This window comes from Rhizobium sp. JAB6 (assembly GCF_003024605.1).
GTDB lineage: Bacteria > Pseudomonadota > Alphaproteobacteria > Rhizobiales > Rhizobiaceae > Rhizobium.
Window position 1 is genome coordinate 1 of sequence record NZ_PYJQ01000005.1, and the last position, 108,973, is coordinate 108,973.

At 60.6% G+C, this 108,973-nt stretch carries 114 protein-coding genes and 1 tRNA gene (1 of these 115 cut by a window edge); 66 read left to right on the top strand and 49 right to left on the bottom strand.

Annotated elements, in window-relative coordinates:
• Positions 1-91 precede the first annotated feature (91 nt).
• A complete protein-coding gene (locus C7U61_RS05810; protein ID WP_106997221.1) occupies positions 92-475 on the bottom strand; it encodes a hypothetical protein in 384 nt (127 codons plus the stop codon).
• 179 nt (positions 476-654) lie between these two features.
• Positions 655-1,080 carry a hypothetical protein gene (locus C7U61_RS05815; RefSeq protein ID WP_106997222.1) on the bottom strand — a complete coding sequence of 142 codons (426 nt, stop codon included), beginning with the start codon at positions 1,078-1,080 and terminating at the stop codon, positions 655-657.
• 301 nt (positions 1,081-1,381) lie between these two features.
• On the opposite strand from C7U61_RS05815, the gene C7U61_RS05820 reads away from it, so the two are divergent.
• From C7U61_RS05820 to C7U61_RS05845, 6 genes are all read left to right on the top strand, one after another.
• A tRNA-Pro gene (locus C7U61_RS05820) sits at positions 1,382-1,458 on the top strand.
• A gap of 456 nt (positions 1,459-1,914) precedes the next feature.
• A complete protein-coding gene (locus tag C7U61_RS05825; protein WP_181315818.1) occupies positions 1,915-2,601 on the top strand; it encodes a pentapeptide repeat-containing protein in 687 nt (228 codons plus the stop codon).
• A gap of 37 nt (positions 2,602-2,638) precedes the next feature.
• Positions 2,639-3,169 carry a GAF domain-containing protein gene (locus tag C7U61_RS05830; protein ID WP_106997224.1) on the top strand — a complete coding sequence of 177 codons (531 nt, stop codon included), beginning with the start codon at positions 2,639-2,641 and terminating at the stop codon, positions 3,167-3,169.
• A gap of 148 nt (positions 3,170-3,317) precedes the next feature.
• A complete protein-coding gene (gene msrB, locus C7U61_RS05835; RefSeq protein WP_095434197.1) occupies positions 3,318-3,767 on the top strand; it encodes a peptide-methionine (R)-S-oxide reductase MsrB in 450 nt (149 codons plus the stop codon).
• Positions 3,764-4,291, top strand: coding sequence for a peptide-methionine (S)-S-oxide reductase MsrA (gene msrA, locus C7U61_RS05840; RefSeq protein WP_106997225.1), 528 nt, complete (start codon positions 3,764-3,766; stop codon positions 4,289-4,291). Before msrB ends, msrA begins: the two co-directional genes overlap by 4 nt.
• The gene (locus C7U61_RS05845; protein WP_106997226.1) at positions 4,291-4,704 is read left to right on the top strand and encodes a DUF6314 family protein; all 414 of its coding nucleotides are present in this window, start codon (positions 4,291-4,293) and stop codon (positions 4,702-4,704) included. The genes msrA and C7U61_RS05845 overlap by 1 nt, the downstream gene beginning before the upstream one ends.
• A gap of 25 nt (positions 4,705-4,729) precedes the next feature.
• Here the strand turns inward: C7U61_RS05845 and C7U61_RS05850 are convergent, their stop codons facing one another.
• From C7U61_RS05850 to C7U61_RS05865, 4 genes are all read right to left on the bottom strand, one after another.
• Complete coding sequence (locus C7U61_RS05850; RefSeq protein WP_106997227.1) at positions 4,730-5,788, bottom strand: 3-deoxy-7-phosphoheptulonate synthase; 1,059 nt, start codon at positions 5,786-5,788, stop codon at positions 4,730-4,732.
• 439 nt (positions 5,789-6,227) lie between these two features.
• The gene (locus tag C7U61_RS05855) at positions 6,228-7,289 is read right to left on the bottom strand and encodes a porin (RefSeq protein WP_106997228.1); all 1,062 of its coding nucleotides are present in this window, start codon (positions 7,287-7,289) and stop codon (positions 6,228-6,230) included.
• A 430-nt stretch (positions 7,290-7,719) separates the two neighbouring features.
• Positions 7,720-8,061: a hypothetical protein gene (locus C7U61_RS05860; protein WP_106997229.1), complete on the bottom strand. Its 342-nt coding sequence runs from the start codon at positions 8,059-8,061 to the stop codon at positions 7,720-7,722.
• A 225-nt stretch (positions 8,062-8,286) separates the two neighbouring features.
• On the bottom strand, positions 8,287-9,852 hold the full coding sequence (locus C7U61_RS05865) for an MFS transporter (RefSeq protein ID WP_106997681.1): 1,566 nt from the start codon (positions 9,850-9,852) through the stop codon (positions 8,287-8,289).
• Positions 9,853-10,029: 177 nt separating this feature from the next.
• On the opposite strand from C7U61_RS05865, the gene C7U61_RS05870 reads away from it, so the two are divergent.
• Both C7U61_RS05870 and hisC read left to right on the top strand, forming a co-directional pair.
• The gene (locus tag C7U61_RS05870) at positions 10,030-10,953 is read left to right on the top strand and encodes a LysR family transcriptional regulator (RefSeq protein ID WP_106997230.1); all 924 of its coding nucleotides are present in this window, start codon (positions 10,030-10,032) and stop codon (positions 10,951-10,953) included.
• Positions 10,954-11,117: 164 nt separating this feature from the next.
• A complete protein-coding gene (gene hisC / locus C7U61_RS05875; RefSeq protein WP_106997231.1) occupies positions 11,118-12,176 on the top strand; it encodes a histidinol-phosphate transaminase in 1,059 nt (352 codons plus the stop codon).
• Between the two features lie 54 nt (positions 12,177-12,230).
• On the opposite strand, the gene C7U61_RS05880 is transcribed toward hisC, so the two are convergent.
• A complete protein-coding gene (locus tag C7U61_RS05880) occupies positions 12,231-13,172 on the bottom strand; it encodes a threonine/serine dehydratase (protein WP_106997232.1) in 942 nt (313 codons plus the stop codon).
• 55 nt (positions 13,173-13,227) lie between these two features.
• Between C7U61_RS05880 and C7U61_RS05885 the strand changes: the two genes are divergently transcribed.
• Positions 13,228-13,527, top strand: a complete 300-nt coding sequence (locus tag C7U61_RS05885) for a winged helix-turn-helix domain-containing protein (RefSeq protein WP_106997233.1) — start codon at positions 13,228-13,230, stop codon at positions 13,525-13,527.
• Positions 13,528-13,606: 79 nt separating this feature from the next.
• Here the strand turns inward: C7U61_RS05885 and cysN are convergent, their stop codons facing one another.
• From cysN to C7U61_RS05900, 3 genes are all read right to left on the bottom strand, one after another.
• Positions 13,607-15,097, bottom strand: a complete 1,491-nt coding sequence (gene cysN, locus C7U61_RS05890) for a sulfate adenylyltransferase subunit CysN (RefSeq protein ID WP_106997234.1) — start codon at positions 15,095-15,097, stop codon at positions 13,607-13,609.
• Position 15,098: 1 nt separating this feature from the next.
• Positions 15,099-16,052: a sulfate adenylyltransferase subunit CysD gene (cysD, locus tag C7U61_RS05895; protein WP_106997235.1), complete on the bottom strand. Its 954-nt coding sequence runs from the start codon at positions 16,050-16,052 to the stop codon at positions 15,099-15,101.
• 125 nt (positions 16,053-16,177) lie between these two features.
• A complete protein-coding gene (locus C7U61_RS05900; RefSeq protein ID WP_106997236.1) occupies positions 16,178-16,918 on the bottom strand; it encodes a phosphoadenylyl-sulfate reductase in 741 nt (246 codons plus the stop codon).
• 490 nt (positions 16,919-17,408) lie between these two features.
• On the opposite strand from C7U61_RS05900, the gene C7U61_RS05905 reads away from it, so the two are divergent.
• Positions 17,409-17,855 carry an Rrf2 family transcriptional regulator gene (locus C7U61_RS05905; protein ID WP_106997237.1) on the top strand — a complete coding sequence of 149 codons (447 nt, stop codon included), beginning with the start codon at positions 17,409-17,411 and terminating at the stop codon, positions 17,853-17,855.
• Positions 17,856-17,914: 59 nt separating this feature from the next.
• Here C7U61_RS05905 and C7U61_RS05910 read toward each other — a convergent pair whose 3' ends face one another.
• Positions 17,915-19,273 (bottom strand): chloride channel protein, encoded by a 1,359-nt coding sequence (locus tag C7U61_RS05910; protein ID WP_106997682.1) that lies wholly within the window; start codon positions 19,271-19,273, stop codon positions 17,915-17,917.
• A 193-nt stretch (positions 19,274-19,466) separates the two neighbouring features.
• Here C7U61_RS05910 and C7U61_RS05915 point away from each other — a divergent pair, with 193 nt between their 5' ends.
• Positions 19,467-19,739: a YlcI/YnfO family protein gene (locus C7U61_RS05915; RefSeq protein ID WP_106997238.1), complete on the top strand. Its 273-nt coding sequence runs from the start codon at positions 19,467-19,469 to the stop codon at positions 19,737-19,739.
• Positions 19,736-20,035, top strand: a complete 300-nt coding sequence (locus C7U61_RS05920) for a type II toxin-antitoxin system RelE/ParE family toxin (RefSeq protein ID WP_106997239.1) — start codon at positions 19,736-19,738, stop codon at positions 20,033-20,035. The genes C7U61_RS05915 and C7U61_RS05920 overlap by 4 nt, the downstream gene beginning before the upstream one ends.
• 12 nt (positions 20,036-20,047) lie before the next feature.
• Here C7U61_RS05920 and betA read toward each other — a convergent pair whose 3' ends face one another.
• The 3 genes from betA to betI form a co-directional block, all read right to left on the bottom strand.
• Complete coding sequence (gene betA, locus C7U61_RS05925) at positions 20,048-21,697, bottom strand: choline dehydrogenase (RefSeq protein ID WP_106997240.1); 1,650 nt, start codon at positions 21,695-21,697, stop codon at positions 20,048-20,050.
• Positions 21,698-21,866: 169 nt separating this feature from the next.
• Positions 21,867-23,336 carry a betaine-aldehyde dehydrogenase gene (gene betB / locus C7U61_RS05930; protein WP_106997241.1) on the bottom strand — a complete coding sequence of 490 codons (1,470 nt, stop codon included), beginning with the start codon at positions 23,334-23,336 and terminating at the stop codon, positions 21,867-21,869.
• Positions 23,333-23,947, bottom strand: a complete 615-nt coding sequence (gene betI, locus C7U61_RS05935; protein WP_106997242.1) for a transcriptional regulator BetI — start codon at positions 23,945-23,947, stop codon at positions 23,333-23,335. Before betI ends, betB begins: the two co-directional genes overlap by 4 nt.
• Before the next feature lie 151 nt (positions 23,948-24,098).
• Between betI and C7U61_RS05940 the strand changes: the two genes are divergently transcribed.
• The 4 genes from C7U61_RS05940 to C7U61_RS05955 all read left to right on the top strand — a co-directional run bounded on the left by C7U61_RS05940 (position 24,099) and on the right by C7U61_RS05955 (position 28,220).
• The gene (locus tag C7U61_RS05940; RefSeq protein WP_106997243.1) at positions 24,099-24,647 is read left to right on the top strand and encodes an HdeD family acid-resistance protein; all 549 of its coding nucleotides are present in this window, start codon (positions 24,099-24,101) and stop codon (positions 24,645-24,647) included.
• A gap of 227 nt (positions 24,648-24,874) precedes the next feature.
• Complete coding sequence (locus C7U61_RS05945; protein ID WP_106997244.1) at positions 24,875-25,126, top strand: type II toxin-antitoxin system ParD family antitoxin; 252 nt, start codon at positions 24,875-24,877, stop codon at positions 25,124-25,126.
• A 210-nt stretch (positions 25,127-25,336) separates the two neighbouring features.
• The gene (locus C7U61_RS05950) at positions 25,337-27,142 is read left to right on the top strand and encodes an EAL domain-containing protein (RefSeq protein ID WP_106997245.1); all 1,806 of its coding nucleotides are present in this window, start codon (positions 25,337-25,339) and stop codon (positions 27,140-27,142) included.
• Positions 27,143-27,221: 79 nt separating this feature from the next.
• The gene (locus C7U61_RS05955; RefSeq protein ID WP_106997246.1) at positions 27,222-28,220 is read left to right on the top strand and encodes an NAD(P)H-quinone oxidoreductase; all 999 of its coding nucleotides are present in this window, start codon (positions 27,222-27,224) and stop codon (positions 28,218-28,220) included.
• Here the strand turns inward: C7U61_RS05955 and C7U61_RS05960 are convergent.
• Entirely contained in the window at positions 28,201-29,619 is a 1,419-nt protein-coding gene (locus C7U61_RS05960; RefSeq protein WP_106997247.1) for an MFS transporter, read from the bottom strand. The two genes, C7U61_RS05955 and C7U61_RS05960, sit on opposite strands and share 20 nt — an antisense overlap.
• 100 nt (positions 29,620-29,719) lie before the next feature.
• On the opposite strand from C7U61_RS05960, the gene C7U61_RS05965 reads away from it, so the two are divergent.
• Positions 29,720-30,346, top strand: coding sequence for a MarR family transcriptional regulator (locus C7U61_RS05965; RefSeq protein ID WP_106997248.1), 627 nt, complete (start codon positions 29,720-29,722; stop codon positions 30,344-30,346).
• Between the two features lie 97 nt (positions 30,347-30,443).
• The gene (locus tag C7U61_RS05970) at positions 30,444-31,451 is read left to right on the top strand and encodes an asparaginase (RefSeq protein WP_106997249.1); all 1,008 of its coding nucleotides are present in this window, start codon (positions 30,444-30,446) and stop codon (positions 31,449-31,451) included.
• Positions 31,452-31,465: 14 nt separating this feature from the next.
• Here C7U61_RS05970 and C7U61_RS05975 read toward each other — a convergent pair whose 3' ends face one another.
• Both C7U61_RS05975 and C7U61_RS05980 read right to left on the bottom strand, forming a co-directional pair.
• Complete coding sequence (locus C7U61_RS05975; protein ID WP_106997250.1) at positions 31,466-31,954, bottom strand: DUF2127 domain-containing protein; 489 nt, start codon at positions 31,952-31,954, stop codon at positions 31,466-31,468.
• 80 nt (positions 31,955-32,034) lie between these two features.
• Complete coding sequence (locus tag C7U61_RS05980; protein ID WP_106997251.1) at positions 32,035-32,790, bottom strand: DeoR/GlpR family DNA-binding transcription regulator; 756 nt, start codon at positions 32,788-32,790, stop codon at positions 32,035-32,037.
• Between the two features lie 126 nt (positions 32,791-32,916).
• On the opposite strand from C7U61_RS05980, the gene C7U61_RS05985 reads away from it, so the two are divergent.
• Positions 32,917-33,273: a DUF4406 domain-containing protein gene (locus tag C7U61_RS05985; RefSeq protein ID WP_106997252.1), complete on the top strand. Its 357-nt coding sequence runs from the start codon at positions 32,917-32,919 to the stop codon at positions 33,271-33,273.
• A 153-nt stretch (positions 33,274-33,426) separates the two neighbouring features.
• Positions 33,427-34,047: a glutathione S-transferase N-terminal domain-containing protein gene (locus C7U61_RS05990; protein ID WP_106997253.1), complete on the top strand. Its 621-nt coding sequence runs from the start codon at positions 33,427-33,429 to the stop codon at positions 34,045-34,047.
• Here C7U61_RS05990 and C7U61_RS05995 read toward each other — a convergent pair whose 3' ends face one another.
• Together C7U61_RS05995 and C7U61_RS06000 are read right to left on the bottom strand one after the other, a co-directional pair.
• Positions 34,048-34,410 carry an MmcQ/YjbR family DNA-binding protein gene (locus C7U61_RS05995; RefSeq protein WP_106997683.1) on the bottom strand — a complete coding sequence of 121 codons (363 nt, stop codon included), beginning with the start codon at positions 34,408-34,410 and terminating at the stop codon, positions 34,048-34,050.
• 26 nt (positions 34,411-34,436) lie between these two features.
• Positions 34,437-34,622, bottom strand: coding sequence for a hypothetical protein (locus C7U61_RS06000; protein WP_106997254.1), 186 nt, complete (start codon positions 34,620-34,622; stop codon positions 34,437-34,439).
• Positions 34,623-34,772: 150 nt separating this feature from the next.
• On the opposite strand from C7U61_RS06000, the gene C7U61_RS06005 reads away from it, so the two are divergent.
• Positions 34,773-35,669, top strand: a complete 897-nt coding sequence (locus tag C7U61_RS06005; RefSeq protein ID WP_106997255.1) for a LysR substrate-binding domain-containing protein — start codon at positions 34,773-34,775, stop codon at positions 35,667-35,669.
• A gap of 6 nt (positions 35,670-35,675) precedes the next feature.
• Here C7U61_RS06005 and C7U61_RS06010 read toward each other — a convergent pair whose 3' ends face one another.
• Positions 35,676-36,335 (bottom strand): glutathione S-transferase family protein, encoded by a 660-nt coding sequence (locus C7U61_RS06010; protein ID WP_106997256.1) that lies wholly within the window; start codon positions 36,333-36,335, stop codon positions 35,676-35,678.
• Between the two features lie 275 nt (positions 36,336-36,610).
• Here C7U61_RS06010 and C7U61_RS06015 point away from each other — a divergent pair, with 275 nt between their 5' ends.
• The 7 genes from C7U61_RS06015 to C7U61_RS06045 all read left to right on the top strand — a co-directional run bounded on the left by C7U61_RS06015 (position 36,611) and on the right by C7U61_RS06045 (position 47,055).
• Positions 36,611-40,120 carry an indolepyruvate ferredoxin oxidoreductase family protein gene (locus C7U61_RS06015; RefSeq protein ID WP_280952755.1) on the top strand — a complete coding sequence of 1,170 codons (3,510 nt, stop codon included), beginning with the start codon at positions 36,611-36,613 and terminating at the stop codon, positions 40,118-40,120.
• Between the two features lie 86 nt (positions 40,121-40,206).
• The gene (locus C7U61_RS06020; protein ID WP_106997258.1) at positions 40,207-41,370 is read left to right on the top strand and encodes an isovaleryl-CoA dehydrogenase; all 1,164 of its coding nucleotides are present in this window, start codon (positions 40,207-40,209) and stop codon (positions 41,368-41,370) included.
• A gap of 34 nt (positions 41,371-41,404) precedes the next feature.
• Positions 41,405-43,012, top strand: coding sequence for a carboxyl transferase domain-containing protein (locus C7U61_RS06025; RefSeq protein WP_106997259.1), 1,608 nt, complete (start codon positions 41,405-41,407; stop codon positions 43,010-43,012).
• Positions 43,013-43,022: 10 nt separating this feature from the next.
• Complete coding sequence (locus tag C7U61_RS06030) at positions 43,023-43,406, top strand: RidA family protein (protein WP_106997260.1); 384 nt, start codon at positions 43,023-43,025, stop codon at positions 43,404-43,406.
• A 9-nt stretch (positions 43,407-43,415) separates the two neighbouring features.
• Positions 43,416-45,404: an acetyl/propionyl/methylcrotonyl-CoA carboxylase subunit alpha gene (locus tag C7U61_RS06035; protein ID WP_106997261.1), complete on the top strand. Its 1,989-nt coding sequence runs from the start codon at positions 43,416-43,418 to the stop codon at positions 45,402-45,404.
• Positions 45,401-46,270 carry a hydroxymethylglutaryl-CoA lyase gene (locus C7U61_RS06040; RefSeq protein ID WP_106997262.1) on the top strand — a complete coding sequence of 290 codons (870 nt, stop codon included), beginning with the start codon at positions 45,401-45,403 and terminating at the stop codon, positions 46,268-46,270. The genes C7U61_RS06035 and C7U61_RS06040 overlap by 4 nt, the downstream gene beginning before the upstream one ends.
• Positions 46,267-47,055, top strand: coding sequence for a crotonase/enoyl-CoA hydratase family protein (locus C7U61_RS06045; protein ID WP_106997263.1), 789 nt, complete (start codon positions 46,267-46,269; stop codon positions 47,053-47,055). The genes C7U61_RS06040 and C7U61_RS06045 overlap by 4 nt, the downstream gene beginning before the upstream one ends.
• A gap of 46 nt (positions 47,056-47,101) precedes the next feature.
• Here the strand turns inward: C7U61_RS06045 and C7U61_RS06050 are convergent, their stop codons facing one another.
• Positions 47,102-48,472 (bottom strand): TIGR03808 family TAT-translocated repetitive protein, encoded by a 1,371-nt coding sequence (locus tag C7U61_RS06050; RefSeq protein WP_106997264.1) that lies wholly within the window; start codon positions 48,470-48,472, stop codon positions 47,102-47,104.
• A 248-nt stretch (positions 48,473-48,720) separates the two neighbouring features.
• On the opposite strand from C7U61_RS06050, the gene C7U61_RS06055 reads away from it, so the two are divergent.
• From C7U61_RS06055 to C7U61_RS06065, 3 genes are all read left to right on the top strand, one after another.
• Positions 48,721-49,731 (top strand): ligase-associated DNA damage response exonuclease, encoded by a 1,011-nt coding sequence (locus tag C7U61_RS06055; RefSeq protein ID WP_106997265.1) that lies wholly within the window; start codon positions 48,721-48,723, stop codon positions 49,729-49,731.
• Positions 49,731-51,368, top strand: coding sequence for a cisplatin damage response ATP-dependent DNA ligase (locus C7U61_RS06060; RefSeq protein WP_106997266.1), 1,638 nt, complete (start codon positions 49,731-49,733; stop codon positions 51,366-51,368). Before C7U61_RS06055 ends, C7U61_RS06060 begins: the two co-directional genes overlap by 1 nt.
• A gap of 89 nt (positions 51,369-51,457) precedes the next feature.
• Complete coding sequence (locus tag C7U61_RS06065; protein WP_106997267.1) at positions 51,458-52,444, top strand: alpha/beta fold hydrolase; 987 nt, start codon at positions 51,458-51,460, stop codon at positions 52,442-52,444.
• 57 nt (positions 52,445-52,501) lie between these two features.
• Here the strand turns inward: C7U61_RS06065 and scpA are convergent, their stop codons facing one another.
• The gene (gene scpA, locus C7U61_RS06070; RefSeq protein WP_106997268.1) at positions 52,502-54,634 is read right to left on the bottom strand and encodes a methylmalonyl-CoA mutase; all 2,133 of its coding nucleotides are present in this window, start codon (positions 54,632-54,634) and stop codon (positions 52,502-52,504) included.
• 253 nt (positions 54,635-54,887) lie between these two features.
• A complete protein-coding gene (locus tag C7U61_RS06080) occupies positions 54,888-56,231 on the bottom strand; it encodes a methylmalonyl-CoA mutase family protein (RefSeq protein ID WP_106997270.1) in 1,344 nt (447 codons plus the stop codon).
• 170 nt (positions 56,232-56,401) lie between these two features.
• Here C7U61_RS06080 and C7U61_RS06085 point away from each other — a divergent pair, with 170 nt between their 5' ends.
• From C7U61_RS06085 to C7U61_RS06105, 5 genes are all read left to right on the top strand, one after another.
• Positions 56,402-57,205: a L,D-transpeptidase gene (locus C7U61_RS06085; RefSeq protein WP_106997271.1), complete on the top strand. Its 804-nt coding sequence runs from the start codon at positions 56,402-56,404 to the stop codon at positions 57,203-57,205.
• A gap of 161 nt (positions 57,206-57,366) precedes the next feature.
• Positions 57,367-58,098, top strand: a complete 732-nt coding sequence (locus C7U61_RS06090; RefSeq protein WP_106997272.1) for a L,D-transpeptidase family protein — start codon at positions 57,367-57,369, stop codon at positions 58,096-58,098.
• Positions 58,099-58,367: 269 nt separating this feature from the next.
• Positions 58,368-58,790 (top strand): organic hydroperoxide resistance protein, encoded by a 423-nt coding sequence (locus C7U61_RS06095; RefSeq protein WP_106997273.1) that lies wholly within the window; start codon positions 58,368-58,370, stop codon positions 58,788-58,790.
• A 133-nt stretch (positions 58,791-58,923) separates the two neighbouring features.
• Positions 58,924-59,307, top strand: a complete 384-nt coding sequence (locus C7U61_RS06100) for an antitoxin Xre-like helix-turn-helix domain-containing protein (protein ID WP_106997274.1) — start codon at positions 58,924-58,926, stop codon at positions 59,305-59,307.
• Positions 59,267-60,037, top strand: a complete 771-nt coding sequence (locus C7U61_RS06105) for an RES family NAD+ phosphorylase (protein ID WP_106997275.1) — start codon at positions 59,267-59,269, stop codon at positions 60,035-60,037. The genes C7U61_RS06100 and C7U61_RS06105 overlap by 41 nt, the downstream gene beginning before the upstream one ends.
• Here the strand turns inward: C7U61_RS06105 and C7U61_RS06110 are convergent.
• Positions 60,024-60,470, bottom strand: coding sequence for a MarR family transcriptional regulator (locus C7U61_RS06110; RefSeq protein WP_106997276.1), 447 nt, complete (start codon positions 60,468-60,470; stop codon positions 60,024-60,026). The genes C7U61_RS06105 and C7U61_RS06110 overlap by 14 nt on opposite strands.
• Before the next feature lie 71 nt (positions 60,471-60,541).
• On the opposite strand from C7U61_RS06110, the gene C7U61_RS06115 reads away from it, so the two are divergent.
• Both C7U61_RS06115 and C7U61_RS06120 read left to right on the top strand, forming a co-directional pair.
• A complete protein-coding gene (locus C7U61_RS06115; RefSeq protein ID WP_106997277.1) occupies positions 60,542-61,267 on the top strand; it encodes a thioredoxin family protein in 726 nt (241 codons plus the stop codon).
• 212 nt (positions 61,268-61,479) lie between these two features.
• On the top strand, positions 61,480-62,256 hold the full coding sequence (locus C7U61_RS06120; RefSeq protein ID WP_106997684.1) for a VOC family protein: 777 nt from the start codon (positions 61,480-61,482) through the stop codon (positions 62,254-62,256).
• 126 nt (positions 62,257-62,382) lie between these two features.
• Here C7U61_RS06120 and C7U61_RS06125 read toward each other — a convergent pair whose 3' ends face one another.
• Entirely contained in the window at positions 62,383-63,894 is a 1,512-nt protein-coding gene (locus C7U61_RS06125; protein ID WP_106997278.1) for a helicase HerA-like C-terminal domain-containing protein, read from the bottom strand.
• Between the two features lie 374 nt (positions 63,895-64,268).
• On the opposite strand from C7U61_RS06125, the gene C7U61_RS06130 reads away from it, so the two are divergent.
• Positions 64,269-64,664 carry a hypothetical protein gene (locus tag C7U61_RS06130; protein ID WP_015339165.1) on the top strand — a complete coding sequence of 132 codons (396 nt, stop codon included), beginning with the start codon at positions 64,269-64,271 and terminating at the stop codon, positions 64,662-64,664.
• Positions 64,665-64,800: 136 nt separating this feature from the next.
• On the opposite strand, the gene zwf is transcribed toward C7U61_RS06130, so the two are convergent.
• The 4 genes from zwf to C7U61_RS06150 form a co-directional block, all read right to left on the bottom strand.
• Positions 64,801-66,321 (bottom strand): glucose-6-phosphate dehydrogenase, encoded by a 1,521-nt coding sequence (gene zwf, locus C7U61_RS06135; protein ID WP_106997279.1) that lies wholly within the window; start codon positions 66,319-66,321, stop codon positions 64,801-64,803.
• 172 nt (positions 66,322-66,493) lie between these two features.
• Positions 66,494-67,264 (bottom strand): trans-aconitate 2-methyltransferase, encoded by a 771-nt coding sequence (gene tam / locus C7U61_RS06140; RefSeq protein WP_106997280.1) that lies wholly within the window; start codon positions 67,262-67,264, stop codon positions 66,494-66,496.
• A gap of 57 nt (positions 67,265-67,321) precedes the next feature.
• On the bottom strand, positions 67,322-68,362 hold the full coding sequence (locus C7U61_RS06145) for a zinc-dependent alcohol dehydrogenase family protein (protein WP_106997281.1): 1,041 nt from the start codon (positions 68,360-68,362) through the stop codon (positions 67,322-67,324).
• 105 nt (positions 68,363-68,467) lie between these two features.
• The gene (locus tag C7U61_RS06150) at positions 68,468-68,674 is read right to left on the bottom strand and encodes a hypothetical protein (protein WP_106997282.1); all 207 of its coding nucleotides are present in this window, start codon (positions 68,672-68,674) and stop codon (positions 68,468-68,470) included.
• Here C7U61_RS06150 and C7U61_RS06155 point away from each other — a divergent pair.
• The gene (locus C7U61_RS06155) at positions 68,667-69,554 is read left to right on the top strand and encodes a branched-chain amino acid aminotransferase (RefSeq protein WP_106997283.1); all 888 of its coding nucleotides are present in this window, start codon (positions 68,667-68,669) and stop codon (positions 69,552-69,554) included. The genes C7U61_RS06150 and C7U61_RS06155 overlap by 8 nt on opposite strands.
• Before the next feature lie 41 nt (positions 69,555-69,595).
• Here C7U61_RS06155 and C7U61_RS06160 read toward each other — a convergent pair whose 3' ends face one another.
• Positions 69,596-70,279 carry a glutathione S-transferase N-terminal domain-containing protein gene (locus C7U61_RS06160; RefSeq protein ID WP_106997284.1) on the bottom strand — a complete coding sequence of 228 codons (684 nt, stop codon included), beginning with the start codon at positions 70,277-70,279 and terminating at the stop codon, positions 69,596-69,598.
• A gap of 116 nt (positions 70,280-70,395) precedes the next feature.
• Between C7U61_RS06160 and C7U61_RS06165 the strand changes: the two genes are divergently transcribed.
• Positions 70,396-71,007, top strand: coding sequence for a TetR/AcrR family transcriptional regulator (locus tag C7U61_RS06165; RefSeq protein WP_106997285.1), 612 nt, complete (start codon positions 70,396-70,398; stop codon positions 71,005-71,007).
• A 63-nt stretch (positions 71,008-71,070) separates the two neighbouring features.
• On the opposite strand, the gene C7U61_RS06170 is transcribed toward C7U61_RS06165, so the two are convergent.
• The 3 genes from C7U61_RS06170 to C7U61_RS06180 form a co-directional block, all read right to left on the bottom strand.
• The gene (locus tag C7U61_RS06170) at positions 71,071-72,303 is read right to left on the bottom strand and encodes an MFS transporter (protein WP_106997286.1); all 1,233 of its coding nucleotides are present in this window, start codon (positions 72,301-72,303) and stop codon (positions 71,071-71,073) included.
• Positions 72,300-72,986: a YbhB/YbcL family Raf kinase inhibitor-like protein gene (locus C7U61_RS06175; protein WP_106997287.1), complete on the bottom strand. Its 687-nt coding sequence runs from the start codon at positions 72,984-72,986 to the stop codon at positions 72,300-72,302. The genes C7U61_RS06170 and C7U61_RS06175 overlap by 4 nt, the downstream gene beginning before the upstream one ends.
• Positions 72,987-73,094: 108 nt before the next feature.
• Positions 73,095-73,910 carry a helix-turn-helix domain-containing protein gene (locus tag C7U61_RS06180; RefSeq protein WP_106997288.1) on the bottom strand — a complete coding sequence of 272 codons (816 nt, stop codon included), beginning with the start codon at positions 73,908-73,910 and terminating at the stop codon, positions 73,095-73,097.
• A 177-nt stretch (positions 73,911-74,087) separates the two neighbouring features.
• Here C7U61_RS06180 and C7U61_RS06185 point away from each other — a divergent pair, with 177 nt between their 5' ends.
• Positions 74,088-74,432 (top strand): nuclear transport factor 2 family protein, encoded by a 345-nt coding sequence (locus C7U61_RS06185; RefSeq protein ID WP_106997289.1) that lies wholly within the window; start codon positions 74,088-74,090, stop codon positions 74,430-74,432.
• Positions 74,433-74,436: 4 nt separating this feature from the next.
• On the opposite strand, the gene C7U61_RS06190 is transcribed toward C7U61_RS06185, so the two are convergent.
• Positions 74,437-75,087 carry an aspartate/glutamate racemase family protein gene (locus C7U61_RS06190; RefSeq protein ID WP_106997290.1) on the bottom strand — a complete coding sequence of 217 codons (651 nt, stop codon included), beginning with the start codon at positions 75,085-75,087 and terminating at the stop codon, positions 74,437-74,439.
• 267 nt (positions 75,088-75,354) lie between these two features.
• Here C7U61_RS06190 and C7U61_RS06195 point away from each other — a divergent pair, with 267 nt between their 5' ends.
• The 3 genes from C7U61_RS06195 (at position 75,355) to C7U61_RS19605 (ending at position 77,400) form a co-directional block, all read left to right on the top strand.
• A complete protein-coding gene (locus C7U61_RS06195) occupies positions 75,355-75,957 on the top strand; it encodes a superoxide dismutase (protein WP_106997685.1) in 603 nt (200 codons plus the stop codon).
• A gap of 125 nt (positions 75,958-76,082) precedes the next feature.
• Positions 76,083-76,922 (top strand): metallophosphoesterase, encoded by an 840-nt coding sequence (locus tag C7U61_RS06200; protein ID WP_106997291.1) that lies wholly within the window; start codon positions 76,083-76,085, stop codon positions 76,920-76,922.
• A 40-nt stretch (positions 76,923-76,962) separates the two neighbouring features.
• Positions 76,963-77,400, top strand: a complete 438-nt coding sequence (locus C7U61_RS19605) for a hypothetical protein (protein ID WP_245410758.1) — start codon at positions 76,963-76,965, stop codon at positions 77,398-77,400.
• 327 nt (positions 77,401-77,727) lie between these two features.
• On the opposite strand, the gene C7U61_RS06210 is transcribed toward C7U61_RS19605, so the two are convergent.
• Positions 77,728-78,429 (bottom strand): YafY family protein, encoded by a 702-nt coding sequence (locus tag C7U61_RS06210; RefSeq protein ID WP_106997292.1) that lies wholly within the window; start codon positions 78,427-78,429, stop codon positions 77,728-77,730.
• A 128-nt stretch (positions 78,430-78,557) separates the two neighbouring features.
• Here C7U61_RS06210 and C7U61_RS06215 point away from each other — a divergent pair, with 128 nt between their 5' ends.
• The 3 genes from C7U61_RS06215 (at position 78,558) to C7U61_RS06225 (ending at position 80,833) form a co-directional block, all read left to right on the top strand.
• Positions 78,558-79,196 carry a LysE family translocator gene (locus C7U61_RS06215; RefSeq protein ID WP_106997293.1) on the top strand — a complete coding sequence of 213 codons (639 nt, stop codon included), beginning with the start codon at positions 78,558-78,560 and terminating at the stop codon, positions 79,194-79,196.
• Between the two features lie 163 nt (positions 79,197-79,359).
• Positions 79,360-79,803, top strand: a complete 444-nt coding sequence (locus C7U61_RS06220; protein WP_106997294.1) for a cytochrome c — start codon at positions 79,360-79,362, stop codon at positions 79,801-79,803.
• Positions 79,804-79,918: 115 nt separating this feature from the next.
• Complete coding sequence (locus tag C7U61_RS06225; protein WP_106997295.1) at positions 79,919-80,833, top strand: cytochrome c; 915 nt, start codon at positions 79,919-79,921, stop codon at positions 80,831-80,833.
• 3 nt (positions 80,834-80,836) lie between these two features.
• Here the strand turns inward: C7U61_RS06225 and C7U61_RS06230 are convergent, their stop codons facing one another.
• Complete coding sequence (locus C7U61_RS06230; protein WP_106997296.1) at positions 80,837-81,616, bottom strand: class I SAM-dependent methyltransferase; 780 nt, start codon at positions 81,614-81,616, stop codon at positions 80,837-80,839.
• Positions 81,617-81,690: 74 nt separating this feature from the next.
• On the opposite strand from C7U61_RS06230, the gene C7U61_RS06235 reads away from it, so the two are divergent.
• The gene (locus C7U61_RS06235) at positions 81,691-82,341 is read left to right on the top strand and encodes a C39 family peptidase (protein ID WP_106997297.1); all 651 of its coding nucleotides are present in this window, start codon (positions 81,691-81,693) and stop codon (positions 82,339-82,341) included.
• A gap of 103 nt (positions 82,342-82,444) precedes the next feature.
• On the opposite strand, the gene C7U61_RS06240 is transcribed toward C7U61_RS06235, so the two are convergent.
• Positions 82,445-82,933, bottom strand: a complete 489-nt coding sequence (locus tag C7U61_RS06240) for a GNAT family N-acetyltransferase (protein WP_106997298.1) — start codon at positions 82,931-82,933, stop codon at positions 82,445-82,447.
• Positions 82,934-83,131: 198 nt separating this feature from the next.
• A complete protein-coding gene (locus C7U61_RS06245) occupies positions 83,132-83,545 on the bottom strand; it encodes a helix-turn-helix domain-containing protein (RefSeq protein WP_106997299.1) in 414 nt (137 codons plus the stop codon).
• A 186-nt stretch (positions 83,546-83,731) separates the two neighbouring features.
• Here C7U61_RS06245 and dmeR point away from each other — a divergent pair, with 186 nt between their 5' ends.
• The 3 genes from dmeR to bla all read left to right on the top strand — a co-directional run bounded on the left by dmeR (position 83,732) and on the right by bla (position 86,107).
• Positions 83,732-84,004 (top strand): Ni(II)/Co(II)-sensing transcriptional repressor DmeR, encoded by a 273-nt coding sequence (dmeR, locus tag C7U61_RS06250; protein WP_106997300.1) that lies wholly within the window; start codon positions 83,732-83,734, stop codon positions 84,002-84,004.
• A gap of 31 nt (positions 84,005-84,035) precedes the next feature.
• Complete coding sequence (dmeF, locus tag C7U61_RS06255) at positions 84,036-85,019, top strand: CDF family Co(II)/Ni(II) efflux transporter DmeF (RefSeq protein WP_106997301.1); 984 nt, start codon at positions 84,036-84,038, stop codon at positions 85,017-85,019.
• 86 nt (positions 85,020-85,105) lie between these two features.
• Positions 85,106-86,107 carry a class A beta-lactamase gene (gene bla / locus C7U61_RS06260; RefSeq protein ID WP_106997302.1) on the top strand — a complete coding sequence of 334 codons (1,002 nt, stop codon included), beginning with the start codon at positions 85,106-85,108 and terminating at the stop codon, positions 86,105-86,107.
• Between the two features lie 82 nt (positions 86,108-86,189).
• Here the strand turns inward: bla and C7U61_RS06265 are convergent, their stop codons facing one another.
• Together C7U61_RS06265 and C7U61_RS06270 are read right to left on the bottom strand one after the other, a co-directional pair.
• Positions 86,190-86,726 carry a hypothetical protein gene (locus tag C7U61_RS06265; RefSeq protein ID WP_245410759.1) on the bottom strand — a complete coding sequence of 179 codons (537 nt, stop codon included), beginning with the start codon at positions 86,724-86,726 and terminating at the stop codon, positions 86,190-86,192.
• Between the two features lie 68 nt (positions 86,727-86,794).
• Positions 86,795-88,300, bottom strand: coding sequence for a protein adenylyltransferase SelO (locus C7U61_RS06270; protein WP_106997303.1), 1,506 nt, complete (start codon positions 88,298-88,300; stop codon positions 86,795-86,797).
• A 154-nt stretch (positions 88,301-88,454) separates the two neighbouring features.
• On the opposite strand from C7U61_RS06270, the gene C7U61_RS19610 reads away from it, so the two are divergent.
• Complete coding sequence (locus tag C7U61_RS19610; protein WP_245410760.1) at positions 88,455-88,568, top strand: hypothetical protein; 114 nt, start codon at positions 88,455-88,457, stop codon at positions 88,566-88,568.
• 216 nt (positions 88,569-88,784) lie between these two features.
• Here C7U61_RS19610 and C7U61_RS06280 read toward each other — a convergent pair whose 3' ends face one another.
• Together C7U61_RS06280 and C7U61_RS06285 are read right to left on the bottom strand one after the other, a co-directional pair.
• Positions 88,785-89,306 carry a DUF1697 domain-containing protein gene (locus C7U61_RS06280; protein ID WP_106997304.1) on the bottom strand — a complete coding sequence of 174 codons (522 nt, stop codon included), beginning with the start codon at positions 89,304-89,306 and terminating at the stop codon, positions 88,785-88,787.
• A 20-nt stretch (positions 89,307-89,326) separates the two neighbouring features.
• Positions 89,327-91,420: a S9 family peptidase gene (locus tag C7U61_RS06285; protein ID WP_106997687.1), complete on the bottom strand. Its 2,094-nt coding sequence runs from the start codon at positions 91,418-91,420 to the stop codon at positions 89,327-89,329.
• Between the two features lie 284 nt (positions 91,421-91,704).
• Here C7U61_RS06285 and C7U61_RS06290 point away from each other — a divergent pair, with 284 nt between their 5' ends.
• Entirely contained in the window at positions 91,705-92,094 is a 390-nt protein-coding gene (locus tag C7U61_RS06290; RefSeq protein ID WP_106997305.1) for a DUF930 domain-containing protein, read from the top strand.
• Positions 92,095-92,173: 79 nt separating this feature from the next.
• On the opposite strand, the gene C7U61_RS06295 is transcribed toward C7U61_RS06290, so the two are convergent.
• On the bottom strand, positions 92,174-92,506 hold the full coding sequence (locus C7U61_RS06295; RefSeq protein ID WP_106997306.1) for a chaperone modulator CbpM: 333 nt from the start codon (positions 92,504-92,506) through the stop codon (positions 92,174-92,176).
• Positions 92,507-92,509: 3 nt separating this feature from the next.
• The gene (locus C7U61_RS06300) at positions 92,510-93,421 is read right to left on the bottom strand and encodes a J domain-containing protein (protein WP_106997307.1); all 912 of its coding nucleotides are present in this window, start codon (positions 93,419-93,421) and stop codon (positions 92,510-92,512) included.
• A gap of 260 nt (positions 93,422-93,681) precedes the next feature.
• On the opposite strand from C7U61_RS06300, the gene C7U61_RS06305 reads away from it, so the two are divergent.
• Positions 93,682-94,473, top strand: a complete 792-nt coding sequence (locus tag C7U61_RS06305; RefSeq protein WP_106997308.1) for a polysaccharide deacetylase family protein — start codon at positions 93,682-93,684, stop codon at positions 94,471-94,473.
• An 11-nt stretch (positions 94,474-94,484) separates the two neighbouring features.
• On the opposite strand, the gene C7U61_RS06310 is transcribed toward C7U61_RS06305, so the two are convergent.
• A complete protein-coding gene (locus tag C7U61_RS06310; protein WP_106997309.1) occupies positions 94,485-95,648 on the bottom strand; it encodes an AI-2E family transporter in 1,164 nt (387 codons plus the stop codon).
• A gap of 100 nt (positions 95,649-95,748) precedes the next feature.
• Positions 95,749-96,615, bottom strand: a complete 867-nt coding sequence (locus C7U61_RS06315) for a VOC family protein (protein WP_106997688.1) — start codon at positions 96,613-96,615, stop codon at positions 95,749-95,751.
• A 324-nt stretch (positions 96,616-96,939) separates the two neighbouring features.
• Here C7U61_RS06315 and C7U61_RS06320 point away from each other — a divergent pair, with 324 nt between their 5' ends.
• The gene (locus C7U61_RS06320; protein WP_106997689.1) at positions 96,940-97,608 is read left to right on the top strand and encodes a hemolysin III family protein; all 669 of its coding nucleotides are present in this window, start codon (positions 96,940-96,942) and stop codon (positions 97,606-97,608) included.
• Here the strand turns inward: C7U61_RS06320 and C7U61_RS06325 are convergent.
• The gene (locus C7U61_RS06325) at positions 97,583-98,098 is read right to left on the bottom strand and encodes a hypothetical protein (protein ID WP_106997310.1); all 516 of its coding nucleotides are present in this window, start codon (positions 98,096-98,098) and stop codon (positions 97,583-97,585) included. The genes C7U61_RS06320 and C7U61_RS06325 overlap by 26 nt on opposite strands.
• 360 nt (positions 98,099-98,458) lie before the next feature.
• Here C7U61_RS06325 and C7U61_RS06330 point away from each other — a divergent pair, with 360 nt between their 5' ends.
• The 8 genes from C7U61_RS06330 (at position 98,459) to C7U61_RS06365 (ending at position 105,387) form a co-directional block, all read left to right on the top strand.
• Positions 98,459-100,852: a putative monovalent cation/H+ antiporter subunit A gene (locus C7U61_RS06330; RefSeq protein ID WP_106997311.1), complete on the top strand. Its 2,394-nt coding sequence runs from the start codon at positions 98,459-98,461 to the stop codon at positions 100,850-100,852.
• Positions 100,852-101,271, top strand: a complete 420-nt coding sequence (locus C7U61_RS06335) for a Na+/H+ antiporter subunit B (RefSeq protein WP_106997312.1) — start codon at positions 100,852-100,854, stop codon at positions 101,269-101,271. The genes C7U61_RS06330 and C7U61_RS06335 overlap by 1 nt, the downstream gene beginning before the upstream one ends.
• The gene (locus C7U61_RS06340) at positions 101,271-101,648 is read left to right on the top strand and encodes a Na+/H+ antiporter subunit C (RefSeq protein WP_106997313.1); all 378 of its coding nucleotides are present in this window, start codon (positions 101,271-101,273) and stop codon (positions 101,646-101,648) included. Before C7U61_RS06335 ends, C7U61_RS06340 begins: the two co-directional genes overlap by 1 nt.
• 4 nt (positions 101,649-101,652) lie before the next feature.
• Positions 101,653-103,215 carry a Na+/H+ antiporter subunit D gene (locus tag C7U61_RS06345; RefSeq protein ID WP_106997314.1) on the top strand — a complete coding sequence of 521 codons (1,563 nt, stop codon included), beginning with the start codon at positions 101,653-101,655 and terminating at the stop codon, positions 103,213-103,215.
• Positions 103,212-103,685 (top strand): Na+/H+ antiporter subunit E, encoded by a 474-nt coding sequence (locus C7U61_RS06350; RefSeq protein WP_106997315.1) that lies wholly within the window; start codon positions 103,212-103,214, stop codon positions 103,683-103,685. The genes C7U61_RS06345 and C7U61_RS06350 overlap by 4 nt, the downstream gene beginning before the upstream one ends.
• On the top strand, positions 103,682-104,056 hold the full coding sequence (locus C7U61_RS06355; protein WP_106997316.1) for a cation:proton antiporter: 375 nt from the start codon (positions 103,682-103,684) through the stop codon (positions 104,054-104,056). The genes C7U61_RS06350 and C7U61_RS06355 overlap by 4 nt, the downstream gene beginning before the upstream one ends.
• Complete coding sequence (gene mnhG, locus C7U61_RS06360; RefSeq protein ID WP_106997317.1) at positions 104,056-104,421, top strand: monovalent cation/H(+) antiporter subunit G; 366 nt, start codon at positions 104,056-104,058, stop codon at positions 104,419-104,421. Before C7U61_RS06355 ends, mnhG begins: the two co-directional genes overlap by 1 nt.
• 534 nt (positions 104,422-104,955) lie before the next feature.
• Positions 104,956-105,387, top strand: a complete 432-nt coding sequence (locus tag C7U61_RS06365; RefSeq protein ID WP_106997318.1) for a MucR family transcriptional regulator — start codon at positions 104,956-104,958, stop codon at positions 105,385-105,387.
• 71 nt (positions 105,388-105,458) lie between these two features.
• Here the strand turns inward: C7U61_RS06365 and C7U61_RS06370 are convergent, their stop codons facing one another.
• Positions 105,459-105,881: a SufE family protein gene (locus tag C7U61_RS06370; protein ID WP_015339210.1), complete on the bottom strand. Its 423-nt coding sequence runs from the start codon at positions 105,879-105,881 to the stop codon at positions 105,459-105,461.
• A gap of 131 nt (positions 105,882-106,012) precedes the next feature.
• Positions 106,013-106,477: a DUF5330 domain-containing protein gene (locus tag C7U61_RS06375; protein ID WP_106997319.1), complete on the bottom strand. Its 465-nt coding sequence runs from the start codon at positions 106,475-106,477 to the stop codon at positions 106,013-106,015.
• Between the two features lie 451 nt (positions 106,478-106,928).
• On the opposite strand from C7U61_RS06375, the gene C7U61_RS06380 reads away from it, so the two are divergent.
• Both C7U61_RS06380 and C7U61_RS06385 read left to right on the top strand, forming a co-directional pair.
• The gene (locus tag C7U61_RS06380) at positions 106,929-108,482 is read left to right on the top strand and encodes an ATP-binding protein (protein ID WP_106997320.1); all 1,554 of its coding nucleotides are present in this window, start codon (positions 106,929-106,931) and stop codon (positions 108,480-108,482) included.
• Positions 108,454-108,973: the 5' portion of a peptidoglycan-binding domain-containing protein gene (locus C7U61_RS06385; protein WP_106997321.1), read on the top strand. 506 nt of this gene lie beyond the right edge of the window; only the first 520 of its 1,026 coding nucleotides appear in the window; it begins with the start codon at positions 108,454-108,456; its stop codon lies beyond the right edge, outside the window. Before C7U61_RS06380 ends, C7U61_RS06385 begins: the two co-directional genes overlap by 29 nt.

Sequence of the window (108,973 nt, forward strand, 5' to 3'; positions counted from 1 at the left end):
CAACACCTCCCGCCAAAAAGCGGAAAGTGTTACCCATCTCTCCGGTACAATTCGTCACCTATCTCTCAAGTCGGGCACTTTAGAGCAACAATTAGTGGATCTTCTTCTTCGGCTTAACGACCGTGGGCTCAACAGGCGTTGATCCTACCCATGCAAGCTTGTTCATGAATGCGCTGCAAGCCTGCATGTCGCCGACCAAGATCGATGCGCCTACGAAGTTTCCGTTCACCCGGTCGCGAGCCTTCTTAACGTCCGCGTCCGTCGCGCCGAGTGCTTTCGCCTGGGCAAGGTTCTTTTCCGCATCGGCGCGCATTTGGGCAACCGAACTGTATCCGCCGTAAGCCGGGCAGTTCGTGGCAATCGTTTCCGCGCCGGCATAGCGGTTTAGGTAAGTCTCCATCGGCGATCCGGGGGTAGTTGCACAGCTTGCGAGCGCAGACACTGCGGCTAATGCCACAAGAGCTTTCAACTTCATATTAGCACCAATAAAAGCAAAGTAACGCTGAAGTTGTAATCAGCGCCATAAATTTGGAGATGTCTATAGTGAAATAACGAGGAGTGAGGAGAAATCCCCTAGGTGTGTGTCTTGCAAACAAAAACGGGCAGCCCTCGCAGACCGCCCGCTGATGTTATCTCGCAATGAAGCTCTTGGCCTCAGTCCGTTTCTTCAGCTTTTGCAGTCTTCTCCGACGGCGCCAGAAGCTCGGCGCAGTAGGAGGGACCGCTGACGCCAGGCTGGTCGCCGAGGATTTTGACGGAGCGGATTTCGTAGCTATGGTTGGTGACGATGTCGGCCTTGCAGCTGAGGGAGCGCTTGCCGGCTTTCTTGCCTTCCTTGTTGACGATCGTGACGTTCTTGTAGCCGCCACGCCAAGTGTAGACACGATTGCCGCCTTCGTCGCGGTCGGAGATCGGCGGGCCGTAAGCCGCGAAGAAGCGGCCTGCAGACTGGCCCTGCCAGCGATCCTGAACCGGGTTCTTCGCAAGCAGCGGCAAGGCTGCCGTCGTTGTTGTCGTCGTGGTGCTGCAACCGGCCAGCGCCAGCAACAGTCCAGCCGCGGTAATCATGCGGATATTCATCGTGTCGTCCTTGAGCTTCTGTCACGCATAAGGTCGCGGAAAGCCGCGCTGTCCCACGACATTTCCACCTGTCCCGCTTAGGGCTTTAGCGCCAAAGCCGGCAAAAGAAAATTCCCATCCGCGTGTACAAACGGGATTTTACTTGATCTGTTGCGTCTTTTGCACGCCGGCATCTTCGGTCGCTCTTTCCTGCCGATTTTCTAGGCAGATGCGGCTGTATTTTTTCGCCAAAAATCAAAAGGTTTTTGAGATTGGTGCTTGTGCATCAAAAATGGCTGGTCTATAGAAGCGCCGCTGGTCACGGAGTGTAGCGCAGTCTGGTAGCGCACCACGTTCGGGACGTGGGGGTCGAGTGTTCGAATCACTCCACTCCGACCAGCTTAAAATCCTGATCTTACTCCCGAAAACCTCCTTTTTAAGAATGCTGTCCGCTCGCCTTGCTCAAGGCCGCAGGTGTTCCGCCAGTACCTGTCGCGGCATTTCGATCAGGCCGTCCGGCTCTCTGCGGGCGGCCGTATGGGCCTTTGCCGTAATCCTTCCGGTGCCTGTCGGCTGGTTCTTAGTCCATCGGCTCATATCCAAACCGCGTCTTAGATATGCTTTTACAAAACCGGCTCTTTTTGTCGCCCGAAGCACCATATACAAGGAAGAGGGACGTGCATCCGACTCAGGCGAGAGTTCGGCTGGCGGGTGCTGGAGCGGAGTAGCGGAATGGATCTTGTTGACGGGGTGGCCAGATTGGCTGGGGAGACGGTCATGGGCCGACGCGGGCGGAGCGTCGCTTTGTGCGGTGATGCAGTTGGGAAGAGAGTGGGGATCGCAACCGGCTTTGGCATGCTGGCGTTAAGCGCCGCATTTCTTCTGGCTTCCAGCGGCAATGCTCTGCGTGCCGCCGATTGCGGCAATGTCGCCGCACCCGGTCTCGACTGGAGCGGCTGCAGCAAGACCAATATCATGCTGCAGAGCAGCGACCTCAAGGGTGCCAACCTTGCCGGCGCGCATTTCGACAGCACCGATCTCAGCGACACCAACCTGACCTCGGCCAATCTCGAAAAAGCGACCCTCGTGCGGGCCTGGCTGAAGAATGCCAAGGCCGACGGCGCCAACTTCGCCAAGATCGAGGCCTATCGTTCCGATTTCAGCAACGCTTCCGCCAATGGCGCGTCCTTTGCCAATGCCGAATTGCAGCGGGCCGAATTTGCCGGCGCGCAGCTGAAGAACGCCGATTTTCAGAAAGCGGAGCTCGGCCGCGCCGATTTCGACAAGGCCGTGATGACGGGCGCGAATTTCGCCTTCGCCAATCTTTCGCGCGCGACCTTGAACGGCGCGGTGATGGACGGGTCGACCTCCTTCAGCGGCGCCTTCATGTATCTGACGCGCATTGAGGGTCTCGATCTGTCGAAGGCAAGCGGTCTGCAGCAGGCGCAGATCAATCTGGCTTGCGGAGACAATGCGACCATATTGCCGTCCTGGCTGAAGGCGCCGTCCAGCTGGCCTTGCCCGCCGGATGAGAAGGACTGATAGTCTCTCCGCGACAGAACTTCGAAAGAGCAAACCCATGTTCGTAGAAAAAGCGATCCGGCATGACAGCAAGCCGGAATTCTATCGGGAGCTGGCGGATCAGCTGAAGGCCTTGCTTGATGGTGAGCACGATTGGATCGCCAACGCGGCCAATACCTCCGCATTGATCTACCAGATGCTGCCGGACCTCAATTGGGCGGGCTTCTATTTCCTTCAGCGGCAAGACGAGCTTGTGCTGGGGCCGTTTCAGGGCAAGCCGGCCTGCGTGCGTATCGCCGTGGGCCGTGGCGTCTGCGGGGCGGCGGTCGAAAGCGCGCGTTCGATCCTCGTCGAGGATGTGCATGCCTTTCCGGGACACATCGCCTGCGATGCCGCCTCGCGCTCGGAGCTGGTAGTGCCGCTCTTCCGCGATGGAAAGGTCTTCGGCGTCATCGATCTCGACAGCCCGCTTTGCGGCCGTTTCGATGGTGACGATCAGGCTGGCATCGAGGCGCTCGCCGCGATTTATGCTGCCTCAAGCGAGGCCAATGGGTACGGAGCAGGGAGGGGAGGCGTCACGCCATCGTGATCGATATGGCAAATCGACCATGCGATGCCTATATTGGCCCTGCAACCACTCCCTTAGCGCTGATCGGTCTTCACCCGGCCTTCTCGAGTCCTCATCGGGGACGTCAGGCCAAGCTCGGAAGGCGTGCCGAGGGGCAAGGAGAACAACAATGGGCAAATACAGCAAGACGGCAGAGGCGATCGCCAAGCTTACCCCTGAGCAGTATCGCGTGACGCAGCAGAGCGGCACGGAACGTCCCGGCTCCGGTGAATATCTCTATAACAAGCAGCCGGGCATCTATGTCGATATCGTCTCGGGCGAGCCACTTTTTGCCTCCGCCGACAAGTTCGATTCCGGCTGCGGCTGGCCGAGCTTCACCAAGCCGATCGAACCCGCCAATGTCAGTGAATTGACCGACATGTCGCATGGCATGGTGCGCGTCGAAGTGCGCTCGGCCAATGGTGATAGCCATCTGGGCCATGTTTTCCCGGACGGGCCGATCGATCGCGGTGGCCTGCGCTATTGCATCAATTCCGCCTCGCTTCGTTTCGTGCCGCGTGACCGCATGGAAGCAGAGGGCTATGGTGACTACATCGATCAAGTGGAGGATGTAAGATGACAACGGAACGTGCAGTTCTCGCCGGCGGTTGCTTCTGGGGCATGCAGGATCTCATTCGCCGCTATAGTGGCGTCATCTCGACGCGTGTCGGCTACAGCGGCGGCGACGTTCGCAACGCCACCTATCGCAACCATGGCACCCATGCCGAGGCGATCGAAATCATTTTCGATCCGCAGAAGATCAGCTATCGCGATCTGCTGGAATTCTTCTTCCAGATCCACGATCCGACCACCCGCAACCGCCAGGGCAACGATGTCGGCTTGAGCTACCGCTCGGCGATCTTCTACACCAGTGAAGAGCAGAAGCAGGTCGCGCTGGATACGATCGCCGATGTCGACGCTTCCGGCCTGTGGCCCGGCAAGGTCGTCACCGAGGTCGCGCCGGCCGGCGATTTCTGGGAAGCCGAGCCGGAACACCAGGACTATCTGGAACGCTATCCGAACGGCTATACCTGCCACTTCGTGCGGCCCGGCTGGAAACTGCCCCGCCGGCAGGCTGACGCTGCACAGCGCGCAGCCTCCTGATGGAAGGATCGCCGGGCATTGGCCGGCTGAACCTCTTCCTCGGCACATGGGACGTGAAGCGGCGGATCATCGATCGCTTCAACCGCTCCCTCGTGACCTTCGAAGGACAGGCGTTCGTCACGCCCGTCCAGTTCGAGGAACATGGCGATACGCAGAGCGATCACGTGACGCTCAGAAGCAGCCGTACCTATCGGCTCGATGAGGCGGACGATGATCTCGTCGTGCGTTTCGCCAATTTTTCGGAATTCATCCGCATCGGTGACGGCGCCTCGCAGCGCGTCATTCACCTTTGCGGCTCCGATCTCTATCGGGGCCGTCTGTTCTTTCGCTCGCTCGATGCCTGGGCCGAAATGTGGCATGTGCGCGGGCCTAGGAAAAACTATCTGAGCCTCGCGCACTACCGCCGTTTTTGACCTGAGTTCATGAAGGCGGATGGTATCAGCGCGTCCGCCGACGTGCCTGGACGGCCTTTGCCAGGTCTTCCAGCGTATGCACCGAGGTCGGCCAGTCGATGCAGCCATCGGTAATGCTCTGGCCATAGACCAGCGGCCTGCCCGGCACGAGATCCTGGCGGCCGGCCACCAGATTGCTTTCCATCATCATGCCTTTGATCCGCCGGTCGCCCGCCGCAACCTGTTCGGCGACTGACGTGACGACGAGCGGCTGATTTTCCGGATTCTTGCTGCTGTTAGCATGGCTGGCGTCGATGATGATGCGCGGCTCAAGGCCCACCCTGAGAGACTGTTCCGCGGTCGACTGCACGCTGGCCGCATCATAATTGGGCTCTCTGCCGCCGCGCAGGATGATGTGGCAATCCTCGTTGCCGCGGGTCGAGGCGATCGCGGCAAGGCCTTCCTTGGTCACGGCGGGGAAGTGATGCGGCTGCGATGCCGCGACGATCGCGTCGAGCGCGATGCGCACGTCGCCATTCGTGCCGTTCTTGAAGCCTACGGGGCAGGAGAGGCCGGATGCCAGTTGCCGGTGCACCTGGCTCTCGGTCGTCCTTGCGCCGATCGCGCCCCAGCTCACCAGATCGGAAATATATTGCGGCGTGATGGTGTCCAGATATTCGCAGCCTGCCGGCAGCCCCATTTCGTTGACGTCGAACAGCAATTTGCGGGCGATGCGCAGGCCCTCCTCGATACGGTAGCTGCCGTCGAGATGCTGGTCGTTGATCAGGCCTTTCCAGCCCACCGTCGTGCGCGGCTTCTCGAAATAGACGCGCATGATGATTTCGAGATCGTCGGCGAAGCGATCGCGCTGTTCCTTCAGGCGCGCCGCGTAATCGAGCGCTGCGACTGGATCGTGGATGGAGCAGGGGCCGATGACGACGATCAGCCGGTCGTCCCCGTCCCGCAGGATGTTGTGAACGGCGTCGCGCGCCTCGGTGACAGTCGCCGTCACGGCTTCGTCGCGGGGGATTTCATCTATGATCCGAGAGGGCGGCGTCAGCGCCGTGATCTCGACAATGCGCAGGTCGTCGGTGGAATTCAACACGGTATCGGTTCCTTTTGGGGTCATACCGTGGCGACAAAAAAGCCGCCAGGTAGACTAGCGGCTGGTTCGGGTCTTTGCTGTCGTGTCTCTTCTAACTACGCACAGGCCCGCCTCCGCTGAGAGCAGCGGTACGAATAAAATCGCGAGGCATATGCGAAGGTCAAAGACATGGATCGTCTCTACGATAAAAAATGCCTGATGTCGATGAGGGAGAATGAGAATAGAGACGGCAGCGTCAAGGCGTCCCCGTTTGGGAGTCCAATGTCTGTCTGCACGCTCCGGCACCCATCTCGCCGAGGCCCCGGCAAGCTCATCCATGAGCCCGCCCGAGAGAAATAACGAACCCCTGGCTCGGAAGGATCGGCCCGACTTCGCTGGAAGTCAGGCCGATCCCCATCCGATCAGGGGTCAAGTCAGATCAGATCTCGTAAACGAGCGATTAGAAGCTGCGCTGGAAGCGCAGAACGCCAGCCCACTGGTCCTGATTGATGGAGTCCCAGTTGGTGTAGGAAACTTCCGGCGTGATCTGGAGGTTCTTGACCGGGTTCCACTTGACGTTTGCCGTCGCTGCGAAGATCTTCGAGTCGGTGTAGGCAACCTGAGCGTTAGCCTGCAGCTTTTCGTTGATCGGAACCGTGAAGCCGCCCCAGACAGCCCAGTCGCCCCAGCCGATACCCTTGGCAGCGCCGGCGCCGTTGGCGTTTGCGTATTTGTTCAGCTTGTCGCCATCGGTGTTCCAGCCGCCCATCAAGAAGGCTTTGAAGACGCCGAAGTCGGCATCGACGCGAGCCTTGATGGCGCCTTCTTCGACGATGGAGTCATAACCGCCGACGATCTTGAAGCCGAAGTTGCCAGCCTTGTAACCAGCACCGGCAACAACGTCAGGAGCGTAGTGGTTGTGGCTATCTTCGCCGTTGGCGCCCGTAGCGCCAGCGCCGGAGTTCGAGTCTTCAACCGAGATCACAGCCGTGAAGCCGTTACCGGCGTCGTAGTTGTAGGTCAACTGGTTGAGTTCGTATGGACCGTCATTGACCACGTCGTCGTTGATGACGTTGCCGGCGTAACCGATGTAGGAGTTGTACTGGGAATCAGCCTTACCGATCAGGAAACCACCGAGGCTGATGTTTGCGAACAGCAGCTTCGTGGTGGTTGCGCCGCCATCCTGCCAGTCGAAGCGGATGACCGTGTTGGTCTTCAGCGGACCGTATTCGGTGTCGGTCGCGGTATCGACGCTCAGATGAGCGCGCGTATGCCAGAGAGTGCCGAAATGAGTGTTCGGGTTGTAGGCATCGTACCACTTGCCTTCGGTACGGACATAACCGCCGACCTTGAGGCAGGTTTCCGTGCCTGGGATGAAGAAGTACCCAGCGCCATATGCGTCGCAGATGCGGACGTATTCCAGCGGTTCCGGCTCGGCGGCGACGATAGCGTCAGCAGCATGAGCGCCGGAAACTACTGCGAGAGCAGCAGCGGAGCCGAGAAGAAGGCTCTTGATGTTCATAAAAACTCCAATCCAATATAGATTGGGCATAGGCTATCGCGCCGAAAAATCGACGTGCCCTTACCCTATCCCTGTTTAAAAACCCCGACTCGGGAGAAACGGGCCCCACCCGCTTCTGGTCGTCATTAAAGATGATTTCCTGCAAAGTTATATGATATATTTTTCACCGAATGACTTTTTCATGAAATTTAAGTTTTAGTTGCAAGAAAGCAACACTCAAAAACAAAGATGATAAGTGCAGCATAATATTGGCTGCGCAATAGTCATTTTAAGGTATAATCAATATTTGTTTTTATTCGAATATTATTTGATAATGTTGCCGTCGCGCAGATATTCCGCACAAACGTCTAATTGACAAGACGTTCCGTCCGCGCAACGGCCGGAGAGGCCTGTCAGCGCGATCGATATTGCGCTTCCGGAGCGGTTGATATCAGGCTGGCCGCTTCGGAGCCGAGATGAGCAACTTGCTCAGCATCGAGCCGATCATGATTCCCCAAAGCCCGCTGGTCATGCCAACGATGATATCGAGCGTCGAGCCAAAATTCCCGTTCGCCAGGAGATGCGAAACGGAAAGCGCCAGTACGCTGCCGATCATCAACAGGCAGGTGAAGGACGGAGATTGCGGATAGGCCAGGCGCGCAAGCATGCCTGCGATACAGAGTGCGACGGCGCGAAAGATGTCGAACGGATTGCCGAATGTGGCCTGCCAATTGAGATGTGCGAGCGTTACGCCGATGAGCGCCGCTATATAGGTCCAGGCAATAGTCTTCAAAAACCGGTCTGATATCATGGGGACATGATATAGCAGCGGCGAATGTAAACGCCAGCCTGACGCTGCCGCAGAGAGCGTTCGTGCATGGATCTCGCGCGCACATTTTATGTGGGTTCGAAACATTCTGTTGCGGCGCGCCAGGGTTCTCGGCTTTCGATTGACCTTCTTGCTATGCCGAACTCGGGCGGACTGGCCGGGCGATTTTCCGGCCAGCCGCAACGCCGTTTAAGCTTTCGATACGCGCGGCATATCTTCATCATCCTCTTCCGGCGGCTCCGCATCTTCTGCAACAGTGCTTGCCGGCGATCGGCCGAGGAAGGAAAAGACGACGACGGCCGTCAGTACAGTGATGCCGGTCAGGAGCCATAGCAGTGTGCCGAAGGCATGGCCATAGCCCTGGACAAGAGCGTCGTGCCCGATCGCCGGCACACTCGATGCAGCGGCGGCGAGGTCGCCGGTTACGAGTTGCTGCGCAGCCATTGCGGCGTGCCCACCGCCCGATGCGCCGAGGTCCGACTGGATGAAGGTGGAGAGGAGAGCACTGACGATGGCGAGCGCGACCCCTTCGCCGGCGACGCGGGTGGTGCTGAAAATGCCGGTTGCCATGCCGGCCCGCTCTTTGGGAACGACGCTGACCGCGAGCCCATCCATCAAGCCCCATGGCAGGCTGATGCCGACGCCGATCGTCAGCAGCGGACCGATGAGGGCGAATGGGGCCGAACCCGCGGTAAAATGGCTGAGCCAGAAAAGGCCCATCGTCGAGATGATGAGGCCGGTGCCGCAGATCGCTGCAGGGCTGAACCAGCGGGTCAGAAGCCCGGCAACAATCGGCAGGATAAGCAGCGGCGCCGACAGCGCAACCATCATCCGCCCGGCAGCGATCTCGCTCATGCCCTCGATGCCGACGAAGCGCACGGGCAGCAGGATCAGCAATACGACGAAGGCATAAGCAGGCGCCGCGGCCAGAAGCTGTACACCGACGAAGCGCGGATAGCGAAACAGGCTGAGATCCAGCATCGGTCGCTTCACGACGCGCTCGATGATGCCGAAAGCAAGGAAGAACAATGTGGCGCCGGCCAGCAGGGCGAGGACGAGCGGATCGCTCCAGCCGGTTTCGGGCGCGCGCAAGACGCCATAGGTGAAGAGCGTGAGGGCAAGCGTGAAGCTCAGTGCGCCAGGCCAATCCAGCCCTGCCGCCTCGGGATCGCGGGACTCGCGCAGGAAACAGGCGCCAAGACCAAGTGCGAGCAATGCCAGGGCGACTACGAGAATGAAGATAGACGGCCAGCCGAAGGCATCGATCATCAGGCCGGAGGCGATCGGTCCGAAAGCGAGGCCGACACCGAAGCTGGAGCCGACGATGCTGAAGGCGCGCATCCGCGCCGTCCCTTCGAACTCCTGAGCTAGAGATGCCATGCCGCCGGAAAAAGCGGCGGCAGCGCCGAGGCCCTGCAATGCCCTCAATATATCGAACCAGACGATGTTGCCGGCGAGTGCTAGCCCGGCCGAGAACAGCGCGAAGCAGCCGACGCCTGTCAGGAAGATGCGCCGCCGGCCGAAGCTGTCCGCCAAAGCGCCTGAGGCCATCAGGCAACTGCCGAAGGTCAGCATGAAGGCGTTCGTGATCCAGTTGAGTGCGATGGGGCTACCGCCGAGCGTACGGCTGATCGCCGGCAGCGCGACTGCGGGGCCGGTGAATGTCAGCGGCATCGCCGCCGCCGCGCAGCAGACGGCGACGAGGACGAAAAATTTCTCGGTCGGACTTGGGGCCTTTGTCTGTGGAGAGGTCATCGGATTACCGTTCGGTTCGAGCAAGGGAGGAAGCGGCAGGCAATCCTGGAATGATGCTGGCCAAAGGCCGCGCCGGCGCTTCAAATGACCGCATCAAGATATATTCGCTGCAATTATCTGATAATTAGGCTATTTCTCCTCATATATCGGAATAAAACTCTCGAATGGAGCGCGCGTATGGATCGCTTAAGCGGATTGACGGCTTTCGTTCGCACGGCGGATCTCGGCAGCTTTGCGTCCGCTGGACGCGTGCTCGGCCTTTCGGCCTCCGCCGTCGGCAAGGCAGTCAGCAACCTCGAACATCAGCTTGGTGTCCGCCTGCTGCAGCGTTCCACACGGAGCATTCGGTTGACCGAAGAAGGGCGTCTTTTTCACGAACGTTGCAGGCGTGTTCTCGATGATCTCGAGGATGCGCAGGCATCGCTTGCCCAGGCCGTCGCCGTGCCACGCGGGCGGCTGCGCGTCAGCGTGCCCATCGTCAGCTACCACTTCCTCTTACCGGTCGTGCCGGAATTTGTTGCCCGCTATCCGGAGGTCGAGCTGGACATCGATTTCAACGACCGTATCGTCGATATGATCGAAGAGGGAGTCGATGTTGCCATCCGCAGCGGCGATCTGCCTGATTCGCGGCTGATATCACGCAGCTTGCGTCCATTTCAGATGTTGCTCTGCGCCGCGCCCAGCTATCTCGAACGTTTCGGCATTCCCGATTGCCCGCGCGCCCTCAACGAGCATATGGCCGTCAGGTTTCGCTTTCCCAACAGCGGCAAGCTGCAGGATTGGCCTATGACAATGCCCGAAGGCGAGCCGGAGTTACGCATGCGGACGGCTTTCTCCTGCAACAATATGGAGGCCGTGCGCGGCGCAACCGTTGCCGGCCTCGGCATCGGTTGCATGCCGGATTTCCTGGTGCGCAGTACGCTTGCGGAAGGAAAGCTCAGAACGGTTCTCGACGATTTCATCGACGAACCCGGTCATTTCCATCTGCTCTGGCCATCGAACCGGCATATGTCGCCCAAGGTCCGCGTTTTCGTCGATTTTCTCAGCGAGAGGCTTTTCGCGAAAAGCTGCGAGGCTCTGCCGGCGACGACCGCTGCCTGAGAAAAAGACCATCGTATCGGCTTGAGATCCGCTGGCCTGCCGAGCGGGATAATTTCAGAATTGCTCGGGAGGCAGTTGTCGCGGGAGCTCGAGTTTGCGACGGTGTTTGCTCATATGCAGACCTGTCCCACGATCGGTCCGCAGCGCTAACCTTGGAAATCACCATGAGCCGCTTCTGGAGCCCTATTGTTCATTCCCTGACCCCCTATGTTGCCGGCGAGCAGCCGGCTACGGGCGGAATAACCAAGCTCAACACCAATGAGAGCCCTTACGGTCCTTCGCCGCTTGCCCTGGAGGCGATCTCGAAGGCTACGTCCGATACGCTTCGGCTCTATCCGGATCCGACGGCGCGGGAGTTGCGCGTCGCAATTGCCGAAAGTTTCGGGCTCGACAAGGACGAGGTCTTCGTCGGCAATGGATCGGACGAGGTTCTGGCCCATACGTTCCAGGCGCTGCTGAACCATGATGAGCCCCTGCTTTTCCCCGACATCAGCTACAGTTTCTATCCGACCTATTGCCGTCTCTATGGCATCGAGTTCCGGCAGGTTCCGGTCGATGCGGAGATGCGCGTCCGCGTCGATGATTATCGCCAGCCCTGCGGCGCAATTATCCTGCCCAATCCGAATGCGCCGACTGGGATCGCCCTGCCTCTGGCCGATATCGAAATCCTACTCAAGGATCATCCCGATCAGGTCGTGGTCATCGACGAAGCCTATGTCGATTTCGGCGGCGAGAGCGCCGTTCCGCTTGTCCGAAGCTATCCGAATCTCCTGGTGATCCAGACCCTGTCGAAATCGCGCGGGCTTGCCGGCTTGCGTGTCGGTTTCGCTGTCGGGCAACGGGCGCTTATCGAGGTACTGGAAAGGGTCAAGGACAGCTTCAATTCCTATCCTCTCGATCGGCTTGCACAGGCAGGTGCGGTTGCGGCCTGGAAGGATCGCGACTGGTTCGAGCGCCATCGCGTCATGATCATCGCCAGCCGGGAACGCCTGGCTGTCGCGCTCAAGGCGCTCGGCTTTCAGGTGCTTCCGTCATCCGCCAATTTTCTGTTCGCCCGGCATCCGAGCCGGCCAGGTGCGGAATTGGCGGCGGAGCTGCGGAGCAGGAACATTCTGGTAAGACGGTTCTCGGCCGAGCGTATCAGCGACTTCCTGCGTATCAGCATCGGCACCGATGAGGAGTGCAGCCGGCTCGTGGCGGCCCTCGGCGAAATATTGCGTTGACCTGAAGCCCCCGACGATCGTGCCTCGGCAAGTTCCGGCAAATCGGAAATGGCTTCAATCAAATCGAACCGCGGTCGTGTTGGCGCCGCAAAGCAGCACGGCCACGCGCTCGCCTGCGGCAGGGGCATATTTACCGGTAAACAGCGCGGCAAAGGCAGTTGCGCCGCCGGGTTCGGCGACGATCCTCAGCCGATCCCACAAAGCCTGCTGCGCTTGGCGGATCTCATCATCGGTGACCAGCACGGGACGTTGCGCGTAGGCGCGGGCGATCGGAAACATGAGCTCGCCGACGCGTTTTGGCGCTAGTGAGTCGGCGGCAATGCTGCCGGCAGGCGCATCGACCGGATGGCCGGCCTCGAAGGCCTGCCAGAGCGTCGGTGCGCCCTCCGGCTCGACTGCGACGACGCGGACACGGCCCTGAAACCAGGCCGCAATGCCACCAAGCAGCCCACCGCCACCCACCGCAACCAGTAGCGTATCGATATCAGGAAGATCCGCCTCGATCTCGAGCCCGATCGTTCCTTGCCCAAGCAAGGTCTCGGGCTGGTCATAGGCATGGATCGCCATGGCGCCGCGCTCCTCCACCCAATTCTGGCTGGCGGCTAGCGCATCGGCATAACGCTCTCCGCCGATGACGAGATTGGCACCGTAGCTACGGATACGCTCTGCCTTGGCGGGTGACGTTACGCTCGGCACGAAGATCGTCGCGGGAATGCCGAGGCGCATCGCTGCATAAGCGACTGCAGCGCCATGATTGCCGCCGGATGCCGCAACGACACCGGCCGCCGGCACATCTCTGCTGAGCAAACTGGAAAAGGCGCCGCGCGCCTTGAACGAGCCGGAATGCTGCAGAAACTCGAGCTTGAAGCCGAGATAACCCGGAGCGAGGCCGAAGTCCGCCATATCTGCATGCAGAACCGGTGTGTGGCGGATATGTGGGCGGACCCGCTTTTCGGTCTCTGCAATGCGCTCGGGAGTGATCATGTCGGGAAGCATCGGCGTCTCGCAGGGGAAAGTTGACAACAACTTTGTTACTTAGCAAAGTGACGAAATGCAAGAGCTCGATCTCATCAAGGCCTTGGCCAACGAACGCCGTCTCATCATCCTGCGATGGCTGAAGGATCCCTGCGTCCATTTTACGCCGCAGGTCGATGGCGATCTTGTTGAGGATGGCGTCTGCGCGCTCCTCATTGCCGAGAAGCTGAAAATATCTCAGGCAACGCTGAGCGAGCACATGCGCATTCTGGTCCAAGCCGGCCTAGTACGGCCGAAGCGCATAAAGCAGTGGATTTTCTACAAGCGGGATGAGGCTCGCATGGCAACGCTGGCTGCGCTTGTCGCAAGCCTCTAGCCACTCGCTAGACGCCTCCAAATGACAGAAGGCGGCGGGAGCCGAGCCCGCCGCCTTCCGTCATCACATGCGATAGCGATCAGATGTCGCTTGCGGCGTTTGCCCAGATTTCCGCAGCCTGCGCGGCGGTGACGCGGCGCACGTCCGTTTCGTCGCGGCGGCTGGCGAAGAGCTCGCTTGCCATGATCTGCTCGGCGAGATCGGCGGGCAGGGACAGCAGGACGCGCTGGCCATCCTTGTGGATGCCGCCGACGTCGGAGCGCTTGCCGGTGATCATGCCGCCCGCAACCGTATTGTTGCTTTCCGGGTCGATTAGGATGAACGAGCCGGTCGAGCGGTTCTGCTCATAGGGGTCGAAGATGGCGCTTTCGTCGAAGGTCAGGCGGACCTTGCCGATCGCATTCATCCACAGCGCCTGCGCCGGAGCCCAGGCGCCGGTCTTCAGCTCGAGCTGGGCGATCGGCTGCACCTGCACACGCTGGCGGCGGCTGCCGCTCTTCAGCCAATAGCGCTTGCCCGGCTCGATGCCCTCCGGCTGCAGCGCGACGATCTGCGCATCGAAGGAGAGGCCCGTCTGCGGCTGGCTGTCGATGGCAACGATCATGTCGCCGCGCGATACGTCCACCTGACGGTCGAGAACGAGGGTGATGGCATCGCCTGCGACTGCGGCATTGCGCACCAGATCGAAGGTGACGATCTTCGAGACATTGGCGACCATGCCAGACGGCAGGATCATGACGCTGTCGCCCGGCTTTACCGAGCCGCCGGCAACGGTGCCCTGATAGCCGCGGAAGCTCTCGCCGGGGCGGGAAACGCGCTGCACCGAAAGACGGAAGCCCACCGTCTGCGCCGAGCGCACGGTCGCCAGCTCCAGCGTTTCGACCAGCGTCGGGCCGGTGTACCACGGCATGGCTGCCTGGCCGGAATAGACGACGTTTTCGCCCTTCAGCGCCGACATCGGGATCGCGGTGATCTGCTTGACGCCGAGCGACAGGGCGAATTCGCGGAAGTCGTTGGAAATCTTCTCGAAGCCGGCGCGGTCGTAATTCGTTAGGTCGATCTTGTTGACGGCGAGCACGAACTGCTTGATGCCGAGCAGGGAAGCGATCGTCGCATGCCGGCGCGTCTGCTCCAGAATGCCCATGCGGGCATCGACCAGCAACACCGCGAGGTCGGCGGTCGAGGCGCCCGTTGCCATGTTGCGGGTGTACTGCTCGTGGCCGGGCGTATCGGCGACGATGAAGGAGCGCTTGTCGGTCGAGAAATAGCGATAGGCGACATCGATGGTGATGCCTTGTTCGCGCTCAGCCTGCAGGCCGTCGAGCAGCAGCGCGAAGTCGGGCAGGCCGAGATCGTTCTGCTTGCCGGTGGAATCCCGCTGAAGCGTGGCGGCCTGATCCTCCTTGACCGCCTTGGTATCCCAGAGAAGACGGCCGATCAGCGTGGACTTGCCGTCATCGACGCTGCCGCAGGTGATCAGGCGAAGCGGGCGTGAATCGCGGAGAGCCTTGGCCGCTTCGGCGGCAGGCCCGACAGCGGGAATTGTGACGACGTTTGCATTCACGGTCATCTCAGAAATATCCTTCACGCTTCTTCTTTTCCATGGAGCCGGACTGGTCGCGGTCGATGGCGCGGCCCTGGCGTTCGGAAACCGTGGCGATTTCCAGCTCTGCGATAATGTCTTCAAGTGTCGTCGCCGTCGAACGGATGGCACCGGTCAGCGGGAAGCAGCCGAGCGTGCGGAAGCGGATCAGCTCCTCGCGCTTGGTCTCGCCCGGCAGCAGTTCCAGCCGCGGATCGGCCGCCATGATCATCATGCCGTCGCGCTCGACGATCGGCCGCTTGGCCGCGAAATAGAGCGGTACGATCGGGATTTCTTCTGCCTGGATGTAGCGCCATATATCCACTTCGGTCCAGTTGGAGAGCGGGAAGACGCGAACGCTTTCGCCCTTGCGGATCTGGCCGTTATAGATATTCCAAAGTTCCGGGCGCTGGTTGCGCGGGTCCCAGCGATGGTCCGGCGTGCGGAAGGAATAAATGCGCTCCTTGGCGCGCGAGGCTTCCTCGTCGCGGCGGGCACCGCCGAAAGCTGCGTCGAACTGGCCGGCATCGAGCGCGTGGCGCAGCGCCTCCGTCTTCATGATGTCGGTATAGCGGGCCGAGCCATAGGTGAAAGGCGTGATATTCTCGGCCTTGCCGCGCGGGTTGATGTGCTCGATCAGGTCGAGATCGTACTTCTTCACGATCTCGTCGCGGAAGGTGATCATCTCGGCGAATTTCCAGCCGGTGTTCACGTGCAGGAGCGGGAAGGGGACGCGGCCGGGATAGAAGGCCTTGCGCGCCAGATGCAGCAGCACGGATGAATCCTTGCCGATCGAATAGAGCATGACGGGACGCTCGAACTCGGCGGCAACTTCGCGGAAGATGTGAATCGCCTCATTTTCGAGCGCTTTCAGATGCGGATCGAGGGGCGGCTTGATGCTTTGCGGATTGGAGATTTCCGTATCCGGACGGCTTTCGGGCATTGATGACTCCAGAACTTTCAAATGTCCCGACCGAAACTTGGCCGGAGGGAATGGATGCTTTGGTTCCCGGTTGAACAGCGGCGTAGGAAACGCGCTTCGGATCGATGCCGGGACCGGCGGGTGCTTTATTGTGCTGCTGCGGTGGCGCCTTCTTCATGAACATGCAGACCGCATTCACGCTTTTCATCGTTCTCCCACCACCAGCGGCCGGCCCGCTCGGGCTCGCCCGGCTTGATGGCGCGGGTGCAGGGCTCGCAGCCGATCGAAGGATAGCCGCGCGCATGCAGCGGATTCACCGGAACGCTGTTGTCGGCCACATACGCGCGGATCGCGTCGATGTCCCAATCGGCAAGCGGGTTGATCTTGATCAGGTTGCGCTCGGGATCGAATTCGGCAAAGGGCGTATCGGCGCGGTTGGCCGATTGGCCGCGGCGCAGGCCGGTGATCCAGATAGTGGCACCCGAGAGCGCGCGCGCAAGCGGCTTCAGCTTGCGCACGCCGCAACAGGCATGTCTGGCTTCGACGCTCTCATAGAAACCGTTCAGACCGTATTTTTCGGCATAGGCGTCGATATCGGCCTGTTCGGGCTCGTAACGGACGATGTTGATATCGTATTGGCTTTCCGTCTCGCCGATCAGGGCGAGCGTTTCGGGGAAGAGGCGACCGGTCTGGAGGGTTGCCACTTCGATGGGCAGACGGTGATTGCCGATCTCCGCCGTGATCACCTGATCTTCGATCCCGAGCGACGTCGTGAACACCGCGCGGCCCCCGAGCCCTGCGACAAGGGACAGGCGGCCGGCAAGATCGAGCGATGCAAGCTGGCTGTTGAGCGTCGCGGCATCTTCAATAAGGGTGATGGCAGTCATGGGGGATCCTGTCCTGATGTTGCCGCGAGTATCGCAGTTCGCAACGGCAGCGGACAGAAAAATAGATTTCGAAAGGGAGCGGATGGAGAGTAAATATCTCCATGAAGCAGCGCCGATAAGGAAAACCGACCGCCTCGGCTGTTAACCAAGGCGTTCTACCGCCAGACGCGGCCCTTCGGAAGCACTCGATATGGCCTACGATGTTTAAGTGCTTGCTTTAATGTCTATAGAAATAGTAGAGTTACACATAGCTTGTCAAATGGAAATCCGAAGTGATGCCCAAAATGATGCGTTGCGGCGGATTTTGCGCTAAACTACGAGCATAGTGCCCAAGAAGGATAACAAGCCTGGGTTGTTGATGTTTCCTGGCATTGCGCTAAGGGTGTGAGTGCTTCGAATTGCCCCGAGGGACGAGGGCTGAGGAGTTCTATAGCGGACCGGCCGAATCCATCGGCCGATCGTATCGCATGTGTGTGTGAAGCGGTTCGAAATGATTACTCAAAAAGCAAAATATGCGCTGCGGGCGCTGTCTGCCTTGGCCCAATCCGAAGCGGGCGAGCCGATGATGATTTCCGACATCGCCGCCCAGCAGAAGATCCCGAAGAAATTTCTGGAACAGATCCTTCTCGACCTGAAGCATCAGGGCATCGTCATCAGTCGCCGCGGCAAGCAGGGCGGCTATCTCCTGCGCAAGCCGGCGGACGAGATCACCTTCGGCGAGATCCTGCGGGTCATCGATGGACCGCTGGCGCCGCTGCCCTGTCTGTCACTGACAGCCTATCGCCGCTGCGACGATTGCGACGGTGAGCAGACCTGCGAAATCCGTCATGTCTTCGCCCGGGTCGCGGATGCGACCCGCAAGGTGTTGTTCTCGACGACAATTGCCGATGCGGTCGCCCAGCCGGAGGGCGCGGAAGTCGCCAGGCTGATGGCCTAGACAGATCGAGCCCAAGGAAGCTTTACAGGCCTCATGCCCCGAGGGTCGCAGGTTCGTACTCAGTGGGCATGTTCCTCGCCGCCTTCCTTTTCCATGGCTCGCCGCGTGCGGATCGCCGCCGCGATGAAGACGCGCGACAGACCGTGATAGAGCGGCTCGCGCGACAGCAGCCGCGAAGTCACATAGCCGATCATCGACACGGCCATGATCGGAATGACGGCCTGGTGGTCGCCGGTCATTTCCAGGATGATGACGAAGGCAGTCATTGGCGCCTGGACGACGCCGGCAAAATAGCCGGCCATGCCGAGGATAGCCGCCAGCGCGATACTGCCGCCGATCAGCGTGCCAACCGTGCTGCCGAAGCCGGCGCCGATGGAGAGCGATGGCGCGAAAATGCCGCCGGGAATGCCTGAGATCATCGACAGGAAGCCTGCCAGCAGCTTCTCGGCAAAGAAAAGCGGCGGCAGCGCATGTCCTTCCACAGCGCCGCGGGCCTGTTGATAGCCGGTGCCGAAGGTTTGGCCGCCGGAGAGCACGCCGATGGCGGCAACGGCGAGACCGCAGAAGCCGGCGAGAATCAGCATGCGTTTGAGCGGCTGCGGCTGCGCCCACCGGCGGATGCGGATGCCGGCAAAGAGTGCGAGCCCGCTGAATGTGGCGCCGAGCGTGCCTCCGCCAACGCCGCAGATCAGCATGACGATCCAATCCCGAAGCATCGTCGGGGCGGCGTCGGCCGTGCCGAAATAATTGTAGCTGCCGGAAAGGCCGAGTGCGGCGAGACCAGACAGAATGACGGCCATCAGGACCAGGCCATTGGCGCGGGATTCATAGGTGCGGCTCATCTCCTCGATGGCAAAGACGATACCGGCAAGCGGCGTGTTGAAGGCGGCAGCGATACCGGCAGCAGAGCCCGCGAGAATGAGCCCTTTCGCCTGCGCCATGCCGCCGAAGCGGGCAACCGCCAGCATGAAGGACGCGCCGACCTGTACCGTCGGTCCTTCGCGGCCGATCGAGGCTCCGCTCAGCAATCCCAATATGGTCAGCACGATCTTGCCGAAAGCCAGCCTGAGCGAAAGCAGCTTTGTCCGATCCTCTTCATGATGCAGATGTCGTGCGGCAATCGCCTGCGGAATGCCGCTCCCCTGCGAATTCGGGAACAGCGTCGCGGCGAGATAGGCTGACAGCACGAAGCCGAGCGGCGTCAGCAGGAGCGGCAGCAGCCACATCCATTCGCCCGACTGGGTTACAGCGGTAAAAGCCCGCTGCGCCAGATCGGCGAGTTTGGCGAAGCCGACGCTGATCACGCCGATCGCCAGCGCGCCCGTCCAGAACACGAGGCGCGGCCGCCAAAGATTGAAGGAACCCCAAATGACCCGGGAACGGCGGAGCAGCTTGGATTTGCGGTAGATGGGGGGCATGGGATGGATGACCATTATGCTGGCTCGCAAGCCCTTTGGAGGCATTTTTCAGGGCCGCTCACCTCGGGAGGAGAATTGCGATATCGATCTTTCTTACAGAATTTCCTTTTGCGGCCAAGGCTTAATCCACATGTTGACCGCTTCCAGCGATCGAATAGAATGTATCGCAATTGCAATGCGAAGGGGCCGATGAATGAAATCCGCTTCCATACCCCCGTTGAGGGTTGATCCCGCCTTGCGCGCCGCTGCTGAAGGCGTGCTGCGAGAGGGTGAGACCTTGTCCGCATTTGTGGAAAGCTCGCTGCGTGCGCAGATTGAACACCGCCGAACGAGGGCCGAGTTCATCGCTCGCGGCCTTGCTGCGCGGGACGATGCGAGGAAAACTGGCATGTATCATAGCTCTGACGACGTGATGGGAATGCTGAAGGGCAAACTCGATGCTGCAAAAGCGTCCGGAGGAAAATGACGTTTGCCGTGCGTTACTCCCAAGGCGCGCTCGATGATCTCGAACGACTCTATGATTATCTCTTGGCGAGAGACATCGAGCTGGCGGAAAAAGCCTATCACGCAATCGGCAAGGCAACCGAGTTTCTGGAGAATTTTCCATTCAGTTGCCGCAAAGCGTCAGCGGACAATGCATTTTTTCGAGAACTCGTTATTCCTTTCGGTTCGTCAGGTTATGTCGCTCTTTTCGAGATCGAGGATAGCGGGACGGTAACGACACTGGCAATCAGGCATCAGCGGGAGGAAGACTATCACTAATGTCTCCCCACCTTACCGATCGCTCGTCTCCCACCGCGGATTGATCCAGGGCTCCTGGTTGGAGCGTGCCAATCTCGGCTTGCCGAGGATATGGTCGGCGGCCTTCTCGCCCGTCATGATCGAAGGACCGTTCAGGTTGCCATAGGTAACATGCGGAAAGATCGAGCTGTCGGCGACGCGCAGCCCGTCGACGCCGATGACGCGGGTATCGGGATCGACCACTGCCATCGGATCGTCCTTCGATCCCATCCTGCAGGTGCCGCAGGGGTGATAGGCGCTTTCCAGATGTTCGCGCAGGAAGGCGTCGATCTCCTCGTCCGTCTGAACGTTCGGTCCGGGCTGGATCTCCGGTCCGCGATATTCGTCGAAAGCCTTCTGCCCGAATATCTCGCGGGTGAGACGCACACAGTGACGGAACTTCTCCCAATCCTCCGGATGGCTCATATAGTTGAAGCGGATCACCGGGTCGGCCTTCGGGTCTGAGGAGCGCAGCGTGACGTTGCCGCGCGATTTCGACAGGTTATAGCCGACATGCACCTGGAAGCCGTGGCTCTTGGCCGCCGCCTTGCCGTCGTAGCTGATGGCAACAGGCAGAAAATGATACTGGATATCCGGCTGCTTGACGCCCGGCGCGGAGCGCAGGAAGGCGCAGGCTTCAAACTGGTTGGACGTGCCAAGGCCCTTCTTGAAGAACAGCCATTGTGCGCCGGCGATGCCCTGCATGTACCAGGGCAGCCAGGAATAGAGCGACACCGGCTTCAGGCTCGTCTGCTGAAAATAGAATTCCATGTGGTCCTGCAGGTTGGCGCCGACGCCCGGCCGGTCGACCTTTACCTCGATCCCCATCTCGCGCAGATGCTGCCCAGGCCCGATGCCGGAGAGCATCAGCAGCTTCGGCGAATTGAACGAGGAGGCGGAGATGATGACCTCGCGGTTTGCCCGGATCACCTCGATCTTGCCATTGCGCTCGACTTCGACGCCGGTTGCGCGGCCGTTTTCGATGACGACCTTGCGGGCAAAGCAGCGGATGAGCGTGACATTCGGCCGCTTCAGCGCAGGCTTGAGATAGGCTGTCGCCGCAGACCAGCGCCGGCCCATCCACGTCGTCTGTTCCATCAGGCCGAAGCCTTCCTGCTTGCTGCCGTTGTAATCCTCGGTCGTCTCGAAACCCGCCTGCTTGCCGGCCTCGATGAAGGCGTGGAACAGCGGATTGCGGACATCGCCGCGGCGCACATGCAGCGGGCCGTCCTTGCCGCGCCATCCCTCTTCGCCGCCATGGGAGTGCTCCATCCGTTTGAAATAGGGCAGTACGTCGGCATAAGCCCAGCCTTGCGCGCCCAGTTCCTCCCAGCGGTTGAAATCCTCCGCATGGCCGCGCACATAGACCATGCCGTTGATGGAGGAGGAGCCGCCGATCACCTTGCCGCGCGGAGCGGTGATGCGCCGGTTGTTGAGCTGCGGCTCGGGCTCGGAGAGATAGCCCCAATTATAGCGGTCCATGCTCATCGGCCAGGCAAGGGCTGCCGGCATCTGGATGAAAGGCCCGAAATCGCTGCCGCCGAATTCCAGAACGATCACCGAATGCTTGCCGTCCTCCGACAGGCGGTAAGCCATGGCGGAGCCGGCCGAACCCGAGCCGACGATGACGAAATCTGCTTGCATGACGATGTGCTCCAGGTGGCAACAGGCGTAAATCGTAGGGCCTACACCCTCCCCTTGAGGGGGAGGGTCGGCCGCAGGCCGGGGTGGGGTGATTGCTGCTACACGCGCTGCGGCTGGTCACCCCCACCCGCCGCTAAGCGGCGACCTCCCCCCTCAAGGGGGAGGTGAATCAATAAGGCGCCTGTACCGGCCCCATGCCGACATAGACGGTCTTCAGCTCCGAATAGTGCTCCAGCGCCGCCAGCGAATTCTCGCGGCCGAAGCCGGATTGCTTGGAGCCGCCGAAGGGAATTTCGACCGGGCAGAGATTGTAGGTGTTGATCCAGAGCGTGCCGGCTTCGAGTTGGTCGACGACGCGGTGGGCGCGCGTGAGGTCGGCGGTGAAGACGCCGCCGGAAAGGCCGAATTCGGTGGCATTGGCGCGGGCGATCACCTCGGCCTCGTCGTCGAAATCCAGAACGCACATGACTGGCCCGAAAATCTCCTCGCGGGCGATCGTCATGTCATCGGTGACGTCGGCAAACACGGTCGGCTGGATATAATAGCCTTCGCCGGCGACGTTGTTGGGGATGCCGCCGCCGGTCAGCAGCGTCGCACCCTCGGCCTTGCCCTTTTCGATATAGGCGAGCACCTTCTCGCGCTGCGCCCAGGAGACCATCGGGCCGATCTGCGTTGCCTCGTCCATGGGGTCGCCGATGAGCATGGCATCGGTGCGCACCTTCAGGCGCTTCAGGAATTCGGACTTGATCTTGCGGTTGACGAAGACGCGCGTGCCGTTCGAGCAAACCTGCCCGGTCGAATAGAAATTGCCGAGCATGGCGCCGCCGATGGCGCTGTCGATATCGGCATCGTCAAAGACGATCAGCGGCGACTTGCCTCCGAGTTCCATGGTGACATGCTTGAGGTGGCCGGCCGCCGAAGCCGCCACCTTGCGGCCCGTCGGCACCGAGCCGGTCAGCGATACCTTCGCCACGTCGGGATGGTTGATGAGCAGAGGCCCGGTTTCGCGGTCACCCTGGATGACATTGTAGAGACCTTTCGGCAGGCCGGCCTCGATCAGGATTTCGGCGATCTTCAGCGCGCCGAGCGGCGTGTTTTCCGAAGGCTTGAACACCATGGCGTTGCCGGCGATCAGGGCCGGGGCGCCCTTCCAGCAGGCGATCTGCTGCGGATAGTTCCATGCGCCGATACCGACGCAGACGCCGAGCGGCACGCGCTTGGTATAGGCGAAATCGCCGCCGAGCGGAATGTAGGAGCCGTTGAGGCCGGCTGCCGCGATGCCGCCGAAGAATTCGAAGCTGTCGGCGCCCGACGTCGGGTCGGCGACGATGGTTTCCTGGATCGGCTTGCCCGTATCCAGCGTTTCCAGTTCCGAAAGCTCGCGATTGCGTTCGCGCATGATCTCGGCCGCCCGCTTCAGGATGCGGCCGCGCGCCGTCGGGCTCATGGCCGCCCATTCCGGCTGCGCCCGCTTGGCGCTAGCGATCGCCTTTTCGACGATGGCGGGCGTTGCCGCATGCAAGCGGGCGATTACCTCCCCGGTCGCGGGGTAGATGCTTTCGATAAGAGTGCCGTCGGTGTCCTCAACATATTCTCCGTCGATGAAATGCGAGGCGGTGGGCTGGGCTTTTAGGGTCATGTTTCAGTCCTTTGAACGGCGGCCTCTCTGGAAAGCGGCGCAAGCAGTAAATTGATGTAATCTTCCGTAAGCGCGATCGAAGCCTCGATGCTGATCGGCGCCGATCTCAGACTTTGACGGATATAAAGGCCGTCGATCATCGCGGCAGCGCCTTCGGCGATGCGTTCTGCGTCTTCCTCCGGACATAGAGCCTTGAGATTGGCAAGCAGGTTGGAGCGCAGCCGGCGCGCATAGATGACGAGAAAGCGCCGCGTCTCCTCCGAACGCTGCGCTTCGGCATAGAAGGCGAGCCACGCCGCGATCGTCTCCGGCGCAAACTGATCGGCCTGGAAGCTGACGCGGATGACGGCCGAGAGCTTTTCGCGCGGTGTTTTGGCCGCGCGCAGCGCCGTGATGACGCTGTCGCGCAGCCGCTGTAGATGCACTCGGACGGTCTCGATCAGCAGCTGTTCCTTGCTGCCGAAATAATGATGCGCGAGGGCAGGGGAAACGCCGGCCTGCTTGGCAATTTCGGACATGGTGACGGTCAGCGAGCCGTGATCACCGATCACGCGCATCGCAGCATCCACCAGCGCCTTGCGGCGCACCGGTTCCATTCCCACTTTCGGCATTTTTCATCCCCGAGGCTGGACACAATGTATTTTTGATTGACTGATCAATCAATAAAAAAATGATGTGCGGGGCAACCTGCTGCCGAAAATCCGCAACCCCTTTCCGATGAGCATTTCTGTGCCATACTTCCGAAGAGGAGGAGGTGCAGTCATGGTCGATATTCTTGATGAAGTTCCCCCATCGGCAATGCGTGACAAATGGGGATGGTTTGTCGGGCTTGGAATCCTGCTGATGATCTGCGGCGGTATCGCGCTTGGCAATGTGTTCATCGCCACCGTCGCTTCGGTCTATTACATCGGCATGCTGATGCTGATCGGCGGCATCGTGCATCTGGCCCATGCCTTTCAGGTGCGAGGATGGGAGCATATCCTGTTCTGGATGCTGAGCGGCCTGCTCTATACAATTGCCGGTATCCTCGCCTTCGCCAATCCACTGTTGGCCTCCGAGGCACTGACCCTGTTCCTTGCCATCGCACTGCTCATCGCCGGCACGTTTCGCGTCTGGGTCGGCCGCAAGTTGAAGCCGGAGCGCGGCTGGGTCTGGATCGTCATCAGCGGCCTTGCGACCGCGGTTGCCGGCATTGCCATTGCCGTCGGCTGGCCGGTCAACAGCCTCTGGATTCTTGGTCTTTTCCTGGCCTTCGATCTGATTTTTCAAGGGTGGACACTGGTTGTCTTCGGCCTTGTGCTCCGGCGGTAGCGCACTGCCCGATAGGAGTAACGGACTGCTACTTTTTGACAAGGAGCGTGAGCGGCGTTACTCTTTGGGTCTCTGCCATGTCGGGCAGAACGGCGTTGCGTTGATGTGACGACAGTATCTTCATCCGAAAGTGCGCGTGTCGACAGACATGCGTGAAGAAACTGGTTAAAGCCGCGGAACCTGCTTCCAGACAAATTTCCGCTAGATAACGTCAAGGGAGGAATATCATGCCGATGGTAACGGTTTCCATCTCTCCGCTTCAGGCTGCCGGCATCCGGGCAGCGGTCGACACCGGCACCTATGCCTCGAGCAGCGAAGTCGTGCGGGAAGCCCTGCGCATGTGGGATGCAGCCCGCAAGCGCGGTGACATTTGCGATGTGCCTCGTGCCGCCAACGATGGTGGCGAGACAGCAAAGAACGGCCGCTGCGTCGCCGATATGTTTGCCGATTACGAGGCGGAACGGCAGTCAAGCAATTGACGGCGATAACCCTCCGTCAGCAGGGCTGCAGAGCTGCCAGGCGCTCCATCTTCGTTCCGGCGGATGGTTAACATTGCTTTACCATTCACGAAACTTTCACATGCGGGAAAGGTTTCGTTGACGCTTTATGACGCATCTTCGGCCGAAAACGCGGTAAACCCAAAGTTTTACTTAAATAAATTAGATTAGAATCCGCAAGTGGAGATGGGCATGTCCCTGACTGCCGCAGCCGAACCGGGCGTCTTGCGCCGATATGCCAGCGATCAGATCGTTACTCTGGCCAAACTCGTGATCGAAAACGCATTCCAGCCGATCGTGGAGGCCGGCACCGGCGCCGTTTTCGGCTATGAATCCCTTATGCGCGGGCAGGAGCGCATCGGTTTCGACAGCCCGGTCGACATCCTCGATGAGGCCGAACGCACCGGTCAGCTTCTTGGTTTGGAACAGATGGTCACCAGCCGGGCGCTGGCAAAGTTCGCCACCTTGCCCAACATCGCTGCCTCTACTCTTTTCCTCAATCTGGATGTCCGGTTGATCCCGCAAGGCGCCACATTGGTGGATGGCCTGTTGCAGCATATGCAAAAAGCCGGGATTGCGCCCTCGTCCATCTGCTTCGAATTCTCCGAGCGTTTCGACAATACCATCGTGCCTGAATTTCGCGATCTGGTCGCCAGGATGCGAAGCTCCGGCTTCAAGCTGGCGATCGATGATTTTGGTGTCGGGCGCGGCGAAATGAAGCTTCTGTCCGATTATCCGGTCGATTACCTGAAGATCGACCGGCATTTCATCGTCCATATCGACCGAAGCGCCCGCAAGCGCCATATCCTTAGAAATCTCGTCAACATCGCCCATGTTCTCGGTACGCGCGTCATCGCCGAGGGTATCGAGACGGAGGCGGAGTTCCTGACCTGCCGCGAATTCGGCGTCGACTTCGTCCAGGGCTGGTTCATTGCCCGCCCGACGGTGCTCGTCAATGAGCTGAAGCCGAGCTTTCCGCATCTGCAGGATCTCGGCAAAATGGCGCGCAACAGTCAGTCGCTCGATGAAATCCTCATTCGCAAGCAGATCGAGGTGCTGCCGACGATCCGCGAAAGCGACAGCATCGACAGCGTTTTCGAACTCTTCCGCCGCAATCCGCGCCGGGCCTATTTTCCCGTCGTCAACGCCAATAACGAGCCGCGCGGGATCATCCACGAATACCAGCTCAAGGAATATATCTATCAGCCCTTCGGCCGCGACCTGCTGAAGAACAAGGTCTATAAGCGGTCGATTTCGCATTTCGTGGAGATGGCGCCGATTGTCGGGCTTGATTCCGATGCCGATACGCTGATGACGATCTTCGCCAACATGGAAAGCAGCGATTGCCTGATCGTCACCGAAGGCACGCATTATGCCGGCATCGTCTCGGCCGCCTCGCTCATCAAGGTCATCAACGAGAAGCAGTTGAAGATCGCCCAGGATCAGAATCCCCTGACCGGCCTGCCGGGCAATCGGGCAATTCACGATTTCATGCAGAATGCTGGCCGCGATGGCGATGACATAAGGCATTTCTGCTATTGTGACTTCGATAATTTCAAGCCGTTCAATGACGCTTACGGCTTCCATGTCGGCGACCATGCCATTTCGATATTTGCCGCGCTGATGCGCCGCTATTTCTTTGCCGAACGCCATTTCCTCGGCCATGTCGGCGGCGACGACTTCTTTATCGGCGTCACCGGCTGGAGCGCGCCGGAGCTTCGCGAGGTTTTGGATCGGCTGCTTGCAGATTTCCACGCCGAAGTCCTCGAACTCTATTCGGCGGAGGATCGTGCCGCCGGCCGCATTCGCGGTCATGACCGCAGCGGTGCCGAGGCGGAATTTCCCTTGATGCGCTGCTCGATCGGTATTCTGGAACTGCCCGAGGGACTGGTGATCGACAACAGCAATCGCGTCAGCACTTCCATCGCGGGCATCAAGGCAAAGGCAAAGGAAAGCGGCATCGGCATCGCATTCCTCGGCTTGGCCGAGACGAATTGACGCCCTTCGGCACTCGATCCTTTTCAAGCGTTCTGCGCTAAACTATCTCCACTGCTTTGCTGGGAGAGGAGATTGCGCCATGCCCTTGCCGTCTGAAATGCGTTTCGTGGATTTGCCGTCCTTTGGCGGACCGGAGGTCATGACCATCGCCCGCAAGCCTCTGCCTGTCTTGAACCCAGGCGAGATTCTGGTCCGCGTCGAGGCTGCCGGCGTCAATCGGCCGGATGTGGCGCAACGCCAGGGGATCTATCCGCCGCCCAAGGAAGCAAGCCCGATCCTGGGCCTCGAAGTGGCTGGCGAGATCGTCGATGTCGCGCCCGGCGTGACCGAATTTGCGATCGGCAACAAGGTTTGCGGCCTCGCCAATGGCGGCGGCTATGCGGAATATTGCGTCCTGCCCGCTAGCCAGGCTCTCCGTTTCCCGAACGGTTATGATGCCGTGCACGCAGCCGCGCTCCCCGAGACCTTCTTCACGGTTTGGGCCAATCTCTTCCAGATGGCGGGCCTCACCGAGGGCGAAAGCGTGCTGATCCACGGCGGCTCCAGCGGCATCGGCACGACGGCGATTCAGCTTGCCCGCGCTTTCGGCGCGACGGTCTATGCGACCGCCGGATCGAAGGAAAAATGCCAGGCCTGCGAGAAGCTCGGCGCCAAAAGGGCAATCAACTATAAAGCGGAAGATTTCGCCGAAGTCATCAAGGCCGAAACGGAACATGGTGTCGATATCATCCTGGACATGATCGGCGCCGCCTATCTGGAAAAGAACCTCGCATCGCTTGCCCGCGACGGCTGCCTTTCGATCATTGCCTTCCTTGGCGGCGCGGTGGCGGAGAAGGTCAACCTGACGCCGATCATGGTCAAGCGCCTGACGGTGACGGGATCGACCATGCGTCCGCGCACGGCTGAAGAAAAGCGGGCCGTCCGCGACGACCTTCTTTCCCAGGTCTGGCCGCTGCTCGACCGGGGCACCGTCGCCCCGGTCATTTATCGGACCTTCTCTTTCGACGACGTAATTGAGGCGCATCGCTTGATGGAAACCAGCGACCATATCGGCAAGATCATGCTGAAGCTGGCTTGATCGTGAAGGACAGGATGATGGCGATGAGACCGGGTATCGCCATTAGCACGTAGAGCCAATTTGCAGCGGAAAGGGCGCCGGCAATGCCGCCCGGATCGGTCAGGCCCGCTCCATTGACGATGACCCCGGCAAGAGCAGCGCCGAACGCGCCGCCCAGCGATTGTGTCATCGAAATGGCAGCCGAGGCCTTGTCCTCATCGGCTTTCCTGGCGAGGCCGATGATCCTGGTCACCAGATGTGCCCAGCCGAGACCGACGCCGAATCCCATCAGGAACATGGTGATGACGGCGGGCGCAAACCTGGCGACGGTATCAAAAGGCGTGCTCGTTGCCAGGAAGGGGATCAGTGATGCGGTCGCGGCCGTTTCCACAATGCAGCCGGCAATGATGGCGAGGGCCGCTCGCCTGCCTGAGAAAGAATTACTGAGGAAGGCCGCGATGGTCCAGCCGAGCGCTACCAGCGCCACGAGATAGCCCGAGACCAGCGGCGTTACGCCATGCAGCGTCTGCAGGAAGTAGGGGATATAGATGTCGCTCGTCAGCACCAGCGTCATCGTGAATATCGTCAGATAGAGCCGCGCGATCGGATTGCCGAGCATGACGGCCCCATGCGGAAGGAGGCGCACTTCGCTCTTGCGCTCGATCAGCACCATCGCCGTGACCAAAATGATGGACGCCGTAATCAGCACGACCTTGTAGGTTCCGTGTTCGACGGTGCCGGCAATGCTGACGAAAAGGACGGCAATCAGCAGAAGCGCGATCTGTGCGAGTGGCGTCCTTGTATCGATCCGGTCATCCGCAACATCGGGCAGCAGCCGGCGCGCCGAAAGTGCCATAATGACGGCCAGCGGCACGAGGATGATGAATGCCTCGCGCCATGCGCCGCCAACGGCGAAGAGGCCGCCGAGGGTTGGTCCAAGTACCGTCGCCACGCCCCAGATCGCGGCGTAGAGTGTCGATGCTCTGCGCCATAGCGGTTGGGGATAGATGAAGCGGATGAAAGCATAGGCAAGCCCGGAAAGCATGCCGGAGCCGTAGCCCTGCGCAGCACGCCCGACGAGCAGCATCGGCATGGTCGGTGCAATGGCGCATGCGAGGCTGCCCACACCGAAAGTAAGTGCCGCCACGATGTAGACGGCACGCAGGCCCATGCCCTTCGGTCGGGTTGCGACCGTAATCGAGCCGAGCACGCCGGCGGCGACAAAGAGTGTCGTCATCCATGAGAACAGTTCGAGGCCGCCGATATCCCGGACGATCGAAGGGGCGATCGTGGCGGTGATGTAGGATTCGACGGCATAAAGCGTCACGCCGCCGCCAAGCATCAGCGTCGCGGGCAGAAGTTTCGGCGAAAACAATGTGAAGACGGAAGAGGATGAGGCAGAGGTTTCGATGCTCGACATCGGACGGTCCCCGGTATTTTTCCTAGCGGTCGATTATTTTCCAAGTTATAATTTGGAAATTACATTCTTGCCGAATTAAAACAAGAGACAACTTGGAAAAATGCGTCAGTCACCTGCCAATCGAATTCTGATCCTGTTGAAAACCGACGGGCCACAGCTGGCAGCCGCTGTCGGCGATGCACTCGGCATATCGTCCGAGGCGGCCCGCCAACAGTTGACGAAGATGGCGGAGGAGGGATTGATCGAGCCGGTGGCGGAGGCTCGCGCCGGCAGGGGCAGGCCACGACAGTTCTGGCACCTGACGGCCGCCGGCAACCGGCAGTTTCCCGATGGCCATGCCGATCTGACCGCCACCCTGCTTGCGACCATGGCCAGCCAGTTGGGGCAGGGCGCCGTCGATGCGGTCATCTCGGCGCGTGAAACGGAGATGCTCCGGCGCTACCGCAGTGAGATCGACCTTACCGCCGATCTGCCCTCGCGCGTCGCGAGCCTAGCCGCGATACGAACGCGGGAAGGCTATATGGCCGATCATTGGCGGGAGAATGACGGCTCGATCGTGCTGGTGGAGAACCATTGCCCCATTTGTGCTGCCGCACATGCCTGCGCCGGCTTCTGCCGTTCCGAGCTCGAGACTTTCCGTATGGTTCTTGCCGCCCAGGTGGAGCGGGAAGAGCATATTCTTCTCGGCGCGAGGCGGTGCGCCTATCGGATTCGGCCGACCGTTTGAGCAGGGAGTTTTAGCTTCGGGGATATCGTCGGCAATTGGCAACGCAGGATGCAGCGGCTATCACTAGCCGTATAGCAAATCAAAGGCAGCTTGCATCATGTCCAATCCCGTCTGCATCGAAGTCACCCGTGGCAATCAGGTCGAAAGCCGTCACCGTGGCTCGGTCGTTGTCGTCGATGGCGACGGGAAGCTGGTTTTCTCCCTCGGCGATATCGAAAGCGGCGTCTTTCCGCGCTCGGCCTGCAAGGCGATGCAGGCTTTGCCGCTGGTGGAAAGCGGCGCCGCGGATGCCTATGGTTTCGGTCATAAGGAATTGGCGCTCGCCTGCTCCTCGCACAATGGCGAGGATGAGCATGTGGCGCTCGCCGCCTCCATGCTGGCGCGCGCCGGCCGCGATGTCGGTACGCTCGAATGCGGCGCGCATTGGTCCTTCGACCAGAAGACAGTAATTCATCAGGCCCGCACCATCGACAAGCCGACGGCGCTGCATAACAATTGCTCGGGCAAGCATGCCGGTTTCGTCTGCGCCTGCTGCCATCAGGATATCGATCCCAAGGGCTATGTCGACTATCATCACCCGCTCCAGCAACAGATCCGTGAGACGATGGAGAGCCTGACCGGCGCTGTTCTTGCGCGTGACAATTGCGGCACCGATGGCTGCTCGATCCCGACCTATGCCGTACCGCTCAAGGGACTGGCGCATGGCTTTGCCAAGATGGCGACGGGCATCGGGCTCGCGCCCTTGCGCGCCAAGGCATCGCGGCGGCTGTTCGAGGCCTGCATGGCCGAACCCTTCTACGTTGCCGGCACCGACCGTGCCTGCACCAGGCTGATGCAGATCGCTCCCGGCCGTATCTTCGCCAAGACCGGCGCCGAAGGCGTGTTCTGCGCTGCAATCCCCGAACAGGGCATCGCCATCGCGCTCAAGTGCGACGATGGCACGACTCGTGCGGCGGAGATCATGGTGGCGGCGACGCTCGCCCGCTTCTTCGAGAAGGATAGCACAGTCCATGCCGGCCTGATGTCGATGGCCGCCCGATCCTTCAAGAACTGGAACGGCATCCATGTCGGCGATATCAGACCGACAGCTGCCCTGACGGCTTAAAGGACCCGCTCCGTTCAGCTGCTCGGTCGCCGGACCGCCACATGCTGCCGCACGACCTTATATTCCTGCCAGATCAGGACCATGACCGCGAGATCGAAGATGGTAAGGATGATGAGCCCGATGCCATGCGTGTCGGTGAAGCGGTAAAGCTGGTAGACGATGAAAAGCCCAAGGGCGGCCAGCGATGCCGGATAGGCCCACATCTTGCCCCGGAGCAGGCCGATGACCAGCAGCACCTTCACAAGCCCGTGGCTCAGCAGGTAATAGGCATAGAAATTCTTGGTCCCGACGGAAAAGTCCTGCGCCCAGGTAAGCAGATGCGTCGCGATGAAATCATGGGGATCGTTGAGAAGCTCGGGCTGCGCGATCCTGTTTGCCAGACGAAGGATCGATTCCGTGCTGACGAGCGCCAGCACCATGCCGCCGAGACATTCGATCAGGGCGTGCGCGCCCTTCAATAGAACGCTGATTTCGAAGAGTTGGTGAATGCGGCGTTCGTTCATGGGCGATCGTAACCTATGGGGCCTATTCAGGTAGGCTTGATCGGCGACGAGGACAAGGCATATCGATCTCCGGCCGCCGATCAGGCCGGGAAGATCGGCATCCCGGTATCCCGGTAGGGCGCCAGGCTTTCTTCCGGAACATCCGATGATACGATCAGGCCGGAAACGCCGTGTATGGGCAGGATCTGGCATGGCGAGGCGGCATCGAGCTTCTCGGCCGTCGACAATACGTAGGTTTCCGCCGAGCATTGGGCGATATGCCGCTTGATGGCCGCTTCCTCGAAATCGCCGGTGGAAAAGCCGCGTGCGGGGTGGATGGCGGTGACGCCAAGAAAGAAGATGTCCGCCCTTATCGATGCGATCGCCGCCACGGCGCCAGCACCCGTCGCGACCATCGAATGCTTGTAGAGCTTGCCGCCGATCAGGATCACCTCGGCCAGGGGATGATGCTCCAACTCGCCAGCAATCGTCGGGCTGTGGGTGACGATGGTAACGGCGATATCCTTCGGAAGGTGCCGTGCGATCTCGGCATTCGTAGTGCCGCCGTCCAGGAATACGGTCCGCCCCGGCTGGATCATGCCGGCCGCATAGGCGCCGAGCCGGCGTTTCTCGTCGGAGGAGACCGTCTGCCGCGCGGTAAAATCGGGTAGGTCCGGTGACAGCGGCAGTGCGCCGCCATGCACCCGTTTCAGCAGTTTTTCCGCCGCCATCTCCCGCAGATCCCTGCGGATCGTGTCCTCGGATAGGCCGAGATCGTCGGCCAGCGCCTTGGCGATTACCTGGCCGTCCCTGCGCAATCTGTCGAGGATGAGGGTCTTGCGTTGGCTGGTCAGCATGCCGGTCTCTGCACGTTATTTCATGAATAATCCGGAAGTTATCAGAAAAGATTCGACATTCAAGAAAATATACGCATTATCGTGCAAATTCCTGCAGAAAGCAGGAGCTGAAAATGGAGGCATGACATGTTGATTCTAATTGCGGGGCCTTATCGCTCCGGCACCGGCGATGATCCGAGGAAAATGGCTGAGAACCTCAAGCGCCTGGAGGAGCCGTCCTATGCCCTGTTCAAGGCCGGGCATCTGCCCATGATCGGCGAATGGGTTGCCTTGCCGGTCTGGCACGCCGCCGGCGGCAAGAGCATAGGAGACGATTTCTATGAGGAGATCTTCCATCCGACAGCGGGCCGACTGCTGCAGCTTTGCGAGGGTGTTCTGAGGTTGCCGGGCGACTCCAAGGGCGCCGACAACGATGTCCGCATCGCTCGTGAGCGCGGCATTCCCGTCTGGTACAGGCTGGAGGACGTGCCCGGCTGCGCCTGAGATCAAGCGCCCATGCCCACTGAGCTAGCCAAAGGGGATGGGCATATCGGTCCGATCGATCAAAACCTTTTGTAGCGTCCATCAGCATCGGCCACTTCCGTATTGGCCGGGTTCGCTTTAGCTTCCTCACGGACTTCAATCGAGGAACGGAACATGCTGACATTCTATTTCGCGCCCGGAAGCTGCGCGCTCGCCAGTCTCATCGCCCTGGAAGAATCCGGTCTTGCCTACGAGCACCGACGCCTCAACCTCGCCAATGGCGATCAGCGCCAGCCGGATTATCTGGCCATCAACCCCAAGGGCCGGGTTCCCGCCCTGGTGACCGATCGCGGCGTCATCACCGAGAACATCGCGATCCTGGCCTACGTCGCGCAGATCGCGCCGGCTGCGAAGCTGGCACCGCTCGACGATCCCTTCGAATTCGCGCAGATGCAGTCCTTCAACGGCTATATCGCCTCCACCGTTCATGTGAACCATTCGCACAAGGGGCGCGGCTATCGCTGGACCGACGATGCGGCAGCCATCGAGACGATGAAGGCCAAAGTGCCGCAGACCATGACCGAGGCCTTCGCCTTGATAGAAGACAAGATTCTGAAAGGCCCTTGGGTGATGGGCGAGCAATATACCGTTGCTGACGGCTATCTCTTCACCATGGAGACCTGGCTGCCGGGAGACAATGTCGATATCAAACAATTCCCGAAGGTCAGCGCCCACTATCAGCGCATGCTTGAGCGTCCGGCCGTTCAGAAGGCACTCGCCGTCGAGAAGGGTTGATCATATCCGGCCGAATGCTGCCACAAGCTTTTTCGGGGCGCGGTATCGCCACGCCTCGATCAACCGCAATTGCAACTCCTCATCGCCGATCGCGGTGATGCGCAGCGGCAGGGAGGGCCAGCCGACATAATGATCGGTCTGGAAATAGATTTCCGGCGCCATTTCCATCAGCTGTTCCTTGCGATCGATCGGCAGCGATAGCACGATGGCCTCGTTGTTCTTGACGGTCACGAACGCTTTGCCGCCGACCTTGAAGGCCGGCAGACCGTAATGCAGGCCAGGTTCAACCGCAGGCAGCCCGGCTTGCGCGATAAGCCGCTGCAATCGTTCGGCGATGGTGTCGATATCGATGACCGATGTCATGTTTGCGCGCGTGAAGTAGGTCTCTCTCAGGCGCATTCTTCCGGCTGAACGCACCGCTTGTCCATAGGACGCCCGAGATTTTCCGGCATCAGCGGTAGGTCGGCCAATTCCTCCAGTGACATGCTCGCAAGTATCGGATGCTGCAGCGGATCACTTTCCTCCTTACGATCCTCCTCCGGCAGGTGACTAAAGAAAAGCTTCAAGATCGACATGGATTGCCTCCTCGGAGCTCCGCATCGATGCAACCATAAGAGCATCAGCCGGCGGAGCTGCGGCGCTTTTCGCCCTTATAATGCAATAATCGCGCGTATACCCGCTTTGCGCAATTGAGAATGCCGGGATGCTGTTATAGATATTCTATAATGAGAAATCTCAACAACGTTCATCTGAATGGCTTGCGCGCCCTTGAGGCGGTCGGACGACTCGGCTCGCTGCAGGCGGCGGCCGACGAACTCGGCGTGACTGTCGGCGCGGTCAGCCAGCAGGTCATCAAGGCGGAGGCGCAACTCGGGCGGCCACTGTTCGAGCGAACTCCGAAAGGCATGACGGTGACGGCATCGGGGCTGGGGATATTGACGAGGCTCGGCGAAGGCTTTCAGTCCCTTTCGGCGGCCGTGGCGCTCACGCAGCATGGGGACGAGAATATCCTCACGATCTCGGTCGCGCCCGTCTTTGCCGCCCGCTGGCTCGTATACCGGCTCGACCGCTTCGCCGCTCGCCACCCGGATATCCGCCTGCGCATCGATGCGACCACTCGGCTGATCAATCTGGCAACATCGGATGTCGATATCGGCATTCGGGTCGGCAGCGGACAATGGCCCGGCGTCAAGGCCGAACTGCTGTTGGCCCAGGAGGTGTTTCCCGTCGTCACGCCGCCGATTGCCGCCACGCTTCGGGAGCCTGCCGATCTTCTGAAAGTCCCCGCGGTCATCGACGGACATGCAATGTTCGGCTGGGAAGTTTGGCTGCGCAAGGCCGGGCTTTCAGAGCATCGCATGGAAGAGCGGCACATCTTCAACGACGCGTCGCTCTGTCTGGATGCGGCCATAGCGGGGCAGGGGGTGATGCTCGCCTGGCAGACGCTGGCAGCCTATGCGCTCCAGCAGAAATGTCTCGTCGATCCTTTCGGCATCCGCGCAAAGACCGGGTTCGGCCATTATTTCGTTACCACGCCCGGCGTGCGCGAACCGAAAAAGGTTTCCGCCTTCAAGGCGTGGCTTCGCGAGGAGATGGAAGAGAGCATGCGTCTCTTCCGATAGGATCTATCAGACCGGCTCCTGACCGCGGGTCGCCTGCATGGCCTTGTAGGCGTCGCGCGACTGGCAGCGTTCGATCCAGGCTTTCATCTTCGGGCGGGTATCGAACAATTCCTGTTCGGTCTGGGCGTAGCGCATCACTTCCGCGAGGTTCAAGTCAGCGGCCGTGAACCGATTGCCGACGAGATAGTCCCGATTTTGCAGATGCTTTTCGAGCACGTCGAGCGGCTTCTTCAGCGAGCGGCAGGCAACGGCGATGCCAGCCTTGCCGGCCTCGCTGTTTTCCTGGGCATTGTCATAGATGCGGACGAGCGCGACGCTGTAGGGCTCGACTTCGGTTGCCGCCCACATGCTCCACATCGACATCTGTCCTTCTTCCTCCACCGTCTTGCCGGCCAGTGGCCCGCCATACTTGCGCGCGAGGTAAAGGTTTATGGCGAGCGATTCATGCAGCATGAGATCGCCATCCTTGATGCACGGAATCATGCCCATCGGATTGACCGCCAGAAACTCCGGCGACATCGTGTTGATCGGCGCATCGGCGGCAAGCGGGTTGGGAAGCCGGCTGGCCTGGATGACAGGTACCGATTTGAACTCGATCCCGAGCTCCCCAGCCATCCAATAGTTGCGCGAAGCGCGCGAGCGATAGACACCGTAGATCGTCAGCATATGCATCTCCCAGATTCGAGTGAGCGCGACCTTACGGGGTGAGTCGGACGTGTAAAACCCCATATGGCTGATTTCTGCGATGAAAGCTCGTGATGAATGCCCGCATGCGGCACGCCGAAGCACGAAAATATCCGTCAGCTGCCCCAATTCTTTACAAATCATGCGGCCGACGCCCAGCCTTCGTTCGGAAATTAGCGCAGGTGCATGTTAGAATTGCGCCATGATTTTCGTTGGAAGCGGTAGGAGGTTTCCGGCGAGAAGACAAAGCGCAATTGGTGACTGCGATCTCGGGAGGAGAGCAGATGCTTGCAACCAGTGTATCGCTAGACGACAAATATACCGCAGAGGAAGGCCGCGTCTTCATGACCGGCCTGCAGACGCTGGTGCGCCTGCCCATGACGCAGATGCGGCGCGACCGCGCTGCCGGCCTCAATACGGCAGCCTTCATATCGGGTTATCGCGGATCGCCGCTCGGTGGCTACGATCAGCAGCTCCTGAAAGCCAAGACTTACCTTGACGCATATGACGTCACCTTCCAGCCCGGGATCAACGAGGATCTAGCCGCAACGGCCGTTTGGGGCTCGCAACAGGTCGGTCTTTCCCCCGGCGCCCGCAAGGATGGCGTACTCGGCATCTGGTATGGCAAGGGTCCCGGCGTCGACCGCTCCGGCGATGTGCTGAAGCACGCCAACGCGGCTGGAACCTCCAAATATGGCGGCGTCCTGTGTATTGCCGGCGACGACCATTCCGCCAAATCCTCGACCATGCCGCATCAGACCGACCATGATTTCATGTCGGCCGTCATCCCGGTCATCTATCCCTCGTCCATCCATGAATTTCTCGAATACGGTCTGCTCGGCATCGCCATGTCGCGCTATTCCGGCTGCTGGGTCGGCATGAAGTTCATCGCCGACACCATCGAAACGACGGCGGCCGTCGATCTCTCCGGCGAGAAGCGCCAATTCGTCCTGCCGACCGATTTCGAGATGCCGCCCGGCGGCCTCAATCTGCGCTGGCCCGATCCGCCGCTGGTCCAGGATGATCGTCTGCAGACCTACAAGGCCTATGCCGCCATCGCCTTTGCCCGTGCCAATCGCGTCGACGAAATTACGCACGATGTGCCGAACGCCCGCCTTGGTATAATCTCGTCCGGCAAGGCCTATGAGGATGTGCTGCAGGCGCTGCGCGAGCTCGAGATCGGGCCGAAGGAAATGGCGGCGATCGGCTTGCGTATCTTGAAGGTGCGTATGCCCTGGCCGCTCGAGCCCGAGGCCGTACGGCATTTCTCCGAAGGGCTGGACGAGGTTCTCGTCATAGAGGAGCGGCGCGAGATCATCGAAAACCAGATCAAGCAGCAGCTCTTCAACTGGCGCGCCGATGTCCGTCCGCGTATCGTCGGCAAGTTCGACGAGCACGACAAGCCCTATCTCAGTCTCTCGGCGGCTTTGACTGTAGGCGCCGTTGCCAGAGCGATTGCGGGACGTATCGTCAAGCTCGATCTCGATCAGGGCCTGCATGACCGCATCGCCGCGAAGCTTGCCTATCTGGCCGAGCGTGGCCAGATCAGCCGCAGCCATGTCGCGCCGCTGAACCGCACGCCCTTCTTCTGCTCCGGCTGTCCGCACAATACGTCCACCCGCGTTCCCGAAGGAAGCCGCGCCATTGCCGGCATCGGCTGCCACTATATGGTCACCTGGATGGACCGCAACACCGAGACCTTTACCCAGATGGGCGGCGAAGGCGTGCCGTGGACTGCGATTGCCCGCTATACCGACGAAAAGCATATGTTCGTCAATCTCGGCGACGGCACCTATTTCCACTCCGGCATTCTCGCCATCCGCCAGTCCGTCGCCTCCAGGGTCAACGTCACCTACAAGCTGCTCTATAACGATGCCGTCGCCATGACCGGCGGCCAGCCGATCGACGGCTACCTGACGCCGCAGCTGGTGACGAAGCAGCTGCACGACGAGGGCGTCAAGCCGATCTATTTGCTCTCGGACAATCCCGATACCTATCGCGCTTCCGATCTGGCGCCCGGCGTCAAGGTTCTGCATCGCGACCATATCGATCAGGTGATGCTGACGCTGCGCGAGACGGAAGGCTGCTCGGCGATCGTCTATGTTCAGACGTGCGCGGCCGAGAAGCGCCGTCGCCGCAGCCGCGGGCTGATGGAAGATCCGGCCAAGCGGGTCTTCATCAATCCGGCCGTCTGCGAGGGCTGCGGCGATTGTTCCGTGCAATCCAACTGCATCTCCGTCGAGCCGCTCGAAACGGAGTTCGGCCGCAAGCGCCAGATCAACCAGTCGAGCTGCAACAAGGATTTCTCCTGTGTCAAAGGCTTCTGCCCGTCCTTCGTCACCGTTCATGGCGGCAAGCGCCGCAAGCGCAAAGCGCTTGATCATGCCGATGTCTATGTGCCGATGCCCGAAATCCCCATCATCGGCGATCGGCCGTGGAATATCGCGATTGCCGGCGTCGGCGGTACGGGCATCCTGACGATCGGCGCGATCCTCGGCATGGCCGCGCATCTCGACGGCAAGGTGCCGATGATCCTGGACATGGCCGGTCTGGCCCAGAAGGGCGGCGCGGTCATGAGCCATCTACGCATCGGCCACAATCAGGCCGACGTCACCTCCTCGCGCATCGTCAACGGCGGCGCGGATCTGCTGTTTGCAGCGGACGAGGTGGTGGGCGCCTCCAAGGATGCGATCACGCTCTGCTCGCCGACGCGGACGACGGCCATCGTCAATACCGGGCTCATGCCGGTCGCCGACTTCGTGCGCAACCGCGATTTCGATTTCAAGACCGGTTCGATCCAGCACACCATCGCCAGAACCGTCAGCGACAAGTCTGTTTTCCTCGATTTCGGCTATGTCGCGACGGAGGTGACCGGCGATGCCATGTCGACCAATATCCTGCTGACAGGTTTTGCCTGGCAGCGCGGCCTGCTGCCGCTGTCGCTGGAGGCGATCGAAAAGGCGATCGAGCTTAACGGCGTCGCGGTCAAGGCCAGCCTTTCCGCCTTCCAGTGGGGACGGCTTCTGGCGCACGATCCGCAAGCGGTGCATGCTATGATGGCGGAACCCCGGATGGGCAAGACCCTGGCGGAGATGAGCTTCGAGGAACTCATCAAGCACCGTAAGGCGCATCTTACCGCCTATCAGAATGCTGCGCTTGCCGAACGCTACGTCGCCTTCGTGGCGCACGCCAATGCGCTTGCCGCGAAAGAGCGGCTTTCGGAGAAGGTGCCTTTTGCCGTTGCCGTCACCTATGCACGCGTTCTGGCCTATAAGGATGAATACGAAGTCGCGCGTCTTCTGACCGATCCCGCCTTCGAAGCGCATCTGCGCGAGGAGATGGAGGGAGATTTCAAGCTGGCCCTCAATCTCGCGCCGCCCATCCTTGGCGGCAAGGATCCGAACGGCCGGCCGAAAAAGCGTGAGTTTGGCGCGTGGATCCTGCCGTTGCTGCGCGTCCTTGCACCGATGAAGCGCCTGCGCGGTACGCCCTTCGATCCCTTCGGCTATATGGCGGAACGCCGGCTGGAGCGGCGCCTGATTGCCGATTATGAAAGAATTGCCGAGCGGGTTCTTGCCGGTTTGCGCCATGACAACGAGGCTGAGGCCCTTGCCATCCTCGCGCTGTTTGATGAGATAAGAGGCTTCGGACCGGTCAAGGAGGAGGCCGCCCGCAAGATCATGGTGAGAATTGCTGACAAGCTGAAAGCCTATGAGGCGCCTGTGGAGACGCAGGGCAAGCAGCCCATGCCCGCCGACGCGGCATGACGGCTGCGGCCGAAACTTGAAGCGGGCATAAAGAGATATAGGTTCGTAAGAATCGCGCGTTCGGGACTATCGGGAGGAGAAGCCGGATGTTTGCAGGGGGATTGAACTTCGCGCTGGGGGAGGACATCGACGCATTGCGCGAGCAGGTGCGCCGTTTCGCTGCCAACCGTATCGCACCGTTTGCCGATGAAATCGACCGCAACAACAATTTTCCGATGCATCTGTGGCGGGAGATGGGTGATCTCGGGCTGCTGGGGATCACGGTCGATGAGGCCTTCGGCGGCGCGGGCCTCGGCTATCTCGCCCATACGGTGGCGATGGAGGAAATCAGCCGCGCCTCGGCTTCCGTCGGCCTGAGCTACGGCGCCCATTCCAATCTCTGCGTCAACCAGATCTACCGCAACGGCACGACCGCGCAGAAGGAGCGCTATCTGCCGAAGCTGATATCGGGCGAGCACGTGGGGGCTCTTGCGATGTCGGAGCCGAGCGCCGGCTCCGATGTCGTCTCCATGAAGCTGCATGCAGAAAAGCGCGGCCGCCATTATGTGCTGAACGGCAGCAAGATGTGGATCACCAACGGTCCGGATGCCGATGTCCTCGTCGTCTACGCCAAGACCTCGCCGGATGCTGGCCCGCGCGGGATCACAGCCTTCCTCGTCGAGAAAGGCTTCCCCGGCTTCTCCGTCGGCCAGAAGCTCGACAAGCTCGGCATGCGCGGCTCGAACACCTCGGAACTCATCTTCCTCGACTGCGAGGTACCGGAAGAGAATGTCCTTGGTCAGGTCGATGGCGGCGTCCGCGTGCTCATGTCGGGTCTCGATTACGAGCGCGTCGTCCTCTCCGGCGGTCCCATCGGCATCATGGCCGCCTGCATGGATGTGGTGCTGCCCTATATGCATGAGCGGAAGCAATTCGGCCAGTCGATCGGTGAATTCCAGCTGATGCAGGGCAAGCTCGCCGACATGTATGTCACCATGAATGCCGCGCGCGCCTATGTCTATGCGGTAGCCGCCGCCTGCGATCGCGGCGAGACGACGCGCAAGGATGCCGCCGGCTGCATTCTCTATTCCGCCGAGAAGGCGACGGCGCTGGCGCTCGAATGCATCCAGGCGCTCGGCGGCAATGGCTATACCAATGACTATCCCGCCGGACGGCTGCTGCGCGATGCCAAGCTCTATGAGATCGGTGCCGGCACGTCCGAAATCCGGCGCATGCTGATTGGCCGCGAGCTGTTCGGCGAAACGGCCTGATTTCGAATTCCATTTTGCTGATCGGCGAGGCCGCATGACTGTTTTGAAGTCAGAGATATCGACGCATTCGGATCGCTTCCGCAACAATCGCGCTGCCATGCTGGAGGCGATCGGTGTTGCCGCGGCTGCAGCGTCGAGGGCGGCGGAAGGCGGCGGAGCGCAGGCGCGCGAACGGCATGTGAGCCGTGGCAAGATGCTGCCGCGCGATCGTGTCGCCGGCCTGATCGATCCCGCTACACCGTTTCTGGAAATCGGTGCGACGGCAGCTCATGGACTATATGCCGATGAGGCGCCAGGTGCCGGTCTGATCGCCGGCATCGGCAGGGTCTCGGGCCGCGATTGCATGATCGTCTGCAACGACGCCACGGTCAAAGGCGGAACCTATTATCCGATCACGGTGAAGAAGCATCTGCGCGCGCAGGAAATCGCCGCGGAAAACAATCTCCCCTGCATCTATCTTGTCGATTCCGGCGGCGCCAACCTGCCGAACCAGGACGAGGTGTTTCCGGACCGCGATCACTTCGGCCGCATCTTCTACAATCAGGCCAATATGTCGGGTGCCGGCATTCCGCAGATCGCCGTTGTCATGGGCTCCTGCACGGCGGGCGGCGCCTATGTGCCGGCCATGTCCGACGAAACCATCATCGTCGAAAAGCAGGGGACGATCTTTCTTGCCGGTCCGCCGCTGGTCAAGGCGGCGACGGGGGAAGTGGTCTCGGCTGAAGATCTCGGAGGCGGCGATGTTCATACGCGCCTTTCCGGTGTTGCCGATCATCTGGCGCGCGACGATGCCCATGCGCTTGCGCTCGCCCGGGAGGCGGTCGCCAATCTCAATCGCCGCAAGCCCGAGAGTGTCGAGCTTCGCACACCGGAAGCGCCGCTTTACGATCCCGAGGATATTCTCGGCATCGTTCCCTCCGACCTGCGCACGCCCTATGACGTGCGCGAGGTCATCGCTCGCATGGTGGATGGCTCCCGCCTCGATGAGTTCAAGGCGCGTTATGGCACGACGCTGGTCTGCGGCTTTGCCCATATCCACGGCATTCCCGTCGGGATCATCGCCAACAACGGCGTTCTCTTCTCGGAGTCGGCGCTGAAAGGCGCGCATTTCGTCGAGCTCTGCTCGCAGCGCAAGATCCCGCTGGTCTTCCTGCAGAACATCACCGGCTTCATGGTCGGCCGCAAATACGAGACGGAAGGGATCGCCAAGAATGGCGCCAAGCTGGTGACGGCTGTGGCCACCACCAAGGTCCCGAAGATCACCATGCTGATCGGCGGCTCCTTCGGCGCCGGCAATTACGGCATGGCCGGCCGCGCCTACTCGCCGCGTTTCCTTTGGACCTGGCCTAACAGCCGCATCTCGGTCATGGGCGGAGAGCAGGCGGCGGGCGTGCTCGCCACCGTACGTGGCGAGGCCCTGGCGCGTGCCGGCAAGCCCTGGACGCCGGAAGAAGAAGCCGCCTTCAAGGCGCCGACACTCAAGATGTTCGAAACCCAGAGCCACCCGCTCTATGCCTCCGCCCGCCTTTGGGATGATGGCATCATCGATCCGCGCAAGAGCCGCGACGTGCTGGCTCTGTCGCTTTCAGCAGCACTCAACGCACCGATCGAAGACACACGCTTCGGTCTGTTCAGGATGTGAGGAGACGGAGATGAAACGCGATGCCATCAATGCCAAGAATGCGCCGCAACCCCGCGGCGGCTACGCGCAAGCCGTAAAGCTCGAGAATTTCGAGCGATTGCTCTTTGTCAGCGGACAAATACCGACCGATGTCGATGATGCCTTGCCGGAGGGTTTTAAGGCGCAGGCTCGCCAGGTCTGGCACAACATCGATGCCCAGCTGAAGGCAGCCGGCATGACGAAGGACGATATCGTCAAGGTCACCACCTTTCTTGCGGATCGACATCACACGATCGAGAACCGCGAGATCCGCAGCGAATATCTGGGCTCGCTCACGCCCGCCATGACCGTCGTGATTGCCGGCATTTTCGATACGGCCTGGCTGCTCGAAGTCGAAGTCATTGCCGCGCAATAGGGTCCGCCGATGTTTTCGAAGATACTGATCGCCAATCGGGGCGAAATCGCCTGCCGGGTTATCCGCACGGCGAAGCGCCTGGGCATCCGCACGGTCGCCGTCTATTCCGACGCCGACCGGGATGCCCTGCATGTGGCACTCGCCGACGAGGCCGTTCATATCGGCCCGGCGGCGGCGAGCGACAGCTATCTTTCGAAGGAAAAGATCATTGCCGCGGCTCAGCGCACCCAAGCGGAGGCCATCCATCCCGGTTACGGCTTTCTCTCGGAGAACGCCGATTTCGCCGAGGCGGTCGAAACCGCGGGTCTCGTCTTCATCGGCCCGTCACCGGCCTCGATCCGGGCCATGGGCCTGAAGGATGCGGCCAAGGCGCTGATGGAACGGGCAGGCGTGCCCGTCGTCCCCGGCTATCATGGCGATGGGCAGGAGGCCGACTTCCTTGCCGATCAAGCGGCGGCTATCGGCTTTCCCGTTCTCATCAAGGCGCGGGCGGGCGGCGGCGGCAAGGGCATGCGCCGCGTCGACCGGCCGGAGGATTTCGAGGCTTCGTTGGAGGCTGCAAAGCGCGAGGCGAAATCCGCTTTCGGCGACGATGCCGTGCTCATCGAAAAATATCTCGTCAAGCCACGCCATATCGAGATCCAGGTCTGCGGAGACAGCTACGGCAATGCCGTGCATCTTTTCGAGCGCGATTGCTCGCTGCAGCGCCGGCACCAGAAGGTGATCGAGGAAGCACCGGCCCCGGGCATGACGGAGGAAATGCGCAGCGCCATGGGCGAAGCGGCCGTTCGCGCCGCCCGCGCCATCGATTATCGTGGCGCCGGCACGGTCGAATTCATCGCCGATGTCTCCGACGGCCTGTCGCCGGAGCGCTTCTTCTTCATGGAAATGAACACACGTCTGCAGGTCGAGCACCCTGTCACCGAAGCGATAACCGGCGTCGATCTGGTGGAATGGCAATTCCGCGTCGCAAGCGGTGAGCCGCTGCCGAAAACGCAAGCTGAGCTCGCCATAAATGGCTGGGCCTTCGAAGCGCGCCTCTATGCGGAAGACCCGTCGCGCGGATTCCTGCCGGCAACCGGCACGCTTTCGCATTTGCGCTTTCCCCAAGGCGATGTCCGCATCGATTCAGGCGTGTGCGAAGGCGATACCGTCACCTCCCATTACGACCCGCTGATCGCCAAGCTGACGGTGCATGCGCCGGATCGCGCGGCCGCACTCGCGAAGCTCACACGAGGCCTGGAGCAGACACAGGTTGCCGGAACTGCCACCAACCTCGATTTCCTCATCCGGTTGAGCCGTCAGCCGGATTTCGCCGTCGGCCATCCGGATACGGGATTGATCGACCGGGACGTGGAGGCGCTGACCTCGGCGCGACAGCCCGACGATGCGGCTCTTGCTATTGCCGCCATTGTCGAGGCGGGCGGATTTGCCCGGAGCGATGACAGCGATCCCTGGCTCTCGTTCGGCGCCTGGCAGCTTTGGGGGGAGGCGAGCCGTCCCGTCACGGTGCATTTTGCCGGCGGTCAAAGGCGTGCACGCGTGATCGCAAAGGGGGGCACGCTTTTCGACGTTGCTTTCGATGAGCGCACCATTCCCGTCCGTCTCCTCGAAGGGAATGATGTTTCCCGGCGTATCGAGATCGACGGCAGGCAATCTCATGTCGATATCCTCAAGATCTCGTCGGGCGTGACTTTGTTCCTCGACGGGCAAACGCATCATTTCCATCGCCTCGATCTTCTCGACGGAGCGGAGGAGGCGACCAGCGGCGGCGACCGCGTGATCGCGCCGATGCCCGGCCTGGTTAAGATCGTGCGCGTTCGCGAGGGAGACCCGGTGACCAAAGGACAGGCGCTGATCGTCATGGAGGCCATGAAGATGGAGCTGACGCTGACGGCCGCGCGCGACGGCGTCGTCGAAAGCCTGCATGTCGGCGTGGGGGATCAGACCAGCGAAAGCGCCGTGCTTCTGTCGCTTCGGCCGGAGGATGCGGCATGATCGACAAACCCTCCGACCACGTCACCATCGTCGAGATGGCGCCGCGCGACGGGCTGCAGAATGAAAAGCAGCCGGTCGATACCGCGCACAAGATCGAGCTGATAAACCAGCTCTCCGATTGCGGTTTCGAGCGCATAGAGGTTACGAGCTTCGTCAGTCCGAAATGGGTGCCGCAACTGGCCGATGCTGCCGATGTCATGGCCGGCATAGTGCGGCGTTCGGGCGTTCGTTACGCAGCGCTGGCGCCCAACATGCAGGGCTTCGAGGCCGCCCTTGCAGCCGGCGCCGATGAAGTTGCGATCTTCGCTTCGGCTTCCGAAACCTTTTCCATGCGCAATATCAATTGCTCGATCGCCGAAAGCATTGAACGCTTCCGGCCGGTTGCCGCGGCCAGCCGGGATCGCGGTGTCCCGTTGCGCGGCTATGTCAGCTGCGCCGTCGAATGCCCCTATGAGGGAGCGGTGCCGCCGCAGAATGTCGTCAGCGTCGCCTGGCAGCTGCGTGCGCTTGGTTGCTATGAAATCAGCCTTGGTGACACGATCGGTAAAGGCACACCTGAGGCAATCGATCACATGCTCGCCGCCGTGCTGGCCGAGCTGCCCGCCATGGTTCTGGCAGGGCATTTTCACGATACGTCGGGACGCGCGCTTGAGAATATTGCCGTCGCCCTGGAGCGCGGCCTGCGCGTCTTCGATGCTTCCGCCGGCGGTCTTGGCGGTTGCCCCTTTGCCCCCGGTGCGAAGGGCAATGTCGATACGGTGGCGGTCTGCGACTATCTGGAGGCGCGGGGATACGAAACCGGCCTGGACAAGGACAAGCTCGCGGCCGCTGCCGCCTTCGCTCGCAGCCTCAGGAGTGCCGCATGATATCGCAAACGATTCGCATCATCATCGACGAGCGGGGTGTCGCCTATCTGACGCTGACGCGGGCCGAAAAGCACAATGCCCTGTCGGCCGAGATGATCGATGATCTCACGGCAGCAACACGTGAACTTGCCCGTGACAAAGCGGTTCGCGTCGTCGTGCTCACCGGTGAGGGTGCCAGCTTCTGCGCCGGCGGCGATCTCGGCTGGATGCGCGCCCAGTTCGACGCCACGCGGGAAGGGCGTATGGTGGAAGCGCGGAGGCTTGCCACGCTGTTCAAGGCGCTGAACGAGCTGCCCAAGCCGCTGATTGCCCGCGTTCACGGCAATGCCTTCGGCGGGGGCATCGGCATCCTTAGCGTCTGCGATATGGTGATCGCGGCGTCGACCGCCCGTTTCGGTCTGACGGAGGTGCGTCTCGGTATCATCCCCGCCACGATCAGCCCCTATGTCATCGCGCGCATCGGCGAGACGAATGCGCGCCCGCTCTTCCTCTCCGGCAAAATCGTCGATGCCTGGCAGGCGCATGCCGCAAGTCTTCTGTCGCGGGTCGTCGCGGAGGAGGCGCTGGATGAAGCCGTGGAGGCGGAAGTCCGCCATTTCCTGGCAGCATCGCCGCAGGCAGCCGCCCGCGCCAAGGCCTTGGCGCGCTCCGTCGGCAGGCCGATCACCGACAGCATGATCGATCATGTCGTCGAGCAACTGGCGGATGCCTGGGAGACCGAGGAGGCGAGGGAGGGCATTACCGCCTTCTTCGAAAAGCGGCAGCCGAACTGGCGAACGGTTTAAAGCGCATACCCGTTATCGCAAAATCGCTGCACACTCGCGGCGTGCGTCAAGCCAATCTGTTGTTTTCGATGGTCAGTTGCGGGAACTGCGCGCTTCCCTTGGTGAGGTCGCCCGATGCTGGCTTGTCCCAGCGAAAGCCCATGATCGCGGCTTGCTGCATCTCCTGGAAGAGATTGCCCGCAATCACCGCCGAGCCGGCACCGTCGGCGACGGAGACGACGCAGCCGATCCCGGCGTGCCTGACGATATTGCCGGTCGCGACCACATCGCGGAGATATTGACCCCAGCCAAGCCGCATGCCCCAGAGCGGCGCGTTCTCGATGACATTGTCGGCCACAAGCGTATCGGCTTCCGCCGAGATACCGATGCCGAAGCCGCCGTCCTGCGCATAGGGTGCTGTCAGCGACAGGTTGCGGATGACATTGCCCGTCACGGTTGCGAGCCTCCCGCCCTTGTCGAAATTCGTGACCGAGATGCCGTTAGCGGCGCCATCGACCAGGTTGTTGTTGATCGTGGCGCCGACGAATTCGAATTCGCAGTAGATGGCGGTTTCGCCCGAACGCAGGCATTGATTGTTCGAGATCTGCACATTCGATGCCGAGTTGGCGCGGACGGCGGTGAAGGCGCAATCGCTGATCTGATTGCCCAAAACCGTGACGCCATCGGCGCGGAAGACGTTGATGCCGTTGCCATTCTGGCCGGTGCCGCCGCCATTGGCGCGGATGCGGGCAATGCGGTTGTCGGTGACGCTGCTGCCATCCTCGGCCTTGTCCCAGCGATGGATGAGGATGCCGCCATTGCCGCAATCCTCGACGCGATTGCCTGTCACCGTCAATCCGGTTGACTGGACGGAATAGATGCCCGCCTCGGCGGCCCCGGAGATGCGGCTACGCGCGATCCGCCCGCCGCAGCGTTCCAGCTGCAGCCCGTGTTTGCGGCTGCCGGTAACTTCGCAATTGTCGATCAGCACTTCGTCGACGCCGGTAAATTGCAGGAGGCCGCCGGCATAATCGGCAAGCCAGCGATTGCCGCCATCGAAAACGAGGCCGGAAAGCTCGATGCGCCTGGCCTTGTCTGCATTCATCAGATGGCCGTCGCCGCTATAGACGAGCCGCGAAGCGCCGGGCACGCCGTTGATGCGCGTATTATCAGGCAGCGTCAGGTTGGAGATATTGTATGTGCCGGGCGGCAGGAAGAGCGGCATGCTGGTACGCGCCGCATTGTCGATCATCGCCTGCAGCTTGCCGCTCTTGAAATCGCTGGCACCCGGCGTCGTCTTCAGCGCAACGGCGTCGATCGGACCGCGCAGCTCGGCACCGACCATTTTGGCAAGCGGCGCGGCGAAAACGCGCGGTGCAAACAGGCCAGCCGCTGCCGAGGCGGCTAGGGAAGCGATGAAGGCGCGGCGTTGGATCATTAGGAACTCCGTAGATGACCCCGACGAAGCAGAAATCATGCCAAGACCTTCTGTGCCATTTTGATGCATGCACCGGCGATCAATGCATTTATCGGCCGAAGAATTAGAAAGTTTCTACCTCGTTTACCGGTTCAGAAAGAGCTCTGTCCTCGCTTCGATCTACCGGATCGGCAACCGACATCCGGATTCGATCAAAAAGCTGCCGTCATCGCTACCTAATCGTGCAAATCGCGCTATCCTCTTGAGTCATGAGACCCGATCAACTGCTTTATCCCGCGCCAGAGGGCTTGTTCTGCCCGATCGGCGGCTTTCATATCGATCCTGTGCAACCGGTCGAGCGGGCACTCGTCACGCATGGTCATTCTGATCACGCCCGCTCCGGCCATGCCCATGTGCTCGCCACCCGCCAGACGCTCGATATCATGCGCATCCGCTACGGTGATGATTTTGCCGGCTCGGAGCAGGCGATCGGTTTCGGCGAGGAGGTGACGATCAACGGCGTCAAGGTGCAGTTCCATCCGGCGGGCCATGTGCTCGGCTCGGCGCAGATCGCGGTGGAGAAGGATGGGCTGCGCATCGTGGTATCAGGCGATTACAAGCGCCGGCCGGACCCGACTTGTGAAGCCTATGTGCCGGTGCCCTGCGATGTCTTCATCACCGAGGCCACTTTCGGACTGCCTGTCTTCCATCATCCCGATCCGATGTCCGAAACGCGCAAGCTCCTGGCGTCGCTTCGCCAGTTTCCGGAACGAACGCATCTGATCGGCGCCTATGCGCTGGGCAAGGCGCAGCGCGTCATTCGCCTCCTGCGCGATGCCGGCTATGACAAGCCGATCTACATTCACGGTGCGCTCGAAACCCTGTGCGACTATTATGTCAGCCAGGGCATCGCGCTCGGCGAACTCAAGCCAGCCACCATCGAGAGCCGCGATCAGTCGGTCTTTCACGGCGCCGTCGTCGTCGGCCCGCCCTCCGCGTTTCAGGATCGCTGGGCGAGACGGTTCCATGATCCGCTGCCGGCTTTCGCCTCCGGCTGGATGATGGTGCGCCAGCGCGCCAAGCAGCTCGGCGTCGAGCTGCCGTTGGTCATATCGGATCATTGTGACTGGCCGGAGCTGACCGAGACGATCTCCGATTTGAAGCCGAGCGAGGTCTGGGTCACCCACGGGCGCGAAGAGGCGCTGGTGCGCTGGTGCGAGCTGCAGGGCATCGCCGCCAAGCCGCTTCATCTCATCGGCTATGAAGACGAGGGCGATTGATGAAAGCCTTTGCCGACCTTCTCGATCGTCTGGTGCTGACGCCGAGCCGCAACGGCAAGCTGAAGCTGCTGACCGATTATTTCCGCGATACGCCCGACCCGGACCGTGGCTACGGTCTGGCCGCCATTGCCGGCACGCTCGAGGTGCGCAACGTCAAGCCCGCCATGCTGCGCGAACTCGTTCTCGAGCGTATGGATGAGGTGCTGTTCCGCTATTCTTACGATTATGTCGGCGATCTCGCCGAAACGATCTCGCTGGTCTGGGACAAGGAGAGCGATATCGAGCGCCCTGCCGGCGAGCAGCCGAAGCTCGGCGAGGTCGTCCGTCGCATGAATGCGCTTGGGCGCACCGAGGTGCGCAACTTCGTGCGCGATCTGCTCGACAGGCTGGATACGTCGGGCCGTTTCGCCTTCCTCAAGCTCGCGACTGGCGCGATGCGCATCGGTGTCTCGGCGCGGCTCGCCAAGCAGGCGCTGGCCGAGATGAGCGGCAAGGACGTAACGGAGATCGAGACGCTGTGGCATGGCTTGCAGCCGCCCTATGAAAGCCTGTTTCACTGGCTTGAGGGCAAGGGCGAGCGGCCGATATTGGCAACGCCCGCGATCTTCCATTCCGTCATGCTCGCCAATCCCGTGGAGCCGGGCGATCTTGACGCGCTCGACCCCCGCGATTTCGCCGCCGAATGGAAATGGGATGGTATCCGCGTCCAGCTTTCGCGCTCCGGGCAAACGAGCAAGCTCTATTCTCGCTCCGGCGATGACATATCCGGCGCCTTCCCTGATATCGTCGATGCGATGAACTTCGAAGGCGTGATGGATGGCGAGCTGCTGGTCGGCGGCACTGTCCGCTCCAACAGCCCGACGCGCAGCTTTTCCGATCTGCAGCAGCGCCTCAACCGCAAGACCGTGACGGCAAAGATGCTGGACGAGTTTCCAGCCTTCATCCGCGCCTACGATCTTCTGTTCGACGGCGCGGAGGACGTGCGCGCCCGCGGTTTCCTCGATCGGCGCGAGCGGCTGACGGAGATCATCGATGCGGCCCCACATGATCGTTTCGACCTATCGCCGCTCGTCGATTTCACCTCATGGGATGAACTCGATCGGCTGCGCTCCTCGCCGCCCGATCCGGTGATCGAAGGTGTGATGATCAAGCGCAAGGACAGCGCCTATCTCGCCGGCCGCGCCAAGGGGCCCTGGTTCAAGTGGAAGCGCGACCCTTATAATATCGATGCCGTGCTGATGTATGCGCAGCGTGGTCACGGCAAGCGTTCCAGCTACTATTCCGATTTCACCTTTGGGGTTTGGTCTATGACGCGCGAGGGCGAGCAGCTCGTGCCCGTCGGCAAGGCCTATTTCGGCTTTACCGATGCCGAGCTGGAAGTGCTCGACAAGTTCGTGCGCAACAATACGGTCGATCGTTTCGGCCCCGTGCGCGCCGTTCGTGCCGATCGCGATTTCGGTTTCGTGCTCGAAGTCGCTTTCGAAGGCATCAATCGCTCCACCCGCCACAAATCCGGCGTTGCCATGCGCTTTCCCCGTATTGCGCGGCTACGGCCCGACAAGCCGCCCTACGAGGCCGACAGGCTGGAAACTTTGATCGCGATGATTGACGCCAAGGCTCCCGTTGTCGATGAATAGGCGAGGGCGATTCCTCACCACAAAGTGAGTTGGCCCGGCCTTTCAACCCGTGCAGATTTGAACTGCGCCGGGATATTTGGACAGAGCTCATGACCATGTCTGACGACAATGCATTTCGTCCCGATCGCCGCGGCGTTCTTGCTGGCATCGCTATTACACTTTTTGCGCCCTCCATCGTCAGGGCTGCCGATGACAGCACGACAGGCGGCAAGCCCGCCGTGACTAAGGGCGCGATCGCCCGGAGCGATGAGAAAGCTGAGGATGCCCCGCCGCTGCTTTCGGGCGACTATGCTAGGGAGCGCCACCTGTTTCGAACGGATCTTCTGAGCAAGGGGCCGGCTCCTGACGTCTACGAACAGCTGGTCACGCCCTCGACGGCAGAGCGGCTTTTCTATCGCAGCGGCGTGGGCGAAGAACTGGAGCTCGTCGCCTGGGTTTCCCGCTATACGCGTTCGGAGAAGCCGAAGCCGGCCGTGTTGTTCCTCCATGGCGGCAACGCCATCGGCCAAGGGCATTGGCAGCTGATGAAGCCCTATGTCGAAGCCGGCTACGTTGTCATGATCCCCTCCCTGCGTGGAGAAAACGGCCAAAAGGGCAATTTCTCGGGTTTCTACGACGAAGTGGCCGATGTGCTGGCCGCTTCCAACCGGCTGCGGCATCTGCCTGGCGTCGATCCGCACCGCATGTTCCTGGCCGGACACAGCATCGGCGGCACACTGGCCATGCTGGCAGCCATGTCGACTCACCGGTTCCGGGCGGTCGCGCCCATATCAGGCAATCCGGATGCCTATGCCTTCTTCGGCCGCTATCCGCAGGATATTCGTTTCAACACCAGGAACCCGCGCGAATACCAGATGCGCTCGCCGCTCTGCTATGCGCACAGCTTCAAGAGCCCGATAAAGCTGTTTCATGGCACCGAAGAGGCGCATTTCGACTCGCGCCTGGCGCTACTCTCGAAGCGGGCAACGGCCGCCGGTGTGAAGATGGAAATGGCGACCGTGCCGGGCAGCCACAATTCGGCACTGCCCGGTGAGATCGAGCAGAGCATCGAATTCTTCAGGAGCGTGGCCGTCTAAACCAGGCCCTAAAGAGCGGCACGGGGAGAGAAGCCGAACCTTTCCGTACATCGCTGTTTACGCCATCAGCTTCTCGATCAGCGCAGTCGCGGCTTGCGCAATCACCGTTCCGGGCGGGAAGATCGCATCGGCGCCGGCTGCTTCCAGTGCCGCGAAATCCTGCGGCGGGATGACACCGCCGACCGCAATCAGAATATTGCGGGCATGGCGCCGGGTAAGCGCCTCCTTCAATTCCGGCACCAGCGTGAGATGGCCCGCGGCTAGCGACGATGCGCCGACAATATCGACGCCTTCCCGAACGGCAACATCGGCAACCTCCTCCGGCGTCTGGAACATGGCGCCGACGACCACGTCGAAGCCGAGATCGGCAAAGGCCGTGGCGATGACCTTCTGGCCGCGATCGTGCCCATCCTGGCCCATCTTGGCGATGAGGATGCGGGGTTTTTCGCCGCGCAGCTTGCGGAAGGCTTCGACCTTGGCGACGGCCTTGTTGAAGATGGGATCGGCATCGCCGACTTCCTGACGGTAGACGCCCGAGATGGTCCTGATCTCGGCGACATGCCGGCCATAGGCCTTTTCCAGCGCCAGCGAGATTTCGCCGACGGTCGCTCTTGCTCTCGCCGCCTTGATGGCGAAGTCGAGCAGGTTGCCGGTGCCGTTTCGCGCCGCATCCGTCAGAGCATCGAGAGCAGTCTCGACGGCGGTCGTCTCGCGCGTGCCCTTCAGCTGCTGGAGTTTGGAAAGCTGCCGGGCCCGCACCTCGGAATTGTCGACCTTCAGCACATCGACTTCGATGTCCTTTTCCGGCCGCGAAAAATTGATGCCGACGAGGGTCTGATGGCCGCTGTCGATGCGCGCCTGCGTTCGGGCAGCGGCTTCCTCGATGCGAAGCTTCGGAATGCCTTTCTCGATCGCCTTCGCCATGCCGCCGAGCGCCTCCACCTCCTCGATATGCGCAAGGGCGCGGGTGGCAAGATCATGGGTCAGCCGTTCGACATAGGCCGAGCCGCCCCAGGGGTCGATGATCGCTGTCGTGCCGGATTCCTTCTGCAGCAGGATCTGCGTGTTGCGGGCGATGCGGGCCGAGTGGTCCGTCGGCAATGCCAGCGCCTCATCGAAGGAGTTGGTGTGGAGCGACTGCGTATGCCCCTGCGTGGCCGCCATCGCCTCGATCATGGTGCGGATGATATTGTTCATCGGGTCCTGCGCCGTCAGCGACCAGCCGGAGGTCTGGCTATGGGTCCTGAGCGCCAGCGATTTCTGGTCCTTCGGTGCAAAAATCTTCTGCATCAGCGCGGCCCAGATCAGCCTTGCCGCGCGCATTTTGGCAACTTCCATGAAGAAGTTCATGCCCACGGCCCAGAAGAAGGAGAGACGGGGGGCGAAGCTGTCGATATCAAGCCCGGCTGCCACGCCCGCGCGCGCATATTCGATGCCGTCGGCGATCGTATAGGCGAGCTCCAGATCCGCCGTGGCTCCGGCCTCCTGCATATGGTAGCCGGAGATCGAGATGGAATTGAACTTCGGCATCCTCTGGCTGGTGTAGCTGAAGATGTCCGAGACGATCCGCATCGAGGGCTGCGGCGGATAGATATAGGTATTGCGGACCATGAATTCCTTGAGGATGTCGTTCTGGATCGTACCCGACAGCTTGTCCTCGGAAACGCCCTGTTCCTCCGCCGCAACGATATAGAGCGCCATGATCGGCAGCACTGCGCCGTTCATGGTCATCGAGACGCTCATCTCATCGAGCGGAATGCCGTCGAAGAGCTGGCGCATATCCAGGATGGAATCGATCGCTACACCCGCCATGCCGACATCGCCCGCGACCCGCGGATGATCGCTGTCATAGCCGCGGTGGGTGGCAAGATCGAAGGCGACGGAAAGGCCCTTCTGGCCGGCCGCGAGATTGCGGCGATAAAAGGCGTTGGACTCTTCGGCGGTGGAGAAGCCCGCATATTGGCGGATGGTCCAGGGTTGCTGGACATACATCGTGGGGTAGGGGCCTCGCAGGAAAGGTGCGGCGCCGGGATAGGTCTCAAGGAAGTTCAGGCCGGCGAGGTCGCGTTCATCGTAGGCACGCTTGACGGCGATGCCTTCGGGGGTCTCCCAAGCCGGGGCGCCCATTGTCTCCGGTCTCGCTTGTGGCTTGGCCCAGGGGATGGTTGCGAAGTCGGGGATTTGGGTCATGGAGCGGAAGCCTCCGTGAATGCGGAGCGCGCACACCCCCCTCTGTCACTTGGTGACATCTCCCCCACAAGGGGGGAGGTCGTCCTGAGCCAGAATTTAACCCAGCCGACCGTAACAATTTTCGCTGCCGCAGGTGAGGGATTTGTTTGAGGTGGAAGCGCTCCGCGAGCTTCCAATCTCCCCCCTTGTGGGGGAGATGTCGCGAAAGCGACAGAGGGGGGTGTCGCACTCTCCGCGAATTCAGCAATCGCCATCATGACACCCTCTCATCCAACCGCACCGGCATCAATCCCATCCCGCGGGCAATCGGACCCAAGGGTCCCAAAACCGCCACCGGCCGCTCCATCTTCATTGCAAACAGCGTCGTCCCCACGATCGGCTTTGGCATACGCTGTGCGCGCGCCTCGGAAACCATTGCCGCGAGCCCCCCGCTGGAAATGACCTTCGCCAATCCGCCCTCGCCTTCGATCTCGATAAAGATATCCCATGCCCGCTCGGCCAGCGCATCGGTCAAAGCCTCTATTCCGCCGGCTCCGGCGGCAGGATCGGCGACATGATCGAGATGGCTCTCGGCGATCAAAATCGTCTGCGTATTGCGCGCCAGACGCCGGGCCAGCGGATCGGGAATGCCATGTGTCAGGCTATGCGGCAGAACGGAGATCTCGTCGGTGCCGCCGATGCCGGCTGAAAAGACCGCGATCGTATTGCGCAGAATATTCGTCTCCGGATCGAGGCGGGTCAGCATGCGATAGCTCGTCTCGGCAAAGAGATGCGCCGGCTTCGGGTTGGCTACGCCGCAGGCCTCGGCGATCCGGGTAAAGATCAGCCGCGCCGCCCGCATCTTCGCGATCGTCGTGAACTGGTTCTGATCGGCTGAAAGGCAGAGGCTGGTTGCTGCAAGCGCTGCTTCCGGCGACAGTCCGACCTCCTCAAGCAGTCGCAGATGACCGGCGAGGCTGGCGGCCGTTACCGCAAGCTCCTGGGCCTCGGTTCCGCCGGCATTATGGGCGGCACGGCCATCGGCGTTGATGATCGTGCCCGTGAGGCCGCGCTCAGCGAAGCGCTTGATATCCTTTGCAAAGGCGCTCTGCCTGCCGTCATAGGAAAAGACATCGAAACCGAGATGCAATGTCTTGGCCGTCGAATCCGGGATCGAAGAAACCAGAGCGTCGACGGTATCGGGCGCGAAGCCGTCGAAACGCAAGGCGGCGGTCGCGTCCCATGTCGCCGCCAGCGCGCGGGAAAGGCCGGCTGTCGCGTCGATGCCGGCGCCGAAGGCGGAAGCGGAGGTTTTGGAGATGAGGCAGATGCCATTGGCGCCGTTGGCAAGGTCGTCGCTGAGCTGCATCGTCGCCCGCTCGATATCCGGATCGTCCATGCGCTGCGTCACCGTCCAGGGAAAGTCGGCTCGTTGGCGCGAGAGCGACGCATAATCGCGGCATCTCTCATAAAGCGGTTCGATGGCGATGCCGTCATCGGTTCGCGAGACCAGCGCTTCCTGGAAGTCCTTGCCTTTCAGCGCCCGTTCCACCAGCTTAAGCCATGCCTTGCGGTCGGTCTGGCCGAAGATGCTCGGGTCGAGACTGTCGATATTCATGCGATCCTCCGTCCGACAATGATCTAGCCCATGATGCCGCACGGGAAAACAGAAGTTTGGCCGCTCCGTGCAATATATCCGCTCGCGCTCCCGGTGATCGACGCCAGCCTCGCTCCAGCCGCGGCGGTCATTATGCGGCCGATCCGATGTGTCCCAACTGGTTTCCGAGAATGGCCGATTCGCTGCCCGTTTCCCGTCGCCTGCTCGCTTTTGCCTCTCTGGCAGCATTGTCCGCCTGCAGCATCATTCCCGATACGGGCGCCACCGACCCGGATCGTTTCGTGCAGGAAACCACGCCGGTTTTCTATCGTCCTGAAGGTATTGAGCCGAACAGGGTAAAACGGCTGCCGGTCCAGCCCGTGCCGCAGGCGCGCGATCTCTTCCAGACGCAATTCCACCAGACCTATGGTCTGCCGACCTTCAATCCGGTGCATCAGGCCGTGTATGCGCAGCGCAGCGAGGATGATTTCACGCTGCCGGCCATCCCCTATAAGCGTATCGATCCGCGCTTCCTGCGGCAGGAAGTGGACTACCAGACCAAGGAGCGCCCCGGCACCATCGTTGTCGATACGCGCAGCCACTATCTCTATTTCATCGAGCCGGGCGGCAAGGCGATGCGCTATGGCGTCGGTCTCGGTGCTGCGGGTTATGCCTGGCACGGCCGAGGCGTGATCCAGTGGAAGCAGAAATGGCCGCGCTGGACACCGCCCGCCGAAATGGTCGCGCGCGATCCGCAGATCAGGCCGCTATCGGCCGAGCGCGGCGGCATGAATCCGGGGCCCACCAACCCGCTCGGCGCTCGTGCGCTCTATATCTATCAGAACGGCCGGGATACGCTTTATCGGGTTCACGGTACGCCGGACTGGCAGTCGATCGGCAAGGCGGCATCCTCCGGATGTGTGCGCATGCTCAACCAGGACGTGATGGATCTCTACAATCGAGTATCCGAAAAGGCGGAAATCGTCGTTCTATAGCGGTAGTTTACCACAAATTTTCGTGATGTTGCATAAGTGCGATAGTCGGGATGATTAGCGCTCTTTAGTTTTGCCTCTGTCTCTGCGAACCTCTCGGGGAACCGAATCAGCCTGTTGATGCAGGTTTTCGCTTCCTCCACCAAAGGAACTATGCTGTCGACATGAGCCTTCCTTCATCCCTATCCCGACGTAATTTCCTCGCTCTTGCTGGTCTTGGTGCCGTTTCGACGCTTGCCAGCTGCGCCTCCACCATCGACAACGGTCCTGTCGTCAGCCCGGTTCAATATACCGGCTCCCCGCGGCCGTTCCGCACCTGGTTCTCCAGCTATGATGGCGAGCAACCCGATCCGGCCGTAATCTATGCCTCCGTCGAGGATGGCGGCTTCGTTATTCCGGCTGTTCCCTATAAGCAGATCGATCCGCGCTTCTATCGTCAGCGGGTGATCGACCCCACGGGCGAGGCACCTGGCAGCGTAGTCGTCAACACCACCCAGCGCATGCTCTATGTCACCGAGCAGGGCGGCACCGCGATGCGCTATGGCATCGGCGTCGGCCGCGAAGGATTTGCCTGGCAGGGTCGCGGCGTCATTCAGTGGCGCAAGAAATGGCCTCGCTGGAATCCGCCGGATGAAATGGTCGCCCGTCAGCCGGAACTCGTAAAATATTCCATCGCCAATGGCGGCATGGCTCCTGGCCTGATGAACCCGCTTGGTGCCCGCGCCCTTTACATTTTCGAGGATAAACAGGACTCACTCTACCGCCTGCACGGCAATCCCGACTGGCGCTCCATCGGCAAAGCGGTTTCCTCCGGCTGTGTCCGCCTGCTGAACCAGGATGTCATCGATCTCTACGACCGCGTTCCCGAGCGAGCGCCGATCCTGGTTACGGCCTGATACCCGTATCACTGCAAAAGGGCGCCGCGGGCGCCCTTTTGTTTGCAGTCTAGCCGGATCCGGATCCTGAACTCGATCTCAAACCATTGTCGAATTGATAGCCGCCGGCGGTGGTCGCGCAGATTGGCTCCCCTTCATATTGCAGCCGCTACCGTCCCCATGTTGACGGTCGTGTCGTCATTCACTTTCTCAAATCAATTGCGAAACATATATTGCGCGCGATTAAATCGTGATGTATATAAAATCCATCCAACCGAAGGAGAGATGACATGCCTATTCTCTATACGACCAAAGCTTCCGCCACCGGTGGCCGCGCCGGTCATGCCGCTTCCGAAAATGGTGTCCTTGACGTCACGCTGACTGTTCCGAAAGAACTCGGCGGCGATGGCGCGACCGGCACCAATCCTGAACAGCTCTTTGCAGCCGGCTATTCTGCCTGCTTCCTGGGTGCCCTGAAATTTGTCGCAGGCCAGCAGAAGGTCAAGATTCCGGAAGACGCAAAGGTCACGGCGACTGTCGGCATCGGCCCGCGTGCAGACGGCACCGGCTTCGGCATCGAAGTATCCCTGGCCGTTCATATCCCCGGCATGGACAAGGCCGAGGCTGAAAAGCTCGCCGCCGCCGCCCATATAGTATGCCCCTACAGCCACGCCATGCGCACCTCGACCGAAGTGCCCGTTGCTGTTGTCTGACGCGAGATGTGCTGCCGGCCGGAATTACGGGCCGGAAATACGGAATATATTTGAACGGAGCGACAGTTTGATCTGCCGCTCCTTTTCTTTTGCAAGAAAAATGCTATATCTTTTCTTAGGAAAGGAAATAGCCATGATAAAGGCCCAGACAATAGGCCAAACCATGCCTGCCGAAGCGCTGGTCATCACCAAGGCTGTCGTCAACGCCGCCGAGAGGCTGGGATTGAGCGCCCGTGTCCTGGCTGCCATTATCGGCGTGTCGGAGGCGACGGTATCGCGCATGAAGCGGCAGGATCATCTGCTGGAGCGCGATAGCAAGCCTTTCGAACTTGCCGTGCTTCTTGTTCGTCTCTTCCGTTCGCTCGACGCCATCGTCGGTGGCGACGAGGCTGTGGCGCGGCAATGGCTGCGTAACGGCAACATCGCCTTTGGCGCGGCGCCGATCGACAAGATCATCTCGATTTCTGGTTTGACCGATGTCCTTGCCTATCTGGACGCCCGTCGCGCTCTCGTCTGAGACAAGGGCCATTTCCGGCCGGTATTGGCGGCTGGTGGAATCGCAGCATCAGGTCTCCACGCTGAAGCTTGTGGACACGCTGGAGGAGCAGGCGCTTCTCGAAAGCATTCTGGAAGAAAGCAAGCCGGTTCTGCCGCCCGAGTGCGCCGGGCTCGACTATCTGCTTGCCACGCCCTTCCGCTATGGGGCGATCTATCCCCACGGTTCCCGTTTCCGCCGCGCGGGCCGCACACTTGGCGTCTTCTACGCCTCGGAGCAGGTGGAGACGGCCCTGGCTGAAATGAGCTTCTATCGGCTGCTCTTCTTTCGCGATTCCCCCGATACGCCGTTGCCCGCCAATGCCGCCGAATATACCGCTTTTTCTGCTGCGATTACGACGAAGGCGGCGATCGATCTGACGGCGCCCCCCTTGGATCGTGATCGGAAACTGTGGGCCGATCCGGTCAACTACGAGGCCTGCCAGTCGCTTGCGGAGGCGGCGCGAACCGGCGGCATCGAGGCAATCCTCTATCGTTCGGTCCGTGATCCTCGCGGCGGCATGAATATAGCTCTGCTCACGGCCAGGGCCTTCTCCGCGCGCGAACCCGTCGAACGCCAGACCTGGCGCATCCGGCTGTCGCGCGTCGGCGTACAGGCGCTGTGCGAATTCCCGCGGCGCCGCATTGGCTTCGAAAGGCAGGATTTCGAGGGCGATCCGCGGCTATCTGAGGCGCAATTCAGAGCAGACTAGCAAGATCGTTGCGCAGGCGATCGCCATTGCCGTCGGGCAGCCGCTCTTCGAGGGCGGCATGCGTTGTCTTCCAGATCGGCACGGCGGCGGCGAGCGCCGCCTTGCCTGGCGGTGTCAGGCTGAGCAGGCGGGCACGGCGATCTTTCGGATTGGGCACGATGCTCACCCACCCCCGCCGTTCCAGCGGCTTCAAGGCCGCCGTCAGCGTCGTCTGGTCTATTGCCAGGAGTGCCGCGACCGATCCCATGGATGCGGGCGCGGGCCGGTTCAGGGACATCATCAGGGAGAATTGGCCGTTGGTAAGACCGAACGGCCGCAACGCCTCGTCAAAGCGGCGGGCAAGAGCGCGCGCCGCCCGCTGAACATGCAGGCATAGGCAGGTATCGCGTACTAACAGCGTGGTTTCAAAGGGAATTTCGACTGTATTTGACATGATTCATTAATATTGATATCAATGTATTTGTCAAGATTTGGGAATGAAAACGCCGGAGGAGAGCGCGGACAATGAACCAGGTCGTTTCCAGGGAAGTGTGGCTGGAGGCCCGCCGTCAACTGCTAGCCAGGGAGAAGGAGGCCACGCATCTTCGCGATCGCGTCAATGCGGAGCGCCTGGCCTTGCCCTGGGTGAAGGTCGAGAAGGATTATGTTTTCGACACGCCGGCCGGTAAGAAAACGCTTGCCGATCTCTTCGACGGCCGCAGCCAGCTGATCATCTATCACTTCATGCTCGGCCCGGACTGGGATGCCGGCTGCACCGGCTGCTCCTTCCTTGCCGATCATTTCGATGGGGCGCTGCCGCATCTCAACCATCACGACGTCACGCTGGTCGCCGTCTCTCGCGCGCCACTGGAGAAGGTGGAAGCCTACAAGAAGCGCATGGGCTGGCGTTTCCCCTGGGTGTCGTCCTTCGCCAACGATTTCAATTTCGATTATCACGTCTCCTTCTCGAAGGAGCAACTCGCTGGCGAAAAGGTCTTCTACAACTTCGCGCCGATGGATGCGGCCGAGGGGTTTGATGAGCTTCCCGGTCTCAGCGCCTTCTACAAGAACGAGGCCGGCAATGTGTTCCATACCTATTCGAGTTATGCCCGAGGGCCCGAGGAATTGATCGGCACGCTGATGATCCTCGATCGGGCTCCCAAGGGGCGCAATGAAGAAAGTACGATGAATTTCGTTCGCCGCCATGACGAATATGAGGATGCTCCAAAAGCGCATTCCTGCTGCCATTAAGGGATGGTGAGGCGGTGGAATTAACCCTGTCAGACGGGGTCGAATTATCGCGTTTTGTGCCTAGTTAATACTTGGCGCCTGTTTGCCGGGAAGACGGATCAGCCGATTGACCATCGCTCGGCCGTCATCTTCATCGGCCATGATGCGCCTGCGCCGACATCCGGCCCAGGAGGAGACGGATGATTGCAACAATCAAAACAGGGAGCGATGCTATGGCCGAGAAAGGTTATTTTGTCTGGTACGAGCTGATGACCTCAGACATGAAGGCGGCCGAAGCCTTCTATACCAAAGTGGTCGGCTGGGATGCGGCGGATGCCGGCATGCCTGATGTCGGCATGGACTATACGCTCTTCAGCGCCGGTGCGGGACCTGTCGCTGGATTGATGGTCCTGCCGGAAGAGGCAAAGGCCATGGGTACGCCACCCTGCTGGACCGGCTATATCGGCGTTCCCAATGTCGACGAAGTCACGAAGACCGTTGTCGCCAAGGGCGGCAAGACCTATCGCGAGCCGGCGGATATTCCAGGCGTCGGCCGATTCTCCGTCGTCTCCGATCCCTACGGCGCCGCCTTCTGCCTGTTCACGCCGCTGCCCGGCCAGGACTGGGAGCCGGCTGCTCCTGCGACACCGGGCTATTTCGGCTGGCATGAGCTCTATTCCAACGACGGCCCGAAAGCTTTCGATTTCTATAGCGAGATGTTCGGCTGGGAGCTGAGCTCCGATTTCGACATGGGGCCGATGGGCAAGTACAAGATCTTCAAGATCGGCGATCGCGACTTCGGCGGCATCATGACCAAGCCGGCGGAAATGCCGATGGCTGCCTGGAATTTCTACATCAACGTTCCCGCGATCGACGCGGCGATCGCCCGCATTACGGAAGGCGGCGGCAGGATCGTCAACGGCCCGATGGAAGTCCCCGGCGGCAGCTTGATCGTGCAGGCCACCGACCCGCAGGGAGCGTTCTTCTCGCTGGTTGCGCCGGTGCGGTAGTTTTCACCCTCCCCTTGAGGGGGAGGGTCGGCCCATAGGGTCGGGGTGGGGTGATCTCCACGTTTGCGACGTGTCACCCCCACCCGCGGCTTTGCCGCGACCTCCCTATCAAGGGGGAGGTGTGACCTACCGCTTCAGGCTGCCGAGAATGCCCCGCACCAAGGCCCGCCCGACTTGCGTCGCGACCGTGCGCGCAACGCTCTTCAGCGCCGCTTCCATGATCGTCTCGCGCTGATAGCCCGACCGGCGGCCGGCAGAATTGCCGCTATCCCCGCCGAAGCCTGGCAGTGTCCATCCATCGCCTGCGCTCTCGCTCTGCGGCGCAGCCGCCTTGCGCGCCCGCTCCGCCAGGATTTCATAGGCGGATTCACGGTCGATCGTCTGATCGTAGACGCCGGCGACCGGGCTGCCGTTGAGGATGGCTTGGCGCTCGCCGTCCGTGACAGGGCCGATGCGGCCGGATGGCGGGCGGATCAGCGTGCGTTCGACGATAGATGGCGCACCCTTGCCCTCGAGCATCGACACCAGCGCTTCACCGGTGCCGAGCGTCGTGATGACGGTAGCGCAATCGAAAGCGGGATTGGGACGGAAGGTCGAGGCCGCCGTCTGCACGGCCTTCTGTTCGCGCGGCGTATAGGCGCGCAACGCATGCTGCACACGGTTGCCGAGCTGTGCCAGCACGGTTTCTGGCACGTCGAGCGGGTTCTGCGTGACGAAATAGACGCCGACGCCCTTGGAGCGGATCAGGCGCACGACCTGCTCCACGCGTTCGATCAACACCTTCGGCGCATCGTTGAAGAGTAGATGTGCCTCATCGAAGAAGAAGACCAGCTTCGGCTTATCCGGATCGCCGACTTCGGGCAGTTCCTCGAACAGTTCTGAGAGCAGCCACAGCAGGAAGGTGGCATAGAGGCGCGGGTTCATCATCAGCTTGTCGGCCGCCAGCACCGAAACCTGCCCGTAGCCGTCATTGCTGACGCGCATGATGTCGGAGATTTTCAGCGCCGGCTCGCCGAAGAAGTTTTCCGCGCCTTGCTGTTCCAGAACAAGCATTGCCCGCTGAATCGAGCCCACGGAAGATTTCGAGATCAGGCCGTATTTGCTGGAAAGCTCGCTGGCATTGTCGCCCATATAGTTCAGCAGCGCCTGCAGGTCTTTGAGATCGAGCAGCGCCAGACCGTTCTCATCGGCGATCTTGAAGGCGATGTTGAGCACGCCTTCCTGCGCCTCGGATGCATCCATCAAGCGTGCCAGCAGCAGGGGGCCCATCTCGGCGATGGTGGTGCGCACGCGATGGCCTTTTTCGCCATAAAGGTCCCAGAAGATGACCGGGAACTGATCGAATTCATAGGGCGAGAGACCGATTTCCTCGGCGCGCTTCAGCAGGAAGTCCTTTGGCTCGCCCTTGACGGCGATGCCCGAAAGATCGCCCTTGATGTCGGCGCAGAAGACGGGCACGCCGGCCTTGGAAAACCCTTCCGCCAGAACCTGCAGCGTCACCGTCTTGCCGGTGCCGGTCGCGCCGGTGACGAGGCCGTGACGGTTGCCGAATTTCAGCGTCAGGAACTCGTCCTTGTTGATGCTTTCATCCGGGTTGCGGCTTGCGCCGACGAAAATCTGTCCATCCTGCTGTGGCATGGTGTCGTCTCCCTTAGAGCACTTCCAGCAAAAGTGCGAAGCGGTTTTGCGCCCGGAACTGCGTAAAAACAAAAAGATAGAGCCTTTTCGCGATTCGAAGAAAAGCGGAAATGCTCGAGCATGATGCCGAAAAGTGTCACCGGTTTTCGGAGGCCATCATGCTCTACCTGTTTGATTCTAGCACCGGATGATTTTCAAAGCTGCCGGGGCCATTCATCGATTTGTCCTGACACTGTTATAAGAACTCGCATGAAGGGGGACAACCATTCGCGTCACGGTTCCGCTTCTGGTAGAATGACAGCCGCCGGAGCGTCTTGTGCCGGTTGCTGCATTCAGTTACGTTGACGTTAACGTTATAAAGGCAGGAGGCCACAGTGAACGAAGTTATTGATCAGATCGCGACCAAAGCCGGCATCGCTCCCGACCTTGCGGAAAAGGCTGTCGGCATGATTCTTGGCTTCCTGCAGCGCGAAGCTCCGGATGGCCCTGTCACCAAGATGATCGAATCCATTCCCGGCGCCTCCGATCTCGTTGCGCAATATAACGGCGAGGAAACGGGCGGCGGTGGCCTGCTCGGCGGCCTGCTCAGCGCCGTCGGCGGTGGTGGCGGCCTGATGGCACTCGGCCAGCAGTTGATGAGCAGCGGTCTCAGCATGGGAGAAATCGGCTCGCTCGCCAAGGAGACGATTGCCACCGCTCGCCAGCATGCCGGCGACGAGGTGGTCGACCAGGTCGTCAATTCCGTCCCGGGCCTGCATCAGTTTATTTGAGGCTGCTATTGCCTTGAAAAGAAAGCCGTCGGTTAATTCCCGACGGCTTTTTATTGTTCAGAAGGCGGACCTGACTTCGTCATATTGCGCTCTGTTAAGGGGCGACGGTGCCTCTATCGGTTGATCTTCTCCAGGGTCAGATCTTCCTGCCCTTCGGCGTCCCATCGATCTCATGCCATTTGCGGCCGTCGCGTTCGATGAGTTCGTCGGCGCAGGCAGGGCCGGTGCTCCCGGGAGCGTAAGGGTCGGGTTTGCCGCCTTCTGCCCAGAGGTCGAGGAAGGGCTGCACGGCCGCCCAGCCGGCTTCGATGCCGTCGGCGCGCTGGAAGAGCGTCTGGTCGCCGACGAAGAGTTCGTAGAACAGGCTCTCATAGCCGGTCTGCTTGCCGATATCGAAACTGTCGGCATAGCGGAAGTCGAGCGACACCGGCGCCGTTTTCAGCACCAGACCCGGCGATTTGATCGAGATTTCCATATCGAGGCCTTCGTCGGGCTGCACCTGGATGACGAGCCTGTTCGGCGGCAGTTCGGGGCGGGATTCGTGGCGCGGGAACTGGGCGAAGGGCACCGGCCGGAAGGTGATGACCACTTCCGTATCGCGCGCCTTCATCGCCTTGCCCGTGCGCAGGTAGAAGGGTACGCCGGCCCAGCGCCATGTATCGACCAGGAGTTTCAGCGCCACGAAGGTTTCGGTGTTGCTGTCGGGCGCGACGTCGGGTGTCTGGGTAAAAGCCGGCAGATCCCTGCCGGCTATCGGGCCGGCCGTATAGGCGCCGCGCACGCCGTTCTTGATCGCCTCTTCGCGCGAGTAGATGCGCAGGGCCTTCAGCACTTTGCCCTTTTCGTTGCGGATGGATTCGGCATCGAAGCTGTTCGGCGGTTCCATCGCCACCATCGCCAGCAATTGGAAGAGGTGGTTCGGCACCATGTCACGAAGCGCGCCGGTTGCGTCGTAGAATTTGCCGCGCGTGCCGACATCAACGAGTTCGGCTGCCGTGATCTGCACGTGGTCGATATAGTTGTTGTTCCACAGCGCCTCGATCATCATATTGGCGAAGCGCGTCGTCATGATGTTCTGCACCGTTTCCTTGCCGAGGAAATGGTCGATGCGATAGATCTGGCTTTCGGATACGTGGTTCAGCAGGCGCGCATTCAAAGCCTGTGCCGAGGCAAGATCATTGCCGAAGGGTTTTTCGATCGCGATGCGGCGGAAGGCCCCGGTCGCCTCGTTCATCAGCCCGTTTTCGGATAGTTTCTCGGCGATATCGCCGAAGAAGCGCGGCGGCACTGCGAAATAGAAGGCCGCGTTGGCGCTCGGCGCATGCGAGAGATAATCCGAAATTTCCTTGTAGACGCCGTTCTGGGTGAAATCGCCGGAGATATAGCTGATGCGCTTGCGCAGACTCTGCCATGCGGCCTGCCGCTCCGGATCGTCCATATCGCCGGAGGTCTTCAGAAATGATTCCAGGCGATCCAGCAGCATGTCGACACCCCCTGTCTCGATGCCGATACCGAGAATATGCAGATCCTCCCCGATAAGTCCGCTGCGTGTCATGTTGATGAGCGTCGGGATCAGCAGGCGCCTGGTAAGGTCGCCGGCGGCGCCGAAGATCACGAATGTCAGCGGCGGAGCCGGTGCGACGTCGGGGGTGGTCATGCGCGGATCTCCTTCTGGCGGCCATGTTCGGGGCTTCTGGACGACATCGACTATCTCCTCGGAGCTGTTGCTGTTTCAGCTTTGGCTATGGGTGTTCTAGCGCGGGCCGACGCCGGTTGTCGATGGGATCGACGCACCGCCGCCGGCAGGCATTTCGAGGCTGATAAATAACCTATTTCTTCACCGCGACCAGGAAGAGCCGCGGGAAGCGCAGCAACACCTTGCCGTCGACAAGTGGCGGATAGGCCCGCTCGATGCGCTTCAGATATTCGGCTGTAAAGGCATCTCGATGTTCGGCGCCGGCATGGTCGAGATAGGGGCGCAGGCCCGTACCCTTTACCCATTCGACGATCGCGGCCGCATTCTCCAGCGCATGATTGTAGTTGGTGTGCCAGATATCGAGGCGCTGCGACTTGCCGATCAGCCTGTCGTAATAGACGGAAGGCGCGGGCAGCGGATTGCGCCGGACGCTCTTCCTGGCGAAGGCGTCGCTCCAAGGGCCGCTCCTTGCGGTTTCTTCCATCATCAGATGGCTCGGCTCGGTCAGATTGTCGGGCATCTGCACGGCAAGCACGCCGCCGGGTTTCAGCCCATCCATCAGCTCATCGAGAATAGCGAGATGATTTGGCAGCCACTGAAACACCGCGTTGGCAAAAAGCAGGTCGACGGGTTCTTCCGGCCGCCACGTGGTGAGATCGGCCTTTTCAAAGTGCGTGCCGGGCATGCGCTTGCGTGCGGCTTCGAGCATATTGTCGTCGCTGTCGAGGCCGGAAACGCCGGCAATACCGTAGCGCTCGACGATCAGCTCGGTCGAATTGCCGGGGCCGCAACCGAGGTCGATCGCTCGCTCGACATGCTCCAGCGGCACTTGCGCCAGTAGATCGCGCGCCGGGCGCGTGCGTTCATCCTCGAATTTCACATATTGGCCGGCAGACCATGCCATAAGCGTATCCTCTTTCTGGATTGCCGTTTTTCCCGATGCGCATAGCACCTGGATATATCAGAACCGTGTAATGACGCTGATGCCCTTGCCCTCGGCCTTATCAAGCGTCATCAGCGCGGGAACGGCTTCTTCCAGGGTGATTCTGCGGCCGATGAGCTTCTGCGGCGCGATCTTGCCGGCGGCGAGCATGTCGAGCATGGCGTCATAGCGCCAGGCCTGCATGCCGTGGCTGCCGTAGATTTCCAGCTCATGGCCGATGACCTGCGCCATCGGGATCTGCGGCGTCGCATAGTCGCCGAGCATGAGGCCGACCTGCACATGCCGTCCGCGCCGGCGCAGATTCTTGATGGAGTTGAAGCACGTGGCGGGATGGCCGAGCGCGTCGATCGAGACATGCGCGCCGCCTTTGGTGATTTCGCGCACCGCCTCGGCCACATCGGCGGCCTCAGCCGCATTGATCGTCGCGACCGCGCCGCATTCGCGGGCAAAGGCGAGCTTCTCGTCGGAGATGTCGATGGCGATGGCATTGGCGCCAAGGGCGCTGGCAATCATGATCGCCGACAGCCCGACGCCGCCGCAGCCATGCACGGCGATCCATTCGCCCGGCCGCGTCTTCGCCTGATCGGCAACGGCGCGGAAGGAGGTGGCGAAGCGGCAGCCGAGGCTTGCCGCCGTCGCGTCATCGACCGCGTCTGGCAGGTGGACGAGATTGGTGTCGGCATAGTCGATCGCAACATATTCGGCGAAGGAGCCCCAATGGGTGAAGCCCGGCTGGAACTGGCTGGGGCAGACCTGCTGATTGCCGGAATGGCATTCCGCGCAATGGCCGCAGCCCGATACGAAGGGAACCGTGACGCGATCGCCGACCTTGAAGCGGACGACGCCGCGCCCGGTCGCCACGACCTTGCCGGCGAGCTCGTGGCCCGGCACATGCGGCAGCCTGATATCGGGATCATGACCCATCCAGCCGTGCCAGTCGCTGCGGCAGAGTCCGGTTGCGCCGACGGCGATGACGACGCCGTCCTCGCCAGGTGCCGGATCCGGCAGAATGCGGATTTCGGGTGTTGCCTCGAAGGCCTCGTAATACATGGCTTTCATGGAGTTCTCCCTCTCTCCTGACGATCCCTATGGCTCATCACTTTTGCTGATGGACTCATTCGTCAAGTTGTTGTTTCGACGCATGAAAATTGCGCTATGAATGCGTTATCGAACGCTTTGTTGCAAATGAATTTTACCGCGCAGTTTCTGCTTGACGCTGGCGTTGCACGGTTCTTTGCTCTTCGTCATCCAAAGCAATTCCAACCAAATTGCGCCGCGGCCTTCCGCCCGGAATTGCCACAAAACAAAGATGGAGCGGTTCAGAATCCGTAAAAGGCTGAACTGCTCTGGGAGAGGAAACACCATGTCCATCGATACGTCGCCCCGCACCACCACCTGGACCTATATCGAAGGAGAATGGCTTTCCGGCAATCCGCCGCTGATCGGGCCGACCTCGCATGCCATGTGGCTCGGTTCGACGGTGTTCGACGGCGCGCGCTGGTTCGATGGCATCGCGCCCGACCTTGATCTCCATTGCCAGCGTATCAATCGTTCGGCCGCGGCCATGGGATTGAAGGCCATCAAGACCGCCGAGGAGATCGAGGCGCTCGCCTGGGAGGGCATCAGGAAATTCGACGGCAAGACGCCGCTCTATATCAAGCCGATGTATTGGGGCGAGCATGGCTCGCCGGGCAGCGTCGTTGCCGTCGATGCGGAATCGACGCGTTTCGCTCTCTGCCTGTTCGAGGCGCCGCTCGGCGGCAATGGCGGCATCACGCTCACTGTCTCGCCCTTCCGCCGCCCGTCGCCGGAAACGGCGATGACCGACGCCAAGGCGGGCTCGCTCTATCCGAACAGCGGCCGCATGATCCTGGAAGCGAGAAGCCGCGGCTTCAACAATGCGCTGGTGCGCGACATGAACGGCAATGTCGTCGAGACGGCGTCTTCGAACGTCTTCATGGTCAAGGACGGCATCGTCTATACGCCGGTCGCCAACCGCACCTTCCTTGCCGGCATCACGCGCGCCCGCGTCATCGGACTGCTGCGCCAGGAAGGCTTCGACGTACGGGAGGAAACCCTGTCCGTCGAGCAGTTCATGGCGGCGGATGAGATCTTCACGACCGGCAACTATTCCAAGGTCGTCAGCGTCAACCGCCTGGATGATCGCGAGTTCCAAGAGGGGCCGGTCGCCCGCAAGGCGCTGGAACTCTACATGGATTGGGCGCATGGCCGTCGTGCCAGCGAGGAATAACCTTTCTCACAGGGAGAAGGACATGCACAAGAGTGCGGCCGTTATGGCCGCACGGGTGTTCCAACACGACCTGCCGAAGCAATGTAGGATCGCGGCGCAAAGAAAATGCCATCAGTCTCGAAAGCCTCCAGGTCCTCGGCCTGGAGTGCGTGGCGGACGCTCGGTCTTGCGCTGACGCGAGCCATGAAATGCTGCAACGCCGGCCACTGCGCAAGATCGATCCTGATCCAAGGCGACCAGTTCAAGCAGACGAAGAGATAGGCGTCAGCGACCGTAAAGTCGTCACCGGTCAGATAGGGGCCGACGAGCCGGCTGTTCAGCCAATCCAGCCGTTTGCACACCAGTTCATGAATGCCGGCATGAGCGCCTTCATAAGCGGCGTTGAATAGCATCGCCATTGGCTTATGAAGCTCGGCGGTGATGAAATTCAGATAGGATTGAACCTGGCTTCTGGCATAGGTTCCGGCCTCCGGCAGAAGGCGCGATCCCTCCGGTGAACATTCCGCGAGGAATTGCACGATGGCAGGACCTTCGGTCAGCACCCTCCCATCATCAAGCGTCAATGCCGGCACGTAGCCATTGCCGTTGATGGCCAGATAGTCGTCGCCCGAACTCGTCCGATGAGTCTTCCGGTCAACTTCGACCAGTTCAACCTCCAGCCCCAGCTCCCGACAGACGATGTGCGGCGACAGGGAGCAAGCGGCGGCGTGCATGTAGAGTTTCATGGTTTTCTCTCTTTTCGATACAGGCACGAGGTATCGCCTCGGCATCCATTGAATATTTGTACCATTTCGCATAAAATTTATTCGGTCAAGTTTTTTGTGCGAAGTAGTATAAAAATATGAAGAGCGAGAAAAAGCAGGGTCGTCCACGCGCTTTTGATGCGAAAGCAGTCATCGGGCAGGCGCGGGAGGTTTTTTGGGATAGGGGGTTCTCGGCAGCCTCATTGGATAATTTGAGCGCCGCGACGAAACTGAACCGGCCTAGCCTTTACGGCGCATTCGGCGACAAGGAGGACCTCTATCTTGACACCTTGGAAGGCTACCGCGAGGACAGCCTCGTTATATTGTCCGCGGCACTCAATCCGGCTTTGCCGCTGCGGGAAAATCTGGCGCGCATCTATGCCGAGGCCCTGAAAATATACCTGCATGGCGAGACTGCGGCGCGTGGCTGCTTCCTGATCAGCACGGCCACGGCAGAGGCTATTCAGCATGACCGAGTGCGGGAGGTGTTGCGCCGCAGCTTGAATGAATTCGACGATGCCATCAAGGAACGCATGGAGCTTTCGGTCGAGCAGGGCGAGCTCCCGGCCGACACGGATGCTGCAACGCTCGCAAAGCTCGCATCCGCTGTCATGCATTCGCTTGCCGTTCGAGCGCGTGCAGGCGATACGCGCGAAACGCTGGAGGCGATCGCGCGTTCTGGGGTCGATTTTGTCTGCGGCCGGCGATAACGATCAGCCTGATGCTGCTCGGATCGATCTCCGGACGTGAAACTGGAGCAAAGTCATCGATCTTTATATGGCGGCTTGCTTCTTAGGGCTGACCCACCAGCAATAGATCGCGCCCATCGCCAGCAGCACGCAGGTTCCGAGGAACACGGCGCGCATGCCGATATGGCCGCCGACGAAGCCGCCCAGAACCGGGCCTGCCACCTGACCGACATATTGCGAGGAGATGGAGAGCCCGAGGATACTGCCCGTTGCCGCATCGGGAACATTGTGCCGGATGACGGCGGTGATGCAGGGCAGAAGGCCTCCGAGCGCCACGCCCATGAGGAAACGCAGTGCGATCAACTGCCAGGCCGAGGTCACGAAAGCCTGCGGTATCAGCAGCAGCGCCGCAACAGCAAGCGCCGCCATGATGACGCTCCAGTAGCCGACGCGATCGGCGAGCTTGCCGAGCCAGGAGGATGACAGGATGCTGCCAAGCGCTGCAGCCGCCATGACGACGCCCGAGACCATCGTCACCTTGGCGTCCGTGACGAACTGCGCGACATAGACGGTGATGATCGGCTCGATCGACATATTGGCGAGCATCAGCAGCAGGCCGAGCGACAGCATGGCGACGACGGGGCGTTTGTCCGGAATGGAGGCCCAACTGCCACTGGCCCTCGCAGCCTTCTTGCGCGCCGTGGATTTCTCCTCCTTGATCAGGAAAGTCGTCGCAAGGAAGGTGAAGAAGATCACGCCGCCGGCGAGCAGGAAGGTGCCGCGAATGCCGATAATCGGGGGCAGGGCGCCGCCGATCAGAGGTCCGACCAGATTGCCGGCCATAATGCCGGCGGACAGCGTGCCCAGCGCCCAGGCGGAGCGATGCTTCGGCGTCTGCGCGGCCACGAGCACCATCGATCCCGAGGCATAGCCGCCGGCGAGGCCGGTGAACAGGCGCAGCGCCACCAACTGCCACACATTGCCGGCCATGCCCATCAGCGAGATGGCGACCGTCATGCCGAGGCTCGCGCGGATCAGCATCAGCTTGCGGCCATAGATATCGCCGAGCCGCCCCCAGAGCGGCGCGACGAAAGCGGCGGCGAAGAAGGTGGCGCCATAGGCTATGCCGGACCATTGCACGATCGCGGCCTTGTCGCTGACGCCGAGTTCCTCGACGTAGAGCGGCAGGAAGGGGAGCAGCAGCGTCATCGCCACGATCGTCGTGAACGAGCCGGCGAGGCAGATGATCAGGTTCCGCATCCAATGCGCGGTTTCTGGCTCGGCGGGTGCGGCTGCGTCCCATCTCATATCGGTCATTTCTCGGCCTTTGCATTCAATGTGTAGAACAATTCCTGGCTGCCCGACGCCAGGATATGACCCTTCGCGGCGGCGATGAGATCGGCGCGGGTGAAGAGATCGGGAAGGTTCAGTCGGTCGACGTCAAGCGCATAGACCGTGACATGGTAGCCATGAACACGCTCGTCGTTCCAGGGCGGGCAGGCACCCATATAGCCACCATGCGGTCCGTCCTTCAAATTGCCGCCGCCAGCACCGTTCTGGCCGCGCCGCCCATAGGCTGTGCGCTCGAGCGGCAGGCCGCCCTTGGAAGGGCCGTTTCCGTCCGTGCCCTCCGCCAGGCTGGTACGCGACGCGGGGATATCGGCCAGCACCCAGTGGACGAATTCCATCCGTTTGAAATCCTTCGGGATGGGTTTGTCCGCCTTGTTGAACAGCGAGAAATCTGCGGGAACGTCGGGGTCGACCATGGTCAGCGCATAGGAGCGCGTTCCCTTCGGCCCCTTCGACCAGGATACGCCCAGGCTCTTGTTCGGCCCAGGGGCGGACTTGTCGGATGCTGTCGAAATGCAGGAGGCATTTTCGGGCAGCATCATCCGGCCGTTGCTTTTGGCAAACGTCACCTTGAGATCCGCCGATAGCGCCGGCGTCGCAATGGCTGCTGCGATGACGACGGCGTTCAGAACGTTGAGCATGGTTTTCATGATGTTGCCCTTTCATGTTGCGGCTCCGATGAACCTTCGAGGGCTGGGTCTAGCAAATTCATGCCGAGCGTCGGCGCACCCAAACGCTCAAAATGCAGCCCGGAACGCTCACGCGCTGCGAAGTCGATCGGCGAAGCGGCGCGGCGAGCGATAGCCGGCGGCAAGGGCAGCTTCCCGCAGCGACATTCCGTCCTCGGCCAGAAGGGTCGTCGCCAGCGCCACGCGCTCGCTCGCCAGAACATCGCGCAATGCTGTGCCCTCACGCGACAGGCGGCGGCGCAGCGTAGCGTTGCTCGTGCCGAGCTCAGCGGCGATGAGATCGGCCGTCCAGGCGCGATCCGGTTGCCAGCGCACCAGCGCTCGCACCGCCTCGGCTGTGGTCTCGGGCGAACCGGGCAGGGCGCCGCGCATGCCGAGCACCATGAGGATTTCGAGAAGCCTGTGCTCGATGAGCGGGATGGGCATGTTGCCGCCGGCAATGCCTTCGCCCGCATGATGGATGGCAGCCGCCAGCAACGGGTCGAGCGGCAAGTCTGCCTGTGACGCGATTCGTGCGGGCGGAAAGGCCTTTACCGCCCGCCGGGTCAATTCCTCGGGGAAGGTAATGAAGATTGCCCGGTAAGCGCCGGTCTGCGGATCGGGATCGTTGACGACATCGCCGCTCCAGCCGGCCGGCAGCACGAGCACCGTACCCGCCGTAAAATGCCGTTGCCGTCCCATGCTGACGATTTCCTTGGAACCTTCGAGGATGGCAACGATTGAAACCTGTGAAAAGGCGGATCCGGCAATCCGCTCGCGTTCGCGGGTGACGAAGGTAAAAAGCGTGGAATAGCTGCCGATGCCGGTTGGCGCGACCGCCGGACGATTGTCCTTGGCGGCGAGCCGGCGCAGCTTTTCCAATATGGGGTGATGGGCCTCGGCCACAGCGATGACTTCCTGCCTGATGGGGATCTTCGAGGAGTTTGGACCACACGGGCGGCAATGCCAAGCCCGCAAAGTGCCTTGCCGGTTCGCCCGCCCTATGTTACTAACTGATTGCATATCGCAATCAGTTTCCGCGGGATGATTGAAAACATCCTGACGCAAAGGAGGAGGCAGATCATGAACTCTCTTGAAAATGCCCGCTGCGACACGGTCAGACGTTTCTTCGCCGCCTATCTTGCGCAGCACCGCGATATCGTCGATCCCATGCTCACCCTGGATTTCACCTTTTCCAGCCCGCGGGACGATCACATCGATCGAAAACGCTATTTCGAGCGATGCTGGCCGAAGGAGAAGGTCTTTCGCGATATTCATATCGAACATCTTGTGCCCGATGGTGATGATGTGATCGTCGGCTATCGCGCCGAGAAGATGGATGGCGGCAGCTTTCGCAATATGGAATTGATCCGCTTTGCTGGCGACCGCATCGCCGAGGTCAACGTCTATTTCGGGCGGAATTTGTGAGGCTTCAGCTGCCCGTAATCTTCGCCGTTGCGGCGGCAAGTGCGGCCGCCGGCGCGGTCATAGGCTGCGGGCAGCTTTTCGGAAGAAGATGAGCCGCGTCGGTCATCGAGGCCTGAGCGAAAGCGATCGTGACAGCGCCTTCGTCATTGGCCGCTTTCACCGCATCGGCAATCGAGGTGAGATAGGCCGGGAGATTCCCGGCCCGGAAGTGCGCCCATGCACCCGGCATCAGCCGAACCTCGATTTCGGCTCCCGTTGCTTGCGCCGCTGCCTCGAAAAGCGCAGTCGTCGGGGCGATGGTCGTGTCAACCGTGCACAGCACGAGGACCTTGCCGCCGCGCTTGACCGCTTGCTCGGCCAGGATCGCATCAGCGCGGATGATCGGGGCTCCGGCGTCGGCGGAAATCTTCGACACTGCCGCGCCGAGCGTCGAGCAGTTGAGCACGACGGCATCGGCGTCCTCGGCCAGATGCCAGAGGAAGGCCGCCGTTTCCGCCGAAATCTCATCCGTCAGGCGCCCTGCTTGTTCGGCGGCAAGAAGAAGATCGGCGCGGACGTGATGACGCAGCGTGCCCCCAGGCAGTCCGAGCGCCTTCGCCGCCGCTTCATAGACGGCGATGTTGCTTTCGGCTGTGTGCAAACAGGCAATCGTCACGGATATTCCTCATCTCGACAGGAGAGCCGTGAACCTAGCTTCGGGCGCATGCCTTGTCGATATTCGGTGGAGCAGTTCGCCTGTATCAAAACATTATCATATGCAGCAAGGTTAATTTCTGAGCCTATGCTATACCCGTTTGAAAAATAGGGCGATTTTGTTCCCGTAGGCAACTTTTTTGGCATGTCGCCGGTTGCTCTTACAGGCGACGGCTCCTATGTTCCGCTTCACCTGCCGACGCAATTTTTTGCCAAGAGGAGAATGACCATGGCTTTCGAATTGCCTGAACTTCCTTATGATTACGATGCACTTTCGCCCTTCATGTCGCGTGAGACGCTCGAATATCACCACGACAAGCACCACAAGGCCTATGTCGACAACGGCAACAAGCTCGCTGCTGAAGCAGGTCTCTCCGATCTGTCTCTCGAAGAGATCGTGAAGAAGTCCTTCGGCACCAATGCAGGCCTCTTCAACAACGCAGCCCAGCACTACAACCACATCCATTTCTGGAAGTGGATGAAGAAGGGCGGCGGCGGCAACAAGCTGCCGGGCAAACTCGAGGCCGCCTTCAATTCCGATCTCGGCGGCTACGACAAGTTCAAGGCCGATTTCGCCGCTGCCGGCGCCACCCAGTTCGGCTCCGGCTGGGCATGGGTTTCCGTGAAGAACGGCAAGCTCGAAATCTCCAAGACCCCGAACGGCGAAAACCCGCTCGTCCACGGCGCGAACCCGATCCTCGGCGTCGACGTTTGGGAACACTCCTATTACATCGACTATCGCAACTTGCGTCCGAAGTACCTCGAAGCCTTCATCGATAGCCTGATCAACTGGGACTATGTCCTGGAGCGCTACGAAGCCGCAACGAAGTAAGGTTTGCCGCAGAGGCTGGCTTTCGCACCCGGCGTCTTTGGGCGTCGGGTGTTTTCTTGTCTGCCGGCCTTATCGATGTATCGTGTGCCGCATGGCGGCTCCAGGAGAGCGCCTCAGGAGGCTGAATGCCGTCAGCACCGCTTTTCCGCTTCGGTGTCATCGCCGATCCGCAATATGCCGATCTCGAGCCCAATCTCACCCTCGATCGCTATCCCGCCAACAGCCTCGTCAAGCTTCGCGCGGCGATCGAGGAGTTCAATCGGCATGATCTCGCCTTCGTCGTCACGCTTGGCGATATCATCGACCGCGAATGGAAGAGCTTCGATGCCATTCTGCCCGTCTATGAGGCCTTGCGTCACCCAAAATACTTCCTCCTCGGCAACCATGATTTCGCCGTTGCACCCGCTCATCTCGGCACGGTGCCGGCGCGGGTAGGGATGCCGTCGCCCTATTACGATTTCAGTCTTTCCGGCTATCGCTTCATCGCGCTCGACGGCAATGAGGTGAGCGTCTTCGCTCCCCCCGCGGGCGATCCGCGCCGGCAGGAAGCGAAGGATCGGATGAAGGCGCTGGAAAACGCCGGCGCTCCCAATGGCCAACGCTGGAACGGGTCCATCGGCGATGTGCAATATGACTGGTTTGCCGCGAAGCTGCGAGAGGCAAAGGCGGTGGGCGAGAAGGTCATCGTCATGAATCACTATCCGATCTTCCCTGATAATTCGCACAACGCGCTTGACAGTGGCCGCATGCTGGCGCTTCTGGCCGAGCAGGACCATGTCGTTGCCTATCTTAACGGCCACAATCACGCCGGTAATTTCGGCGTGTCGGGTGACACTTACTTCATCAACTTCAAGGGCATGGTCGATACCGGAGACACGAGCGCTTATGCGATCGTTTCGGTTCATGCGGATCGGTTGGAAATTACAGGATTCGGACGCGAAGAAAGCAGGGTGCTGGCGCTGTAGACGCCTTAACGAGATCTCCGCATCGTTTGATGTTTCGAGCATGATGCCGAAAAGTGCAGACGGTTTTCGGACGACATCATGCTCGACCCGCTTGATGCTATGCCGGATGCTAATCATCTGGCATCGGGGAACGATCCGCACCACTGAAGGTTTAGAAACGGAGGCTGGCTGTGAGGCGAAGCTGATGTTTCCGATATTGCAGATCCTGACAATCCTGATTGTCGCAGTCGCCATGGCGCTGGAGCATGTGCTGGAGCTGCCGGGCAAGATGCGGCCGTCGAAAGAGGATTACTTGACGGTTCAGCAGATTTATTACCCCGGCTTTACGATCAGCCGTGCCAATGAGCCGCCCGGTGCTCTGCTGCTTTTGCTACTCCTGTTCCTGATGCCAGCCAATACGATCGCATTCTGGCTATCGGCCGCCGCCTTTGCTGTCATGGTCGCGATGTACGCCCTCTTTTGGTTGCGCAACCGGTAAACAATTTTTGGCTGAAAGATGCGAAGCTGAATGGAATGGGCGCAGGCTTCTTTTCTCACGATCCATTCGGTGGCCATCAGATCGAGGCTGCCGTCAAAACCGGATTGGATCAAGCTGCGCGATCGGTGGGAATGGTCTCATGCCGTGCGCGCCGCCCTGGGATTGCTGGCTTTTATTCTGTTGGTGACTGCGGTTGCTTTGTAGCGGCGCGCAAAACCGATCCTTGGTGCGTCTTCACTTCGCGGCCATCCGCGTTTGGTCACGTCTTTCGAGGCGGTATGATCTTTCTACCCACATATGATCGCAGTCTTCGCGATTTGCAGCACCTCAGCCGGCCGCGGCTGGGGTGTTTATCTGCCAGCCATTCACCCAAATCTGCCTCAAGCCATCGCCTTCGCCCTTGAACCACAATCCCGTCGGCTCACAGCCTTCGATCCGGTCGCTACGGAAATTGCGGATCGCCTGACGCAATTCGCACCACGCGACGATGTTGGCGGTCTCCGAATAATAAATCAGCGCGATCGGCCGGATGATGCGCTCCGTGGCCTGGCCGAGCTCGTCGCGATAGGCAAGGTCCAGTTTTTCCTCGTCGCGAATGGCGCGTCGCACCAGTGAGAGATCGATCGCCGCGGCCGACGGTGCTGCAAAGCCCCAGGCATGCAGCGCATTGGCATCGAGCGTCTGGCGCAGCGGCGGCGGCACGGCGCCGGCGATCTTGGCGGTGACGCGCTTGGCCGCCTGCTTCAGCTCGGCATCGCCGGTGCGCTCCAGCAGGGCCAGCGACAGCACGATCGCCTCCATCTCCTCGATCGAGAACATCAGCGGCGGCAGGTCGAAGCCGGGCCGCAATATATAGCCGATGCCGCGCTCGCCCTCGATCGGCACCCGCATCGCCTGAAGTGCCGCGATATCGCGATAGACGGAGCGCACCGTCACCTCCAGCCGGGCGGCGATATCGGCCCCCGTCACCGGCCGCTTGGCCAGCCGCAGGATCTGGATGATCTCGAACAGGCGCGAAGCCTTGCGCATTTCTTGCCTCAAAGATGAAGGCTACTGACAACACCCCGTCAGTTGGCCCGATTTATAAAGCCGCCTATTCGCTTGAAAATCAACCATTTCCTCTCCTGTCTCCAAGGAGAGTTCGATAGGCAACTGACATGGGTTACGCAGAAAATCTCTGGCTCTTCTTCATCCTTCTTCTAGGCATCATCATCGTGCCGGGCATGGACATGCTCTTCGTGCTCGCCAATTCCCTGACCGGCGGCAGCAATCGCGGCCTCGCCGCGACGGGCGGCATCATGCTTGGCGGCGCGGTGCACTCGCTGAACGGCGCCGTCGGCATCGGCCTGCTCATGCATTTCGTGCCGGTTCTCTATAATCCGCTGCTGATCGCTGGCGGCGCCTATATGGCCTTTATCGGTTATACGCTGATGCGCAGCTCCATCACCGTTGGAGGAGACGAGGGGCCAGCCGCCAGCCGCTCCGCCTGGAAGGCGTTCCGGCAGGGTGCGGTGACTTGCCTGATCAACCCCAAGGCCTACCTCTTCATCTTCGCCGTCTATCCGCAATTCCTGAAGCCGGATTATGGCCCGATGTGGATACAAGCCGTCATCATGGGAGCCATGACCATCGCGACGCAATTCGCAGTTTACGGCGGACTTGCCATCACCGCCGGGCGCAGCCGCGATTTGCTGGTCGCCAACCCGCAGGCAACGGCCTTCGCGGGTCGTGCGGCCGGCCTGCTGCTTGTCGCCGCTTCAGTATTCACGGTCTGGGAAGGATTGAGAACAGCATAGAGGCGGCTAAAAATGATGGGGTACCAATAGCATGACGCTGATTTTACTTAGGTCTCACCATTTTGTGACTTCATTGCCGTCTGGGAAACCGGCAAACATGTCGCCGCAAGCATGCGCCGGCCGCCTGGGCGGTCTTGATCATTCGGAGAGGTAGGAGAAGGCAATGAAGTGGAAAGCGATTGTGATGGCGACGGCTCTTGCCGGCATCGCACTGGGTTCGGTCGTCGCGGCCGACGGCACGCACGATTCCCGTATCGGCATGATGAAGAAGATCGGTGGGGCGACAGGCGCTCTCGGCGCAATCGCAAAGGGGGACAAGCCCTATGACGCCGATATGGTCAAGGCGTCGCTGACGACGATCGCCGAAACCGCCAAGGCCTTTCCGGATCAGTTCAACCCGCAGAGCGACAAGACCGATCCCGAGGTCAACCCGAAGATCTGGGAGAATCTCGATGACTTCAAGGCGCATGCCGCCAAGCTTTCGACCGATGCCGAGACGGCGCTCGCCCAGCTTCCTGCCGACAAGGCCGGTGTCGGCGCGACGCTGAAGACGCTCGGCGCCAGCTGCGGCGCCTGTCATCAGGCCTACCGCATCAAGAAGGACTAGTGGCAGGTCGGCCTCGTCCGGAATTGCGTAAAGGCTCTAAATATCGATTTTGGCCTCCGCACCGGTTCTGCCGGTGCTGAGCCTTATGACTTTGGAACTGAAGCCAGGGGGTCGAATGATGGCGCGGTTTGTTCGGTGGTTGCTTTGCCTTTTCGGTGTGATCATCCTGGGCTGTGGCGCATTTTACGTCATCACCGCGCCGTCGCCGCTGCCGGCGAGCCATTGGGCCAATCTCGGCGATCCCGATCTCAAGAATGGCGAGACGGTCTTCTGGGCTGGCGGCTGCACGAGCTGCCATACCGCTCCCGGCGCTCAGGGCGATGCCAAACTGGTGCTTTCCGGCGGTCTCGCTCTCACCAGCCCCTTCGGCACCTTCCATGTCCCGAATATCTCGCCGGATGAGAAGGCAGGGCTCGGAAGCTGGACGCTTGCCGATTTCGGCAATGCCATGAAGCGCGGCGTCGGCAAAAACGGCGAACATCTCTATCCGTCTTTTCCGTACGGCTCCTATATCCGCATGAGCGACAAGGATATCAACGATCTCTGGGGCTTCCTGAAGACGTTGCCGAAGAGCGGCAATGTCGCTCCGCCGCACGAGCTGCCCTTTCCCTTCAATATCCGGCTGGCGCTCGGCGGCTGGAAGTTCCTCTATCTCAACGATCAGCCGCGCGTCGTGCTTGCCAATGCCGACGAGAAGATCAAGCGTGGTCAGTATCTCGTGGAAGGGCCGGGCCATTGCGGCGAGTGCCACACTCCGCGCGACAGCCTCGGCGGCTTCGTGAGCGGCCAATGGCTGGCGGGTGCGCCCAATCCGGAAGGCAAGGGCCAGATTCCCGATATCACACCCGGCTCGAAGGCGATCGGCGGCTGGAGCGCCGGCGACATCGCGAACTACCTCGAAACCGGCTTCACCCCGGACTATGACTCTGCCGGCGGTTCCATGGCCGAAGTCCAGCAGAACATTGCCCATCTGCCCGCAACCGACCGCGAGGCGATCGCAGCCTACCTGAAAGCGCTGCCGGCGAAGTGAAATTCAAGCCGCGTCTGGCCGCCTAGCGAGATAGAGATGCGTTTCATAGTGCAGCTCGAATTCACCGCCATGCGCGTTGATCGCGCGAGCAAACTTAGAAAGCAGTATTTCCCGCTGATCCTCGGCCAAAAGCCGGTAGCTCGAGAGCGTGCGCAAAAGGTCGGTATAGCTTTGTGCCGTGTGTGAGCGGCTCCAGCGATAGCAGTGATGGATCGGTGTCTCGAAATAGCTGGACTGCAGCAGCTCCTTGGCAAAGGGGCCGTCGGGCAGATACCAGGCTTCCGCGGGAGGCCCGGCAAGCTGCGGCGCGTAGCAGGCGTATATCCGGGCAAATTGTTCGAAAAGCGGCTCTTCGGATGGCATTGGCACATTGCCGAAGACGGCGAGTGTTCCTCCCGATGCAAGGAAAGCGGCCGTCCTGGCGAAGCGCAGTTCCGGCGAAACCCAGTGGAAGGATTGCGCCGCGAATATCAGCCTGAAGCTCTCCGGTTTGCCCGGCCATGCTTCGAAGGTGGTTTGCTGGAACCGCACTCGCGGGAATTCCGCCAATCTTTTTCGTGCGGACGTAATCAGTTCCACGCCGGGATCAAGCGCGAGAACGGAAAGGCCCCGGCGAGCAAAGCCCTCGGTCGCCTGTCCGGTGCCGCAGCCGATTTCGAGGACCTGATCCTTCGCTTGCAGCCCGGCAAAATCGATGACATCGGCAAAAACCGCATCGGGATAGAGTGGGCGGGAAGTATTATAGAGACTGGCGACACTATCGAATGTGAACCGCTGTTCCAAGTCGCATCTCCAGTTGCAGATCGAAGTCGGCAGCCATTTTTCTAGCGCATTTCCGGTCAAGCTTGTAGTCACGGATGCAGCAGCAGGAGAGGGTGGTCGTGGAGGCAAGAGTCGCGCAAAAGGTTCCTTATTTCAGCCAATGGGAAACGCCTGACATGACCTTGGCGGTCGTGGCCGAAGGCGCGCAATCGGCCTTGCTCAGAGATCCGCTCTGGGCATCATCCGGCGCAAACAGCGTCGAGGACTATGCGCGCTGGGCCGGTAATCTCTGCGGCATGGCCTGCCTGAAGATGGTGCTCGCCGCCCGCACCGGCAAAACCATACCGATCATGGATCTCGCCATGGGCTGCCGGGAGTATGGCGGCTATGTCGAGGAGGCGGATGGCAGGATCAAGGGGTTGATCTATGCACCCTTCGTCCCATTCGTTCGTCACCGTTTTGATCTGAATGCCCGGGTCGCCACCGGAATTTCCGTCGCCGATATCGTCGATATTCTCACGCAGTCGGAGTTCTTCATCGCGTCGGTGCATCATTCGATCCGCTGGCCGGAGACCGAGCCGCCGGCCAAGGGCGGCCATCTCGTGCTGGTGACATCAATCGACGGAAACGGCATCCGCTTCCACAATCCGTCCGGTCACGTCGATGCGACGCGCGAGAATGTGGAGATGCCGCTCAGGACTTTCGAGAAGTTCTTTGCAGGCCGCGGGATCGCCATCGATCACTGAAGCATTTCCGGAAAAAGTGCGGAGCGGTTTTCCGCCCGGAATGCGCAAAACCAGAAACACTCCAAAACTCAATATCGGATGGCGATCCTCTTAAAGGCCGGCATCAGGCGAGAGCCTGCAGGTAGCGCATGCCGGTAACCGGGCGCGGCTTGAAATCCATGTTTTCGTAGAAGCGGTGGGCCTGGAAATTGCCGGTCGCTGCGCCAACGGAAAGATAGCTGCAGCCCGCTTTGCGGGCGATATCGCGGGCGCGGTCGACCAGATGCTGCCCGACGCCATGGCCGCGATGGCCGTCGCGGACGAAGAGATGGTGCAGGTCCATGCCGCGCTGGCCTTCCTGCGCCTTGTAAAGGGGCACGAGGATGGCGTAGCCGATCAGCCCTTGCTCCCCTTCGGCCACGAACGCGGTAATCCATGGCACCGGGCCGAAGAGATCGCGCTCAAGCTGCTGCGGCGTCGTGCCGGCGGGGTCGCCGTGATGCGCGGCCAGCAGCCGGATCATGTCGTTGAGTTCGGGCAGGTCGCGCGGCTGAGCATTGCGGATGGTCAGAACCGGCGGGCGGAGAAGTGAGATGTCGCTATCGTCCAGCATGGCATTTTGCGTCCTTGTTTTTTGAATGAGCCGTCAGGACGCTGCCGATACAACAAAGCCGCCTGACGGCGGCTTGTTGACAATATGATCTGTCTTGGCCGCCCCTTACAGGTACAGCCAAAAATACGAGCAATTATGGAGCGCGTGCGTGATCATGGGCGCATCAATGATCCGCTTTGGCAACTTTGTCAATGGGGCTCAATGCTCGTGTTCGCACAGGCTGTGGTCGGAGAGCGCGCGGATGACATAGCAGTCCTCGATGCTGTGGCCGTCGCAATGCGAGACGATGCGCTCCAGCTCATGCTCCAGCTTCTTCAGCCGCGCGATCTTGGTGCGAACGTCATCCAGATGCTCCTTGGCGATACGGTCGGCACCGACGCAGGGGCGGTCCGGATGCTGGCTGAGCGAGATCAGCTCCTTGATGGCATCGATCGTCAGGCCAAGATCGCGGCCATGTCGGATAAAGGCGAGGCGCTCAAGATCGGCTTTGGAATAACGCCGCTGATTGCCTTCGCTGCGTTCCGGCTCCGATATCAGGCCCATCTGTTCGTAATAGCGGATCGTCGGCACTTTCACGCCGGTCCGTTTGGATAGGTCGCCGATGGTCAGCATGGTATGGCCTCAAATATCTCTAGTCTCTAGAGTAATAGATGAGCCGCCATGTCGAATTTGCAAGGGCGGGCCACCTTCGGATGCCGCCGCCATAGTTGATGTTCCCATAGGCCGCCATATTCAAAAGGTGACTTCCAATTTTCTGCCATGGATAGTATACCCCCCTATATTATAATAGAGGCCACGATGTCCCATACCATTCGACAGCAAGCTAAGCTCCTTTCCCGCATCCGTCGCCTCAAAGGCCAGATGGAGGCCGTGGAGCGTGCGTTGGAGGCTGAGCGGCCGTGTGGGGAAATCTTGCAGCTCCTTGCTTCCATTCGCGGTGCCCTGACAGGGCTGACCGGAGAGGTGCTGGAGGATCATCTGCACGAGCATGTGCTGCATGCCGAAACTGAAGAGGCCCGCCGGCAGGCGGTCGATGAGATAGCCGACGTGCTGAAGACCTATCTGCGGTGACGGTTCCGGCGTCAAAAGAGAGACTGATGTCATGAGTATTTCCTCCGAAATGGGCCACAGCCACGTTTTTCTGGGGTCCGACCACCAGCGCAACGAACGCCGCATCTGGCTCGTCATCGCACTGACCGCGGTGATGATGGTGGTCGAGATCGGCGCCGGCACGATCTACGGCTCGATGGCGCTGCTCGCCGATGGCTGGCATATGTCGACCCATGTCAGCGCCATGCTGATTTCAGCGCTCGCTTATCTCTACGCGCGCCGCCATGCGCATAATGCGCGCTTCACCTTTGGTACCGGCAAGTTCGGTGATCTCGCGGGTTTTGCCAGCGCCATCGTGCTGGCAATGATCGCGCTGATCATGGGCTGGGAGAGCATTTTGAGATTGCTCGATCCGGTGGCGATCAATTTCCGTGAAGCGATTGCGATCGCCGGGCTCGGACTTATCGTCAATCTCGTCAGCGCATGGCTCCTGCGCGACGATCATAGCCACCATCACCACGGACACAGCCACGCCCACACTCATGATCACGCCCATCATCATGAGCATCATAACGATCACCATCACGACCATGGCCAAAAAGGCGGCAGGGATAACAATCTGCGCTCCGTCTATGTCCATGTCATTGCCGATGCGATGACATCGGTTCTGGCCATCGTCGCCCTGTTGCTCGGCAGCCGTTTCGGCTGGACCTTCCTCGATCCGGTTATGGGCATCGTCGGCGGCCTGGTGATCCTGCAATGGGCCTGGAGCCTGCTACGCGCTTCCGGCGCGGTTCTCCTCGATTTCATCCCGCGGGGTGAGGATCTGCCGGATGAGATCCGCGAGGCGATCGAGACGGATGAGGATCGCATTACCGATCTGCACGTATGGCAGGTAGGCCCCGGGCATCATGCGGCCATCGTCGCGGTGGTAACGCCTGTCTCGCGCGATCCATCCTTCTACAAGGCGCGGCTTGCCGAAATTCATGAGCTCTCCCATGTGACGGTCGAAGTTACCGTCGACAAGGCCGCCTAAAATCCGCTAGCAATCGGTAAGGTCAGAGGCTTGCCATATTCCTCGCATAGCCCAAAATCTGCCCGATTCCGCTGGAGGCCCCTCGCATGCCCATATTGCTTACTCGCCGCCGCCTCATGGCAGGCTCGGCGCTGCTTCTTCCCGCCCTGACGCTCGGCCCCGATGCGCTTTTCGCCCAGGATAGCGGCACATCACCGCAGACGCCTGCGGCAACGGATAATTCGGCAGCGCCCGACACCAGCGGCCAGGGAATGGAAGGAGACGGCGGAGGGCAGGATAATTCGCAGCTGTCCGACGATGTCGACAAGCAATTAGCCGACTTGGAAAAGAAGACCGGCGGCCGTCTCGGCGTTTCGGTGCTCGACACTGAAACCAACATTTCGCTCGGCCATCGCGAGGAGGAGCATTTCCCCCTGTGCAGCACCTACAAGGCGCTTGCCGTCGGCTTCGTGCTGGCGCGCGTCGATCAGGGTGCGGAAAAGCTCGACCGTCGCATCACCTATGGCAAGGACAAGGTGGTCACCTATTCACCCGAAACCGAAAAGCATGCCGGTGGCGATGGCATGACCATTGCCGAGCTCTGCGCAGCCGCGATCACGCTGAGCGACAATACGGCGGGCAATCTTCTGCTTGAGAGTTTTGGCGGACCTGCCGCATTGACCTCGTGGCTGCGCACTACCGGCGATACCGAAACCCGCCTCGACCGCAACGAGCCGGATGTCAATCAGGCCGCCAAGGGCGACCCTCGCGACACGACGACCCCGGATGCGATGCTTGACAGTATCGGGCTTCTGACACTCGGCAATACGCTCTCGGACACATCGAGGGAGCAGCTGGTAAACTGGCTCGTCGCCAATACGACAGGCAACAACCGCCTGCGCGCGGACCTGCCGAAGGAGTGGAAGGTCGGCGATAAGACCGGCACCGGCAATAACGGCTCCTATGCCGATATCGCCGTCATCTGGCCGCGGGACCGTGGCGCGATCCTGGTCGCGACCTTTGTTGCCGAGGCGACCGCGCCTGCAAAGGATGTCGAGGCAGTGTTTGCCGAGATCGGCAAGATCGTTGTCGGCATGGTCGGGCAATAGCGGGATATCGCAATGAAAAGAAGACGATACGAGCGAGATGTGAATCAGCTCCGTATCGTCTTCATGTAATCTCACAGTTTGCTCAGACTAGCGCCAATGCCGCGGCCGCGCTGTCCGTTTCCTGATCGCTATCACCATCGGCGTTGCCGGCCCCGAGCTTCTGCTTGATCTCATCGGCAATCTGGTCGTTGATCGCCTTCTGGTCGTCGGACGACAGTGACTTGAAGGAATCTTCCGTCAGGCCGTGCGCCTCGAGATATTGCGCGCGGATTTTCTGGGCGGGCGTCATATTCGCCCACTTGGCGAACTCATCGAGAATATCCTGATCGGATTGTCCGCTTGACGATGCCGAGCTGCTTCCGTCCGCGGCAGCTACGCTATCCTGTTCGCCGCCGTCGTCCGATGTCGAAGATGAGGTGCTGCCAAACTGGCTGAGCCAGAGGCCGGACGAAATGGAGGAGGGGATACCGCTGGACGAGATAGAAGGTCCCTGCGCATCGTCCTGCTGGTCGCCGTCGTCCGGCAGCGAGAAGGGCGTGCTGTCATCACTGTCGCTGCTTTGCTGGCTGCGGATCGGCGTGCTGAAATAGTTCTGCGTGCTGCTGTGCACCTTCATCATCATATCTCCCTATGGGTTGAAACGACGATGACTCTGCAAGCCTGCACGGGGCTTATGCCGCGGCTTCTTCAGGTGCCGCAAAAGGTTTGAAGCACCCGTTCCGCCGGCAATGGCGGCTCGGCATAAGGCTCAAAAGCAGGCTGATCCTCGTAAGGTGTTGCAAGCACCTTCAGCAACGCCTCGAACAACGAGAAATCACCATCCTCGACGGCAGCTTCGATGGCCTGCTCGATTCGGTGATTGCGGGGGATGAAGGCCGGATTGACCTTGCGCATCGCGGTTGCCCGTGCAGACGGGGTTTGCGGATCGCGACCGAGGCGCTCCCGCCAGCGTTCGAGCCATGGCGTCGCTGATTCGGGATCGTTGAACGTTACGGCAAAATCGGCCACGTCCTCGTTCGCCGCCAGGGTGGCAAGCCGGCGGAAGGTGAGCGTGAAATCCGCACCTTGCTGCTGCATCGTCGCCAGGAGCGACTGGATCAGCTCGAGATCGCCGTCCTCTTCGCTTGCAAGGCCGATCTTGGCGCGCATGCCGGCAAGCCAATAGGTCTGAAAGCGTTCGCCATAGGCTTTGATGACCGTGTTCGCCAAAGCGATCGCCGCATCGACGGAGGGGTCGATCAGCGGGATCAGCGTCTCGCCGAGACGCGCCAGATTCCATTGGCCGATCGCCGGCTGGTTGGCATAGGCATAGCGGCCATTGCGGTCGATGGACGAGAAGACGGTCGCCGGATTATAGGCATCCATGAAGGCGCAGGGACCGAAGTCGATCGTTTCGCCCGATACGGTCATATTGTCGGTGTTCATCACGCCGTGGATAAAGCCGACATGCAGCCAGCGCGCGATCAGCGAGGCTTGCCGATCGGCTACGGCTTCCAGCAATGCGAGGTAAGGGTTTGCCCGATCTTTGATTTCGGGATAGTGCCGCGCGATAACATAATCCGCCAACGTCTTGACGCTCTCCGTATCGCCGCGCGCGGCAAAAAACTGAAATGTGCCGACACGGATATGGCTCGCCGCTACGCGCGTAAAGACGGCGCCAGGCAGGACTTCCTCGCGATAGACAGGTTCTCCGGTCATTACGGCAGCAAGCGCCCGTGTGGTGGGAATGCCGAGCGCGTGCATCGCCTCGCTGACGATATATTCGCGCAGGATCGGCCCGAGGGCGGCCCGTCCATCGCCGCGGCGGGAAAACGACGTGGGTCCCGAACCCTTGAGCTGAATGTCGCGGCGCCTGCCGTTGCGATCCTTCACCTCGCCAAGCAGGATCGCGCGGCCATCGCCGAGCTGCGGCACGAAATTGCCGAACTGATGGCCGGCATAGGCCATCGCGATCGGCTGCGATCCCGGCAGCGGCTCGTTTCCGGAAAAGATCGCTGCAGCATTTCGTTTCAACGCCTCGACATCCAGACCGAGCTCCCGCGCCAGCGCCTCATTGAACTTGATCAGCTGCGGCGCGGCAACCGGTGTCGGTGCCTGATCCGCGAAAAACTGCGGCGGCAGGCGCGCATAGCTGTTGTCGAAGGCAATCGGCGGCGCCCGAAGCGCGGTATCATCGTGAAGAGGAGAGCTCATGGTCTTAAGGTAGGGTCGACAGGGAGGCAGCGCAAGGCGTTTACTCCCGGTAGGAAACCATCCTACTTTATCCCACCGGATATGAGGGTTTGCCATGACGAGAAACTGAGTATTTCGCTCCCCAGTGAAATGGTGGGCGGCGATCAAGGCTCGCGTGGACGCGGGCAGGTATGCCTCCATGAGCGAAGTGTTGCGGGCGGCGGTCCGGGTCTGGCTAAGGGAGAAGAGGAATATCAGCAGCGGATTGCCGCAATCAGACAGAAGGTAAAGGCATCTCTCGACGACCCCAGGCCGAATTTAAGTCTGCAGGATGTAGACGCTTGAATCCAAACGCTGGGGGAGGAAAAACAATAACCGCATGAAGCAACTTCTGCCGTATTTCGCGAAGCGGCTAAAGCGGATCTTCAGTCGATATTCAACTACGTGTTGGAGCAAAGCAAAAGCGGGGACGCCGTAGAGACTACGCAACACTCGTGACGCGCCCCTAGCCGTTTTCCAGCTCCCGTGCCATTTCCGCAAGCTTGCGCACCGTATTGAGATTTCTCGATGTTCCCGCTTTCAGCGCCGGCAGCTTCAGTTTCGAGCGCCCGGAGCCATCTGGGTAGTGCACATAGATTTCGCGGCCGGCGATATGCACTTCCTCGCCACCGGGTGCGGCGAGCTTGGTAAGTGCATCCTCAGGAGCCAAATCTTGCAAAAAAGTCACCAGTAGATAGTTCGGTTTGGCATGCGGGAAGGGCGAATTTTTCGCCACTCTTTCCAGAGCCTCGCGGCGACGCAGGATCACGCCCGGAGACTTGCCCATCTTCGCCGCCAGCGCTTTTTCAAGGCGAGCCTGCACAGTTGCCTCGTCTTCGTCGGCGCGGAAGACCACATTGCCGCTCTGGATGTAGGTACGCACATCCTGAAAGCCGATCTTTTCGCAGAGTGCCTTGAGATCGGCCATGGACAGCATGCCGGTGCCGCCGACATTGACGGCACGCAACAAGGCGACGAAGACGGTCATGGCTTCCTCCGTTGTTCGGCCTACATCTTTTCAGCGACCTTGATGGCAAAGGCATATTCGAACGCCACTTCCTCCAGACGCTGGAAGCGGCCGGAGGCGCCGCCATGGCCGGCATCCATGTTCGTCTTCAGGAGAATGGGCGCATTGCTCGTCGTCTTCTCACGCAGCTTGGCAACCCACTTGGCCGGTTCCCAATAGGTAACGCGCGGGTCGGTGAGGCCGCCGAGCGCCAGGATCGGCGGATAGGGCTTTTCGCCGACATTGTCGTAAGGGCTGTAGGCGGCGATCTGTTCGTATTCTTGTCCGCTCTCGATCGGGTTGCCCCATTCGGGCCATTCCGGCGGCGTCAGCGGCAGCGTGTCGTCGAGCATGGTGTTGAGCACGTCGACGAAGGGCACGGCGGCGATGATGCCGGCGAATTTCTCCGGCGCCATGTTGGCGACCGCACCCATCAGCATGCCGCCGGCCGATCCGCCCTCGGCGATGATCTTCGCGTAAGAGGTGAACTTCTCCTGATTCAAATAGTCGGCGGCGGCGATGAAGTCCTTGAAGGTATTGGTCTTCTTTTCCATCTTGCCGTCTTCGTACCAGGCAAAGCCCTTGTCCTTGCCACCACGGATATGGGCGATGGCATAGACGAAACCGCGATCGGCGAGCGAGAGGCAGTTGGTGTTGAACCCGGCTGGGATGGTAACGCCATAGGCGCCGTAACCATAGAGAAGGCAGGGGGCCGAGCCGTCGAGGGGCGTGTCCTTTCGATAAAGCAGCGTCACCGGCACGGTCTCGCCATCCCAGGCGGGTGCGAAGACGCGGCGCGTCACATAGTCTTCCGGATTGTGGCCCGAGGGCACTTCCTGCGTCTTCAGCAGGGTGCGCTCGCGCGTCACCATGTTGTAGTCGTAGAGCTGGCTCGGCGTCGTCATCGAGGAATAGGAGAAGCGGATGACATCCGTATCGTATTCCGCCGCACCCTGCAGCCCCAGCGCATAGGCTTCCTCTTCGAAGGCGATCGCATGCTCTTCGCCGGTGCGGCGGTCGCGGATGACGATGCGCGGCAGGCCGTCCTTGCGCTCCAGCCAGAGGAGATGGCGGGCATAGGCGAGATGGCTGAGGATCAGCGTGCCCGGCTTGTGGGGCACGACCTCACGCCAGTTCTCCTTGCCCGGGTTCTCCGCCGGCGCTTCCATGATCTTGAAATCCTTGGCGTCGCCGTCGTTGGTGAGAATGTAGAAGACGTCGCCGCCTTCGGTGATCTCATATTCGACCTCGGTTTCGCGCTCGGCCACGATCTTGGGCTCGGCGGTGAGATCCGAGGTTGGGATGATGCGGTATTCGCTGGTCTCGTGATCGTGGATGTCGATGAAGATGTAATCGTCCAGCAGCGAGCCGCCGACGCCCATGAAGAAGCCTGGATCCTCCTCCTCATAGACGAGCCGGTCGTCCGACTGAGGTGTGCCGATGATGTGGTGGAAGATCTTCGACGGGCGGTGGTTCTCGTCCTGCAGGGTGTAGAAGAAGCTCTTGCCGTCGGGCGCCCAGACGGCATCGCCGCCGGTGTTCTCGATCACGTCGGGCAGATCTTCGCCGGTCTCGAAATTGCGGATCTTCAGCGTGAAGTATTCCGAGCCCTTGTCGTCATAGCCCCAGATGCCGAGGCTGTGATCGGAGGAATGATCGAGGCCGGAAAGGCGGAAATAGGATTTTCCCTCATTCTCCTTGTCACCATTCAGCAGCAGCTTGCGTTCGCCACCGTTGCGCGGTTCGCGGAAGAAGTGCGGTTGCTCGCCGCCGGTGACGAAGAGCGTGCCGTAAGCGTAGGGGCCATCCTTCATCGGTATCGAGCTGTCGTCTTCCTTGATGCGGCCCTTCATCTCGGCAAAGAGAACCTTCTGCAGTTCCTTCGTGTCCGCCATCGCGGCGTTCATGTAGGCGTTCTCCGCCTCCAGATGCGACCGGATTTCCGGCGCCAGGATCGACGGGTTCTTGAACATCGCCTGCCAGTTGTCGGCCCGGAGCCACGCATAATCGTCGGTGCGGGTAATGCCGTGACGTGTATCCGTAGATGGCTTTTTCGGAGCTGCAGGCGGGGTGGGGAGATTCTTGAAAACTGACACGAGGGCGCTTTCTTTGATGTGAAAGTCGGATGGGAAGTGAAGAGAGAAATAGAGGGCGCGGAGGTGAGGTTCAAGCGGCAAGTCCGTTCCTCCAGCTTCATGCAAGCAGCCGCTACTAGTCTTGCTCGAACAGGCACCTGCAGAATGCCGCATCCCGGCGCTGCCTTGATGAGACCACATTCTTTATCGAAGTCGGCATACAGTGCGTCGACACGAAGGCGGTCAAGCCTTCTCTGATGGAGCGAGCGCACTCAAATCCAAAACAATGCAAGGGACCGGTCTTCATGCTGAAACTCTTCGCCATCCTGATTCCATTGGTTAGCGTCGCCACCTCCGCCTTCGCCGTCGATCCGGCTATCAAGAAGCAGCTGGAGAAGCTCGATCCGTCGGAACGAATGGAGCAGGCGTGCGATGCTGAGGCCATGAAGCGGATCGGCACGGACAAGACGGGGTTCAAGCCGGATAAGGTGATCGCCTATACATTCGGGGATCCGGATATGAAGCCGGATGCCATGGATGCGCCCGGCGCCGTCTTTCGCAGTAAGGGTGACTGGTATCACCTCTCATATACCTGCGTGACCGGACCGCAGCACATCCATGTCCGCGATCTGAGCTATCAGATCGGCGACAAGGTGCCGCGCGACGCCTGGCAGGAGCATTATCTTTACGATTGAGCGCCCGGATGAAGCACCAAGGGCCGCCCCGGACATCACTTCATGGCGGCCACACTCCATCCTGAGGTAGTTTCCTACCTTACCGCCGTCTCAGCGATTCCACACGTGTCAGCTCCGACAGGATGTGATCCTGCACCTCCGGCGGCTGCCGACACACGGCATCCGTCAGGTCGCGCAGTGTCGCTCTGAGGCTGTGAAGCTGATCCACCAGATCCATGACGACATCGACGCCCGGTTCGTTGACGCCCATCGTGCTGCTGAGATCGAGAATGAGCCGGCCGCGAGCAATGTCGGCTTCGCGGAAATTGCGGCCCTGATCGGTGACTTCGGGCACGACCCAGCCCTGGGATATCCAGACGTCCAGCACCGTTGTTTCGATCCGGAGATGCAGTCGAAACTCGCTCTCGTTCATCGCTTATTCTCCCATGGTCTTTCTGGGATCTTGCGCCTTGCCTGCCTCCCATTCGGAAACGAAACGCGCCAGCTCGGCGTCCGGCGCATCTGGAAGGACGATCTTTAAGGAGACATAGGCATCGCCATTGTCCTTGCCGCGCACCGGGACCCCTTTGCCCTTCAAACGCAGCACCTTGCCCGTATTGGAGTTCGGCGGCAGTGTCACGGTCACGGCACCCGAAGGCGTCGGAACCCGGATCTTGCCGCCGAGCACCGCCTCGCTCAGCGAAATCGGCAACTCCATCCGGATATCATCGCCATCGCGGGTATAGAAACGGTGCGGGCGCACATGTACCGCAATCAGCGCATCTCCGGGCTTGCCCCCGTTGAAGCCCGGATCGCCCTTGCCCTTCAGCCGAAGCGTCTGCCCATCGCGTGTTCCCGGCGGGATTTGAACGTCCAGAGCAGGCCCGTCCGGCAGGCTGATCTGCTTCTTGGCGCCGTTGATGGCGTCGAGAAAATCGACCTCCATCGTATAGTAACGGTCTTGACCCTGCATTTGCGATTGGCCTCGGCTGCGCCGCGAGAAGAAGCTGGAAAATATATCGTCGGCATCGCCGAAATCGGCAAAGCCGCCCGCGTTCTGATAGCGGCCGCGCTGACCTTCCTGCGCAGCATAATCGCGGTAATAGCTGCGCGGCGCCTGTTCAGCGCCACTGCTGTCGATTTCGCCGCGGTCGAACCGCGCACGCTTCTCCTCGTCGCCGAGAATGCCGTAGGCGGCTGACACCTCCTTGAACTTGTCCTCGGCTTGCTTGTCGCCGGGGTTGAGGTCGGGATGCAGCTTCTTGGCAAGCTTGCGATAGGCGCTTTGAATATCCTTTTGCGGGGCGTCCCGCTTGACGCCCAAAACTTCATAGGGATCGCGACTCATGCATGTCTCTCTTTGGGAGCACGGAAAAATACGCAGATAGTGTCACGCCAATCTCATATCAATCGTAGCATAGACACGATGAGGTTGAAGCCCGTGCCTGCAGCTTTCACGCCCGGCGCATTTCCGAGGGGAAATGATATGACGCCGCCAGTCTGCCATATTTCCGGCGTGTTGCCGGACGATGGCGGGCGCTGCGGTTGCGATGGCATCATCGTCCTGCCGCCAGATTTCGTTTGCTTGATCGATCCGGTGGCCGCCCGATGAAACGCCTTTTGCTGACTTCCGTCATCCTGCTCGCCGCAAGCGCAGCTTTCGCGGCCCAGCCGGAGCAGCCGCCTGCCGGTTGGCCGCAATTGCCGCCGAAGGCGCCGGTTTCGAAAATCAAGCTCGTCGAGCCGCATCTCCATGTCAATCGTGCCGGCAAGGGCGCACCCCGCATTGCGCTCACCTTCGATGCCTGCATGGGCAAGACCGATCCGCGCATCTTGAGCACGCTGGTCGATCAGCGCATCCCGGCGACCATTTTCGTCACCGCGCGCTGGCTTCGGACCAATCCGGACGCGTTGAAGGTTTTCCTCGCTTATCCCGATCTTTTCGAACTGGAAAACCACGGGCAGAACCATATCCCGGCCGTTGACGTCCCGACCAAGGTTTATGGCATTGCCGCCGCCGGTTCGCCGCAGGCAGTGGCCCAGGAAGTCCAAGGCGGCGCCGATGCGATGATTGCCGCAGGGATCCCGCAGCCGCGCTGGTTCCGCGGCGCGACCGCCAAATACACGCCTGCCGCCATCATGCAGATCCGCGGCATGGGCTATCGTATCGCCGGTTACTCGGTGAATGGCGACAGCGGCTCGCTTCTGCCGGCCAGGCTGGTGGAAAAGCAATATGCCTCCGCCAAGGATGGCGATGTCATCATTTCCCATATCAACCAGCCGACGCATGCGGCGGGTGAGGGGGTTGCTGCCAGCATCCTCGCGTTGAAGGCAAGGGGCGTTAATTTCGTTCGCCTGCAGGATATCGCCGAAAAGGGCGACGACGATACGACGAACTGAGCGGTCGAGTGCTAACCCGGCAATTGCGGCTGGGTTTTTTCCTCGATGAAAAGCTCTTCAATAACGGTCATGACGATCAGCGACAGCGGCAGGGCGAGCATGGCGCCGACCGCGCCCCACATCCATGTCCAGAAGATGATGGCAAGGAAGACCACGAAGGGGTTGAGCTCCAACTGGCGTCCCATGATTGCGGGAAAGACGAGGTTTTCCACGGCCATGTGCACCCCGAAAAAGGCTACGGCGGGCGCTAGACCGAAAATGATATCCGAGTGAGTGACGATGCCGGCGATTGCGAGCGAGAGCGTCATGGTCGTTACGCCAAGGAACGGAATGAAGCTGGATACGAAGGCGAAAACGCCCCAGAGAATCGGCAGGCTCATGCCGCCGACATAGGCGATCACGGTCATCGCCACGCCTATTCCCACATAGATCAGCGAAGCGGTCGCGAAATAAAAACCCAGCACCCGCTCTACAGCGTTGATGATGCGGATCGTAGAGAGGCGGGATGCCCTCGTGGAAAAGGTCATTATGATCGTCTTACGCAGACTCACCCTGCCGGCCAGGAACAGCAGCAATGCAGCAAAGAAGATGAGGATTTGAACGATTGCAGGCGTGAGGCTCGCGGATACGACATGCAGCACATTGCCGCTGTTTTCGAGTACGGTGCTGATCGAGATCGGGCTGCCCTGAAATGTTTCGGGCGAGATATGCAGCCATTTAAAACGACCGAGATAAGGCATCAGCCGATCGGAGGTCCGTTGGATGAAATCGGGCAGCTCCTGCGCGAGCGTGGCCACCGGCCCGGCAAGCGCATTGATGATGAAGAAGATAACCAGCGCCACGCCAGATGACAGAAGAATAGCGTTCAAAACCCGAGGCACGCCGAGCTTGCTGAGCTTTTCTGCAGCAAGTCCCAGGATCATGCCGACCACGATCGCTAGCGTCACCGGAATGAGGATCAGCGACATCATGTAGACGCCGGCCAAGGCGAGCATGAGGAAGATGCCTATGGTCGCCCAGGAGGCCGCGACATCAAGCCGGCCGCGCCCTGAGCCATGGGAGATGTCGAAAATACTGTCCCCGTCATCGCCGGATATATTGCGTTCCGCGTCGGGTCTGCCGTCGCGTATAATTGTTGCTTCCGATCGCTGCGTGACGATTTTATCGACTTCCATGCCCTAAGGGTTCCTGAAGGCAGGATCGCCTCGCTATTCAAACGCGAAAGGCTCATTCCGGTTCCGTGATGGGCATGAAGCGATAGCGATTGGAGGCAAATCAGGCGAGCAGGTTCAGCCCGATCCCCCAGGGGTCCCGCAACGTTATGCCGCCATCCCGCTTCTCGGTCTTGATCTCGTGCTTTTCCAGGGCCGCGACTGCCTGGTCGAGTGCAGCTTTGTCGTTGAACCGCAGCGTATAGTCGGAAAGGCCGGTCATATGTTCGCTACGCACGCCGGCGCCGCGGCTGTTCCAGGTGTTGGCGCCGAGATGATGGTGATAGCCGCCGGTGGCAAGGAAGGTCGCGCCCGGATAGCGCGCCGCCATGACCTTCATGCCGAGCACGTCGCGATAGAAGGCGTTCGCTTCGGCCACATCGCCGACCTGCAGGTGGATATGGCCGATCGCCGACCCCTCGGCCATGCCGTCCCAGCGATCCTGAGCGGCGCTTTCGTAGAGCTTCTGCAGATCGAGCCGGAGCGTAGCCATCTCGACCGTGCCGTCCTCGTGAAACGTCCATTGCTCATGCGGTCGGTCGGCATAGATTTCGATACCATTGCCTTCCGGGTCGGACAGGTAGATGGCTTCACTGACGATATGGTCCGAAGCGCCTTCCAGCACGACATTGTTTTGGGCGGCATGACGAAGCCAGCGCGCAAGCTCGGCCCGGCTTGGCAGCAGGAAGGCGGTGTGGAACAGGCCTGCGGCCGTTCTCGGCGCGCGCGTCGCGGCCCGATCCGTCGTCAGCGTCAGAAGGGGATGACCGGCAACGCCCAGAATGTCACCGCTTGCCGTCTTCTCGATGACTTTCAGGCCAAGCATGTCCTGATAGAAGCGCGACACCAGCGGCAGATCGGTAACGACAAGATGGGACCCGTCGACATAGGCCGGGCGAGTCAGGGCATAGGAGGGGGCAGTTTCGGTCATGGGATCAGTTCCAATCTCGATGATCTTGAAGAGGCAATCCGGCGTCGGCGGCAGGGGCCGCCGGTAGCGGGCTGGAGGGTTTGGCCGGGTGATTTGCCTCTTGATATCCTCTGGCTCGCTGTACTTGCACATTCATATGGCGCATTTCGATTGTTCACAGAAGATCATAAATTGCGGATTGAGCGTTCGCTTTGCGTTGACGAGGGACGAGCGGCCCGGGAGTACGCCTTTCACGAAGATTGATCGATGTGGCGTTTGGCGCGGTTGCGTCCTCTCCGCTTCGATGCGAGACTCTATGCCATAGGGAAAATGGAACCGGATGAAATGACCGAGTACAGAGGCATCCGTTGGGCCTACGACCGATATGAGATTATCGCGGACGGCATCGTCAATGGTGTCGGCCTCGTCTTCGCGCTGATCGGCGCCACTGTATTGATCTTTTATGCGACCGTCTGGAGTTCCAATGGCGGCATGGCCGCCGCCTGGATCTATGGCGTCGGTCTGGTGCTGACGCTTGGAATGTCTTTCACCTACAATCTGTGGCCGGTGTCCAGGACGAAATGGTTTCTCCGCCGCTTTGATCACTCTTTCATCTATGTCCTGATCGCCGCCACCTACACGCCTTTTCTGGAGCGGGGGTCCGAAGATCCGCTGCTTCTGGGCGTGCTGATCGCCGTCTGGGTGTTTGCGGCCTTCGGTATCGTCCTGAAAATCATCTTTCCGGGGCGTTTCGACCGGCTGGCGATCCTGCTCTATCTGGCGATGGGCTGGAGCGGCATCCTCGTCGCCAAGCCAGTTTCCATGCATATCCCGTTTGCCTCGATGCTGCTCATCGTCATCGGAGGCGTGATCTATTCGCTCGGTGTGATCTTTCACGTCTGGGAAAAGCTGCGCTTCCAGAACGCCATCTGGCACGGCTTCGTCGTTGCCGCGGCTGCCGTGCATTATTCGGCGGTGCTGACTTGCTTCAGCCTGTCGCCGGAAAGCTTTTGACGATCTCAGCGGTCGGCGTGCACTTCTTCGTCGAACGCAGGCTGCGCACCAGGCGCATGACGACGGCGTCGTAACGTTGCATGTCTGTCTTCGAATAATCCATCTGGAAGAACGCAGCGCCACCGTTGCAGAGGGCGACCCCGCGTACATAGACGATGCGTCCCTGCCTGGTACCGGAAAAGCTGATGCCCCGCGAGTTCGATTTCGAATAGGAAATCTTCCAACCCTGGTCTCTGGCTAGGGCCACGCGCCCGTTCGCTTCCGATGTGAAATCGCCATTGGCGACCACCGTGCCGAAGACCTGCAGCGAAGCGGAGCGATCTGCCGGCGATAGCGAAAGCCGATCGGCATCCTCGGAAGAGGCGGCAAGATGGAATTCCGACGGCAGTTCGATCGCATAGCCAAGGTGCGCATTGTCATAGGACCACCAGTCCGCGGCAAGAGCCGTGGCGGGGGAGAGCAGCAGAACGGCGATCAAGCGGGCGAGCATTGCGGTTTCCGGGAGGCAGGATCTGCAAACCGGCCAAGATTAGCGCTTTTTTGAGCGAAATTTCCATTGCGGTTTGGAAAATACCGATAAATTAGCGCAAATTCATTACAATTTCATTGCGAGCCATGCAGGAATGGCAAGGAATTCGGCGATGATATGGGCTCCCAAATCGACCTCGCGGGCTTCCGGACGATCTATTATATCCTGCAACCTCTACGATCGCTGTCAGCAAAATCGATTTCAGTGGTTTAAGTCCGGTTTTCCCTTGTCGGGGCTTGAGGCCCTGCGCCCTTTCGCCTATCCCTTCAAATCAGCTCCGGCTTTGCCGGATTCCGCATGATCGTTCGATAAGGGGGGAGCATGGCCGCCGCCACCGCGGGCCTGACATTCCTGGCTCTATGCCTGCCCTTTCTCGGTGCGCTGATCGCGCCCGCTGTTGTTCGGCGTTTGGGCCATAATGCGGCGTGGTTCCTGGCGCTGCTTCCCGCTTTCGCCTTTGTGCATTTTTCGAGCTTTCTTCCCACCGTCGCCGCCGGTCGCGTCCAGCTTGGCGGTTTCGATTGGGTACCGAGCCTTGATCTTAGGTTTTCCTGGCTGATTGACGGCCTGTCGCTGACCTTCGCTCTGCTCATCACCGGCATCGGCACGCTGATCGTCCTTTATGCTGGGGGCTATCTCAAAGGCCATGCCGATCTCGGACGCTTCTTCTCGTTCATCTTTCTTTTCATGGGCTCGATGCTCGGCCTTGTGGTCTCCGACAGCTTCCTGACGCTCTTCGTCTTCTGGGAGCTGACCTCGGTCACCTCCTTCCTGCTGATCGGCTTCGATCATCATCGAGAGGCGTCGCGGCGGGCGGCGTTACAGGCGCTCGTCGTTACCGGCGGCGGCGGGCTGTCGCTGCTGGCGGCTCTGCTGCTGATCTGGCAGATGACCGGTATCGGCGCGATGTCCGATCTGTTGAACGCCGGCGATGTCCTGCGTGCGAGCCCGCTTTATCTTGCGGTCCTGATCCTGGTGCTTGGTGGTGCCTTCACCAAATCCGCGCAGTTCCCGTTTCATTTCTGGCTGCCGAATGCCATGGAAGCGCCGACACCGGTCTCGGCCTATCTGCACTCCGCCACCATGGTGAAGGCGGGTATCTATCTTTTGATGCGGCTCAACCCAGTCATGGGCGGGACCATGGCCTGGCAGACGATCCTGCCGGTTTTCGGCGCGGCGACGCTGCTCGTCGGAACTTTGCTAGCCATCCGCCAGATCGACCTGAAGCTGAAGCTTGCCTATACCACGGTTTCTTCGCTCGGCCTGCTGGTGATGCTCACCGGTTTCGGTACTGATTATGCCGTCGAGGCTGCCGCCCTCTATCTCGTCGCGCATTCGCTGTTCAAGGGCGCCTTGTTCATGGTTGCCGGCATCGTCGATCATGAAACGGGAACGCGCGATATCACCCGGCTGGGTGGCCTGCGTTCGGCCATGCCGCTGACCTTTGCAGCCGCACTTGTCGCGGCGGTATCGATGGGTGGGCTGCCGCCGGCTTTCGGCTTTCTCGCCAAGGAGGAAATCTATGCCGCGCTCGCGCAGTCCTCGCCGGCTGCGATCATCCTGACGGTCATCGCCGTGGCCGGCAATGCACTGATGTTCGCGATCGCCTTTGCTGTGGCATTGAAGCCCTTTGCCGGACCGCGGAGGGAAACGCCGCGGCCGCCGCATGAGGCGCCGCCGCTGCTCTGGCTCGCGCCGGTCACGCTCGCTCTTCTCGGGCTCCTGGCGGCTTTCTTCTCGGGCCAGTGGCACGATCATGTGTCCTCACCGATGGCAAGCGCCGTCGGTGGCAAGGGACTGAGGATATCGGTCTCGCTGGTTCCTCATATCGGCTTGCCGCTGGCGCTTTCGCTGATCACCGTGCTGATCGGCATCCTCGTCTATTGGCAGCTCGATCGCGCCCGCTTCCTGATGTCCGTTGTCCTGCGTGCCCTCGGGCCAGGACCGGATCGTGGCTTCGATGCTTTCATCTCCGGACTGGTGCGATTGTCGCATGCGGTATCGCGTCTCCTGCAGCCCGGCCGGCTGGAAATCTACGTCACCGTCACCTTCCTCTGCCTGGCGGCGATGCTGCTGATTCCTCTTGTGATCCATGGCGAACTGCCCGCCATGCCGGCGTGGCCGAATCTGCAATGGCATGAGGCGACGATCTTTCTGATCGCGGTCATCGGCGTTGCGGCGGTGGTGTTTGCGCGCGACCGGCTGACGGCGATCGTTTCGCTCGGCATCCAGGGCTTTGCCGTCGCCGTCATCTTCCTGCTGTTCGGCGCGCCGGATCTTTCATTCACGCAGTTCATGGTCGAGATGCTGGCGGTGGTGATCCTGGCGCTTGTCATGACGCGCCTGCGTCTTTCGCCTTCCGACAGGCGTCCGCCGCTTGCGAGGATCGCCCATGCTGCGCTCGCCGTTGCCTGCGGCCTCGGCTTTGTGCTTCTCTTGCTGAAGACAACGCAGGCGCCGTTCGATCTGACGCTGACCGCCTTCTTCAATCAATATTCGAAGCTGATCGCGCATGGGGACAATGTGGTCAACGTCATCATCGTCGATTTCCGCGGCACGGATACGCTCGGTGAGATTGCCGTCGTCGCCATGACCGGCCTTGCGATCCTGGCGCTGATCCGCATCCGGGCCGGCGGGGAGCGCAAGCTCGCGACCAACGATCCCGATCTTGAGGATAAGACCGGCCTTGACCAGAGGATGGAGGCCGGACGCTGATGAATACGCTGATCTTCCGCACCGCCGCGCCGTTTCTGACGGCCTTGATGCTGCTCTTCTCCGTCTTCGTGCTGCTGCGCGGCCACAACGAGCCAGGCGGCGGCTTTATCGGCGGCTTGATCGCGGCTTCGGCGCTCGCGATCTATGGCATTGCCTGCGGCGTGACGGCCGTCCGCCGGGCGATTTTCTTCCATCCGCTGACGATTGCCGGCTTCGGCCTGGCTGCGGCGACCATCGCCGGCATCGTGTCCATCTTTGCCGGCGTGCCGTTCATGACGGGGCTCTGGATCTATCCGCGCCTGTTCGGTATCGAGCTGCCGCTTTCCACCGTCATGCTCTTCGATACCGGCGTCTATCTGGTCGTCGTCGGCGCCATCACCTCGATCGCACTTGCGCTCGAGGAGAGGGAGGTGGATTGATGGAGGCCGTCTTTGCCGTCGTCGTCGGTTTCTTCTTTTCCGCCGCCATCTATCTCATGTTGTCGCGGTACTCGATCCGCATCATGCTCGGCATCGCGATCCTCGGCAACGCCGTCAACCTTCTGCTGTTTACGGCTGGCCGGGTCACACGCGAAGTGCCGCCCATTATCCAGAAAGGCGCCACCACGCTCGATGTTGCCGCCGCCAATCCGCTGCCGCAGGCATTGATCCTGACCGCGATCGTCATTTCCTTCTCGTTCCTTGCGTTCCTGCTTGTCCTCACCTACCGGGCCTATCAGGATTTGAAGACCGACGACACGGACGAGATGCGGCTCGCCGAACCGGAAGAGCGGCCGCTGCCGCCTCTGGGGTACTGACGCCATGGCCGGACCCACGGATACCGCAGTCGATCTCTCCCATGCGCTGGTTGCCACGCCGATACCGGCGGCGCATTGGCTGGTCATTTCGCCGGTCGCCTTGTGCATCGGGCTCGGCGCCATCCTTCTGATGCTGCGCAACCGCACCGAGTGGCATGCGGCAATCGCCATTCCCGGCCTTGTATTGCTGATATTGGTGGATGCGGCCTTGCTCTACGAAGTTATCGCCGATGGCGCCGTAACCATGGTCATGGGACGATGGCTCCCGCCCTTCGGAATCGCCTTCAGCGTCGATGTTTTCGGCGCGCTCATGGCTCTGGCGGCGGCGATCGTGGCGCTTGCAGCAAGCGTCTATTCGCTTGGCGAAATTACCGCGAGCAGCCGGCGATATGGCTTCTTTCCCTTTTTGATGCTTCTTCTCGCCGGCGTCGGCGGCGCTTTCCTGACGGGGGATATCTTCAATCTCTATGTCTGGTTCGAGGTGCTCCTGATCTCCTCCTTCGGCCTGCTGATTCTCGGTTCGGAGCGCGAGCAGATCGACGGCGCGCTGAAATATGCCGTATTGAACCTCATCGCGACCACGCTCTTTCTGGTTTCCGTCGGCTATCTCTATGCCGTTTTCGGCACGCTCAATATGGCCGATATCGCCATGAAGGCGAGGGCGGATAGCAGCGACACGCCGCTGATGACGCTCGCCGGTCTGTTCCTGCTGTCTTTCGGCATGAAGGCCGCCGCCTTCCCGGTCAATTTCTGGCTTCCGGCCTCCTATCACACACCCCGCATCACCGTTTCGGCGCTCTTTGCCGGTCTGCTGACCAAGGTCGGCATCTATGCGCTCATCCGGGTTCTCGTCATGCTGCTGCCTGTCGAGCGGGCGGGGCTCGGTCCGCTTGTCGCGATCATCGCCATCGTGACCATGCTTGTCGGGGTGATCGGCGCGCTGGGGGCAAATGATATCCGCCGAATGCTCGGCTATATCGTGATATCGGGCATCGGTACGATGCTGGCGGGCGTGGCGCTCGGCAGCGTCGATGGCCTCAGCGGCGCAATCTTCTACGCCTTGCATTCGATGGTGCTGATGACGGCGCTTTATCTGATTGCCGGGCAGGCGGCGCATCTCGGCGGAAGCTTTTCGCTGACGGTTCTTGGCGGGCTCTATCGGCAAAGCGGCTGGTTTGCCGGCCTCTCGCTGGTCCTGTTCTTCGCCATCAGCGGCCTGCCGCCCTTTTCAGGCTTCTGGCCGAAGGTCGTACTGGTCAAGGCGGCGTTTGCGGCGGGAGCCTGGTGGCTCGCTGCAGCGATCCTCCTGGTTGGTTTCCTGACGACCATCGTTTTCGGGCGTGTGTTTCTGCTTGCCTATTGGCGCCCTGCCGAGGCCGGTAACACAGTGGCGGAGCGGATGAAATGGCATGCCGCGCTGCCGCTTCTTGTTCTGGCCCTGCTTGTCGTGGGCTTCGGCTTGTTTCCGGAGTGGCTCCTGCACCTGACGCATGCGGCCGCTCTCGGCCTCGAGCAGCCGACGGCCTACCTGCAATCCGTCTTTCCGGTGGCGGGAGGCGCGCAATGATCCTGCTGGTCTTCAACCTGCTGCTTGCCATTGTTTGGGTGGCCATCACAGGCAGCGCCTCTTTCCTCAACCTGCTGTTCGGTTTTGTCCTTGCGGCAATCGCCCTGTCGATCGTCCGGGCGTCCTATGGGGGCGGACTCTATCTGGGCCGCGGGCGCAAGATAGTTTCGCTGCTGTTCCTGTTTCTGAGTGAGCTTGCCAAGTCGGCCTGGGCGGTCGCCGTCGCGGTCATGAGCCCGAGAATGGACGTGAAGCCCGGCATCTTCGCCTTTCCGTTGACGGTCGATCGCGATTTCGAAATCACTCTGCTTGCCAATCTGATCACGCTGACGCCCGGTACCCTGTCCGTCGATGTTTCCGAGGACCGCAAGATCCTCTATGTGCACGCGCTCGATTGCTCCGATCCGAAGTCCATCCGGCGTAGTATTGCTGATGGTTTCGAGCGCCGGATTCTGGAGGCTTTCCGATGATCGCCGCATCCATTGTTTCGGCCGGCGCCATGTTGGCACTCGGCATTCTTAGCATGGCGTTTCTGTTGGCCGTCTATCGTGTGGTGGCTGGCCCGACATTGCCGGACAGGGTGCTGGCACTCGATATGCTGGTCGCAATCGTCATCGGCTTCATCGCTGTCATCGCCATCAAGACCGGATTCACGTTGTATATCGATATCGCCATATCGCTCGGACTTGTCGGCTTTCTCGCCACTGTCGCCTTCGCGCGGTTTATCCTGACGCAGGCGCAATCCAATGAGGCGGAACGGATCGGCGCCGGGCAGAGTGCGGGCGCCGCTGGTGAGCGCGGAAAGCTGCGAAAGCACGAGCGAAAGAAGGGAGGCCGATAGTGGATATGCTTTGGGCCTTCATAGTAACGGCGCTTCTACTTTCGGGCGCGTTGTTCTCGCTTATCGCCGCAATCGGCATCGTGCGCCTTCCCGACCTCTACAGCCGCATGCACGCTGCCTCGAAAGCGGGCACAGTCGGTTCCGGCCTGTTGCTGCTTGCCGTCGGTATCCACTCGCAGGACCTGTCGATTCTGGCGCGGGCCTTGGCCGGATTTGTTTTTTTCGTGCTGACGGCGCCAATTGCGGCGCATCTTCTCGCGCGTGCGGCACACAAGGCAGGCCATCGGCTAAGGCCGCCGTCGGTGCGGGATGAACTGCTCACAAGGGAGCAAATCGCAATACGGGGATATAGAAAAAAGGGCTAACAAACGCGGAAATTGTTCGAGAAGGAATAGCTGTTCGCGTTATTAGTTATCTGTTTTTTAATAGATGAATTTTTTGCGAACAAATGACGGGATTAAAAACTGGACATTTGGGTAAAGAGTGCTAATTCAGATTCAAGTAGAGTTCTGATGTTAAGTTAGTCTCGACCGGGTTTAAGCTCTCAATGCTTTTATCTTTCTTTGATGAAACGCTGGGCAAAACTTTCTTCCGGTAAAGCGATCAAAGTTCGCTATCGCGAGTCACTAATTCTGACGTCAGGCGGCAAGCGGCGGTTTTCTCTCGCATGAGGTCTAGGGGTGGATTTCATGGCGTAGGAAATTTGGCTTCATCCACCGTTTTCTTGCTGTCGACTGCTACGAATACGAGCAGTGCGTTCGCGCGGATTGCTCGGCGCTGCGATATAGCGAAATCAACAGGTTTCCCTAGCCAGGCGCAAAATCACATAGCAACGTTGCGCCCTGCGTGCTCTCCGGAGGCGTGGACGCAGCAGGCAAGCCGATGAACAGGAGAACACAATGACAGATGCGGCCCTCGGCAACGGGCAGGAGTTACTGGTTGAACTGACTGCCGATATCGTTGCGGCCTATGTCAGCAACCATGTCGTACCGGTCAGCGACCTTCCGAATTTGATTTCCGACGTACATTCCGCCTTGAGCAACACCTCGGCTCCGGCACCTGCCGTCACCGTGGTCGAAAAGCAGAAGCCGGCCGTATCCGTTCGTAAATCCGTACAGGATGACCAGATTACCTGCCTCGAATGCGGTGGCAGCTTCAAGTCCCTGAAGCGCCATCTCATGACTCATCACGGCCTCTCGCCGGAAGAATATCGTGAAAAATGGGATCTCGCCGCCGATTATCCGATGGTGGCCCCGGCTTATGCGGAAGCCCGTTCACGCCTTGCAAAGGAAATGGGCCTCGGTCAGCGCCGCAAGCGCGGCGCCCGCTGAGAGCTTTGTGACAGGCTGACGATAATCCGGCTTTCGGGCCGGGTTATCCGTAACGATTGCTGAAATCCAACCTATGCCGCGGTCCTGACCCGAGCCTCTTCGCGAATACGCTTGATCATCGAGCGCAATCCATTGGCGCGCTGAGAGGAGAGGTGCTCCACCAGGCCGATCTTGCCGAAGACGTCGAGTGCGTCGAGAGCGGCGATTTCCGAAGCCGGCTTTCCGGAATAGGTGGCGAGCACGATTGCCACCAGCCCCCGCACGATATGCGCGTCTGAATCGCCTTCAAAGGTCAATATCGGATTGTCCGGATCGCCAGACGCATGCGTGACGAGCCAGACCTGGCTCGCGCAGCCCTGGACCTTGTTTTCAAGCGTCCGCTTTTCCTCCGGCAGATCGGGCAAAGCTTTACCGAGCTCGATCACAAAGCGATAGCGGTCCTCCCATTCGTCCAGGAAGGAAAAGTCTTCGATGATCTTGTCAAGCGGTGTCATTGCAGCAGTCCAGATTGTGCGTTGCCTTGGATATAGGCGAAACCATGCGCGATTTGAACCCGGGACGACAAAGAACGCCGCTGACCATAAGAGGTCCGCGGCGCAGAAGTTGGGGCCAATGGAAGAAAATGTCAGATACGCGGGCGTGGCATCGGCAGCGGAATGGAAGACGGCAGCTTGACCGTGCCGGTCAGGACGGCATCGACCGTTTCGGTTCCTGCCATGCGCTTGGAAGGCATCGGCTGGGTCATGGCAGCGACCTGATCGGCGTCGCCGTGGGGCGCTGCGGTATTGGCTTCGGCGGCGGACTGCTGGTCCTTGAAGTGGCGGCCGAGCATGTCGTAGGCGACGCGGGCGCCGTCGCCGACCTGGTAGCCGAGCGCCGTCAGGGTTTCGCCGCCCTTCGCGCAGACATCCGGCTTCTCGCTGCACATGGCGCCGACATATTGGACGACGCCGGAGGCGGCTGAAATCGCATCGGAAACCTGGAGCGTCGCTTCACCTGCCGGCCGGGGAGCACCCTCTGGTTTTGCAAAGATCGGCAGGAACATGAGAACCAGCGAAAACCAGAACCCTGCTCTAATCAGAAACCACATTGCCTAGCCCATCCTATCCTGTCAGTCGGCTGATCGCCGATTCGGACTTGCCCGCCCGATCCGGTTCGAACCTATCCGGCAGAGGACAACAGCGCTTTTCAAAACTCGGCGGCATTTTCTGCAATTTTAATTCAAATTGTAGCTTTCGGGCTTTGAGCAGCATTTGGTTCAAATTGTAGCAATTGCTGTTAAGCATGTCTCGCCCGATGCCGTTGATATGCAGGGCTTTGCGGATGCAGGCGCCGTCACAAAAGTTAACGCGCGGCGGAAATATGAATAAAATCCGTTGCTTACGCACTGTTAACCACAAAGAGCAAAGGTCGCTCCTTCTGCGCCAAAACGGGATTTTGAGATCTTTTCGGCCGTCCGGCGCGTTCCTTCTTTATTCTTTCCTTAAGCCGGGGGAGCCTATTGTGCAGTCCGATAAGTGACCGTTCTGACGGGTTGTAGCGTGCGCGTATTGAGTGAAATTTCTGTCGGGGCCGAAGCCCTCGTGGACCGGGTAGGCCGAAGCTGGCTTTCCCGGACGAGCGGGAATGGCGAAGTCCGTGGGCAGGAGCTTGCGATCCTGCGCCGGCTCGCGCTCGCCTCTTCCGTTGCGCTGTTTGCCGTTCCGGCCGGCCTTTCTTTTGTTACGAGTCCGGCCGTGGCGCTGCCTGCCGGGGTGGCCACTGTCTGCGCCGCCTTTCTCTTTTCAGCCGTCGGCAGCATCGCGCTGTCGCGCCAGCGGCCCGAACTCCATCCGGCAGAGGCTGTTGTCGTCGAGCACCGCGATCTGATGCTGGAGTCGGCCTTCGGTCTCGTCCTGCTGCTCGATTCCCAAGGCAGCGTGACCACAGTGGGGGGGCGTGACCGTGCGGAATTCCTGAGCTGGATGCGCGATCCCACCGGACGCGGTTTCATCGAGCAGATCCATGTCTCGGACAGAATTGTCTTCCTGCAGGCAATCGATGTGCTGCGCCAGGGCAGGGATGCGCATGGCGCCGATCTCCGGCTGGAACGTTCGGCCGTCGTGGGTGGCGATCAGCAGTTCGTTCATGTGCGCATGGAGCTGACCGCACGCCGCGATGCCGAAGGGCGCCTGACGGCGATCGTCGGGCAGCTGCGCGATGTCTCGCAGGACCAGCAGCTTCGCGAGGATGCGGCGCGCAAGGCGGCTGAAGCAGAATCGGCCAACGACGCCAAGTCGCGCTTCCTCGCCGCCGTCAGTCACGAGCTCCGTACCCCGCTCAACGCCATCCTAGGTTTCTCCGATATTTTGAGCGGCGAATATTTTGGCAAGCTGGAAAACGACCGCCAGCGCGAATATGTCGGCTTGATCCGCCAGTCGGGTGCCCATCTTCTGTCGGTCGTCAATACCATGCTCGATATGAGCAAGATCGAGGCCGGCCGTTACGAGCTGCTGCTCGAATCCTTCGCGATCGAGGACACCATCGCGACATGCGAAGCAATGCTGGGGCTGCAGGCAAAGGAAAAGGGGCTGACGCTGACGAGCCGTATTCAGCGCGGTCTCGGCGAGATCGTCGCCGACCAGCGGGCGATCCAGCAGATCCTCATCAACCTTGTCGGCAATGCCATCAAGTTTACCGATGCCGGCGGCGCGATCACCATCGACGCGGCCCTGGCCGACGGCATGCTGAAACTGTCGATCGGGGATACGGGCATCGGCATCGCGAGTGAGCGGCTGGAATCGCTTGGTCAGCCCTTCGTGCAGATCCAGAACGATTATACCCGCCGTTACGCGGGCACCGGTCTCGGCCTGTCGCTGGTCAAGGGCCTCGTCGGCCTGCACGGTGGAAATTTCTCGATTGCCAGCGCGCCGGGAGAGGGCACGGTCATCACCATCCTCATTCCGTTCGACGGCTCCGGGGTCGTGACGACGCAACACCCTGTGGATGTCAATCGCCCCGTCGATTTTCCGCCGCGCCTGAAACATATTGTGGAGATGGATGAAGGACGAAACAAGGAACTGATGAATGGCTCCGCAAAAGCGAAAATCGCCTAGAGGGAAAGGAAAGGGCAAGCGCAAGCAGCCCGGCCTTGCTTCCCGTGGAGCGGTTGCCCTCGGCAGCCTGAGCCTGCGCGGCAGCACCGCGCTGGGCGGCCTTGGCCTTCGCGGTGCCGGCGCTCTCGCCGCCCTGATCGGCAGCGCGGTCGGCCGTCATCCCGCCGTTGCCGGCGGTGTTGCGCTCTTCTTCGGGGTTTTCGGTTTCGTCACCGCCAATGCGCTCTGGTATCAGACGGGTGCGCATCCGTCGCCCATATTGCGCACCCGGGATCCGGCGTCGCCCTTTCAGATCCCCGGCCGCAAATCCTTCCTGCATGCGCAGCAGGCCGATACCGGCAATGTCACGACCTTCCGCATCGAGCGGCAGGATTCGGCGTCCGATGCCGCGGTGCCATCGTCGACCGGCCAGGTCACAGCGCAGTCATCCAGCGCGCCGTCGAAATTGATTGGCGATATACAGGCCGAACTTATCCGTCACGGCCTCTATG

What these genes read in the sequence shown, in the direction of transcription:
- C7U61_RS05855 (WP_106997228.1), bottom strand. Translation starts at nt 7,289, where the DNA reads ATGAACATCAAGAGCCTTCTTCTCGGCTCCGCTGCTGCTCTCGCAGTA.
- C7U61_RS06315 (WP_106997688.1), bottom strand. Translation starts at nt 96,615, where the DNA reads ATGACCGAAACTGCCCCCTCCTATGCCCTGACTCGCCCGGCCTATGTC.
- C7U61_RS05975 (WP_106997250.1), bottom strand. Translation starts at nt 31,954, where the DNA reads ATGAACGAACGCCGCATTCACCAACTCTTCGAAATCAGCGTTCTATTG.
- C7U61_RS06115 (WP_106997277.1), top strand. Translation starts at nt 60,542, where the DNA reads ATGAACCAGGTCGTTTCCAGGGAAGTGTGGCTGGAGGCCCGCCGTCAA.
- C7U61_RS05830 (WP_106997224.1), top strand. Translation starts at nt 2,639, where the DNA reads ATGTTCGTAGAAAAAGCGATCCGGCATGACAGCAAGCCGGAATTCTAT.
- C7U61_RS05940 (WP_106997243.1), top strand. Translation starts at nt 24,099, where the DNA reads ATGGTCGATATTCTTGATGAAGTTCCCCCATCGGCAATGCGTGACAAA.
- C7U61_RS06000 (WP_106997254.1), bottom strand. Translation starts at nt 34,622, where the DNA reads ATGTCGATCTTGAAGCTTTTCTTTAGTCACCTGCCGGAGGAGGATCGT.
- C7U61_RS06310 (WP_106997309.1), bottom strand. Translation starts at nt 95,648, where the DNA reads ATGGAAGTCGATAAAATCGTCACGCAGCGATCGGAAGCAACAATTATA.
- C7U61_RS06125 (WP_106997278.1), bottom strand. Translation starts at nt 63,894, where the DNA reads ATGCCACAGCAGGATGGACAGATTTTCGTCGGCGCAAGCCGCAACCCG.
- C7U61_RS05920 (WP_106997239.1), top strand. Translation starts at nt 19,736, where the DNA reads ATGACGTTTGCCGTGCGTTACTCCCAAGGCGCGCTCGATGATCTCGAA.
- C7U61_RS05885 (WP_106997233.1), top strand. Translation starts at nt 13,228, where the DNA reads ATGCAAGAGCTCGATCTCATCAAGGCCTTGGCCAACGAACGCCGTCTC.
- scpA (WP_106997268.1), bottom strand. Translation starts at nt 54,634, where the DNA reads ATGACCCAAATCCCCGACTTCGCAACCATCCCCTGGGCCAAGCCACAA.
- C7U61_RS19605 (WP_245410758.1), top strand. Translation starts at nt 76,963, where the DNA reads ATGATGCCGAAAAGTGCAGACGGTTTTCGGACGACATCATGCTCGACC.
- C7U61_RS06350 (WP_106997315.1), top strand. Translation starts at nt 103,212, where the DNA reads ATGATCCTGCTGGTCTTCAACCTGCTGCTTGCCATTGTTTGGGTGGCC.
- C7U61_RS06080 (WP_106997270.1), bottom strand. Translation starts at nt 56,231, where the DNA reads ATGAATATCGACAGTCTCGACCCGAGCATCTTCGGCCAGACCGACCGC.
- C7U61_RS05905 (WP_106997237.1), top strand. Translation starts at nt 17,409, where the DNA reads ATGATTACTCAAAAAGCAAAATATGCGCTGCGGGCGCTGTCTGCCTTG.
- C7U61_RS06345 (WP_106997314.1), top strand. Translation starts at nt 101,653, where the DNA reads ATGGCCGGACCCACGGATACCGCAGTCGATCTCTCCCATGCGCTGGTT.
- C7U61_RS06045 (WP_106997263.1), top strand. Translation starts at nt 46,267, where the DNA reads ATGATATCGCAAACGATTCGCATCATCATCGACGAGCGGGGTGTCGCC.
- C7U61_RS05980 (WP_106997251.1), bottom strand. Translation starts at nt 32,790, where the DNA reads ATGCTGACCAGCCAACGCAAGACCCTCATCCTCGACAGATTGCGCAGG.
- hisC (WP_106997231.1), top strand. Translation starts at nt 11,118, where the DNA reads ATGAGCCGCTTCTGGAGCCCTATTGTTCATTCCCTGACCCCCTATGTT.
- betA (WP_106997240.1), bottom strand. Translation starts at nt 21,697, where the DNA reads ATGCAAGCAGATTTCGTCATCGTCGGCTCGGGTTCGGCCGGCTCCGCC.
- C7U61_RS05995 (WP_106997683.1), bottom strand. Translation starts at nt 34,410, where the DNA reads ATGACATCGGTCATCGATATCGACACCATCGCCGAACGATTGCAGCGG.
- C7U61_RS06035 (WP_106997261.1), top strand. Translation starts at nt 43,416, where the DNA reads ATGTTTTCGAAGATACTGATCGCCAATCGGGGCGAAATCGCCTGCCGG.
- C7U61_RS06055 (WP_106997265.1), top strand. Translation starts at nt 48,721, where the DNA reads ATGAGACCCGATCAACTGCTTTATCCCGCGCCAGAGGGCTTGTTCTGC.
- C7U61_RS06105 (WP_106997275.1), top strand. Translation starts at nt 59,267, where the DNA reads ATGTCCTTGCCTATCTGGACGCCCGTCGCGCTCTCGTCTGAGACAAGG.
- betI (WP_106997242.1), bottom strand. Translation starts at nt 23,947, where the DNA reads ATGCCGAAAGTGGGAATGGAACCGGTGCGCCGCAAGGCGCTGGTGGAT.
- C7U61_RS06025 (WP_106997259.1), top strand. Translation starts at nt 41,405, where the DNA reads ATGACTGTTTTGAAGTCAGAGATATCGACGCATTCGGATCGCTTCCGC.
- C7U61_RS06150 (WP_106997282.1), bottom strand. Translation starts at nt 68,674, where the DNA reads ATGGACATGGTGTTTCCTCTCCCAGAGCAGTTCAGCCTTTTACGGATT.
- C7U61_RS06355 (WP_106997316.1), top strand. Translation starts at nt 103,682, where the DNA reads ATGATCGCCGCATCCATTGTTTCGGCCGGCGCCATGTTGGCACTCGGC.
- C7U61_RS05810 (WP_106997221.1), bottom strand. Translation starts at nt 475, where the DNA reads ATGAAGTTGAAAGCTCTTGTGGCATTAGCCGCAGTGTCTGCGCTCGCA.
- C7U61_RS06100 (WP_106997274.1), top strand. Translation starts at nt 58,924, where the DNA reads ATGATAAAGGCCCAGACAATAGGCCAAACCATGCCTGCCGAAGCGCTG.
- C7U61_RS06040 (WP_106997262.1), top strand. Translation starts at nt 45,401, where the DNA reads ATGATCGACAAACCCTCCGACCACGTCACCATCGTCGAGATGGCGCCG.
- C7U61_RS06300 (WP_106997307.1), bottom strand. Translation starts at nt 93,421, where the DNA reads ATGAGTCGCGATCCCTATGAAGTTTTGGGCGTCAAGCGGGACGCCCCG.
- cysN (WP_106997234.1), bottom strand. Translation starts at nt 15,097, where the DNA reads ATGACCGTGAATGCAAACGTCGTCACAATTCCCGCTGTCGGGCCTGCC.
- bla (WP_106997302.1), top strand. Translation starts at nt 85,106, where the DNA reads ATGCCCATATTGCTTACTCGCCGCCGCCTCATGGCAGGCTCGGCGCTG.
- C7U61_RS06090 (WP_106997272.1), top strand. Translation starts at nt 57,367, where the DNA reads ATGAGCCTTCCTTCATCCCTATCCCGACGTAATTTCCTCGCTCTTGCT.
- C7U61_RS06120 (WP_106997684.1), top strand. Translation starts at nt 61,480, where the DNA reads ATGGCCGAGAAAGGTTATTTTGTCTGGTACGAGCTGATGACCTCAGAC.
- C7U61_RS06210 (WP_106997292.1), bottom strand. Translation starts at nt 78,429, where the DNA reads ATGCGCAAGGCTTCGCGCCTGTTCGAGATCATCCAGATCCTGCGGCTG.
- C7U61_RS06030 (WP_106997260.1), top strand. Translation starts at nt 43,023, where the DNA reads ATGAAACGCGATGCCATCAATGCCAAGAATGCGCCGCAACCCCGCGGC.
- C7U61_RS06010 (WP_106997256.1), bottom strand. Translation starts at nt 36,335, where the DNA reads ATGCTGACGATCTACGGTGTCTATCGCTCGCGCGCTTCGCGCAACTAT.
- C7U61_RS06085 (WP_106997271.1), top strand. Translation starts at nt 56,402, where the DNA reads ATGGCCGATTCGCTGCCCGTTTCCCGTCGCCTGCTCGCTTTTGCCTCT.
- C7U61_RS05985 (WP_106997252.1), top strand. Translation starts at nt 32,917, where the DNA reads ATGTTGATTCTAATTGCGGGGCCTTATCGCTCCGGCACCGGCGATGAT.
- C7U61_RS06270 (WP_106997303.1), bottom strand. Translation starts at nt 88,300, where the DNA reads ATGAGCTCTCCTCTTCACGATGATACCGCGCTTCGGGCGCCGCCGATT.
- C7U61_RS06200 (WP_106997291.1), top strand. Translation starts at nt 76,083, where the DNA reads ATGCCGTCAGCACCGCTTTTCCGCTTCGGTGTCATCGCCGATCCGCAA.
- C7U61_RS06165 (WP_106997285.1), top strand. Translation starts at nt 70,396, where the DNA reads ATGAAGAGCGAGAAAAAGCAGGGTCGTCCACGCGCTTTTGATGCGAAA.
- C7U61_RS05960 (WP_106997247.1), bottom strand. Translation starts at nt 29,619, where the DNA reads ATGTCGAGCATCGAAACCTCTGCCTCATCCTCTTCCGTCTTCACATTG.
- C7U61_RS06185 (WP_106997289.1), top strand. Translation starts at nt 74,088, where the DNA reads ATGAACTCTCTTGAAAATGCCCGCTGCGACACGGTCAGACGTTTCTTC.
- C7U61_RS05945 (WP_106997244.1), top strand. Translation starts at nt 24,875, where the DNA reads ATGCCGATGGTAACGGTTTCCATCTCTCCGCTTCAGGCTGCCGGCATC.
- C7U61_RS06295 (WP_106997306.1), bottom strand. Translation starts at nt 92,506, where the DNA reads ATGAACGAGAGCGAGTTTCGACTGCATCTCCGGATCGAAACAACGGTG.
- C7U61_RS06145 (WP_106997281.1), bottom strand. Translation starts at nt 68,362, where the DNA reads ATGAAAGCCATGTATTACGAGGCCTTCGAGGCAACACCCGAAATCCGC.
- C7U61_RS05865 (WP_106997681.1), bottom strand. Translation starts at nt 9,852, where the DNA reads ATGACCTCTCCACAGACAAAGGCCCCAAGTCCGACCGAGAAATTTTTC.
- C7U61_RS05950 (WP_106997245.1), top strand. Translation starts at nt 25,337, where the DNA reads ATGTCCCTGACTGCCGCAGCCGAACCGGGCGTCTTGCGCCGATATGCC.
- C7U61_RS06020 (WP_106997258.1), top strand. Translation starts at nt 40,207, where the DNA reads ATGTTTGCAGGGGGATTGAACTTCGCGCTGGGGGAGGACATCGACGCA.
- C7U61_RS06320 (WP_106997689.1), top strand. Translation starts at nt 96,940, where the DNA reads ATGACCGAGTACAGAGGCATCCGTTGGGCCTACGACCGATATGAGATT.
- C7U61_RS06005 (WP_106997255.1), top strand. Translation starts at nt 34,773, where the DNA reads ATGAGAAATCTCAACAACGTTCATCTGAATGGCTTGCGCGCCCTTGAG.
- C7U61_RS05845 (WP_106997226.1), top strand. Translation starts at nt 4,291, where the DNA reads ATGGAAGGATCGCCGGGCATTGGCCGGCTGAACCTCTTCCTCGGCACA.
- C7U61_RS06340 (WP_106997313.1), top strand. Translation starts at nt 101,271, where the DNA reads ATGGAGGCCGTCTTTGCCGTCGTCGTCGGTTTCTTCTTTTCCGCCGCC.
- C7U61_RS06330 (WP_106997311.1), top strand. Translation starts at nt 98,459, where the DNA reads ATGGCCGCCGCCACCGCGGGCCTGACATTCCTGGCTCTATGCCTGCCC.
- C7U61_RS06370 (WP_015339210.1), bottom strand. Translation starts at nt 105,881, where the DNA reads ATGACACCGCTTGACAAGATCATCGAAGACTTTTCCTTCCTGGACGAA.
- C7U61_RS05970 (WP_106997249.1), top strand. Translation starts at nt 30,444, where the DNA reads ATGTCCAATCCCGTCTGCATCGAAGTCACCCGTGGCAATCAGGTCGAA.
- C7U61_RS06065 (WP_106997267.1), top strand. Translation starts at nt 51,458, where the DNA reads ATGACCATGTCTGACGACAATGCATTTCGTCCCGATCGCCGCGGCGTT.
- C7U61_RS06365 (WP_106997318.1), top strand. Translation starts at nt 104,956, where the DNA reads ATGACAGATGCGGCCCTCGGCAACGGGCAGGAGTTACTGGTTGAACTG.
- C7U61_RS05880 (WP_106997232.1), bottom strand. Translation starts at nt 13,172, where the DNA reads ATGCTTCCCGACATGATCACTCCCGAGCGCATTGCAGAGACCGAAAAG.
- C7U61_RS05915 (WP_106997238.1), top strand. Translation starts at nt 19,467, where the DNA reads ATGAAATCCGCTTCCATACCCCCGTTGAGGGTTGATCCCGCCTTGCGC.
- msrB (WP_095434197.1), top strand. Translation starts at nt 3,318, where the DNA reads ATGGGCAAATACAGCAAGACGGCAGAGGCGATCGCCAAGCTTACCCCT.
- C7U61_RS06245 (WP_106997299.1), bottom strand. Translation starts at nt 83,545, where the DNA reads ATGCTGACCATCGGCGACCTATCCAAACGGACCGGCGTGAAAGTGCCG.
- dmeF (WP_106997301.1), top strand. Translation starts at nt 84,036, where the DNA reads ATGAGTATTTCCTCCGAAATGGGCCACAGCCACGTTTTTCTGGGGTCC.
- C7U61_RS05825 (WP_181315818.1), top strand. Translation starts at nt 1,915, where the DNA reads ATGCTGGCGTTAAGCGCCGCATTTCTTCTGGCTTCCAGCGGCAATGCT.
- C7U61_RS06280 (WP_106997304.1), bottom strand. Translation starts at nt 89,306, where the DNA reads ATGACCGTCTTCGTCGCCTTGTTGCGTGCCGTCAATGTCGGCGGCACC.
- C7U61_RS05815 (WP_106997222.1), bottom strand. Translation starts at nt 1,080, where the DNA reads ATGAATATCCGCATGATTACCGCGGCTGGACTGTTGCTGGCGCTGGCC.
- C7U61_RS05900 (WP_106997236.1), bottom strand. Translation starts at nt 16,918, where the DNA reads ATGACTGCCATCACCCTTATTGAAGATGCCGCGACGCTCAACAGCCAG.
- C7U61_RS06195 (WP_106997685.1), top strand. Translation starts at nt 75,355, where the DNA reads ATGGCTTTCGAATTGCCTGAACTTCCTTATGATTACGATGCACTTTCG.
- C7U61_RS06215 (WP_106997293.1), top strand. Translation starts at nt 78,558, where the DNA reads ATGGGTTACGCAGAAAATCTCTGGCTCTTCTTCATCCTTCTTCTAGGC.
- C7U61_RS06095 (WP_106997273.1), top strand. Translation starts at nt 58,368, where the DNA reads ATGCCTATTCTCTATACGACCAAAGCTTCCGCCACCGGTGGCCGCGCC.
- C7U61_RS06375 (WP_106997319.1), bottom strand. Translation starts at nt 106,477, where the DNA reads ATGTGGTTTCTGATTAGAGCAGGGTTCTGGTTTTCGCTGGTTCTCATG.
- C7U61_RS06110 (WP_106997276.1), bottom strand. Translation starts at nt 60,470, where the DNA reads ATGTCAAATACAGTCGAAATTCCCTTTGAAACCACGCTGTTAGTACGC.
- C7U61_RS05965 (WP_106997248.1), top strand. Translation starts at nt 29,720, where the DNA reads ATGCGTCAGTCACCTGCCAATCGAATTCTGATCCTGTTGAAAACCGAC.
- C7U61_RS06335 (WP_106997312.1), top strand. Translation starts at nt 100,852, where the DNA reads ATGAATACGCTGATCTTCCGCACCGCCGCGCCGTTTCTGACGGCCTTG.
- C7U61_RS06170 (WP_106997286.1), bottom strand. Translation starts at nt 72,303, where the DNA reads ATGACCGATATGAGATGGGACGCAGCCGCACCCGCCGAGCCAGAAACC.
- C7U61_RS06160 (WP_106997284.1), bottom strand. Translation starts at nt 70,279, where the DNA reads ATGAAACTCTACATGCACGCCGCCGCTTGCTCCCTGTCGCCGCACATC.
- dmeR (WP_106997300.1), top strand. Translation starts at nt 83,732, where the DNA reads ATGTCCCATACCATTCGACAGCAAGCTAAGCTCCTTTCCCGCATCCGT.
- C7U61_RS06060 (WP_106997266.1), top strand. Translation starts at nt 49,731, where the DNA reads ATGAAAGCCTTTGCCGACCTTCTCGATCGTCTGGTGCTGACGCCGAGC.
- tam (WP_106997280.1), bottom strand. Translation starts at nt 67,264, where the DNA reads ATGGCATGGTCTGCCGGCCAATATGTGAAATTCGAGGATGAACGCACG.
- C7U61_RS05870 (WP_106997230.1), top strand. Translation starts at nt 10,030, where the DNA reads ATGGATCGCTTAAGCGGATTGACGGCTTTCGTTCGCACGGCGGATCTC.
- C7U61_RS06235 (WP_106997297.1), top strand. Translation starts at nt 81,691, where the DNA reads ATGCAGCAGCAGGAGAGGGTGGTCGTGGAGGCAAGAGTCGCGCAAAAG.
- C7U61_RS06155 (WP_106997283.1), top strand. Translation starts at nt 68,667, where the DNA reads ATGTCCATCGATACGTCGCCCCGCACCACCACCTGGACCTATATCGAA.
- C7U61_RS05955 (WP_106997246.1), top strand. Translation starts at nt 27,222, where the DNA reads ATGCCCTTGCCGTCTGAAATGCGTTTCGTGGATTTGCCGTCCTTTGGC.
- C7U61_RS06290 (WP_106997305.1), top strand. Translation starts at nt 91,705, where the DNA reads ATGCTGAAACTCTTCGCCATCCTGATTCCATTGGTTAGCGTCGCCACC.
- C7U61_RS06050 (WP_106997264.1), bottom strand. Translation starts at nt 48,472, where the DNA reads ATGATCCAACGCCGCGCCTTCATCGCTTCCCTAGCCGCCTCGGCAGCG.
- zwf (WP_106997279.1), bottom strand. Translation starts at nt 66,321, where the DNA reads ATGACCACCCCCGACGTCGCACCGGCTCCGCCGCTGACATTCGTGATC.
- C7U61_RS05990 (WP_106997253.1), top strand. Translation starts at nt 33,427, where the DNA reads ATGCTGACATTCTATTTCGCGCCCGGAAGCTGCGCGCTCGCCAGTCTC.
- C7U61_RS06225 (WP_106997295.1), top strand. Translation starts at nt 79,919, where the DNA reads ATGATGGCGCGGTTTGTTCGGTGGTTGCTTTGCCTTTTCGGTGTGATC.
- msrA (WP_106997225.1), top strand. Translation starts at nt 3,764, where the DNA reads ATGACAACGGAACGTGCAGTTCTCGCCGGCGGTTGCTTCTGGGGCATG.
- C7U61_RS06220 (WP_106997294.1), top strand. Translation starts at nt 79,360, where the DNA reads ATGAAGTGGAAAGCGATTGTGATGGCGACGGCTCTTGCCGGCATCGCA.
- C7U61_RS06265 (WP_245410759.1), bottom strand. Translation starts at nt 86,726, where the DNA reads ATGATGAAGGTGCACAGCAGCACGCAGAACTATTTCAGCACGCCGATC.
- cysD (WP_106997235.1), bottom strand. Translation starts at nt 16,052, where the DNA reads ATGCCCGAAAGCCGTCCGGATACGGAAATCTCCAATCCGCAAAGCATC.
- C7U61_RS05910 (WP_106997682.1), bottom strand. Translation starts at nt 19,273, where the DNA reads ATGCCCCCCATCTACCGCAAATCCAAGCTGCTCCGCCGTTCCCGGGTC.
- C7U61_RS06305 (WP_106997308.1), top strand. Translation starts at nt 93,682, where the DNA reads ATGAAACGCCTTTTGCTGACTTCCGTCATCCTGCTCGCCGCAAGCGCA.
- C7U61_RS06240 (WP_106997298.1), bottom strand. Translation starts at nt 82,933, where the DNA reads ATGCTGGACGATAGCGACATCTCACTTCTCCGCCCGCCGGTTCTGACC.
- C7U61_RS06325 (WP_106997310.1), bottom strand. Translation starts at nt 98,098, where the DNA reads ATGCTCGCCCGCTTGATCGCCGTTCTGCTGCTCTCCCCCGCCACGGCT.
- C7U61_RS06175 (WP_106997287.1), bottom strand. Translation starts at nt 72,986, where the DNA reads ATGAAAACCATGCTCAACGTTCTGAACGCCGTCGTCATCGCAGCAGCC.
- betB (WP_106997241.1), bottom strand. Translation starts at nt 23,336, where the DNA reads ATGACCCTAAAAGCCCAGCCCACCGCCTCGCATTTCATCGACGGAGAA.